Below are 115,343 nucleotides of genomic sequence, written 5' to 3'. Positions count from 1 at the left end.
TGGAGATGACCGGATCGTTTCAAAAGATAGCCGTCAGGTCGGAGCTTTCAAGAAAGAACAAATCAAGGGGCAAGCCGTCTTTAGACTATGGCCTATCTACCCTTTCAAAACTTATTAGTATAGATCAACAGACTGAGGCTGAGACAAGTATGTCCCAGCCTTGCCTTATAAAAAGGAAAGAAATGATGGAATATTATTTTTCTGGTACTATTGAGCGCATTATTTTTGAAAATCCCAGTAGTTTTTTTCGAATCCTCCTGCTCGACATTAGCGATACCGATGCCGAAGACTTTGATGATTTTGAGATTATTGTGACGGGCACCATGGCAGATATCATGGAAGGCGAAGACTACACCTTCTGGGGGGAGCTGGTCCATCATCCTAAATACGGAGAACAGCTCAAAATCAGTCGCTATGAACGGGCTAAACCCTCTAGCAAGGGCTTAGTGAAGTATTTTTCCAGCGATCACTTCAAGGGAATTGGTCTCAAAACAGCCCAAAAAATCGTGGATCTCTATGGAGAAGACACCATTGATAAAATCTTAGAAGCCCCTGAAAAATTAGAAGACATCACAGGCCTCTCCAAGAAAAACCGCCTAGCTTTTGTGGATAAACTCCGTCAGAATTACGGAACGGAGCGCATTCTCGCCCAACTAGCCAATTATGGCATTCCCAATAAACTAGCCTTTCAAATCCAGGATTTCTACAAGGAAGAAACGCTCCAGATCGTGGAGCAACAGCCCTACCAATTGGTGGAAGACATCCAAGGAATGGGCTTTAAAATTGCGGACCAACTGGCAGAAGAATTGGGCATCGCAAGTGACGCCCCCGAGCGTTTCCGCGCGGGTCTGATTCACAGTCTCTTCAGCTACTCTATCGAGACTGGAAATACCTATATTGAAGCCAAGGATCTCCTGCGCTATAGCATTGACCTTTTGGAATCAGCGCGTCCAGTAGAATTGGATCCCTCCACTGTCGCCCAAGAATTAGGCCACCTTATCGAGGAAGACAAGGTCCAAAACGTGGATACAAAGATCTTTGACAATAGCCTTTTCTTTGCGGAAGAAGGAATTCGTAGTCACATTGGTCGATTGCTGGAGAAAGGAAAGCAGACTTCATTTAACCCTGAAAAGATCAACCAGGCAATTAAAGAGGTTGAAAAAGATCTGGGGATTCACTACGATGCTATTCAAAAAGAGGCGATTCACCAGGCGATTCAAAACAAGGCCTTTATCCTCACTGGGGGACCGGGAACAGGAAAAACCACCGTTATCAATGGGATGATCAGTGTCTATGCCCAACTCCACCAGCTGGATCTGCGTAAGAAAAAAGACCTTCCGATCCTGCTGGCTGCCCCAACGGGACGGGCAGCTCGGCGCATGAATGAGCTGACAGGACTTCCGAGTGCCACCATCCACCGCCATTTGGGAATGACAGGAGATGATGATACCAGCCACTTAGAGGACTATCTAGATGCAGATTTTATCATTGTGGACGAGTTTTCCATGGTCGATACCTGGCTCGCTAATCAATTAGTCAGCAACATCGCAACCGATACCAAACTCTTGATTGTGGGAGATGCTGACCAATTACCATCCGTCAGTCCTGGACAAGTCCTAGCGGATCTCTTGCAGATCCCAAGCATCCCTCAGACCAAACTCGAACATATTTTCCGTCAGAGTGAAGATTCGACCATTGTCTCACTTGCAGGAGACATTCGCCAGGGTAAGCTTCCTCAAGATTTCACAGAACGAAAAGCCGATCGCTCATACTTCGAAGCTGGAAGCGAACACATCCCTAAGATGATCGAACAGATCACCTCTGCTGCCCTTCGCAGTCAGATCCCGGCTCGAGATATCCAAGTCTTGGCACCGATGTACAAGGGCCAGGCCGGCATTGACAACATCAATACACTCATGCAAGACCTTCTCAATCCAGCTGTCAAAGATCAGGTCGTCTTTGACACGCCAGACTGCCAATACCGCGATGGAGACAAGGTTATCCATCTGGTCAATGATGCAGAAAGCAATGTCTTTAATGGAGATATTGGCTACATTACCGATCTTCTCCCCGGAAAATATACAGAATCGAAGCAAGATGAATTGACTATCCAATTTGATGGCAATGAAATCGTCTACCCGCGCAATGAATGGTACAAGATTCGCTTAGCCTATGCGATGAGTATTCACAAATCGCAAGGAAGCGAATTTCCTGTGGTGATTTTACCCATTACGAATCAAAGCCACCGGATGTTGCAGCGTAATTTGATCTATACCGCCATCACGCGCTCTAAGAGCAAACTCATCCTCTTAGGAGAATACAGCGCCTTTGATTTCGCTACTAAAAATACAGGTACAGCGCGCAAGACCTATTTGGTTGAACGTTTCAAGGACCTGGACGGAGGCGAAGCAACCACAGACTATTCTTCATCCCTTGCAATGGCTTCTGCTACAGTCGAATCTGCACGAAGCAAGGAAGAAACTGTTGAAACGAAAGCAGAGACGTCTAAGCCTACTATCTATCGACTAACAGAAGACAATCTCCACACCATCTCGCCTATGATTGGACTAACAGAAGAAGAGATTGCAGCCTTTTTTGACATCAAAAAAGACGACTAGTGAATAGACTAGTTGTCTTTTTCTTCTTCTACCAGAGGCAGTTCAGTATGATCAACAAAGTTGGTCATGGTGACACCCAAGAGGCGGATTCCAGTATTTGTCGATTCGATTTCTTGAAAAATTTGGCGAGCGGAACGATTGATCCGCTCAGCCTCTCGTGTTGGCTCCGTCAGGGGGATCCGCTTGGTCAGGGTGGTGAAGTCTCCATAGCGCACCTTTAAAACCAAGGTCTTTCCTTGCTTGCCGTGTTTTTCCAGCGATTGGGCTACCTTACTGGACAGATTTGCAATTTCTTCTACAATATCATCTTCAGCATAAAGGAGCTTGCGGTAGGTCCGCTCTTTTCCGATCGACTTGCGGATCCGATGGCTCTTGACAGGGCTATTGTGAATCCCTCGCGCCTTACGAAAGAGATCATAGCCAAAGCGCCCAAATCGATCGATCAAGGTCATCTCCGGGATAGCTAAAAGATCCGCGCCAGTATAGACCTCCATCTCATGCAGGCGCTCCACTGTCTTCTTTCCTACCCCGTGAAATTTGGCAATGTCCATCTGGCTCAGGAAATCCTCGGCATCCTCCGGCAAGACCACCGTTAGGCCACGGGGTTTTTGGTAGTCACTTGCCATCTTTGCCAAAAACTTATTATAAGAGACACCTGCTGAAGCTGTGAGATGCAGCTCTTCCCAGATCGCATGCTGAATCAAGCGAGCGATTTTGACAGCTGATTTGCTCTGGATTTTATTTTCCGTCACATCTAGATAGGCTTCATCAATACTCATAGGCTCGATCAGATCTGTATAGCGCTTGAAAATCTCACGGACCTGCTCACCTACTTCTCGGTATTTCTCATAATTTCCAGAGATAAAAATCGCTTGAGGACAAAGGTCCAGCGCTTCTTTAGAGCTCATAGCTGAATGAATGCCATATTTCCTTGCTTCATAGTTACAAGTCGAGACAACACCTCTCCCTCCTGACTGACGAGGGTCCTGGCCAATCACGACAGGCTTGCCCTTCAAACTAGGGTTGTCTCTTTCTTCGACGGCAGCAAAAAATGCATCCATATCAATATGAATAATCTTGCGACTCGTATCATTCACCAATGGAAATATCAGCATTTTTCACCCTCCTTTTTTCTATTATAAGAAGAAAATTTTAGAATTGCAAAAATCGGCCCCTCCTAAAAACATGAAAATTGATGGAAATTCGTGTTCATTTTCAAAAATGTAGTACAGTATCGCAGAAGAGTTGAAACTGTATTATAAAAGAATCTGCTATTTTTCGCAATTCGTCTTTGTGTAACCGGTTTCTGTATGGTATACTACTATTGTAAGTGCAACAGATATAGTTGCTAGAAAGACAATAGAGGAAAATAAAAATGGTTGTTAAAACAGTCGTTGAGGCACAAGATATTTTTGACAAAGCCTGGGAAGGCTTCAAAGGTGAAGATTGGAAAGAAAAAGCAAGCGTTTCTCGCTTCGTTCAAGCTAACTACACACCTTATGATGGAGATGAAAGCTTCCTAGCTGGTCCAACTGAACGTTCTCTTCACATCAAGAAGATTGTTGAAGAAACAAAAGCTCATTACGAAGAAACTCGTTTCCCATACGATAACCGTCCAACATCTATCGCTGATATCGCAGCAGGATATATCGACAAAGAAAACGAATTGATCTTCGGTATCCAAAATGATGAATTGTTCAAATTGAACTTCATGCCTCGTGGTGGTATCCGTATGGCGGAAACTACTTTGAAAGAAAATGGATACGAACCAGATCCAGCAGTTCATGAAATCTTCACAAAATACGTTACAACTGTAAACGATGGTATCTTCCGTGCTTACACTTCTAACATCCGTCGCGCTCGTCACGCTCACACTGTAACTGGTCTTCCAGATGCATACTCTCGTGGACGTATCATCGGTGTTTATGCACGTCTTGCTCTTTACGGTGCTGACTACTTGATGGCTGAAAAAGCAAACGACTGGAACTCTATTACTGAAATCGATGAAGAATCAATCCGTCTTCGTGAAGAAGTAAACCTTCAATACCAAGCACTTCAAGAAGTTGTTAAATTGGGTGACCTTTATGGTGTAGACGTACGTCGTCCTGCCTTCGATACAAAAGAAGCAATCCAATGGACAAACATCGCCTTCATGGCTGTCTGCCGTGTGATCAACGGTGCTGCTACTTCTCTTGGACGTGTGCCAATCGTTTTGGATATCTACGCTGAACGTGACTTGGCTCGTGGTACTTACACTGAATCAGAAATCCAAGAATTCGTTGACGATTTCGTTATGAAATTGCGTACAGTTAAATTTGCTCGTACAAAAGCTTACGACCAATTGTACTCAGGTGACCCAACCTTCATCACAACTTCTATGGCTGGTATGGGTAACGACGGACGTCACCGTGTTACGAAGATGGACTACCGTTTCTTGAACACTTTGGACAACATCGGTAACTCGCCAGAACCAAACTTGACAGTTCTTTGGACTGACAAATTGCCATACAGCTTCCGTCGCTACTGTATGCACATGAGCCACAAACACTCTTCTATCCAATACGAAGGTGTAACAACAATGGCTAAAGACGGATACGGTGAAATGAGCTGTATCTCATGTTGTGTATCTCCACTTGACCCAGAAAACGAAGAACAACGCCACAACATCCAGTACTTCGGTGCTCGTGTAAACGTGCTTAAAGCTCTTCTTACTGGTTTGAACGGTGGTTATGACGACGTTCATAAAGACTACAAAGTATTTGACATCGATCCTATCCGTGACGAAGTTCTTGAATTCGAATCTGTTAAAGCAAACTTCGAAAAATCACTTGACTGGTTGACTGACACTTACGTAGATGCTTTGAACATCATCCACTACATGACTGATAAGTACAACTACGAAGCAGTTCAAATGGCCTTCTTGCCAACTCACCAACGCGCTAACATGGGATTCGGTATCTGTGGATTCGCCAACACTGTTGATACATTGTCAGCAATCAAATACGCTACTGTTAAACCAATCCGTGACGAAGATGGTTACATCTACGATTACGAAACAATCGGTGAATACCCACGTTGGGGTGAAGATGACCCACGTTCTAACGAATTGGCAGAATGGTTGATCGAAGCTTACACTACTCGTCTTCGCAGCCACAAACTTTACAAGAACGCAGAAGCTACAGTTTCACTTTTGACTATCACTTCTAACGTTGCTTACTCTAAACAAACTGGTAACTCACCAGTCCACAAAGGGGTATACCTCAACGAAGATGGTTCTGTGAACTTGTCTAAATTGGAATTCTTCTCACCAGGTGCTAACCCATCTAACAAAGCTAAAGGTGGATGGTTGCAAAACTTGAACTCACTTGCTAGCCTTGACTTTGGTTATGCAGCTGATGGTATCTCACTCACTACTCAAGTTTCACCACGTGCTCTTGGTAAAACTCGTGACGAACAAGTTGATAACTTGGTAACCATCCTTGATGGATACTTCGAAAACGGTGGACAACACGTTAACTTGAACGTTATGGACTTGAACGATGTTTACGAAAAGATCATGTCAGGTGAAGACGTAATCGTACGTATCTCTGGATACTGTGTAAACACGAAATACCTCACTCCAGAACAAAAAACTGAATTGACACAACGTGTCTTCCACGAAGTTCTTTCAATGGATGATGCCTTGAACTAAGATTCAAATAGATCTTAAAAAACCAGTCGGAAACGGCTGGTTTTTTTCATCCCCATCGCAAGAGTATTCTGAATTTTGAAAGAGTTTAAGAGCTTACTATATAGGGTTTGTCAGCGTTTTCTCCAAGTGTTATAGTAGAGCTGTAAATAAGATAGAAGGGGTGATCCTATGTTTTTAACATTTATTTTCGCTATTATTTGGCTCTTTATCCTGATTGCACTGATCTTTTTAGCAACCCTTCTCGTCCAGGATAGCACCGTGCAGCACCACCACCCGAGTTAACGAATGATAAGCCTAAACAATAGCTATTCTAAACGAATTCAGAAAGGATAAGAAACAAACTAGAATTGTCAAATTTTAGTTCTGTCTCTCGTCCTTTTTTGCTATAATAGAAACAGATTATTTAGTAAGAAGGAAATTATGGAAGAGTCAAAACAGATCAACCAAGTGATCGACGTCCTGATGTTAGCTGGAACCCTCCTGATAGAGAGTGGTTCTGAGATTCACCGGGTCGAAGATACCATGATCCGGATCGCCCATTCACAGGGAATCGTCGATTGCAATGTTTTAGCGATGCCAGTCGCTATTTTCTTTTCAATTGAGAATGCCAATGTCACACGCATGAAACGGATCTTGCGGACCAATTACAATATCGAAAAGGTCTGTGATGTCAATCAGATCTCTCGTCAACTCGTCTCTGGAGAGATCGATCTCGAGCAAGCCTACCAGGCCCTGAGCGAGTTGAAAATGAAGCGCGTTCCTTATACTAATCTCCAGTTGACCATTGCGGCAACCCTCAGTGCCCCTTTCTTCTCCATCATGTTTGGAGGAAATTTCTATGATGCGATTGGAGCAGGTATTGCGACTGTCTTTGCCTTTGCTTTTTCTCTTGTCGTTGAGAAATACGTTCGCATTCCTTTTGTCACTGCCTTTGCGGCCGCCTTTGTCTTTGGTTTTTTGGCCCATATCTGGACGCGCTATAGTGGTTTTCCTTCCAATACCGATCTCATTATCGCAGGCTGTGTCATGCCCTTCGTTCCTGGAATCGCTATGACCAATGCCGTCCGAGATCTGATGAATTACCACCTCAACTCTGGGATGAGCAAACTCTTTGAGACTCTCCTCATTACTCTTGCACTTGGTGCCGGTACAACGGTCGCCCTCGTCCTTATGAAATAAAATAATGAACCTAACTGAATTTTTAATCCAAGCGGTGGCCAGTTTGATTGCCATCATCACCTTTTTAATTGTCCTAAATGTGCAGCGCTCCATGTTGATTCCTGGAGGGATCCTCGGTATGGGCATCTGGCTACTCTACTATATCCTGAAAGGGCCTACCAATGTCATCGTTGCGACCTTTATCGCAGCCATTGTCGGCTCCTGTATCAGTCAGATTTTAAGTATCATTCTCAAGACGCCTGTCGTGGTCTTTATGTTGTCCATTCTCGCGCCCTTGGTTCCTGGATATATTTCCTATCGAACTACTTCCTTTTTTGTCAGTGGCCAATATCGTCAGGCAGTGACCAGCGTGACCCTGGTGGTTATTCTGGCCTTGGTGATCTCCATCGGGATGGCTAGTGGATCTGTCGTTTTGAAACTCTACCATTCTTATCAACGCTATCAAAAAAGAAAAATGACCAATGCTAACTAGCATTTGTCATGTTGGTAACAAAGTCTTCTTAAAACTTTCCTTAGGTGAGCACGGACGTCAGCGAACTTCGTAGAAGTTCCATGACTTAGTTTTGGACCTAAGGTTCCAAAACTCCCGAGTGCTAGAAACAATAGTGTTTCTAGCACTTTTCTCACGGCGGAAAGTTTTTGTATTTTCTTGATTCATTTTAACAATTGGAACTCATTTTTATTTTTTGAAGAAAACTAAAAGTTTATGTACAATTGACTAAACTAAAGCTAAACCATTGATACAACTGAATTAGAAGCATAAAGTACATTCTTTAAAAAGTGTACTTTATTTTTGTTTTGTAAATTATTCTGAAACTACTTTCACATATTAAAAATTGAATCTAAATTGCTGTAGGCCTATAATAAAGATAGGAATAATAAGAATTCTTCCTAGAAAGGAGTATACTGTATCATATGTGACAGTATTATAAATGAATCATGAAAAAAATAATTACTATAGTACAGTGCATTTTGTTCCTCGTGTCTCCTTACATAGCTAGAGAACTATGCTTGATGAGTAAAAATCTGGTGGATAATATGTTCCTCACATTCTTTATCATGCTAACAATTTCTTTTTGGCTTGGTATTTGGAAGTTGGGAGATCTTGTGGGAAATCCAAAATAGAAAGTAAAAAGTTGTGCTAGAGATGAGATTTTTATTTATTTTAATTATTAATACACCTTATTTCTTTTATTTAAAATGGAAGGATAAGCCTAAACAAAAAAATAAGTCCTTTTGTTATCTTTATAAGTTTTACATGATTTACTTGTGGTTTATCTTCATAATTTCCATAATGGCTATCGGTATTTTATCCCTTGGAATAGTAGCTGGTATGGGAAGAAAACTTCCGTTTGGTTTCTTTGTTTTATCTTTTTTATTTGTAGTTCTATTTAGTTTCTATATTTTTAGTATTCTAAAAGAGATAAAGGAATTAAAGCAAATAAAAGGTAAGTAAATAGATAGACGTAATCTAATTTGAATTGTCTTTATCTGGACTATACATCAAAATAAACAAGAATAGGGAAAAGTCTTTAGGATCAAAAAACGCATAATATTAGGTTTTGAAGAACCTTGATACTATGCGTTTTATTGTGGGGAGATTTACTTTATTTTCTCCTGAAATTGAGTTTTTGCTCATCCTCGTTTTACTTCCGGCGAGAGATAATAAATTTATCAATGAATAGTAAGTGATATAATGCAAGTACAAATCCCCAGAAACTACCACGAAGAGAGAATTCTTGATGATTAAGAGGAAGCAAATCACGGTTTCCTATATAGATGCATGTCAAAATCACAAATAGAATCCAAAATAAATCAGTCCATTTATATTTTGAAAAATATTTACTTAACATAATAACACCTTCTTTCTTTACTACAATAACATTATATGATAAAATGTAAGCGAATACAAATAAAAAGAAGGATTGACCTTATGAATGAAAAAAATCGTACATATTTTATTTGTGCAAGTATTATTATTTCATCTATAATTTTAGGACTCTTTATTTATAACGGAATTTATAACGGATTTGACGTTTTGGGTCAATTTATACACGATGGCCTCAGGATAATTAGTAGTAATATTAGTAATACTAGTAGTATTAGATAGTTAATAGTAATAGAATTTAAATAAAAAACGGTAATTTAGTGAATGCTGATTGCCGTTTTTTCTATATGTTTAAGGCGGTAACAATATGCTTAATGCGAAAATTTTTTATATATTTTTATTTTTTACCATTGTTGAAACTATAGGCTTGTTGTTTTTGAAAAGAGGTTTAGAAATGGGTTATTTAGATACAGGAGCTATCATCCTTACAGTTTTTTCATTTGCTTTTTACAATCTCTGTTCATTCGTTTGGGTCTGCATTACAATCAAAAATAAAAAGGGTGCCAAGAGTTTTCGAAAAAATACTTTCTTTTAGGAAAGTATTTTTCCGAAAAATTGGTCTTTTCCCGAAAGTTGTTGAATGAACTAAAAAACAGCCTAAACCGTTGGGGCTGTAAGGAATTTTAGTGATAGATTGTCCGCCCTCTAAACTTAAATCAGCTCAGAATGACTATCTTAGCATGATTTTTTAACATTTTATGCAAAAAAATAACTATTCGGTATCAAAATTTCGAGAATTTTACCGAATAGTTAAAAAAAGAGCAGAATAGAATTTTTTTATCGTATCTAATTTATAGAGTTTGTTGGGATTGTTGCTGAGTTTTTTGTTTATCATTCGAACTTTATTATTATATCATAAAAATGATTAGAAAAACAGACTTGAATTATTTTGAAATTGGTATATGATGAAGGTATAAAAACTATTAAAATAGCCTGATAGAAAGGGGAATAAAAGAATTAATCAGGCTATATAAAATTGGTGATTGGTATTTAATGTTGTAAAACAAGAAAGGAAAAGGTAAAATATGCAATTACATAAAAAATTTTTTATAGTGGCGTTGGTTTTATCCATTTGTATCTCACTTTATTTTCTTATCAATCCGTCTAATATCTTCACCTTTCCGATTCGTGTGCATGAATTTGATGACACATTTAAATATTACATGTTTGTGAAGATTGGAATTGTATTATTATTTATCAAATTCTTACTGGATATATGCTTAGAGTATATCAAGAATTGGTTTAAAAAGTTTTGATATATCTTCACACAAAAAACTTAGCATGTTTAGGAACTGAACCCCAATAATGGAACAAGAGAAAACCCTCTTATGCGACCAGTTTTCTGTACTCTACAGGAGGCTGGTCATTTATTTTTTATAACATGTTGTATATAAAAATTGAAACAATAGAAAAGATTAAGAGGATTAACAAGATAAAAATAATTATTTTTTTTCATTGTAGTTCTCCTTTATTTTTTGTATGATTATATCAGAATGTTTTTAAAAAATGAAAGGGTTTTCTATGGAAAATGATGTGTTTTTTGATTATTTTTTAAGATCACTTAGGTTTCATTTACGTGATAAGTGTAAGGATATTGGATTTATAGAGTTTTTCAAAGATGAAAATAATTGTTTTATTACTATAGAGGATTATGTTTTGGAATCTTTTGTAATATTGTCAAATATTTTGAGTCAGGAGAGGATTGTGTTTTCTTGTGGAATTATTTATAGTAAGGGGGTAGTTACTGGAGTAGAAGTATATATGAGTGTATTAGAGTTAGAAAAATTAAATAAATTGTTTAAAATATAGTTTTGAAGCATATTAAATTTTGTCGGACAATAACGAAGCGGTCCTACTAGTCATTTTGAAAGCTGGATGACTTATCTAAGCCACTCAGCTTTCAAAAAAAGTCCCATTGTTAGTCTAAGTTGTTAGTATTAAAAAAAAGACAAGGTTTTTTTATCCTTGTCTTTTCGTTTTAGTATTACTTAGGTTTCAATGTCAATAAGCGTGTTCTTTTTGTAGTATTCTATAGATTCGAGGTAACATTATCATGGTATAGATCAGGAGAGAAACACCTCCAAATATGAATATCAGACCTCCGTTTATGTCCTTTTGAAATAGATAAGTAAATACAATGGTACCTATCGGCATGATAGACGTATTTAGTGTGAACAAAGTACTCATTACTCTTCCTAAATAATTTGTTTCAATACTACTTTGAAGATAGGTCATGACGACAATATTTAGAATAACAAGAGTGAATGCGATAATTCCCATAAATAAACCGCCAACGGAAGAAATAATCACTTGGGTGTTAGTAGTTGCAAATGTAATACCCAAACCAATGATAGCGATAGTTAGAAGAAAAAGTGGAATGCGAATTCTATTAGAGAGAAGTGTGTTATTTTCTTTTTTGTCTGGCAGTAGTGACATCGACACACTGGCTAATAACATTCCAACTGCAGACATTGTTTCTAGGATACCTACTGTTGCATTGTCTAATAAGAGTTGCTCTTTGACTACAAATGGTACTCCAATGCTAATGGAAGTATAGAAAAAATTCAGTACAACACTAACAAGAATAATATATTTGACAATCTGATTTTCTTTTAAGAATTGGATAATTTCTTTGACCCCGTGTTGATGCTTTTCATTCTGTTTAATCTTAGCTTCTTGCTCTTCGTGTTCATAGAAGAATTTCATGGTAAGTAAGACACCTAAAGAAAGGATATTTGCAATGATTTCTATAAGAATAAAGCCTGAGAAGCCTAACCAATTATAAAGAATGACTCCAATAGCTGGGGAAAGCATGGTTGCGATAGCAATGGCGGTTTGTGTAACAGAGCTTAATCGTTGAATTTTTGTATCATTTACTAACTCGTGGATAGAGGCTGAATAACAAGTATCATTGATGTTAACTGTGACAGAGTGAAGTATGACAAACGGAATTACTAAATATAAGATAGTAGATGAATTCGTTAAAAAATAAAATGCATAAAACAGAAGAAAGATAATAAGTCTAAAAATAAAATTATAAATTAAGATCTTTTTATGACGGTATCGGTCTACTAAATTACCGATTGGAACCAAGAAAATCAAACTAACTAAAGGATAGATGATCATATTGATTCCAAAACTCATTGCCGATTTTGTTTGGTCCAGTAACATTAATCCTAAAGCAAAATTAAAAGCTTTTCCACTTAAAGAACTAATAAAACTACTAATAAAGTCTTTGATGATTTGTCTATTAGACATTTGATCACTTATTAAATTCTTAATATTAGCCCCCTCCATTCGTTTCAACATTACTTCGGTTATCTAATCCTATTCAATCAACCTGTGTTGTAAGGTAATTGGGATAGTAGATAGACCATAATTTTTATTAATTAAGATTTTACCAATTATACTAATAAAAGTATAATAAAAAATGTAAAAAATATTGTCTTTATGTTTACTAATTATATTTCTCTCTTGCTTTGACATTATCTAAATTGATAACTTCTTACGTACCTCTTCTAAAATAGGATATATTTTACAATCGTTAAAGGATTTCAAAATGAAACAGATTGTTTTATTTTGCTTTTTGTAGGTTTTAACTTCATTCTAGATGTTGATACTATTTATCATAACGCTTGACGTCGCTTTCAAACGGGAGTACAATAATATTGAGGACAAGATGGTTAATCTCTTTTATTTAGGAGGTGTCAGATATGCAAATCTATTTTGTTTATTCTATTTTCTATCTATTATCACGCGTAGTAGCACTTGTAGTTCTAGCTTATCTTATTAAGTTACTCATTGCTCGTTTAAAAAGAAACTAAGTAACATTTTGCCCAAATAGTAGTTATTTGGGCTTTTTGCTATACTTTAGCCTAGTGGATTAAATTTATAAAGATAGGATTTAGCATATTCTTATTGAGTGATTTTATTTTATGAAGGTTGTTTATAGGTAAAGGGGAAAATAGATGGTTTCTAAAATTGATGTGGCTTGGGACTTGTTTCTGGAGGGAAAAACATCAGAAGCTAAAAAGTTGGTTGAACAAGATTTTTCCATTGATACCTGTACAGATTTTAGCCTTTTAAATCTGATGGGGTATTTATTATTGGCAGAAAAAGACTATGCCTCGTGTACCCGTATCTTTGAGAAATACATTTTATTAGCTCAACAAAATGAAGACAAAGAACATGAACACATTGGATTACATCAATTAGCTATGATCTACAGAGATCAGGGTGATTTTCATAAGGCTTTAAAGCTCATTGAAGATGAAGAGAAGATAATTGAAGAGCATTTTCCCAATGATAATCTAAAGAAAGCTGTGAATAACTACGAACAAGGCTATTTGAGATTGAAATTAAACAATCTTGATGAAGCTCTTACATTCATGAATCTGTCACTGGAACAATCTTTAGAGACTGATGATGTGATTTCTCAGGCTTGTAGCTATAGAGGGTTAGGGGAAATTTATTTAGCCTTGGAAGATAAAGGATTAGCCAACACACATTTCAAACGAGCTATAGAACTTTTCGAAAGTGTTGGAGAGTTTGAAGGGATAAAGGAAATTGAGGAATTGATTAATCGATGATTTTGCATTTAGATTTTGTCATTAGTTTGCTTAAATAAAGTACATAATTGACATGATTAGCTCAAAAAATTTTTTTGTTACTAAAGTAATCGCTTCACTTATCTTAAAATAGTTTTTCTCCATTCAAACTAATGCAAAATAATATTCGTTTTTCAATTTCTCTAAGTGTTATCGCTTGCATTTTTACTTAAAAGGGATACAATGATAGTGAAAAAACAAATCCTTTAAAGGATGCGAGGTGCTGTATGATGATAAGCAAGTATATCAAGTATCTTCCTTGGATGATCCTAGGAACCCTCTCCTCCTATCTATTAGCGACTGATTATGCCCGCAATTCATTTGACTTGTTCTATCTGACCTTGAACTTTACGATTGTGTACATCGCTTTAATCGTCTTCTACGAAAAAGTTCTAAGAGACAAATGCAAAGAACTCTTCATACGAATCATGAGCAATCCTAAAAAAGATAAGCAAGGATAAGAGTTAAAGAGGCTGGGACAAAAGTCCTAGCCTTTCAATTGTTTTTGGATTATCGAGCAAGACGCAGTGGTTGAGTGGGCTCTACTACGCTGATTTCATCAGCTTTTACAGCCCTACTCAACTGTGCGGAGGTGGGACGGCGAAATCGAATTCTAACGAATTACCGATTTCTGTCCCACTCTCTTTTTATAGATTTTCTATTTTTTCTTTGAAACATTGCAAAATCGGTCCCAAGAATGATTTCCTTGCTGATCTAGCTTTTTCAAGGGAGTTTTACCCTTAAATATGGTAAAATAGTAACGAAATATACTAGTAGATATCAAATAAAAAAGAGGTTAAGAATGACAATTGGGATTGATAAGATTGGTTTTGCGACGAGCCCTTATGTCTTGCGTTTAGAAGATTTGGCCGCTGCTCGTGATACCGATCCCGAAAAACTGAGCAAGGGTCTTCTCTTAAAAGAACAAAGCGTGGCACCGATCACAGAAGACATCGTCACATTGGCTGCTACTGCAGCAGATGATATTTTAACAGACGAAGATAAAGAAGCGATCGACATGGTGATTCTTGCGACAGAATCTGGAATTGACCAGAGTAAGGCTGCTGCTGTGTTTGTCCATGGCTTACTAGACATCCAGCCTTTCGCCCGCTCTTTTGAGATGAAAGAAGCCTGCTATGCTGCGACTGCTGCCTTGGATTATGCTAAACTCCATGTTGAAAAATTCCCACAGAGTAAGGTTTTGGTCATTGCCAGTGACATTGCTAAATACGGAATTGGGACTCCTGGTGAACCAACACAAGGTGCCGGAGCGGTTGCCATGCTAATCAGCCAAAATCCTCGTATTCTATCTTTTAACGATGATAATGTTGCCCAAACACGCGATGTGATGGATTTTTGGCGTCCAAATTATGCGACAACTCCCTTTGTGAATGGGATTTATTCAACGCAACAATATCTAGATTCTCTGAAAACAACCTGGTCGGAATACCAGAAACAGACTGGCCTTGCTTTGACAGACTTTGCAGCTGTCTGCTTTCACTTGCCTTATCCGAAATTAGCTCTCAAGGGCTTGAAAAAAATCCTGGATAAGTCAGTATCAGAAGAGAAAAAAGATCAATTACAATACAACTTTGATCAATCGATTCTATACAGCCAACGTGTGGGAAATATCTACACTGGATCTCTTTTTCTAGGCTTGCTGTCACTACTGGAAAATGACCCCCAACTCAAAGCTGGGGACCGAATCGCCCTCTTTAGCTATGGAAGTGGAGCGGTTTCTGAGATCTTTAGTGCCAACCTTGTTCCTGGTTTTGAGCAACTCTTAGATCACAAACGCATGGAAAAACTGGACCAACGTACGGTTCTTAGTGTTGCTGACTACGAACGACTCTTTTATGAGGAAGTAGATCTAGATCCTAGTGGCAATCAAGTGTTTGAGCCTGCTACTCATCAAACTTTTGCTTTGACAGAGATCAAGGAACACCAACGCACTTACCAGAAAGTAGAAAAATAATGGCACGATTACCAGGTTTTGCAAAACTTTCTCCCACAGAACGCATAGAGGCCTTACTGAAGGAAGGCCTCTTAACTTGGGATGAAGCACAGATCTTAAAAGAACAAAAGGGACTTCCCCTTTCTATTGCAGATCAATTGACGGAAAATGTCTTGTCGACTTTTGACTTGCCTTTTAGCCTTGCTCCTTATTTCCTGATCAATGGTCGTGACTATGTCCTTCCCATGGTCACAGAAGAACCATCCGTGGTCGCGGCTGCCAGCTTTGCAGCCAAGCTCATCCAACGTTCAGGCGGCTTCACCACCCAGGTGCACCAACGCCAAATGATTGGTGAGATTGCTCTGACGGATGTTGAAGACGTAGAAGTTGCTAGCAGGCGCATCCTAGAAGACAAGGAAACCCTTCTTCAGCTGGCTAATGAAGCCTATCCTTCTATCGTTAAGCGTGGAGGTGGAGCGAGAGATCTTTGGGTCGAAAACAAGGGGGACTTTCTTATTGTCTACTTGGCGGTTGACCCTAAAGAAGCCATGGGGGCCAATATGCTCAACACGATGCTGGAAGCTCTGACCGATCGCATCCAGGAACTCTCTGGTGGTCAGGCCTTGATGGCAATTTTATCCAACTTGGCCACTCGCTCTTTGGTGAGTGCACGGTGTGCGATCGATTTTAAAGCACTGAGTCGAAATCCTGAGGAAGCCATTGAGATTGCCCACCGGATGGAGCTAGCTAGCCAACTGGCTCAAGCGGATCCTTACCGTGCAGCCACTCATAACAAGGGAATTTTTAACGGGATTGATGCCCTGGTCCTTGCTACAGGCAATGACTGGCGGGCCATCGAAGCAGGAGCCCATGCCTATGCCGCACAAAGCGGTCCATACAAGGGCTTAAGTCACTGGAAAAGTCAGCCAGAAGAGAAAAAACTCTATGGAGAGATTACCCTGCCAATGCCGGTTGCGACAAAAGGAGGCTCCATTGGCCTCAACCCAACGGTTCAAGTCAGCCACCGTTTGCTAGGAGAGCCTTCTGCTATTGAATTAGCCGGTATCATCGCTTCGCTCGGTTTGGCGCAGAATTTCGCGGCCCTCAAAGCCCTTGTCACCACAGGAATTCAAGCAGGACATATGAAACTCCAAGCACGCTCCCTAGCCCTTCTAGCAGGAGCTAAGGAAGAGGAAGTTCCCCGATTGGTCAGCCAACTCCTTGAAAACAAACCCTTCAATTTAGAAAAAGCACAAACACTCTTACAAGAATTGAGAAAATGAAAGAACTAAGACGCACGTCTTAGTTCTTTTGTGTTTGAAAAATTTGCCTTATTGTTTTAAAAATGGCAAATCGGGCTCTTTCTTGGTATAGAGCACCACTTCGATAAAGGTCCCTACTTGGACGGCAAAGAGCAGTCCGACGAGAAGATTAATCCGATGGTCTGTTTCATAAAACGGAGAATTCCATAAGAAGTGATTGGCTACTGTCGAGACAACACACCAGAGTCCAAAGAGTTTTTCCTTTTGCTGGGTCACTTGAGACAACAAGAGGAAGACACCAACGGATACAACCGCTGTATAGAGGGCGTGTGAAGCTAACCCACCAGAAATACGATTAATGGCCTCAGTAACGGCGGCTAATTGGCTCGTTTTTGTTTGGCGGGCAACGTACCCTAAGTCCTCAATGATTTGATAACCAAAGCCAGAGCCCAAGCCGGCAATTAGAATCGATTTTAGATCTTTTTTGCCAACCATCAAGACAACCCAAAAGGCAACTAGAGCCTTAAAGAATTCCTCTGAGAATGGGGCTGTCAAGGCATCGGTCCACTTGTTAAAGACAGTGGCATCCTTGATCACATGGCTATTCATAATATCGATCAAGCTATTACCTGAAAAGCTCAACCAGCCTGCTACGAAGGCACCCCCAAACATAGCAATCCATAAGAGATAGGTTGGGACAGACAACTGCTTGGCCAATCGTTTTGAAAAGAGATAGAGTGGGATAATAATAGCAGCTAAAACAGACAAGTTCAAGACCAAGTCTCTGCCTGCAGACTGGCTAAATTCTTGTTGAGAAAGATGACCGAGTTCAAACTCCAAGCCAATTCCTGCAAATAGTAGAAAGAGATAGATCGAGGCTCTTTGAATTTTAGTCATCTTGTTTTCCTTCCTTTTGTTTCTTTGAGCGAATTAGGTAGATCACAATTGCTAGAAGGGTTGCTCCGAACAAGCCTGCTGCTAAAATGTAATCATAGTCAAAATCAACGAGATCAATTTTCTCTTCATAAGCAGCATCTTCTTCGTCATCTAGATCTTGCAGAGCACTTTTTCCGTGTTCATCTGCTACCTTTTGTTCTGCTTCTTTTCTAATTGCTTGCAAGCGTTCAAAGGTTTTCTCAGCTCTCGCTATTCCTTCCTCTGTTGCCTTCTTACTCGCTTCTTCAGGCTGAGAAGCAAGGGCAATTTGTTCCTGATCACTCAGATCTTGTTCAACCATCCACTGAGATTCCAATCGTTCCATTTCAGTACGAATCGCCCCATCTTCGAATAAATCAGGATACTTGGCTACAAGGTCATTGATTCTTGAAATGGTCCAATACCAGGAGCGGTCATTGTAATGATCCCCTAATTCTTGGTAGGCTTGATAGGTGTTGAGAATATTGCCATAGTACGGTAGGTAAGGAGCATTCCGCGGACTGCCCATCGACAGCCACATGGTGCCTCCACCCGCACTTGCTGGGACCTCGTCTTTCAGTTGGAAAATATGGGCCTCCATGACATTTGGATTGGAGATGGGGTATTTATAAACGGCATCAAACTCTCCTTTTTTCGGGATGCCTTTTCCATCCAGCTCCATTTGATCCTGTGGTTTGTATTTGGTTCCTTCCAAACGATTGCGTTGGAGATTCATGGCATCGCGGAGAGTTAATTTCCGATCGGTTGTATGAAGAAGGTCAAAGGACGCATCATCATATTTAACAGGAGAGCTTGGGTCTAGAGATTTGATCCCCGACCAAACCCGCGAACGATCCGCTTCTTGCAAAGGCGGATTATAGGATTGAGAAACATGGAATTTTCCATCCACTTCCTTATAGCTATTGGCTTCTTTGGCGACTTTTTCAAGATCTTTTGAGGCAATCGTACGCTCTGTATCCGATAAATCAACATGGCCTAAGAAGAAAGTATTTGGAAAGACTGCAAAGCGATCTTCTGGGAAGAGAATGGCCGCATATTGGTGACCGGATAGGATTTCCATATACCAGACACCTTCTTTATCGGCAATGGTCACAATATTTCCTTCTGCAGCGCCTTTTTCTTCGACGATTTTAGCAATGAGTTCAACCCCTTCTCTTGCGGTTTTCACACTTGGGAGAACAATGCTGGTTAAGCCGGATTCTGCCAAACCATCCTTGACATAGGGATCCACTTTTTGGATCTTGTCATTTGCTGAAGCAGATACAGTCGCAGAAATGGAAACCCCATATTCATTGAATCCTGCTTCGTCAAAAATTCCCTGATCTGGGGTGACATCTGGGACTGCTGTATACTTATAGCTAATCTCTGGCAAGGGATATTGAAAACCGTTGGCGGCATCCTCAAAGATGGCACCTTTTTTATTGTAGACACGCTCTCTGACCACAAAATTTTTATTATGGTTGGGCTCTAAATCTTCGGTACGCCCTACCAAGGTCGAGCCGTCGGCCGTCAGTTTCTTCCCAATGATGAACCCCGTACAAGCCTCAACAGGTTGAGCAATCAACAAAAGCGGAAGCAAGGCTGCTACAGCTGAGCGAAAATAGTGCTTCTTCATCCTAAACTCCTTTTTAAAAATGTTTTTCCTTATTTAGTATACTCTTTTACGATCCTGTTTTGCAAGCGTTTCCAGCAACCGTAAACGATTCGTAAATTATCAGAATTTTTGAGGGGAAACACTTTTTCAAAAAAGAAAGGATTGGCTTTAAAAAGTCAATCATTAGAATATAGATAAACTATTTTAAAGTAAAATAAGTTAAGCGATTCTGCAAAGAAATAAAAATGCATTCCAATTTTTAAATCGATTCAAAAATACTGAAACTTTCCGCTGTGAGAAAAGTGCCTGAAACGTTTTTGTTTCAGGCACTCGGGAGTTTTGAAACCTTAGGTTCAAAACTAATTGAACACGGGCTACGGATTGTGTCAAAAAGATAAGTTCTCCTAGAATCGAAAGATTCTGCGTTAAACTTCCTATTTTGACTTTATCCGTAGATGCCCTTTGTATCTTAATTAGTCATGGAACTTCCTGGATTGCTGAAATCATCCACTGGATAATTTCACCTAACCTCCGTACTCACCTAAGGAAAGTTACTAAAATGATTTTTCTTCATTTTCTCTGTTGCTGAGCTTGCCATAATTTTCCATAGAGGAGATAGTCGACTTCTCTGAGCTCTTTCAGGTTCTGACAACCGAGCGCACAAAGGAGTAATTTAAGGTCTTCTTTCCATCCTTGGACAATAGCAATCACTTCTTCGATGCTCTTTGTCTCTACCATCTCAAGAAAAACGCGGGAAAGTCCTACGCCACGTGCTCCAAGGACCAAGGCCTTGACCATATCAAGGGGATGACGAATGCCCCCACTTGCTAGGACCTCAACCTGATCTATCTGATCCTGTAACTGTAAGAGACACTGCGCAGTTGATTGTCCCCAATCATCCAGATAAGCGCGATTGCCACCACGACGATTCTCAATATAGGCAAAGCTAGTGCCACCACGGCCAGAAATATCAACGGTTTTGATCCCAGCTTCTAGCGCTGCCTGAACTGTTTTGGGATCCATACCAAAGCCAACTTCCTTCAGGACTACAGGCACAGGAAAGCCCTGCCCATAGCTCTTGAGATGGTCTTTCCAAGTGTGGAAACTCCGCTCCCCTTCAGGCATGAGCAACTCTTGCATCAGATTCACATGGACTTGAAGAAAGAGGGGGTGTAGCTCTTCCACTGTTCGCAAGCCCAAATCTGGCTCTTTATCGATGCCAATGTTGGTTGCTAAAAGAAGATGAGGATGGTCTTTTTTGACCGCATACGATTGATCGCTCGGATCCTTCAGTGCCGCGCTGTAAGAGCCAGTCACAAAGAGAATCCCACAGGCTTCGGCTACCGCTGCCAACTTTTGATTGATCTCTTTAGCTCGTTTACTCCCACCTGTCATGGCATTGATATAAAAAGGGACCTCCCAATCACGCCCTGCGAAATGGGTTGTCAAATCAATCTCCGCTAGATCCACAAGGGGGAGGGATCGGTGAATCAGCTCGATCTCATCAAAGCTATTATAGGAGGAGCTTTGCTCCAAGGCATAGCGAATATGCTGGTCTTTTCGATTTTCGCTCACGAATCTCCCATCCTTTCTTGGTAAATGACTTCAATATTCTTTTCCTTCCAGCGGTCTATCAAGGTCTGAGTCTCAACTGGGTCAAAACTAAGGGCGATTCCACAGTCTCCTCCTCCAGCGCCACTAGATTTGGCACAAGCAGAAAGGCCCTCCGTCGCTTGCTGCAGGACTTTTAAAGCCGGGGTATAGATCAGATGGTTTAAGGATTTTAGGTTCTGATCTGCACGTTGGATACTGGCCTCTATCACCCTTTGGTTTCCTTCACGGAGGCCTTTTTCAAGAATCTTCACTGCAGTTTGACTCTCCTTGAGAAAGGCTTCCTTGATCGCCCCCTTGATCTGGCGGATCAAATCACTTGAAATCGCTGGTTCCTTGGTCCAACCAACCAGAAAATCATAAGAGACGGCTGGCTGGATCACTCGGATCTGGTAGTTCCAATCCAGGTCTAAAACTTGTGAGAGGGGCTGGGAAGTCAAGACTTCATGCAACCAAGCCCGATCAAAGGATTGGTAATAAATCAAGTCCTCGTAGGCAATACAAGCCAAATCGCCCATGGAACCATTGTCCCCTCTTTGTACCAAGACCACTGCTGCTAGTCGAAAGAGCAGATCTGGACTTAAGTCTAGTTCATACAGAGCAGCCATGGCCTTGATCACGAGCAAGACCACACTTCCGCTGGAACCAATCCCATACTTTTTCCCCTCTTCGCCCAACGTCCCTCTAAGGTGAAGATCAAACGGTTTAGGGGCTATTCCCTGATCTTTCAGCCACTCTTCCATGAGCCGAATGGTCTCTTGAATCAAGGCGTAGTCCTTATTTGGGGTCAAATCCACCTGGTAACCAAAGAGATCTGAGGCTAGCTGATAGCTTCTAGATTCTTGGATAGTAGCTGACAGATAAATGGGAATAAACTGAATCACGGCTCCATAGCCAGGCGTTAGCACTGCGTATTCTCCAGCTAGATAGAGCTTGCCTCCAGTCTGTACCTGATACTTAGTCTTCATCTTGAGGGTCCTTTGTCTTAGATACGATGGTCCGATAGCGGGCGTCAAATAAAGGCACCAGCTGATCCAAGTCTTCTTCTAAACAGAGAACCTTAACGTTTGGCCCTGCATCCATGGTGAAGTAACAAGCATGGCCTGCAGCTCGAAGCTCACGGACAAATTCCATAGCTTTGTGGCTTTCTTCTGTCAAGTAGCTAAAGGCTGGAGTGGCTGTTCTAGTCGTCGCATGCATAGCAAGGGCATTGCGCTCTGTCAGCTGACCGACCCGTTCAAAATCATTGCCAGCTAGATAGTCCAGCATGTCCTTGTAATCTTGTCGAGACTCTTCGATCCATTCTTTGAAATTAGTCGAGGTCTCCATGCAACGTTTCATCCCTTCCCGGCTGGAAACGGGCTTTTGCTTGTCATTGAGGACCAGCATGATCATAGCCAGTTTTAGGTCTGTTTTGACCTTATAAATTTCTCCACTTTCTTTGTCCCAAGCTGCTAAGGGTCCAAAGAAAGAACGTGAAGAAGAACCCGAAGCAAACTTGGCTTTTTGAGCTAATTCCTCCTGACTCAAGCCCAAATCATAGTACTGATTGCAAGCCTTGACGAGAGCAGAGAGGCCGCTTGAGCTAGAGGACAAACCGGCTGCAGTTGGCATGTTGTTGCTGGTATCCACCCGAACAAATCCTGCTTCATCTGCTGGCTTCAAGCTATCAATCACAGCTCCAATTTTGGCTTGCTCAGCTGGATTTTGGAATTCCCCATCGATGTAAAATTCATGCGCAGTCGCATCTGCTGGTAAGGGAGAGAGACTCGTCTCTGTATACATATTCTCTAAGGTCAACGAAATCGAACTGGTCGAAGGGACCATCTGTTTGGCATCTTCTTTTCCCCAGTATTTGATAATCGCGATATTGGCATAGGACTTAGCCTTTACAGGTTTTCGATCCATGTATAGTGCGCTCCTTCTTTTTCTAATGCATGGGCAATGGTTGCTGCTTCACGAGAATCCTTGACGAGGGCAATCACACAGCCTCCAAGGCCGCCTCCGCTCATTTTAGCACCTAAGGCCCCATTTTCAAGGGCAACGGCGACCAGGTGGTCTGCTTTTTCACAGCTGACCCCTACGGCTCTCAAGTGGTCATGACAAGTAGTCAGAGCCTGTCCTAGGCTCATTAGATCATTCATTTTTAGAGCCTCTTCCACCTGCTGGGTCAACTGACCAATCTCATGGAAATGGGATAAAACTTCCTGCCCTTTGGCTTCCACCTTTTGAATCGCCTCACGGGTATTGCCGTGAATTCCCGTATCCGCAATCACCAAGCTCGCTTTTATACCCAGCTCCAGTGGGTAAAAGCCGATATTCCGGATGAATTTAATGGCTTGATCGCTCAAACAAGTCTTGGCATCGAGCCCACTTGGATTCATATGGGCAATAGTTTCTGCTCGGTTGACCAGGATTTCTAAGGTCTCATCATCCAGCTCTTTCTGATAATAGTCAAAAACTGCACGAATAGCTGCGATACTGACCGCCGCAGAGGACCCCATCCCCCGTTTTTCCGGTACCATAGACTGAATCCGACAGCGAATCCGGGCCTCACGAATCCCGAGGTGCTCAAGAGACGCAAAAACCGCCATGGACAATGTGTCATCTTCAAACAAAATCCATGGACTGTCTGCCGGGATGATCTGGCAGATCACTTCGATATGATGGAGTGGCAGGGCAATAGCCGGATAACCATAAACCACCGCATGCTCTCCAATTAAGATAATTTTACTATGCGCCTTTCCGACGCCTATCTCTTTATGCATATTCATCTCGCTCTACTAAGGTCATTACTATTTTAATATAAATCAGCCAAAAAAGCGATGCTTTTGAAGGAAATCCAACCTAAGACGGAGTCCAAAAATGAATCACCCAGAAGAGCTCCTTCTTATGGACAGACAAGAAAAGGCCGGGATCCGTCATCCCAGCCATCCATTTCTATTTTTCACATTCTTGTTTGATCAAGTCCATCAAAGAGTTGCGGTCTAAGATCCATTGGGCCCGTTCGTCCTTCTCATAGGTCCGGTTAGACAAAAAGATCACAGCTTCCTGCCTCTTTCGATTGTACATGATGAAGGTTCCAGTATAGCCCGTATGATCCAACCAGTCACCCTCTAGATTCCATCCGAGAGCGCGGGTCTTGCCCTCTTCACGCGCAAAATTCTGAGACAAGTCACGCGCAAAATCATCCTTCAGATAATGCTCTAAGAAGCGCTCTAGATCAGCAACAGTTGAAAAAAGTCCAGCACTTCCCGCATGACAGCCCAATACTCTCGCTTTGGGATCATGAACACTTCCAGAAGCAAGGCCACGGACCGTTGGCACCGCCTTTTCGACCGGTCCAAACCGTGTCTCTGTCATCTTCCAAGGTGTAAAGATCAGCTCTTCAAATAAACGATCCAAGGGCTGGTGAAACCTGTCTTCTAACCAAAAGCCCAGCAGAAGAAAATTGACGTCGGTGTAATGAAAACTCTTGTCTTCTTTCAACTGCAAATTTTCAAGAGCTGTTTTCAACTGTCTCGCATCCAATTGATCCCGGTTGGGGATAAAAGGATCCAGCCCAGAAGTATGGGTCAAGAGTTCCCGGATGGTCGTCTTCTCATGAGCAAAACGCGGGTAAAACTCTTTAAAGGGACGATCGAGCGGAAGCTCCCCTTTCGCATACAAAAAAGCACAGATGGTAGCGACTCCGACGACCTTACTGACACTGGCCAAATCATAGACCAGGTCAGCCACTACTGACTCTCCTTTTTCAGGATCCGCTAGTCCCAGATAGTGCTCACTCCACTGACCCTTGCGGTAAAGCGCAAGAGAGGCACCTGGATAGATGCCTTCTTGGATTTGTTCGGTAATTTTTTCGATGATTGCATTCACGCTCATCACTCCATTCTTATTCTTCATAAGAAATATGGACCTGATCTTGATTGGCTTCAAACCAGAGTTCAATCTGGCTTGGATCCTTGGCAATCAAGAAAGTTCCCTTACGGTGCACAAAATCGACAGTTTCTCCCAAGCGTTCTTTCACGACTTCCACATCAAAAGATGCCAATTCGACCTTGATCATGCTCAAATCCCAAGTCACCTTGTTCTCCACTTGGAGATCTTCTCCTTGAGCTTCCTGCAAATGGATAAAGTGGGCCAAAGCTGGCAAGTTGCTATAGAACTTCTCAGCCTCAGCAAAATCGGCCACATTGACCTCAAGAAAGTCCACATCAAAGCTGGTCAAACCTTTGAAATCTTCTGGCACGTCAACAAGAGGCGCTTTCTCCAACGGTTCTAGGCTTTCAAGATTTTCTTCAGCATGCACGAAAATGGTATCTCCTTGAGGAGACACAACTTCAAAGGCGCGACCATTAGCTCCTTGGTAAAGGGCGCTTGTTTCTGGCTGGCGGGCCAACAAATAATCAATTTCTTGAGCTTGTGCCACTTTCACCACGATGCGACCCAATTTCTTTGGACCTTCGACCTTACGCGAACGCATACTCGGTGACTCTTCTAAGACAATTTTCTCTACTTTTGAGGCATCTCCTAAAGATAGGAGAGCTCCTTCTTCCACTAATACTTTCATTCCCAATGTCTCTTCATAAAAGCGTTGATTGACATTTCGGTTATTCACTTTCAAGACTGGGATCACTCTTACGATCTGATTTGCTGTCATACTTTCCTCCAAGCACTTTTTATTGTAAAAGATTTTCTGGCTTTTTACAAGAAATCTTGTGCAAAAAAGACAGATTTTTCAAAAATAAAAATCTGTCTTTCTTTTTTTAGTATACTGTTCGTGTATGGACCCGCCCGTTTGGAGCTTCAAATTCGTATTCTAAGTAATCCTGATAGGTCCCTGGTGCAATCACTCCACGCACATCTAATACAGCCGTTCCTGCCTGTCCCACAATGGAATCTGCTAACAGGCAGCAATTAGTAGACAGAACAAAGTAAGATTTAAAACGCGAAGAAGTAAATTTATATAGCTCAGCCCCTAAATCATATTTCAATTTGTAAGCGTAGGTCGGCTGACCGTCTTCCAGTAACCTCCTAGGTGGATCCCAAGGTTCTAACAACTGATCAATTTCAGCTAGACGCTTCTCTACTGCCTGATTCTCTTCTTCGGTAAGGGATAGGCTGTAGCCAAACAGCGTCTTTTGACTCTCTTTTTTACATAGTTCGATGTATGGTTCCTTATCCACTTTAAACAGTACGCCATCCCCAATCGTCCCAAATAGACGCTCTGAAAAGGGATCGTAACTTCCGTAAGAAATGACCTTCCCCTGATAACAAATATCTACATGCCCAATCGCTCCAAATAAGTTGCTGTCAGAAGTATGAACCAAAATTTCTAATTCCCTTGCCTCTTCTTCTTTTTTCACCAATCGATAAGGGCCTGTGTGTCCCGCCGAGCTCCCTTTTTGAAGAAACTGGTTAAACCGTTTTAACTCCTTAGCAGGGATAAAGGCTGCAAAGATAACCGGTAGGCTAATACGAAAGCGACGTTTTAACTCTTGGCCTTGTTGGTCTTTGTCAAATAAAATACCATCTCGAATATTAGAAATCCCCAACAAGACCAGATAAGCCCCCAAGAGGATAAATTGGAAGTGCCCATCTGAACCAGGTTCCAAGACAGTTGCTAGACCAAGCCCACCGTTTAAAAGCGCATCCCATAAATAGAGCCAGCCTCCTTTTACCCGATTGGCCTTATAAAGCCAAAATGTGATCCCATAGACAATGGCACTCCCCAACTGATATGCCCCTAAACAAATCACAACTAAGTTTACGGGCAGACTACTCAGTCGATTCAACCAGATCAACGCAAGTGAAAGAAAAATAAACCAAATAGAGTGGCTATAGGAAATAGACTTGCTACGTAACAAAAAGCGAAGAAGAAAGCTTCCTAGTCCATCAACTAAAAAGTAAATGGCTAATAGATCCAAGGAAAATTTGGTGAAACCAACGCCGTTTCGAAAAATGAGAATCCCAAAAATGACGGCAAGAACCCCAAACAATAAGGTCCGTCTTCTTGCAACTTGTTCAAAAGATATTTTTTTCAATATTCCTTCTCCTTATAGACGAAAGGTCTTTAGACAAATACTATTTTATCAAGTATAATATAAGAAGTAAAGAAAAAAGAAACTGATAAAAGGAGCAGTCTATGAAATACAATCAATATAGCTATCTATCTGTTGACCAAAAAGACATTCTTAAGGAACTAAAAGAAATTGGGTTTGACCTTCCCACCCACCTCCCAGAAAAAGAACTGTTTGAATGGTTTGTCCGCAAGGTTTACTTCACCTATAAAGATACAGATTATCCCCTCTCTAACCTAGTGGTGGATTCTAAAACAGACTTTTTAACGTATATCCAATCTGACTGCGAATGGTCTCCGAACATTTTTTACACAGTAGCCCTCCAATTACTCGGTTTCCGCTATTTTATTGATTTTGAAGATACGGATAGCTTCTTGAAAGAAGTCCAATTTCCGATTGAGTATGGAAACTTGGTAGAAAACCTCTATCACCTTCTCAATACTCGAACAGTAAAAGGAAATTTACTCATCGATCAGTTGGTCAGCGATGGCTTGATTCCTGAAGATAACCAGTATCACTATTTTAACGGCAAGAGCCTCGCAACCTTTACGAGCCATGATGCCATCCGCGAGGTCGTCTATGTGGAAAGTCGGGTCGATACCGACAAAGATGGTCTGCCAGACTTGGTCAAGGTCAGCATTATCCGTCCTCGCTATGAAGGCAAGATTCCAGCTGTTATGACCGCAAGTCCTTATCACCAAGGGACCAACGATAAGGCCAGCGACAAGGCCCTCTACAATATGAATGTCGACCTCGAGGTCAAAGAACCTCATACCATTCAAGTAGAAGTACCTCAATTAGAATTGGTGGATCCTGTCGGTTCAGCTGAGCTAGTCGATGAAGCTGAAGAAACTCTCACCCATATCAATTCCAGCTATACCCTCAACGACTACCTCCTTCCACGCGGCTACGCTAATCTCTACGTATCTGGAGTGGGGACAAAAGATTCGCAAGGCTTGATGACCAATGGAAATTACCAACAAATCGAAGCCTACAAGAACGTTATCGACTGGCTCAATGGCCGTTGCCGGGCCTTTACAGATCACACACGCAAACGCCAAGTCAAAGCTGATTGGTCTAATGGAAAGGTCGCAACCACCGGGATCTCTTACCTTGGAACCATGTCTAACGGCCTTGCGACCACAGGTGTGGACGGTCTTGAAGTCATCATTGCAGAGGCTGGGATCTCTTCTTGGTACAACTACTACCGCGAAAACGGCCTCGTGACAAGTCCTGGTGGCTATCCAGGTGAAGATTTCGATTCCCTTGCCGAATTGACCTACTCGCGCAACCTTCTAGGTGGAGACTATTTGCACCATAATGCAGCCCACCAAGCCGATCTAGACATCGTGAAAAAAGAGCTGGACCGCGCTTCTGGAGACTACAATCAATTCTGGCACGACCGCAATTATCTCTTACATGCTGATCAGGTGAAGGCTGAGGTGGTCTTCACTCATGGTTCGCAAGACTGGAACGTGAAACCTCTTCACGTCTTTAATATGTTCCAGGCTCTTCCAACAAGCATCAAGAAACACCTCTTCTATCACAATGGTGCCCATGTCTATCTCAACAACTGGCAATCCATTGACTTCCGCGAAAGCATGAACGCCCTCCTCTCTAAAAAATTGCTGGGCTACGATTCAAGCTATGAATTGCCTACTGTCATCTGGCAGGACAATACAGGAGAACAAAGTTGGACTTCCTTGGATGATTTTGGCAACCAAACAAATCAGCGGACCTTCTCCCTGGGAGACGACGAAAAAGTCATCCAAAACCGCTACGAGACAAAAGATTACGAGCGCTATGGCAAGGCTTATCCGACCTTCTTAACGGACCTCTACCAGGATAAGGCGCAACAGGTGACCATTGATCTTCCAATCGAAGAAGACCTACACCTCAATGGGAAAGCTCGCCTTCACCTGCGACTTTACTCCAGCACCAATAAAGGCCTGCTTTCAGCCCAACTCTTAGAGCTTGGAAGCAAGAAATACCTCCAACCCTATCCTGCTGTCTTGTCGGTCCGTACGCTGGATAACGGTCGCTACCATATGCTAGACAATTTGACTGAGTTGCCTTTCAAAGAAGCTGGCCAACGAGTCATTTCTAAAGGTTATCTCAACCTCCAAAATCGTCATGACCTCTTAGAGGTTGAGGCTGTGACGCCAGGCGAGTGGATGGAATTTGACTTTGATCTTCAACCAACCATCTACAAGCTCGAAAAAGGAGCGACCCTTCGCCTGGTCCTTTACACAACGGACTTTGAAATCACTGTGCGCGATCAAACCGATTACCAACTGACCATTGATTTAGCACAATCCAGCCTCCATCTTCCTGAAATGACAGAGACCCGCTAATCGTGGTCTCAAGGCTTGCCCTTACTCGGCTTCATTTGACAGCTTAGCCTACTTATGTTACTATCTAATAGAGTATTTCATAGAAAAAGATATTAGAGGAAGTTATGGCGATTGAAAAAACTGTCAGCGAAATTGCTGAAATTTTAGGAGTCAGCCGCCAGGCGGTCAATAACCGTGTCAAGGCGCTGGCTCCAGAAGATACCCAAAAAAATGAAAAAGGGGTTACCGTTGTAACCCGTAGTGGCTTGATCAAGCTCGAAGAAATCTACAAAAAAACTATTTTTGAAGATGAGCCAGTCAGCGATGATGTAAAGCAACGCGAATTGATGGAAATTTTGGTAGATGAAAAAAATGCTGAAATCGTCCGTCTCTACGAGCAACTCAAAGCCAAAGACGAGCAACTCGCTAAGAAAGATGAACAGTTGCGCGTGAAAGACGTTCAAATTGCTGAAAAAGACAAGCAATTGGACCAACAACAACAATTGACTTTACAAGCAATGAACGACCGCGATACCTTGAAACTTGAACTCGAACAAGCCAACGAAAAAGTTCAAGAGCAAGAAAGCAAAGGTTTCTGGGCACGCGTTTTCCGTCGATAATCCGGGGCTGGATCCTACCAGTCCCTTTTCTTTTCTACCACAGGAGATTTCCCATGAAAGCATTAGAAGATTATATCGCCTTCGATCTCGAATTTAACCAATACGAAGGGGCCTATCAGATTATCCAGGTGTCTGCCGTGCGTTTTACGGACGGTAAAGAAGTCGATCACTACGACTCCTACGTCTACACCGATAAGCCCCTAAAAAGCTTTATTAACGGCTTGACTGGCATTACCCAGGACAAGATCCAAAATGCCCCTCAACTCGAGCAGGTCCTCAGTGAATTCAAGGCCTTTGTAGGAGACCGGCCCTTGATCGGATACAATGCCAAAAAGAGCGACCTACCCATCCTACTTGAAAATGGCTTGGATCTAGAAGACCAGTACGCTGTCGATGTCTTTGACGAGGCTTTCGAACGTCGTCCATCTGACCTCCACGGCATTAAAAATCTCCAACTCCACACCGTTGCAGAATTTTTGGGGGTAGCAGGAAAATCACACGATAGCTTAGAAGACGCCCGCATGACAGCTCTTGTCTACGAACAATTCCTCGAATTTGATCAAGGCCGCACCCTCCTTGAAGAACAAGAGAACTTCTCCACCAACCCCTTCGGAGGCTTGGACTTATCCGGATTTTTTGATGAATAAAAAGAGAGAGTGGGACAGAAATCGGTAATTCGTTAGAATTCGATTTCGTCGTCCCACCTCCGCACAGTTGAGTAGGGCTGTAAAAGCTGAAGAAATCAGCGTAGTAGAGCCCACTCAACCACTGCGTCTGGCTCAACAATCCAAAAACAATTAAGAGGCTAGGACTTTTGTCCCAGCCTCTTTTGAATTAATGAAAACTTCTTTAGCTTAAAATGGTAATTTCCCTGCGAAAGCACCGAGTTTTTTCTTGGTTGCCGCATCAATTTCTTCAATGGCAGCATTGATGGCTTGCACCGTCATATCAGAAAGAGTTTCTGTATCTTCTGGGTCGACCACTGCAGCATTGAAATCGATGGAAACAACCTTCTTATCACCTGTAAGAGTTGCAACAACCAAGTCTTGAGCAGATTTCCCTACAAATTGAGTTGCGGCTAATTCTGCTTGGCTTTGCTCCATTTGCTTTTGCAATTTTTGAGCTTGCTTCATCATATTTTGCATATTCATCATAAAATTTTCTAGATTCCTTTCGTATCAAGGGTTTAGACCCTGTTGCTTAATTTTTACTGCCCACTTCTGCCCATTTTTTTAAAAATCGTCAAATGCGTTAGCGACTTCTTTTTGTTGTGATGGGAACAAATGTGAGTAGATATTTATTGTTGTATTGATAGAACTATGTCCTAGTCGTTTCATCAGAGTGAAAAAGATATAATCCTTTCCTTCTCCTCTCCTCAATCCCTGATTTATCAAAAAGGCTACATGTGAATGCCTAAAATCATGGTTTCGAATCAATTTGAAGTCTTCTGGCAATCGTTTCTTGAATGCTGCTCTAAAGTTAGAGACATTCGGAGCAGTCATAGGCTCCCCTGAAAATTGGAAAATCTGCAAATCATCTGTTGAATCAGTTAGCTTAGACAGTCTCTGACTTTGTACTGACTTCCAGGTTTTCAACTCATCCACAAAAGCTTTATGGATATAGATTTCTCTATTTGATTGAGTCGTCTTTACAGATCCAATATGTATTTTCCCATTGCGATAATAGGCTGACTTACGGATCTTAATATATCCCTCGTCAAGAAAAACATCTCTCCAAGTTAAGGCAAGTGCCTCCCCCATACGAATTCCCGTAAACATGAGTACACGATACAGAAGTTTAAAAGGATACTCACTTTCTTCAAAATAAGATTCAAACTCCTTGAATTGTTCAGGAGTATAATAAGACATTTCTTTATGCTTTTCTGGAAGTTTCCGAATGGCATCACATGGATTATCCTGTCTATATCCTTTCGAAATAGCAATATCAAACAACTTATGAACAAAAATCATTTGTTGGTTAATATGCATTGGTGTAAGTGTCCCACCTTTTACACTTGGCTGTTCAATTAGCCAATCTCGATATTTTTTTACATCTTGAATGGTAACTGAAGACATATCAGCGTATTCAAAGAATCGCGATACATATTGGGTATAGTATGAGTTCTGGGTATCTACTGTACCTTTTTTATTTCCACGAAGCTCATCTTCTTCTTTTAACATTACATAAAGAGAAGAAATAGTGAGTTTTTTTGTATTCTGTATCTGATTTAACTTATGGATACGGTAATAAGCCTCATATTCCTCTGCTTCTTTTTTCGTTAAAAAATTAGATTTGCGGTGTCGTATACGTTTGCCAGTTAAGGAACTTTTACCATCACTAATATCAACTAGCCACAGTCCATCGTCCTGTTTAATTACCGCCATGCTATTTTTCTCCTTCAGTCATGACAGCGCTTTGAAGGTTCTCCTCAATTATATCATTTTTTAATTGTATTTGAAAACCAAGAATGGATTCAACTGTAATAATCGGTACACGTCCAATACGTTTATTCTTATACCATTCAAATCCTTCTTGTACAAGCTGGCTTTTAGCCTTTCGTATTAATTTACTAGCTTGTGTTTCAGAATATCCAATCAATTCCATTAAATCATTTTTATCTACAACTTGAATCATCTATATCTATTCCTTTCTAATGTCCAATAACATAGGTAAATTGTTTGGCAGTTTCTGCGTCAAAAGTACGGTAACTAATGATCCCTAATCCTTTCACATTACATTCTGAGACGAGAATTGAGCCGTCTGATTTGACTTGCTCCACAAATGAAATGTGTCCGTATATTGGATCAGCTCCAGCCTGTCCAGGGCTAAATGATAGTGCAGAGTGTTCTGTTGGTGTATGGGTTGTTGTGAATCCTGGCTTATTCATCCATTGTCCGCCATTTCCCATAAATGGATCAAAGTTGACTCCGACTTGTTTTCCACGGTTGAAGACATACCAGGTACATTGTCCCCAAGGATAGGTACTAGTGATATATCCTGTGGTGTCAATAGCTGTTGTCAAACTATAGCCTACAGGTATATCATTTGAAGTGATTCCACCACCATCTCTAGTTTTTCCTGTAGTTTGTTCAGGAGCTTTTGGTGTTCCTCCATGTTCATCAATGAAGGCATCCAGTTTTTGCATGGTTTCTGCACGTCTTTTTCCCGATCCTGTAGTATCTGTAAAATAGACTCCACCATCAGTTGCTGGATTGAGTGTTCCATTCGCAAACTTTTTAGCCTTGTCATCTTGAATTTTGAAGGTTTGATTTTTATTCCCAATGATAGTTTGTTGGGTTAGTCCGACAACAGCAATCTCATCATTAAAGTTATTGGCATATTCTGGATTGGAGTCATAGGCCCCAAAACCAAACATATTGGCTCCAGGATTAGTGGCTACTCCAGCAGTTCCAAGGGAACTTTCATTCAGTGCGATCGCAACAATTCCACGGACATCAAGATTAGATTTAGCTTCCCATTCGAGAAGCTTTTTCCCATTAATTCGGTTCTTATCATAGGAGATTCCTAACGTATCTAAAAAGCTGTCTAATTGCTCTGCTGTGATACCGAAGCGATGAACAAGCAGGTTATGAGTATAAGGGTCTCCATCTGACCAGTGATCCGCATAAGTCACTCCATTTTGAGATTGGGGCGAGCCATTCGTTCCACCACCTCCGACAGCCCCCATAAGGATAATGATAATGAGGACCGGTAGAAAAAGAGGAATGAGACCAGCTAATAGAAACCATTTTAGTTTTTTCATCGAATCTCCTTTCTAGTTAATGTCTTATATAAGCAGTGAACAAAACAGTCCCAAAACGCCATTTTGCATCTAAAACGACTGAATAGGACTTAACCTGTAGGATGATTTGGTCTCGCTCTTGTTCTGTGACTGGAAATAAAAGAAGGAAATCGACTGAGCGTTTTCCTTCTTGGTAGGCTTGATATAGAGTTTCTTCAAGAACTCTTGGAAAAGCAGTTCTTGAGCGTATCTTGGTATTCATATCATTCTCCTCTAAGTTGTTTTAAGCGTTCTGTTAATCGGTCTCTTCGTTCAATATTGGCTCTCAATTTATCATCTCGTGTCATAGTCTTTCTATAAGCACGAGTGAAGGCATTCGATCCTTGGGCTTTGTACATAGCTTGAGGGTCTTTATATCCCTCTAATTTGCGCTCAATACTATTAATGCGGAGTTGTTTAAATGGAGAAATCCATTCTTCTTTAAGAGTTTGGAATTCCTCGTTTGAACTTGGTGTTGGCTCCGATGTGATTGGGGATTCCATTGAAGGAGTTGGTGTTTTTTCTTCAACTGGTTTAACCCCTTCTAGTGTTGCCTTTGTTTTTGGAATGCTTGATTCTGGAGCATCCGGACTTTCTGGAGTCTCAAGCGTTTCTGTTGGGAGCACTTCATCAGGTTGGTGCTCTGATTCCTTATTGGTAAAGAAAGAACCAACATTTTGGAAGTGACTCTTGGCATTCATGAGCATTCCAGCTCCGAAACCAGCACCTGCTAAAGCAAAATTTCCAAGGTGTTGAGCAGATGAAAGACTTCGTGATGGTACTTGTGAAGCCACTTCTCGGGTTCTTGTGATCCCACTTTCAACTTTATTTCCAATATCACTTGCCACCATTCGAGCTTTGGATCCAAGAATGAATTGGAGCAATTCAGCTTTGTATTTCCATAGAAAGAAATATACGAGTCCTTTTGAGACAACTGAAATGAGTAGTTTAAAGACAAGGCCAAAGATGATCAAGGATGGGAGTGTTTTAAGAATACCATCAAAGCCTGTAATGATAATGTTTTCGATCATTTTCTCAATGTAGAAAACTAATAGTGTTAATAGACTTGTGATAGCTGGGAAAAGTAACCCACCAAACATGACTTTTAGAACTCCAAAGATCAAATCTTGCATTCTTGGTACAAAGGACATTAATAGCACAATTGGAAAGAGCAGGATCATCATCAAGACAAGTGTCTGAGCAATGACATTTAACATTTGAATCAAGATAACAGGTATCGCTAATACAAAAGCGTCAAAAATTTTAAATATGACATAAAACATACGAGTAAAGATGAAATCAGGCATTGCCGAAACCCAACGGTTCTTTTCGCCATCGTCATTAGCTCCATTGCCTAGTTCATCTAGATATTTAGAACGATCTTTGGATTTAACCGCTGTAAAGTTTCCATTTTTATCGCTTGTTCCTAGTACCTTACTATCGTCAAAAGTTTCTTGTTTTCCGTCTTGGCTATTCTTATATTTCCCATTTTCTTGTCCAGTATTGACAAAGACATAGGCTTTATAAGATGTTTCTGCTATATAGCTATCTGCCATAGAATCACCGATTTTGATCGTCTTATTTTTTCCATATTCTACTTTAATATGAGTGATATTTTTAGTGACTTCTTTAGAGACATTATTGATGGTATCAAGCAGATAAAGACCACCAGAGGTCCCTGCAACTGTTCCAAAGTAACCAAAGCCAAGGATGAGAACTAGAAAAACATGAAGGAGTGTTCTTGAAAAGGATCCTTTCGAAAAGAAATATTGATAAAAAAGGTAGAAAGCTAAAATCAGAAGCAACATTGAAACGAGTGAGTTCTTGGCAACTCCACTCCCATTTGAACCGATAAATCCTTTCCAGATACTCATTGCTCCATTAAACACATAGTTTTTATAGCTAGAGTAGAGATCATTTTTTTCAAGAATTCGTATCAGCAAAGAAAAGAATCCCACCACTGCATTTAGAATGAAAAAGAAGAAGTTGACGAAAAGCTCATTAATCAGAACCCAAGCCCCGTTAAAAGAAGCGAACCCAGTAGGCTCCATATAGGACTTGAGAGAGAAGATATCGACTCCTCTTAGTTTGTCAAAAGCTTCTTGCATGGATCCACCTCCTAACTAGCATATTTATTTTCAAGGCTTGATGATACCGTAGCTTTCATTGGTTTTAGAAGCATATCAATATCTTCAAAGATGTTATGTACGGAAATCATATTGAGATTGCCATACACGTCATAGTACAGGCATTGACCAGAGATCATATTGTCAATCCATTCGAGATTACTTTCAGTGACTTCTAGATTGACGTGTTTTAGGATATCTTCTCGTTCAGACTTTTCATAGAAAGCAAAGATAGTCCCGAATCCAGTTGTATCATCGTCATTTTCTGCATCATGTACGGACTGAGTGATCAGTGCCAAGGTATTATTTTTGGAGCGTCCAATCCGACGCATATTTTTGATAACGGCTTTTCCTTCTGCGGATTTCATAAGAATCCATGCTTCATCAAAGAACTCAATGGTATCTTCATTTTCATTTCGTTCTCCAAAGTGGGTACAGAAGGCACCAAGCGCAAACATGAGAGCGATAGAGTTGCGTTCATGATCTGAAATTTTTGTGGAATCATCCTTTGGTAGCTTGAGGTTATTGACCTCTAGAATAGTCACTCGTGACTCGTAGTTAAGCCCTTGAGTGGTTCCATCTGAAAAGGCTAGTTCCAAGATAGAGTTTGTGACAATTGAAGTCAGATAACGACCAACCGAAGCAATTTCAGAGGAAGTTGATTCTCTAAGTACTTTTAGGACGTGTTTAAAGCCGACCTTCTCACCAGCGACTCGTTTCTCCACAATCGCATTAATAGCTTCTGTGATAGCTGTTTTTTGATCCATCGTGACATCATCCACAGCTTGTAGTAGAAACTCGAGCATGTTTTTGGCGACCTCTACAGCCTGTTCTTTATCTAGAACGACAATAGGATCTAAGACTCCGTGGTTTGATGGCAGTGAGCTATCTAATGTCACAAAGTTAAAGTTCTCGATCTGTTTCTTGCGTTCAGGATAGAGACGTGCAAATTCAGGTGAGTTGATCACTTCTTGATAGTGATTTCTAAGTTCACGTTTAGGGTCAATATAAAGTGTCTTGACGTTCTGTAAAGCCACACTTAAAAAGATGATCTGAGCAAGGAAGGATTTTCCTTGACCTGTTGCCCCCGTAATAATGATGTGTGGGTTCTTGGTAATCTTTCCAGCAATATCTTCTTTATTTCCTACTGTCGCATTGTAAAGGACAATGTTCTTTGAGGAATCAATGGCTTTAGCTATATTGTCCCAACGACCTGTCCAGTTATCTACTCGGCCGATATACCAACCGATACGGTTTCCAGAAGAAGTATTGGTGAAGGGCATGAGTTCTGAAAAGCCACGAGCTGTGACCATATGTGTCCAGGTGCGAGTTTTCTTTTGGAGGTTTTCTCCGTAGAGCAGAGCTTGAAAAAGATAAGGACCGTCTTGAGAGGCTTCACTAATTTCGACTCCCATATCATCAAAGTAGTTTAAAACCACTTGCCGTCTTTGACGGAGTTGGTTCACACTAGAAGCGGAGACGATCAGATAGGCTCCATATTCGATGATATCTTCCTTGTTTCCGACTTTCTTCATTAAGTCTTTTAGGGAGATGGATCCCATGATGATCTCGTCTTGTTGGACAGTATCTGTATTTTCTGCCTCTTCCATGATGTTTCTGTAACGTGTATTCGATCGTCCCATTCGACCTTTTATCTTACCGATATCAATGAATTCTGCCTTGATTCGTAGCTCAACGGGAAAGTTTAAGCGTTGGATAAATTCGCCAAGATGAAAGCCATTGAATTGAACAGGGAATTTCCCAACCGGAAGAATCGTCACAAAAGAAGATCCATAAGGACTTTCTAACTTAAGGAAACCACCTTTTAGGACTTTAATCAAGGTGTCTGTAATATTGAATTGAGCACGATTGGCGAGCACCTCCTTCTTGTAGTGAGGGATATAGCGGAGGTATTGCATTCGCTGGTAATAAAAGAGTTCTTCATTGGATAACCGTTTTGCCCGAAGGACGGAGAAAGCTTGGAAAATTGTGAATTCATCACTTTTATAGTCTTCATACCAGGTAGGACTTAACTCATATTCATAGCCAAGACCCTTGGCAATTTTTTCTGAGAATTCATTGAAGCTCTCATAGGCCAAGTCTTTGACGGTCGCTCCATGATTTTGTTTGCGTAAGGTCACTCCAACAACCCAATCAAACTGATAAGGGATTTCCATTTCATCTGTTAGACGATCCACTGTATAAAGGAGCAGTTCTTCTCCTAGTTCACGACTATCATCTGCTAGAGCATCTGAAAAGTCCCGCATTTTCTCTTCTAAGAGATAGTCTTTAGGGATCAGAGATATTTCAAAGAACTTGTTTTTCTGGAGCTTCTTCATCATTTGAGCAACAGTGATTTTGTGTTTGCCTTTTTTTTCATCATCTGTAATCGTGATGGGAGTGTTTGGAATACGGTAATACGCAACGACTGTTTGATTTTTTTTGAGAGCTAGATTTTCATGTGTTTCCCTAATAGGATAAGTTAAAGTAATACTCATAGGTCCTCCTTTTCTATAGATTTGTTTTTTCAAAGACAATTTCTTCTACAGTCTCTATTCGATCTTCGTGGTAGATAGCTTTTTTGTTTAGCTTAAAATCCCAGAAGTAAATCAGGTAATCTCCGATAAAGACGTGCATCTTTTTACCGTGAGGCTCGTATTCAGTATAAAATTTGGCCAATTTGTAAGGGAGATACCAATAGAGCAAGAGAGAAATTGAGTGAGTGATTTTTGCGAGTGGCACAAAGATAAACCCTCCAAAGAGTAACATGGCCACAAAAACGATGATAAAGACAATGAAAAAGGACAACTGCATGGGTGTCGCAAAGTACCATAGTCGAGTGCCCTTTTTTGTCTTGATTTCTTGGATCCAATAAGGAGCATTTAGGCCCTTACTGTAATCATAAAGTCTTTCTTCATTCATACTTAAAGTCCTGATTCAATACCGAAGAGTCGTAGGAACCAGCCGACTGCTTTTAGGATATCTTGTCCTTTCGCAATCGAAACAATAACGGCATAGAAACCAACGACAGAGAAGAGTTGAAGCCAAGAACTGTTTCGCCAAGCTTTGATCGCTAAGAGCACGGCAATGGCTGTTAGGATCCAAATTCCGTCGCCCTGGAGGAAGGTTCGTAGATTGTCTGTATTCATAGAGTTCTCCTATTCTTTATCATTTGCATAGTTTAGTGGAATGGTGTGTTCTAGTTTTGTGACATAGTAGGTCTTTTCTTTTTCTGAGAGAGTAAAAGTGAAGTTTTCTGAATGAGTGGTCCCTCCAACCTCAAAAGTTGCTTGGACATATGCGATTAGATTTTGACCGTCTTTTTTTAGATAGGTATAATCAATTGTTTTGAAGGTGGTATTGGCTATAATATCCACATCCTTAGCAATCAGATTGAGGTTGTCTTGGTTAGTAGTATAGTTGGTGAAAAAAACCTTGAGGAACTTTTCAACCTTCTTACGCTGAGTATCCGAAAAGTGATCATTAGCAGTTAGTTGGAGCTGATCGTCTTCGCTAAAGTGTCCAGCTTGTGAAGATTCAATAGCAGAAAACCAAGGAAGGCCAGAAATATAATATTTCCCATCTTTTTCATCAAATGGAATATTGAAACCTGTAACGATTTCTTTTTCTTCTGTGTTATTATCTCGGCGGATAGTCTCCTTGTATTTGATCTTATAGGTCGCAACTTTTCCTTCTACAGTCACTAACTGAGAGTAGAGAAGCTCACTAGGATTTCGAACTTGACCTTGAGCTTTCACATCAGGAATGAAGTTGTAAAAGCTATTTAAGTATTCCACTTGAGCTTGTTGTTTATCCCCTTCTTGTGGAAGAGTGAAATAGGCATAGACGTAGTCATTCAAGTAGTACTGGAGTTTGTAGTCATATTTTCTACTAGCCTCCATTGGCTGTGCCTTTTGTTTTTTTGTAGCCTCCACTTGAGCTTGTAGTGCTCCTACTTTATTTGATAGTGTGATAGCACGAATAGAACCCAAGAGACCAACAAAAAGGAGGAAAGCAATTCCTCCTATGACTGCAATATTGACGGTCTTTTTATTTGTGACTTTTAGTTTTGGTGGGCCTCCTTTTTTCTCCACCTTTTTAAAGTGTGAGAGATATTCTTTTGCTTGAAGCAAGTAGCGTTTGGCTTTATCCATAGATCCTCCTTTTAGAGACTAGCAAGTTCAATGAGCTTTGAACCTTTTGCATAGAGGCGCTTATTGGCTTTTTCGATCTCGCCATTAATGTAATAGTAGCCTCGTAGCTCAGTTTGGAGTTGTTCGATCAGGTCAGGCTTTAGGTCTTTGGCTTCTTCTTTTTTAAGGAGACTATTTAATTCTCCAGCCTTGGTCCAAGCCTCTCTGTGATCTTTCTTTTTAAGTAATTCTCCCAGTTCATTCGTGACTTGAGATACTTTCTTTTCAAAAATAGTTTTAGTTGCCATTTCAATTTCCTTTCTAAATGTTTCTTGATTGTCTTTGATGGTCTTTTGGATATAAGTAATGAGTGAGGGGCGCATTTTTTTATTTACGCTCAACACTTGACCATCTAGCGTGAAACAAGCATGTTCATAGTCATAGAAACCTTTCGCATCTGGTGGTTTTTCGGTAGATCTTCCAGCGCATTCATAGTAGAAGTCCTTTCCTTTTCGTAAGAGAACGTACATATGCCAGAATTCTTGTTCTGGAAGAAGCAGAAAGTCTGTTTGATAAATCTTCTTCAGCATCTCAAGAAGCCTCAAGCAGATCATCGTAGCCTAGAGCTTGGTAGATAAAATCTGAATCAAACCAGAGCCAGTCATTGATTTGTCCTTCAGTTGGTGTATCACCAGAGAAGATATCTTCACAAATGACGGTTAGGGTATCCACTCCACCACGTTCACGGACAGTGTTCAAGGTGGTTAGTCCACCAGACCAAGCTTTAAAGTTTTCTAGTGAATTGATTTGAACTTTGTATTCCATATAGTTTTTCCTTTCTAGTGTTCATAGTGTTTATTGGCTTTGAGAAGTCGTAACATGGCTTTTCCTCGATCAGTGATCTCTCCGCTATTCTGAATCATTTTCATGTATTCTGTTTGGAGGATCTTGTCTGCTTCAGTGACTAGTGCAAGGGAGTTCGCAACTTGATAGGTTAGCCAGCGAATCGTTCTCTCAATACTGTAAGGCTGTGGGTTGGTTGAGAGCTTTAAGGGTTCGACACCTCCAAAGAGCTGTTGCCATTTCTCATCAGGTTTATAGGCTCCAAAGCGAGTAACTCCATCATAGACTTGGATTTCTTTGTTTATGATGCCTCGTGCGATTTCTCCGAGATCTACACCGTTGATATATTCCTCCACAATGCCTTGAGCTTTCTGATCTGAAAATCGCAATTCATAGCGATTCCAGATACCAAAAATCTCCAAGGATTCGTCCAAGGAGATGTTTTCCATTCGAGCAATTTCATAGCGCTTTTCATAAAAGTTGAAGTAGAGTTGACTTTGACGGCTCCCAAAATAAATGGACAAGCCGTGATTCGCTTCCATGTCTTCATTATCTGTGAAAGATCCACCACCCGTGATATTCCATTTCTTGATCGTATCTAGAACAATCTCTTTGGAATAGAGTTTATCAATCAATTTAGGGATTTGAATTTGTTCGTCCTCGTGACCATAACCCTTATATAGTTCGTCTAGAGCGATATCGAGTCGCTTCACCCGAACGTCTTCATAGGAATAAAGAATGTTTTGAAGAAAGATCTGCCAAGTGATCCCCTTGTCTTCTAGAAGCAATTCCAGCTCACGGCATCCTTGACCAGATAGTTGAAGACAAGTTTGGTAGTCATTGGTCACAGACTTATCAAAGAAATCAAAAATCCAGATGTTTCCTCGTTGCCACAAGTGGGTATAGTTCATAATACGGGTTTCTTGGTCTGTAAATTCACTTAGGTGGCAGTGAAGAAAGTTTTCACAGAAAGCATCTAAATCCTTCAATCTAGGAAAGGTCAATCGTAGATAGTCGATTTGAGCCCGAAGACTGTTTTTATCGCACTCTTGGTAATAACCAAGTTTTTCTTTAAGTTCTCTAAACTTATCAATCGTCAGTCCTCTTTCGCCTGTTTCATAAGAGCGATAGGTTCTTGTAGGGAGATCAACAACTTGTGCAAATGCTTTTTGACTAAGTCCTGTTTGTTTTCTGAAATTCTTAATATGAAAAGGACTAATTTTGTCCATTCATCGCAACACCTCTTTCTAACAAAGTGACACACTTTTTTGACGAAAGTGACACACTTCATAAAAATTGAAAACCCAACTCCCATAAGGAATGAGGAGGGGTGGACTTGGCGTTTTTGCCAAATGTAACCCCCCTATTAGAAATAGTGGGAAAATATGAAAAAAAGCCCTTTAAAATGAGGCTTTTTGAGGTGTATTTCCTTTTTTGGTAGCTAATTTGGTAGCCAAAGAGATTTAGTCGATAAAATCACTTGATATCAGATTGAGTTTATCTGTTAATTCGGAATCAGCGTTTGGGTATAAATGACTATAAATGCTAAGTGTAGTTTTGACATCAGAATGACCTAATCGTCTTTGAATATATAGAGCATTTACATTATATTCATTAATAAGTAATGACGCATGGGAGTGTCTTAAACCTTTTGGTTGAATGTATTTAACTCCTGCTCGTTTAGAATATTTTAGAATCTGGTCTCTAATACTACGTTTACGATATGGATTTCCATCAAGTGATAGAATGAATGGTATCTTGTCAACTTTTGCTTGTCGTTCTTTCCATTCTTTAAGTACGTTTAGAGTATTATCATCAAGGCCAATGGTTCGTCTGGAGCTTTCAGTTTTTAGTTTGTTACGCCGAACCCAATTTTCACGGTTTATATACTGTAAGTTGTGATTGATTGCTAGAGTTTTCTTTTCAAAATCTACATCTTCCCAATAAAGAGCAGTCGCCTCATTTACACGCATTCCTGTAAAATAATAAAGCCAAAAAAGCGTATAAACAAAGTGCTCAAAATAACTCTTTTTATCAAGACATTGTATTACTTTTTGGAACTCGTCTTTTGTCCAAAAATCTATATGTTTTTTTATGATTGGAATTGGACTGATATTACTTGTGGGAATTTCATGAAAAATCAATCCATATTTTTTTGCAGTTTTCAAAACTTGATTAAGCAAAGTCATCTTGTTTCTTGCATATGAATTTGAATATCTCTCTAATAAACCGTTTCTATAATTAATCACATCATAAGTAGTAATTTCTCTAGGTTTTTTCTTACCAAAGTATTGAATAAATTCATCGAATATAACTTGACGTCTGTGTTCGAGATCCGGACTTGTTGTAGCGTAATAATTTGGCATAAAAACTTCTTCCATAAACTGCTTAAAAGTCCATTGAGTATGCTTAATTCCTCCTTTTTGTTGTACCTTGTTCAATGCTCTTGTACGTGCTTCAAAGGCTTCTTTTGCGGTTTGAAAACCACGTCTACGTTCTTGATAAGGTTTACCAGTAGCTAGGTCAACTCCAGCTTTAAAATAATAAGTATATTTGCCAGTCTTATCATCTTTCGTAACACCGGTATATCTAGTTTTTGACATGGAGTTCCTCCAATCCAAGTATCTCTGCTACAACTGATACTGGAACAGTTCCAAGTCCTTTATTGTTATAGAAATCGAAACCACGCTCGACCATAATATGTTTTGCTTGCCGTAAAATATTATAAGCAGTCCATTTTGAAAAACCTAAGTCCATAATTTCTTGTACTGTCATAGTTAATTTATCGTTCATAAATCAATTTCTCCTTTACTAGTAAGTTCTAGGAATTCTCCTATTAATTGTTTGAGTTCATTATTTAATCGTGGGGTTTGTTCTTTAAGTGCATCTTGTAGCTCTAAAGAAAATGAGCTACTATCAAATGCTTTTAAATGTTTTCTAAGCCTAGTCTTTTTAACTCTAATAGTGTTAGGTTTCAGATAGGGGAATAATTCGGGTAAGAGTGCAGGTTCATGGAGAAAGATATAAGCAAATGCTTTGCTATCATCTGGAACACTTGAAAGACTAAAAAAGCTAAAATTCTCCAATCGTTTAGAAATCTCTGAAATGGTTTCTTCGTTTATAGCCTTTGTCCGAAGTTGGAACTCTAACCGCCACCAAAAGGGCTTGCTTTCTATTTTTAATTTATCATCTCTTTTGTGACTTAATACCTCTATATTCTTATCGTACAAACGTACTTGAACGTTGCTACCACTTGCACCCCAGTATTTACTTTCTATATTTCCCCCTCTACCGTAGAATATTTTATGACTAACCCCTCCTTTGATATGTTGTAAAAAAACTATTTCTGGCCTATTAAAGATATCAAAAGCAAGATCTAATCGTGACAGTCTAATTTCTAATCGATTTAATCGAGCGTAATTCATAATCTGCCTCCACACTTGTAACCCCTCAAATTCTTTTAGTGAGTTTGGGTTGAAGTCTAGGCGTATGACTTGATAACCACCATAATCCGATAGTTGAAAGAAAATTAGATTTATACTATCTTCGTTTATCATTTTATAAAGAGTAAAATAGTCTTCTCTTAGATTTTCTTGAATACTAAATTCTTGAATTATATTATCGAGTGATTTTCGTAATTCACGAAATATTCGTCTAAGTGATTGGTTCTCACTATCAAAGATTACTGTTAATCTGTCAATGCTGATATAAATAGATTTTTCTAGTTTTGATAAATCTACTTGACTTTGATATTCTCGTAGAGATTGAATGGTATTTTTCAACTGTAACGCCTCCTTTCTATACTTAAAATCTGCGTAATTCGTTGCTACTATTGATTTTTGCCAATGACTCGTTACTTAGGACGTTGTCTTAAGTGTATCGGTTTGCTGGCTGTTAGAAACGCCAGCTTTTAAATTGAAGGTTGGAAGTACTTCATGCTTCGGGCGCTTTGCCTTCGGCCTGCGCCCTCGCACTTGCCTCCCAACCTTCAATTTAATTGGTTTAAAAAATAGCTAAAGTACTTGTCTAGAAAAGTCGAGAGCAGTTCAAGTGCTCGAAGCTCAATTTCTTCACTTCTAATATCTTCAAATTCATTATCATTTACTTGAATATATTCTTCTAAACTAGGCGAATAAAAAGAATGAGTATTGTTCATTTTATTGATTGGAAATACCAATTGTATAGATGTCATAACATCCTCAATCTAGCCATATTTCGCTTCTTATGGACTATTTATTACCATTTTGGTATAATTGTATTGGTTTAAAACGAAAGCCTCAGAACGCTTTGCAGAGCTTTCTGGGGTGTTTTTGCATACTCATAAAGTTAACTAGTATCACTTATTTTGTATGCTTTGTTTTTATATAACCATTTTGGATATATAAGCATAATACAACCATTTTGGTTATAAGTCAATAGAAAAACGAAAGGGATTTTAAAATGTTAAAAGACAATATAAAAAAAGCCCGACTAGAAGCAGGACTTACTCAATTAGAAGTTGCTGAAAAGTTAGGTGTAGCTCAAGCCCAGTACGCTAGGTGGGAAAACGGAGGGAGAAATCCGAAAGATGAAACAGTAGAAAAATTAGCTGAAATATTTGGTACATCTTTTGAGATTTTAAAAGGACGTGATGACGGACTAGAAGAAATTGTTAGTTTATTGAGAGAGTATGAATTGACAGAAACAGATAAAAACAAAATTATTAACACTTTAAAGGATTTATTAAATAAATCAAAATAATGTGGTAGTTGGGGAGCACAAAGTGAATAATAGCCGGGAACAAAAAAAGCAAGCTAAAGCATTTATTAAATGCTGGGAAAATAGAGGAAACGAGAGGCAAGATATCTTCCAGCTTTGAGGCGTCAGACCATTTTTGTCGGATAAGTTCGATATTACAAAGCACAAGAATTATAAGTTACTTGAAGATTTTGATAAAAAGAATGTGTTTGATATTGAAGACTATATCAAGAGAAAAGGCAAAGTTAAGCTTAATAGAAATACAGTAATTACAAGATTGTAATATTTTTCTGTTTAGCTTTATGTGACAGGAGTAAATTTGGTATAATAGAACAAATTAGAATTTTGTTAGGAGGTGAGTCTAATTGAAAGAATATATTTTGAGTTTAGAAAAAGAAATACTCAAATCTGAATTTGAGGGGGTGTTTTTATGTCAACAATTAAAATTGAAAACCTTACTTTCTCATATTATGGCTATGTAAAACCTGTATTTGAAAATGTATCATTTTCATTTGATACGAACTGGAAAACAGGACTAATAGGAAGAAACGGAATTGGGAAATCAACACTATTTAAGCTGCTTCTAAACCAAGAAGTTTATAAGGGGAAAATCAGCAAAAGTGTTGACTTTATTAAATTCCCACCCAATTTAAGTGATACTTCAAAATTAGGGATTGAGTTATATAGAGAACTAATATCAGATGAGGAAGAATGGAAATTATTTAGAGAACTTCATTTGCTAAAGGTAGATGAGAGTCTTATTTACAGAAAGTTTGAAACGCTTTCTAAAGGAGAACAAACAAAAATCCTTTTAGCTATTTTGTTTACAAGAGAAGATGGTTTTTTACTTATAGATGAACCAACAAACCATTTAGATATGGACGGAAGAAAAATTGTCAGTGAATATCTGAAAAATAAAAAAGGTTTTTTGCTTATATCACATGATAGAGATTTTTTAGATGGTTGTATCAATCATATTATTTCTATTAACAGGAATTCTATTGATGTCCAATCAGGAAATTTTACATCGTGGTATGAAAATAAATTGATGAAAGACCAATTTGAGATTAGTCAAAATGAGAAATTAAGAAAAGATATTAAACGATTAAAAGAAGCTGCAAGACAAAGTCAAATTTGGTCTGATAAAGTTGAAAATACTAAAAACGGCGTGAAAGTATCAGGTGTAAAACCAGACAAGGGGCATATAGGTCATCAGTCAGCTAAGATGATGAAAAAATCTAAGAATTTGGAGAATAGACAAAATAAGGCAATAGAAGAAAAACAGAATTTACTAAAAGATATTGAAACAAAGGAAAGTCTATTATTGCATCCGTTACATCACCACAAAAATCCTCTAATATCAGTTTGCGATTTATCATCATATTATGGAAAAAAGCAGATATTAAGTAATATAAGTTTTGATATAAAGCAAGGTGATATAGTGGCTATATATGGGGGTAATGGTAGCGGAAAATCAACCTTGATTAAAATTTTATTAGGTCTAAATCACGAGTATTCAGGTGATGTAAAATTAGCAAGTAATTTAAAAATATCATATGTTCCTCAAGATACATCCAATTTAACAGGTAGCCTAAACGAGTATATTCATAAGCAAGGTGTTGATGAAACATTGTGCAAAACAATTCTTAGAAAATTAGATTTTGCAAGAGAATTATTTGAAATAGATATGAAGAACTATAGCGATGGACAAAAAAAGAAAGTTTTAATTGCTGTAAGTTTGTCAAAGCCAGCTCATATATTTATTTGGGACGAACCACTGAATTATTTAGATGTAATATCAAGAATACAGATTGAGGAAATTATAAAAGAAGCAAATCCTACACTCATATTTGTGGAACACGATAAGAGGTTTGTAGAAGATATAGCGAATAAAATAATACGATTATAAACTAAATAATATCTTTTAGTTTGTCGAGGTAAACCTTTTTAACAATAACCTTATGCTATTGTTAAAAAGATTGAAACTCAGTAATAATGTATATTACTAAAAATCATATTAAAAATAATTCAAATTTATTGGTAGCCTTTTGGTAGCTAAACAGACAAAAGTTAATATCTTCATAAAAAAAATACAGTTAGAGAATGTTGATTTATCAGCATTCTTTTTTATTTCAAATAGTTTCTCGGAATTAGAAAACGGGGGTTGAAGTTTCATCATGGCCTAGAAACTTCGGGCTACGGTCTGCGCCTGACCTGCGGTCAGGCTTGCCCTTGCCCTTGTCCTAGCCCATGATGAACAATCGTCGCTTCAACTGCTTTTGGATAAGACCTGCGTCCTCCCTCTTCAAATTGAGCGAGGATTTCAAGAAGAAGTTTTTCTTGAAAAGGATCCACTAAAATAGCGGATACAGTCCGTTCAAAGATGATCCCTTGTTCTGTTAAGAGATAGATAATTTTGCGTAAGGTTGGCATTTTAAGATTTTGTTCGTCTGCGAATTCTTTGAGCGTTCTCTTGTTTGGTTCGTTTTCTATAGTCTCCTCTTCCTCTATAGGGTCAATTGTTTCAACTGGTGGTTTATATTCTTCAAATACTGAGAATTCTTCTCCTTCAAACTCCATGATCGGAATGTTAGAGTAGGTATCATAGAAGGAGAAACCTTGATCGAGCGGTACATAAGGAGAGAAAAACTCACCAGCCAACTCACCATTATTTGCGATATAACCCCGTCCTTTGACCTTTACTCCATTGATTTCATCCAGCTTTTTAAACTCTTTAGTCTTATTAGCATCTCCAAACATCATGTCATATCCTGTTGATTCTAAATGACCGACGGAGAGACGCTTCATAAAGTTATCCCGAAGAGCCGTTTTGATAAATTCTCCATCGGGCCGTTGCATAGCAAAGATGATAAAGACTCCAGCTTGACGACCTTCTAGAACTAACTGGGAGAGGTATTCCATCAGTTCTGACTGTTGGCTATAGTCACGATCAATCTTTGCCATGAGGGCTGCCCACTCGTCTACCAGGATGAATTTTGGTTTCATGTCATAGTGAGTAAAGTTCTTCCCAGCTTGGAATTTTGGCGAAGTAGACATCATTTCATAGCGTTTTTCCATGAACTTTACATTCTCTTTAAAACAGTTGATGATATCTTCCTTGCTAGTATAAACACGGCCATGAAAGACCGGAATTTTCTTTAATCCAGCTAGATCTGAATTCTTTGGATCACAGATATCAACAAAGCCAATTTTAGCTAGAGCGTAGATAATGGTCATGAGAACAACGGTTTTTCCTCCTCCTGTTCCACCACCGATGAGAAGATGAGGCTCTTCGATATAATCCCAGGCTACATCTTTCATGAGCTGGAGTTTTGAGCCTTTGACCTTTACTTCATTGATGGTGATTCGGCTATCAATTCGGTTAATAGCAATTTCATATTTTATAAAGCGATTATCAAAGGTTTTATTACGAAAGTCTCCGTTAAACATGACTTCAAGCGTAGCCCCAAGGTTTAAAAAGCGATCTTGAAATTTATTACCTTCTAAGATAAAACTCACTTCAATCTTGTAGCGAGACTGTTTGATATACACTTGAGGCAAGGTGATTTTTTCAATGATCTTGTTTTCACGTCTGACCTTTTTAACTAGATAGAGGTTATTCTCCAGCAAGAAGCGAGAGAGAATTCGAAGGCTATTTAGCTTTTGAAAAAATAGCAACTTCCTGTAGCAAACTCGATTGATAAACCAAGCAAGAAGCAATGAAAAAAGTAGTCCTGTTCCTATAAAATATCCTTGTGGTAAGGGATGGACTTTTAATTCTTCTAAATGTAAGTAGCTGTAATAACTAATAGCCAACAAAAAAGGAAACCACCAGATAAACCATGTGATTCCCTTTAGCTTACGATGAAAAACTCGAACTCTTTTTCCCCGATAGGTAAAGAGTTTCATCCTGCATCACCTCCTAGTTTTCTTTCTTATTTTCTACCGGTTTGTTTTCTTTAGTCGGTGCGCCTCCAGCTTTTTTCTTGATTTTAGAAGCAAATAGCTTATAGATATCATTGCGATTGACATGGGTATGCGTGATAACAATATCTTCTAGTTCAACCTCTTCTCGGTATTTAATGCCCAAGTCTTCAATTTCAGACTCAGACATATCTGCGATCGTGAAAAAGAGTGTTTCGTGCTGGACAGAAGAATGAATCCCTACGACAATTCCACGGATCTCACCTGTATTGACTTGGACAAATGATCCATCAGGATTTCGTTGTGAGCGATCCACTTCAAAGATAATATCAGGCCCCTCAATGCCACGGAAAGTCAGTTTTCCAAGGACAGCTGGGACATCTAACCCGTCTGTAATAACACGATAAGTCTTGTCAGCAATTTGTAGTTTTTCTCCGTAGTTTAATCCAATTTTAGCCATGTGATTTTCTCCTTTTATTTCTTATTTTTTGATTACCAATTTTTCCGCAAAGACATTAAGATAAGGTGCAACAGTATTGCCATTTAAAGCAGTGTCTGGGAAAAAGATTGGGTTAACCACTTCTACTAGAGCATCTTCTGGAATGACAGTTGTAGAGGCTGGTGTGATGACATGAAAGGCACCGTGCTCTGCGCTGTTTAGGATGTGACGTTGGTATTTACCTTCTTTCCCAAAAATAAATTTAGGAGCATTTCCTAAACGTTCATAGTAAGCAGGGCCAATAAATTCTGGTTTTATTTTAAGTGTTTCTGAGATCATAAGATTTTCCTTTCTGAGTGTAAAATAAAAAGAGCTAAGCTAGTTGCTTCACTCTTGAGTAATAGTGGGTAAATAATTTGCGTTTAAACATACGACTATAGAATTGAATATCCCCATGAGCATAGCCGTTTCTACGGGCATCATCTGCGAGATGATCTAGATCTACTTGAGCTTGAGCATAGAGTTTAGCCTGAAGTTTATCAGATTCACTATACATGCCATAGGTAAATTCATAGTTATCATAGAGTCGTTTACATTGTAGTGCGAAAAAAGTTTGTCATATCATTCTCCTTTATTGTAATAAGTAAAAAAGCTACTAAGTGAAAAAAGGAAAGAACTTAGTAGCTTGAGAGTAAGTCTATCAATAATGATAGACAGCAGTAAAGAAAAGTTATTTGGTTGGAAAGATCCCTCTTTCCACGGTGGCAACGTTTAGCAAGGTGCTTTGCGTGAATTACCATCGCTTTCCCAGCCAATCTCATTGGGGAGTCATTATCATACCCTTAAGATTCTCTTACGCCCTTTGGCGAAGCCAGTTCACTTTACTATTCGGAAAAGTGCGAAAGTCCGAAATGCGTGTAGGCCCACAAAGTAATAACTTTTGTTTTACATCCCAACTTCAACCATAAAATGGACTTGACTTTACCTATCAAATATATTACAATAAAGGTGCTAAGTTAATTGTGTAGTTTGATAGTCAGTCCTCTGGTTGTCAGACGCACTTTTTATTTAATTGTCAATGATCTCAATTGGTAGGGATTATTATTTTGATTTTTAATATCGCCACCAGCTATATTTATATTTTATCGCTGTTGGCGATAAAAGTCAAGGGATTTTTGAAATTTTTTTAAAAAATTTGAAGAGGAATGGCTATGGCGTTTGCAGAACGTTTAAAAGAATTACGAAAACAAGCTCACTTAACTCAGGTTGAACTCGCAAAACGATTAGGGATAGGACAATCTTCCTATGCAGACTGGGAGAGAGGCAAGAAAAAACCAACACAAGAAAATCTAGTTAAGATCGCACAGATTTTGAATGTATCAGTAGATTACTTGGTTGGTAACTCAGAAAATAAAGATGAAGATTTAGATAATATTGAATTACTATTCCGTATGAACTCAAAAGGATTGACTGATGAAGAAAAGGAAGTCTTTAAAAAAGAATTGATTGAGTTTATGGAGGAAAGAAAGAAATTATTTGATAAAAATAACAATATTTAAATTTAAGATAACCTATAATGACTACTAGTAATAATGTTTATAATAAAAAAAGACAACAAACCATGGTAAAGTTGAAGAATATGGAAGTTGCCTTAATAATTGTTTTCACTTAATCTTCAGCTTGACTATTATAGGATATTGTTGTAAACTTAAAATGCGTATGAATAGATTTTATGGCTTAGCGGTTCGTAAGCCTTTCTCTCATTAGTGGGGGGATTTAGCAAGTATCTGTATACTTGACTTGTTCGTAGCGATTGCGTAATGAGTTTTCATACGCTTTTTTTTTACATAATGGAGGAAAAATGCAATATTCTGATATAAAATCGATAAGAACACTAGCATATGCATTGGGTGTTCAAACTAAACAATTAACAGGGCTTTTATATGGGATCAAAATTGAGAATTGTTATACTTCGTTCAAGATTAGTAAAAAAAATGGTGATGAACGAACGATTAATGCGCCTAGTAAAAGTTTGAAATATGTACAAAGAAGATTAACAAGATTACTTGTAAAACGTCAAGAAGAATTTTTTTTAGAAAGAAATGTTAAGAATAATATATCTCATGGTTTTTCAAAAGGAAAGGGAATTAAAACTAATGCTGTCCCCCATAGAAATAAGAGATATGTTCTAAATGTTGATTTAGAGAATTTTTTTGAGACAATACACTTTGGTAGAGTGCAAGGTTTTTTTAAAAATAACGAATATTTTAAATTACCTGAAGTCGCAACAATAATTGCACAAATTGCTTGCTATGAGGGTTCATTACCCCAAGGAGCTCCTAGTTCTCCAATAATTTCAAATTTGATTTGCCAAATTTTGGACTATAGAATTGTACATCTTTGTAAAAAGTATAGGCTAACATATACCAGATATGCTGATGATTTAACATTTTCGACAAATGATAAAAATTTTGAGGATATGAAAGACGAATTTGAAGATGAACTCAAAAAAGTTATTTCTCGTTCTGGTTTTATAGTCAATTCAAATAAAACTCGTTTTCAGAAAAATGATAGTAGACAAATAGTAACTGGTCTTTCTGTAAATAAAAAGATCAATGTAACAAGAGATTTTTACAAAAAAACAAGAAGTATGGCTGATAAGCTATATCGAAATGGTAGTTTTACAATAAATGAAAAAAATGGAACAATAGATCAATTAGAGGGGAGATTTTCTTTCATTAATGATTTGGTGAAATATAATAATAGATTAGATGAGTTAAACTCACTTAAATCCAACTTGATTGAATATAAGAAAAATTTATTGTATACAGAAGAACGAAAATATAAAAATGACAATGATAATAACCAGGTCTTGGATTGGGAAAGAAATTTGGGAAATTTAAATATAAGAGAAAAGGATTTTCAAAAATTCCTTTTTTATAAATATTTCATTGCTAATCCTAAAGTTACAGTAATAACTGAAGGTAAAACAGATAGCAGATATATTAAAGCTGCTTTACGGGAATATTATTTAGAATATCCTAACCTAATAACAAAAGATGAGGGAGGATTCAAATATAATATACATTTTTTAAAACCTTCTAAGAGATTAAGATACTTTTTTGACTATATGTCAGGTGGCGGTGGTGGTTTTGTTTTGATTAATCTAATGGAATTTTTCAGTGGTAAGGATAGTCGTACAAAACGTAATTATATTAAGTATTTTAATAGCATTTTATCAGAGAAAACTCTTCCCCAAAAACCCACATTATTTCTTGTAGATAACGAATGGCAAGGAAGCAACCCTTTGCCAGGAGTTATAGGTAAACTAGTAAAAGATAAAAATCTAGAGAGAAAAGATATCGAACAGAAAATTAAATCGGATTTTTTATATCATATTGACCTGAATGCTTTCGTAATAACTTTACCAGTAGAAAGTGTAGATTATAAAACTAATATTGAAATTGAAAATTTGTTTAACTTGGAAGAAATTAATAATGAATTAATAGCCCCAAATTATGATGGAAAAATATTTGATCCTAAAAAAAAGAATGGTGATAATAAAAAAAAGATTGGGAAGGAGATTTTTTCCAACTATATCCTTAGTAACTATGATTCGGAAGTAATTAACTATTCAAAATTTAAACCATTATTAGACTTAATTAATAAATTATCTGAAGACTATACTAAATTCAAAGATAATAAATAAGAGGTTAAAATGTGTTGAATTTTTTCTTTAAGCTATGGTGGACATCTGTCCACTATTTTTATATAATAAATTCAACCTATTTGGTTTAGTTTTGTATTTTATACTTAAAGGAGGTACCATTCTTTGGATGAATTGTATACAAGAATAAGTAAGTCTACAAAACATGTGTTATACCAATACATGAAGGATCATGATATTTCATTACTAAATTATAATTTCAACTACTTCTTTCAATATTGTATTCAAAAATATCAAATTCAAGTAATTGATCACCACTTCTCAAATCACAAGATTGAAGGATTAACTGTTATTGATGAATTAGGTATTAGTTTTTCTTATGAAAAGGATAATCCCATTGTGAAGCAAAATTTTACGCTGTGTCATGAGCTAGGACATTTTATCCTAGAGCATGAAGGTAATTATTTTGCAGAATCTATTGATAATCAGGAGAACCTACTAGAGCGAGAAGCGAATATTTTCTCTGCTGTAGTATTAATGCCTGACATTGTTTTGTTGTCAAAGATTTATTATAGTTGCGACACCTTTCAAAAGATTCAAAATAGTCTGGATGTTTCAAAACAGGCATTGTTTTATCGCCTTTTAGATCTTCTTAGAGAATATTATCCTGGAAAAGAAAGTATCATTAAGCAGGCTATCGATGCTTATATTGATGGACAAAATGCTTCACTACTCCTATTGTTTCACGGTATAAGAGAGCAAATTATTAAAGAATTTAACAGATATCAAACTTCTCTTATTACGAGGATAGAGCAAGCTGTGAGCAAAAGAGGTTTAGTTACCAGTCAAGAATATCCAGAACTTCTAAACCAAGAGTATTGGAAAACAATAAAGTCCTGCCGTAACAATCTAAAAGTATGGCTCATTTATGACAGAGGAAAATCTATAGCTTATGTTTGGGATAAAAATAAGCTAACAGACAAAGAGGCAAAACAAAAAGCTGAATTGAAATTATTGTTAATGTGAGGGAAACGATGTATCAACCAGAAAAATTAAAGGCTCGTAGGAAAGAGCTGAAATTGACTCAAAAGCAAATCGCAGATCAATTAGATGTAAGCTATCAAGCCTATTCTGCTTGGGAACGAGGAGTAAAAAAACCATCAAGAGAAAAAGCGAAACATCTAGAGCAGATTCTAAATGTGCCAAAAGGTTATTTTACGGAGATAGAAATCGTCAGGATATACAATGCTTTATCAGATGAAGGAAAAGATCAAGCACTTAGTTATGTTAGAAGTCTAGTTCAAAAAGAACAATGTAAGAAAGTTATTTCGATATCAGAAAAACTATACGAATATCATGTTTATGAAAAAATGTCTGCTGGTATCGGTTCATCAGTTTATAACGATCAAAACTATGATACCGTCTATTTTAATGAAGAGCTAGCCCACGATTTCGCCTCATGGATATCTGGAGATTCAATGGAACCCAAATACAAAAATGGTTCTGTTGCTCTCATTCGTGAGACAGGATTTGATTACGATGGAGCAGTTTATGCTGTAGTTTGCAATAGCCAGACTTATATTAAACGAGTTTATCGAGAGGAGCATGGCTTAAGGCTGGTTTCTATCAATCCAAACTATAAAGATATTTTTCTTTCGTATGATGAAGATCCTAGAATTGTAGGAATTATTGTTGGTAATTTTGTACCAATAAAACTCTAACAACATTTTATTTACGTTGATTTTCTATTTCTGATGACTATGTAATAAAGAATATAGAAATCTCTTACTTTGTGACCCTATGCGCTAACCTCTTGAATATTTAGACAAATTACAATTGTTACAAAAATATTTCAAAAACACTTGACATTCTGTAACATCGTAATATAATAGCTAATATAAATTTAGGTGAGGTATCATAATTATGAAAAAATGGACAAGTTTAGCACTTTTAGGCTTAACTTCTGCAACTCTACTAGTAGCTTGTGGTTCTAAAAAAGAGGAGAACAGTTCTTCCGTAAAAGAAACACAGACTTCTATGAAATCTGGTCAGAATAAAACAAATCAGTCTTCTAAAAAGAAAAATACAAAAGCTACTGAATCTAGTTCAGAAGAAACAACACAATCAAGTCAAACAACCACAGCGTCTAATACAACAAGTGGTGACAAAGCTACAGATTCATCTCAAATGGTTCCTGCAGAGCTGGTAGGGACTTGGACAGGTACAACTGAAATCGCAAAAGATGTCCAAATGACAGTGGCAGCGGACGGAACGGTCACTACGACAGCAAACTTTTATCAAGCAGATGTGAACCCAATTCGTACAGCAACGACTAGAGCAAAAGCTGTTCAAGCTTCTGGTAATATCTATTACTGGGAAACAGACGAACCTGGAGCTTTTGATGCCCTTCTTCCCGGTATTGCTGGACTTGGGGGAGCCAATGCCAAGGTAAAAGCCGGTTTCATTTTGGAAGAGGGCCATTATACACCGATTGTATTTGTAACAGGACTTAATGAAGACTTTGATTATAGCAAATACAATGATTTCCGTGTCTCACTCACAAAATAAAGACATATTCAACGCTCTTAAAATTGAAAACACCCCAAAAGTTAGATTTTCCTATCTATCTTTCAGGGTGTTTTCTTATAGCCAAATTGGGAAAGAAATCAAAACTTCATCGCTCTATTTCTACTTATTATATTGTTGAAGTGCTTTATTATATGCTTTACTGCCTTTTTGGTAATATTCATGTTCTATTCCAGATATATCGACTGTAATGGTGCCATCCTTAACTTTATATTTTACTGTTGAATCACTTCTACCTTCTCCTGATAAAAGGAAGGTGTTACTTTCTTGATCAATTGTAAAACTATCAGCTTCTCCGTGTTTTATTGAACCTCTATTCCCTTTTATAGTAAATGCCAATTCATTTCTTTCACTTGATGTCCAATAGTATTCGCCATCCAGAGATTGTTGCTTATTTTTAGTGCAAGCAATTAGCGTAATTATTGATAATGACAACAATAATATGCTAACAAATTTTCTCATGTTTCTCGCCTCCTTTTATAATATTACTATACCAAAATAATGTTACAAAACTGTATCAATGTCTGTTATAATGGAAATTTCAAATAATGTCCATTATAACAGACATTAGTAAATTTTAGAAAAAGATCTATATTTGGCTATAGTTTTACTAAATCTCTACGACTATAGATTAAAAATGTATACACTTCTATACAAATAATAGAAAAGGACTCAGCCCTGTGCAATACAGAACTAAATCCTTTGCTTAAATTAATTGTCTAATTTTTTGGGGTCAGTACAATCTGGTTGCTAGGGCTTTATTATGCTATATCTTACTAGGGATGATGATCTTTTTCAGGATTGCTCATAATCTGTGTAAATATTTCTTTATATTTATATTTCAGATATTTTTCGTGTAGAATGAACAAAGCTACGTAAACAATCATAAAAACAATAGATAAATACAGTATATCAAATGTACTATGTCCAAAATAAGTTGCGGACTCATAAGATCCAATAGCTCCTAAAACCAACCAAGGAATATACTTGTAATACTTAGTTACCATAACACAGTCCCTCCTTTAATTAAACTAATGAGAATATCTAAAACTAAAAGTCATACCTGTACGTGTAGGATTATAAGGATCTAAGGTCATCAAAGTGCTAAATTCTCAAACCAACTTCTACCGCCAATAAACGTGGAAGTTAATTTGTCAAAACAATGCTATTAAAAAATAAAAGGGAAAACTTTTTTGTTAAATAAGGTTATCGTTACTATTAACCAAATATAGTTTTTAGCCAATCAACTATAAGTGGTCTAAGTAATGGGATTACGAATAGACCTACAATGATACCTAAAATAAATATTAGAAACATTTTTTTGAAGCTTCTTTTGTTCATCTATGGACACATCCCTGAATGGTCGATTACGACTCCAGGACATGTGTACGGACCACTTTTTGGAATTACAACTTGTCTTGCGCCGTTTCTTACTTGTTGTAAAATATAATTGTGAACATTACGTAATCCCCAAGCAACCCATTCCGAAGGCGCTTTTCCTGTCACATACGTTATTGTTCCATCTATAACCCATGCAACAACCATCCCTCCAAAAAAGATTGCTGTAGCGCCTGTAGCGCTACGGTCTTCTGTTTTTATTAGAGCACTTTTATTGTTAGGAATTATTTCATTTGCACTTACCGTTAAAGTAAGTAGGGGAGAGCTAGCGTAGAATAGTGTAGATAATAGCGATAAAATAGTAATTTTTTTAATTATTTTTTTCATGGTTACCCTCCTAATGTTATTTTGTACAGTGTGATGCTATATAGAAAAACGAGTTTCCTTACTTAAATTAAGTTTTCCCAATGTTTTTCAAATCTATTTTGTATCCTCTTGAAACGAAAAATCAATCTTCATATACAGTATTTTGTTAGATAGTAAAGTTCTAATACTAACAAATCTGTCCTCTAGTTATCTCCTTTCAATTAATGAAATCCCCACCATCTCCAAATATCTAACAAGTTGAAGAGTGGGAGTGATGCTATAAAGAATAAAAGGGAAAACTTTTTGTTAAATAAGGTTATCATTACTATTAACCACATATAGTTTTTAGCCAACCAACTATATGTGGTCTAAGTAATGGGATTAAGAATAGACCTACAAATAGACCTAAAATAAATATTAGAAACATTTTTTTGAAGCTTCTTTTGTTCATCTATGGACAGATTCCCGAAAAGTATATTTTTAATTTTTCTAAGTACGTCTAGACGTTTTAAAACTCATGTTGTGATTGAATTACGTTCAATACTTCTTGCATACTTCCAGCCTTCCAATTTGCCTTAGCATTAAATAAAGGCAATGGGTAATCGTAATATCCAATAGTATCAATACCAGCACTAGTTGATACCTGTATCCCTGAGTACGAATCTTCAATAGCAATTGTCATCCGAAACAATATAATCAAAATAATTCTTCAAATCCAGTTTTTCAAGACTTATTTCTATACTTTTTCTTCCTTTCTCTGTGAAAATCGCAAATTTTTCCCACTTTTTTCAATGTTTTCAATACTGAAACAACATCTTTCCAGAACTTCAATAATTTCTTTTTATGTTAATTCATTATTTAACTAAATCTTTGGAGGTAATACGTTTTCAAAGCTACTTTTTTACCATAGATTTTGAGCCTTCAACACATATTACTAAGCCAAAAATGCTCTAAATTTTTGAAATTCTAACAAATTACACCCTTGTACATTAGAATCACTTCTTTCTAATTAAAAATTAGATAAAACAGAAATACCATATAGTTAATTAGTATTTTCATCATTTAATCAACTAATCAGCCTTCCCAACATCAAGACCATTGGACTCCTTTTGTGATTGCACTCGAATCTCCAATTGTTTATTCTTCTGAATAAACTGTTGGTAAGGAATTGTATTACTAAACATAAAAACACCTAGTAATGCAAATGTAACTAATTTTTTAATTCCACGTTTTTTTCTCATGCAATGAAACCCCTTTCTTTTTCCTTATTTTTATTCTAACACATATATATTATTTATGCAATTATTTTTATTGCGCTTTGAACTTTTTTTTTTTTTATTACCATAAAGAATTATTTATTCCTTTAACTTGCTATTTTGAACTAAAAATTTTATAATGAAATTAAGCAAATAGGAAGGTTTATTATCTTTAATGAATACACTCGCAGAGAAATTCAGATTAAAAAGAAAAGAGCTAGGACTCTCCCAACAAACTCTTGCAGAAGGAATTTGTGAACAAAGCCAGATTAGTAAAATTGAGAGAGGGCATTTCATTCCCTCCGCAGACCTTTTGTTCAAACTCTCACAACGACTTGAAGTACCATTAGATTATTTTTTTAATGAACAAATTGAAATTAAATCTAACCTCTCTAATTTCAAGCAATTATCTGCTCGACTATTAGATGACAGAAATTATGAAGATTTGGAATATATTTATAGAATAGAGATCGAACGAAGTACTTTTCTAACACTAGAAGACCGAACTTACCTTGAATGGATTAAAGCTATTATTGACTTCTATCAATATGACAGTAAGTGTGAGGCTATTTCTTCATTGGAAAATATATTATTAAAAGTCTCCTCAAATACTCTGATTTATTTAAAGGCATTGAATACTCTATCTAATTTCTATTCCTTAGTGGGTCGTGAACAAGAATATGAGGCAAACTACTCTCATTTAATGGAGTTATATCAGACAAAAAATTTTGAGCATCAAGAGTTTTTATTTGGCTACATCAGAGTTCGTTACAACTACGCTCACTACTTAGTGTCAAAGGAAAAATATAACGAAGCCATCCAAGAAGCTCTTGAGACGATTGAACTCTGTAAACAAAGACAGACAAGCTACCAACTGGCTCCCCTACTTATTCTTGTAGGAAATGCTGGAGCCAAGTTTCTAGACAAAGAACAAGTCAAAAATTATTATATAGAAGCAAGAGAGTTATGTAAGATTTATAACAATCCTTTAATGTTGATGAAGATAGAAAATTATTTGAAGGAATTAGATACTGTATAGTTAATCTTGACATTATAGTTTTTCTGAAACGTTAAATAACCTGTAAGGCTGATAGTGATATTAATACTATCAGCCTTATAATTTTTTCATGGTATCTCAAATAACTATACTGATTTTGTTTCCCGTTCTAATTTGGTAACATTTTGATTTCTTGTATTATCAAGTATATTGATAAAATTCTCTAATCTCCTAACCTTATATTCGTAATCATCTATCCATTTAGTCATAAATCTTTGATTTTCTTAGGAATGATATTAGGATAGCAAGGATAATTTAGAAAAATTATCACATAAATTGATATAATACTTAGTATAGAACAACTTATTAAGAGGTTAATTATGTCTAAATCATCTAAACAAATCGAAGAAGACGCTATTGACTATTTAAAACTGGCACTAAAAAAATCTAAACATATTCATAGAGAAATTTCTGAAGGTGATAGAGAGCCTATATGGGATGGTCATATTTATTTTTACAAAAATACAGTGAAAAAAAATATTGACTTAGTAGAGAGAATACCAGTTCAAGTAAAAGGTAAAGACGATCACTATAATAAAAATAAAGGATACCCCATAAAAAGAAATAATTTAGAACACTATCTAAATGAAGGAGGAGTACTTTATTTTGTGGTTTACTTAAAAGATGAAACACCAACTGTCACTTATGCCTCATTAACACCAAAGGTAATTAAGAATATTCTACATCTCAAAAATAAGAAAAAACCAAATATAATCAATATTTCTGTTACTATGAAACCTCTGCCTGATAATGAAGAAGAATTAAATCTAGTCTTTCAAAATTTTATTCAAAAGCGGAAATATCAAAAAGGCTTTGCTCACGTTGAATTACGGAGTCAAGAATCCCTATTTAATAGTTCTGAGAATTTGGATGGAGAGTTCCAATTTAAATTCATCGGAAAAGAATATCTAGATATTCTTGAGTATGCAAAATCTGGTGAACTAGATCTTTATTACAAGCCTAAAGGAGCAACAATAGCTGAGCCTCTACTAGATGACATATTTGATCTACAATTATTTAAAGAAAATGAGATGCGCGTTCAAATCCAGGGGAACGAAATAGTATATCAAACAATTTTTAAATACACGACTAAGAATGATTATACTATTGATTTTGGGAATGGTTTTTCAATTAAAGTACAAGAGAAACCTGAAAATATCTCACTAACTCTAAATTATTCCATTTCAAATATTCTTTCAAAAAGAATTGATGGGTTGAAATTTATTTTAGAAGTTCAAAAAAATAAAGGAATTATCTTAAATAATCACAAACTAGCAATTAGCGATAAGAATCTGTCTAAAATTGATTTTAATTATTTAAAGAATAACTTAGATGCACATATCCGTTTAAAAAAGATACTGGATAAACTTAAAATTTCTAAAGAGATCGATTTCACGAATTGGTCACAACAAGACTCTAGAATAGTTGATTTATTGTATAAGGGCATTATAAATGAAGAGTTAATTACTGATCTTAATTACTATAATACAATACAAGTCATGACATTTGCTAATGTACATGTATTATTATTAATAATACCAGAACATTCAGGTACACAAAATTATAGATTATATAATTTCAGTGATTATGATATGGTTTTAGTTGACGAAAATAATCACCAATTTTCAAAATATGAGGCTGTTGATTTAAAACAGCTACTGCTTATAGACAATTTTGATATTTCTGATTACCTTTCATCATATTTATCAAATAAGATTCCAATTGAAAATAAAGATCTTGGATTATTAAAACTTATAAACTATAGTGATAATAAATGTGATCAAAATGTTTTACAATCTTGTTTTGAATTTGCAAAAAAACTTGTAGATATGGACAATTCTGAATATAGTAAACTCAATTTACTACAAATTAAAAAACGTTTAAACACATTAACAACTGAAGATAATAACTATCTTTTATCTTTAATGAATCACAGTGCAGTTGAAATCCGATACGCTACAGCTTGTATATTAGGATATAAAGAACAAGCAAATTATTTATTTGAAAATGAGTTTTCCGAAAGCCAGAGAGAACTCTTTATTGAATATCCGATTTACCACCTTCTAAACTTTTCGTAATAATACAATCATATTATATAAAAAGAGGCACTTAAGGCCTCTTTTTCTCTCCTTCAAATACTCTGTCACTGTCCATTTACTGTCCAATATAATGTAATACATCTATAAATTGTTGATTTTATCGAATGCAAAATCGCTTAAAATCAGTATTTTGATAAATAACAAGACTTTAAGAATCTTAAATTAAGTCTTTTTAAAAATATGATCAACGTGTTATCGTAATCTTGCTTAACGTTAAAGAAAATTGATATAATAAAGTTTATTAAGGTACTATTTAATTTTTACAGAGGTGAAATAGGGATTCACTACACGTCACTAGACGTTAGAAACCTTGATTTAAAGCGATTTTTGAAATTCTAAATTTCACTACATTGCAATATAAATCAACCGAATCACTACCTTTTTCACTACCTTTTTTGAAATAAGAATAATGATTCGGATATGTAAAAGAAGAGGAGCTTTATTGTGAAGCTCCTCTTTTTTATTTGTTCTTTTACTTACAAATCGTAAGACCAGGTTTGACACGGTTTGATTTCAAGTAATTTATAAATAGCTTTAGATCAGATTTCAGAAGACTTGGACTGCTTTTTCATTTGATAAATTGTAAAATATAGTGCAACAAAAATCTCATAATTAGGAAATTAAATCTTTAGTAGTTAAATATAATTAAACTGTGTAAGAATGAATATGAAGATTAATAGAACAATTTTTCATGTGTAATACATACAAAATAATTTGACACCTCTATAATCTATAAATTTGTTTTATTTCTAATATCAAACCAAATTTTAGGGTAGTGTACAATAAGTTGTATAAACACAAAAAGGAATAAATCCGTTATAGTAGAGTTGCGAAACATTACTAGAAAGAGATTTCTTCCTTAACTATTTCTACATCAACATGGTCATTAGTCAATGCCTCTAATAAAGTAGTTGTTGAACCAGTATTTCTAAATAAAACATCACAAACTACATTTTTTAAATATCTTTTCATATACCTCCCCGTTAACACAAGAAAACTACTGGTCTAGTTGAAATGCATTTGATTATTTGTCTAAAGAATTAAGAAAGCCAGGTAAGAAAGTATCAAATGTCTCATGATTTAACTTTACAAATTTATTCTGACCTACTTTTCTTGTTGTAGTAAGACCAGCTTCTCGCAAAGTTTTAAAATGATACGAAGCAGCTGATTTACTAATAATGAGCAAATCGCCAATTTCTCCACAACTTAGTTCAGTATTCGCTCTGTACAGTAATCTAATAATTTTTAGACGAACATTATCTGCTAATGCTTTAAAAATTTTAACTCTTAAATCATCTTCGCTAAGGTTATATTGTTTCATAGTCATAAAGTAATTTTACTATTGAAATAAACACTTGTCAATTTTTTGTACGGCCGTCGTTGACTTTTCTGCATTATAGTGATAATATAAAATTTAATAGTTCAATAATTATTTAACTATTAAATTTAAAAAGGAGGTGTTTTATGAAACAGAACTGGATAGCCATTATTACGTAAAGTATCTATTTATAACTTATAACAAAAATATTCTTAGAAAGTGATGTTAATATACAATGAAAAAATACTCTTATTTGTTCTTCTTAACAATGTTCATTATAGGGACCGATACATTTTTAATTTCTCCACTGCTTCCAACTTTAGCAAACCTATATAATATAAATTCTTCAGTTTCTGGTTGGATGGTCAGCGCATATGCAATAGGTTATGCTGTATTTGCCCTTATCTCAGGTCCAATTTCAGATGGTCGTGATAGAAAAAAAGTAATGACTTATGGGCTGATTGCTTTTACCATTTCAACTTTTCTATGCGGTTTTGCAACAAGTTTTCCTTTAATGCTCCTTTTCCGCTTATTTGCAGGTATCAGTGCTTCATTTGTAACTCCACAAGTTTGGGCTTCAATTCCTATTGTTGTTGATAAAAAATATATTGTGCAGGTTATGGGATATGCGACCGCTGGTTTATCCGTTTCTCAAATGGCTGGGGTACCTATTGGTGGCTATCTGGCAAACTTTTCTTGGCAAACTCCCTTTTATACGATTGCGTTTGCTTCCTTAATACTTCTCATTTTAATCCATATTTTTCTACCAAAACTTGAAATTGGAAAAGCAAATAGAATTTCTTTTACAGAGGCTTATAAAAATATCCTAACTAATAAAAAATCAGTTAGTTATCTAATTGCTTATTTTGTTTTCCAAACAGGTTCTTTTACAGCCATTACCTTCATTTCTACATGGTTTACCAATGACTTTAATATGAGTTTAACTAACATTAGTACTGCAATTATAGCTATTGGTGCAGGTAACTTATTGGGTTCTTTATTTGGAAGTCAATTGGTTAAAAAATTTGGTTTACAAAGAACTTTTAAAACTGAATTACTTACATTAATTATCCTCTACCTTATTCTACCTTTTGCTAATAATTTTTGGGTAGCCGAAATTTTATTAACAATTATCTATATAAATAATGGATTTATTTTTCCTTTGTTTATGGCGACTTTGCAAGGTACTGTCGAAAATGCACGAAGTACAATTTCTTCATTATCAAATGCAGTAATGTATTTAGGTGAAACAATTGCAGGTATAGTGGGAGGAGTTCTCTTTGTGAAATTTACAGGATTCTCAGGAATTTCTGTTTTCGCAGCTATTATGATCGCCTTATCATGGTTATTGTATGCACAAGCAGGGGCGTTTAAGAAAGATAAATCTTAAGCTCAATATTTTAATTCTAAAAACAATATAAAATAAAGAGGCTGGGACAAAAGTCCGATCTCAAATATAAAAAGCGAACAAAACTAGTTTTCTGGTTTTAATAACAGTCTCTATCCTTTAGGTAAAAATACCGATTTTATGGTATAATAAAGATAACGTTATACAAGGAAGTGTGCCATGACTCTTGATGTAAATAAAGAAGAATTAACAATTTTAGGGATTCCCTTTGATAACTTTTCAGATTTCGATACCGTCTGGTATGCTATTGGGTCATCAATGATTGAAAATTATGAACCTACTGTTCAAGATGTGATTGATTTAAAAACTTATGTTATCAACAAACGAAAGGAATTGAATATTGGTTAAGAATCAATACGAAGGCTATGAGTACATTGACCCCAATCACCAATATACCTATCCAAATTCTACAGTCTTAATCAACAAACAAAATATTACAAATATTGAAGAAGCCTACCGGAATGAGCATTTATTCGTTACTAGAAGGCTTGCAGACTTGCGCTTGAAAACCATAGAAGTCTACTCCATTAGTGATATTTTAGCCATTCATAAATATTTATTTCAAGATGTCTATGCTTGGGCGGGACAATTTCGCAAGGTGAATATCTCAAAAAATGGGAATCCTTTTATGTCAATACAATCTTTCAGTACTGCCCAAGACTATATCAACCATCTTATTCATACCTATTATCAAACTGCTAATTCAAAAGATGAGATTATTAAACAATTAGCAAAAATTCTTGATAATCTTAATTATTTCCATCCCTTTCGAGAAGGGAATGGACGAACTCAACGAGAAGTTATTCGTTCCTTAGCACTATCAAAAGGTTATTCTGCACAAGTACGCGTGGAACAAGATGATGAAGTTTACAATCTTTATATGGATGGGACAGTCTATGGGGACTTAGGAAAGTTAGAAGAACTACTTGGCAAAATACTGGAAAAATTGTAAATTAATCTACAAAAACACTTGTATGTTTTTAAATATCCTAAATATCACAGAAAATTATAACTTACCAAGGTTTAAATCATAATAGATAGACAAAAAGCTTCTGAAATCTAACGTTTCAGAAGCTTTCTTCTTATCATAAAACGACTGCAACTATTATTATTCAATACATATTATCTCTATTTATTAAAATAATTAATGATTAAGTAGTGGTCCACTAAGATGAAATTCAAAATTTGTAACATCAACTAAACCAACAACTTTGTCACTTTGATATAATTCCATCAAAAATTGTGCCATCTCTTCACTTGTGTGATATTTAGCAAAATGCTCATCATAATCATATTCTTTAGAATCTGTAGCAACTTGACCAAATTCCGTTTTTGTGGCAGCTGGAGCTAAAACCTTAGCTTTTAATTGATGTTGATTTGCCTCTAGTTCCAATGCCAAGCCTTCTGTAAAAGCACTGACATAAAATTTACTTGCACAGTATGTAACTGCATTTGGAACCATCATGTATCCGCCTCTAGATGATAAGTTAATCAATTGAGCGCCTTTACAATCTTTATAATCTCTCACATATAGAGTTGATAGAATTGTTAAAGCTTCAATGTTTAGATGGATTAATGTTATTATCTTTTCTAAATCTTGAGATTCAACCTTATCATAATTTCCAAAACCAGCATTATTTATTAGAGTAGTAATGTGATATTTTTTCAAGCTTTCATAAAGAGCAAAAACATTACTGGACTTCGATAAATCAACAACTTTAATAACAACATCTAAATCCGGATAATGGTTCAAAATCTCTTGCTTCAATTCTTCTAGACGTTCTTGACGCCGAGCAATTAAAATAAGATTCGTTCCTAATTTTGCAAATTGTCTTGCTGTCTCCGCTCCTATACCAGCACTGGCTCCAGTAATACAAGTATAATTCTTCGTTTGTTCCATACTATTTTCTCCTTTACAGATTGCTATTTGCATTTTTTATAAGAGTCGCTGCTCCCATTCCGTCACCTACACAGAGAAGCGATTCCATAATTTCCTTTATTTTCAATCAACTCATAAATTAGAGTACTTTATATCAAATTCCTTTGATGCTATGTATTTTACATAGTAAAGTGCACTTTATGTCAAGAGAAAACTGAAAATTTTTCGATTTTTTTAAAATTATGCTAAAATATTAAAAAAAAGGGGGAAATATTATGGCTCACTATTCTATTGGAGAATTTGCTAACAAAACTGGACTTTCTATTCCCACACTTCGATACTATGAGCAAGAAAAATTGATTTACTCACACAGAGAAGAAAATAATCGTAGATACTATGATGACTCTGATATAGCGTGGACTCAATTCATTATTAGATTAAAAAAGACGGGAATGTCTATTAAAAATATGCAAGAATACGCTGACCTAAGATATAAAGGAGACTCCACAATTCCTCAACGACTTAGACTACTATTTTTTCAACTTGATGAACTTCATAAGCAACAAACTGAAATTAATCAACATATTGATTTTCTTGAAAAGAAAATTAAAACTTATTTAGGTATTAATCCTAATTAGCACCATTATTATTTTCTTTATCCAAAAAAGGGATTGAAAATAAAATTCCAACCCCTTTTTATTATACTATTGACTCTTATTTTCCTAAAAATTAATACAAATCAGCAAAAATAGAATTATTTATACTTATTTTTTTCATTTCCATTTTTAAGGTGTTATCACTCACATCAGTCTATACATTTTAATCTTCTTTAATTTAGTCATATAAATTTAGTTAGATTATTTAATTTACTCTCGTTTTCTAACAATAACTGTAGAGGTGATTTTTCACGGGCAATTTCATCACCATTCTCTGCTACAACGGGTTCTGTTGCAAAGATTTCCAAAAAATCTATTTTAGTGTAAAATTGAGAAAAAAGACAGAGAGGACAGAGTAATGAATCATTTTAAAGGCAAACAATTCAAAAAAGACGTCATTATTGTCGCTGTTGGTTACTACCTGCGTTACAATCTAAGCTATCGTGAAGTTCAGGAATTGTTATATGATCGTGGAATAAATGTTTGTCATACTACGATTTATCGTTGGGTGCAAGAGTACAGCAAAGTCCTCTATTATCTTTGGAAGAAGAAAAATAGACAATCCTTCTATTCATGGAAAATGGACGAAACCTATATCAAAATTAAGGGACGTTGGCATTATCTTTATCGTGCAATTGATGCGGACGGCTTAACCTTAGATATCTGGTTACGAAAGAAACGGGATACGCAAGTAGCCTATGCTTTCTTAAAACGACTCCATAAACAGTTTGGTGAGCCGAAAGCAATTGTGACCGATAAAGCACCTTCTCTTGGCTCTGCCTTTAGAAAGTTACAGAGTGTGGGTTTATATACTAAGACAGAGCACCGAACTGTGAAGTATCTTAACAATTTAATAGAACAAGACCATCGACCTATTAAACGACGGAATAAATTTTATCAAAGTCTCCGTACAGCCTCTTCCACGGTTAAGGGCATGGAGACCATTCGAGGAATATATAAAAAGAACCGAAGAAATGGAACGCTCTTCGGCTTTTCAGTGTCTACTGAAATCAAGGTATTAATGGGAATAACAGCCTAAGATATTTGGAGTTCAGAGAGGGCGCGTTTGATTTTCAAACTTCGCAACAGAACCTTAGAAACTATTCAAACTTTAAGAAGCGCGATTTCATGCCCCCGACATCAAAAAAGAAAGGACAAACATATCCTTCCTCGTTGTTAAAATTTTCGTCCCGCACTACAGTTAACAAACATACTAAGATTAGTAGTGAGGAAGTTTCCGACTGGAGAGAGTACTCACTACCTTATCTTATCATGAAAATAATTCAATTTTTTCTTAGTTCAATGACTTGATCGTAACGAATTTCATCATCAATATGGTGAGCGATTTCTAACACCATCATCGGTAGTGAGAAAATCAAGTCTCGAACCATCTGGCTATTTTCTACGTCAAGAGCTGCAGTTACCTCATCTGCTAATAAAATATCCTTTTTACGAAGAAGGAAGCGGGCTAGTTCAATCCGGACTCGTTGTCCGCCTGAAATATTTTCTCCGTTATTAGTGATTACAAAATCGAGTCCATCAGTTAGTTCATGGTCGAGTTTGACCTGTCTCAAAACAGTCTCCAATTCTTGATCTGAAAACTCTTGTCCCAAACTAAGATTGTAGCGAACAGTATCATTAAAGAGGAAAGGATGCTGACTGATGATACCTACCTGACGAATAAAATAACTTGTTTTTGCTCCATCCCTTGTCCGACAAGTAATCGTCCCATCATCCGCCTTTTCTTCCCCTATGATCATTCGAAAGAGGGTTGATTTCCCACAGCCACTTGGCCCTTTGATGAGGACTTTTTCCCCTTGTTGAATGGCTAGATTAAGATCGCGTATAATCTCTCTACCGTTATAAGATTTACTTAAATGAGAAATTTCTAGTTCTTCTACTTGTGAGATCGAATGATTGTCCGATTCACTATTATCTGCTCGATTTAAAATCCCAAAAATCTTTTCTGCCGTTGTTTTGGCTCCTTGTACTTCAACCACATCATACATGATATTTTGGATAGGACCTACCAGTTGACCAGCGGCAATATACATTGCAACCAGACTAGCCACTGAAACATGATGACCATGCATGGCAAGGAAGAACCCCAATACCAAGGGGAGTACTTGGCTAAGAAAGACCATGAAACCATTACAAAAGAAAACAATATTATGGGTAAAAGCAAACTTTTGAATGGCTCGTTGATAACGAAGATTGATATTCCAGACGCGCTGAGAATTTTCAGGCAAGGCTTGATTCATCCGCAAGGTTTGAGCCCCTCGAATACTATCAGAGATTTGGTTATGAACAGCTGTTCTTCCCTGAGACATTTCATCCCCTGAATTCTTTAGCTTATTATTCATTAAGAATTGTGGAATGGGACGTAAGATCGTGAAGAAAACAAAGATAGAACCCAATAAAACATTTTGGGCAATGATATAGATCGCCGTAATCAGCGCTCCAAATCCCCAACATGAAATAGTCATATAGCGTTCAAAAAAGTTATCTCCTAAAAATTCCATATCCTGTGTCAGCATGGTAATCTTTTCATCTTCACTATATTCCCTGTCTTCCATTAACTTATGAAACAATGCCGTTCGGATATTCATGTGAATTTCACGTCGAAAGACATTATTTGCATGATTACAAAATAACATTAGACTATACAAAGCGAAATAGACAGAAAAACCAAAGAGGGCAAATTTCCAAATAGAAGAATAGGTAAGGTTATTTTGATCTATTGATAGTGCTTTGGCAACAACCAAGGGTTGCCCCAAAGCGAGACCCCCATTTGCCAGTGCACCAATAATGGTTAGGTATTTTGTTTTTTTATCAAGATATTTAAAGATATGAATCATAAGTTTCTCCTAGAAAAAATAGAGAGGCTAGCACACCTCTCTGTAATTTAGAAACATTATTTACAATAATTGCAAATATTAGTCACATTTTCAGGTCTCTTAGGGATTTGATTATTTTTTTTGACAACCATAAATATGATCTCCTTTCTAGTCCACATCTAAAATATCTTCATATAACTTGGATAAAGCAAAAAGTGCTAGATTTTTTTTAATTCTCTCTTTCATACTTTCACATATAAAATCAGAATTTAATTTTGTAATATGCTTGGCCATTGGACAAAAGCCTGATTTACATACCAGAACAAATGGACACCCTTTACAATCATCTCTGACCATAATACTCCAGTTCTTTAATTTATTCTGGTTAATCAATCCAGTATTGATATTTCCAAAGATATTCTCTTTATTGTATAGGGCTACTGTGCAAGATTGTACAATACCTTTAACATTAAACATATAATGATTTAATCGATTTGCGTAGCAACTAAACGAATTATGAATAACTATATTTGGTGAACATAACTTGTATCCTAAGTTTAATGCTCTAATTGACAACTCATAACTTGCATCATCTTTTAATAATGTAACACAATCATCCCTAGAACGGTCACCTTGACCCCAATTTCCTATGTTATGATACATTACTAAAAATCTGTCATCACCTTTAAAAAATTCGCCATCATTCAGTAAAAACAATTCCATGTGATTGTAATTTTCTTTAGAAACATTGAAACGAAGTACACAAGTGAAATTTAGAGGAGTTTCTTTCATACGATGCAAATTTTCTAAAATACGAAGATAAGACCCCTTTTTATTTTTTAAAACTCGTTGTGTATCATGACTTTCACAATCACCATCAAGAGTAATTTGAAAACTTGAAACATGATAATCAGATACTAACGCTTCAAATTTCTTACTTGTAAGTAAAAATCCATTAGTCGTTATACTAGCTGAATATATCACATCAAACTGATTACAAAGTTCTAAAAATTTTGTTGATAATCGCTGAATAGTTGCATATCCTAATAGTGGTTCTCCACCGAACCAAGAAATTCTTAAATACCTATAAACACCTGTTTTTAACTTTTCCTCTGCAAATTTTAAAATTGCTAGCTCTGTTTTTTCTGACATTCCGATATTCTCAAAATGCTCATAGCAGTATTTACATCGAAAATTACAATCACCATGTGTTAAAATTGTGAACTCTAAAACCTCATTATTAGTATCTTGAATTTGTTGTAGATATTTATCTACTTCATTCTCTTCAGAACAATACATATTTTGCTCAAGATAACTATAATAATCTCTTGCTATCTCTTCATTATGAGAGATCACTTCTTCCAATTCTTTTGTTATAAAAAAAGAATGATTATTTTTAGTATTAAAATAGACCGTACCTGAATCAAGTTTATGACTTAATACATATCGTGATAATTGCATATTATCACCTCTATTTCTTTGTGATTTATTTTACATATCTATTATACATCTAAGAACAAGTCTTTGTCAACGAATATTCAAAAGATTAGAAAAGTTTAAACTTTTAATGATATTCTGATTTTTCCCCAGTAAATATTCATCTTATCCATCCCAATAAAAAGTTACTGTTGGAAACATATAGGAGATTAGAAACTATGGTATACTAATGATAATAAATAGTTATCGGTAGGAGAGAGATGAAAAAACTAAAAAAACAATTTATTTCTGATTTTAGTGCGGCAATGTTAGAAAATAATGCAGCAATTTTTGCTGGTGCAGGACTTTCTGTTCCCTCAGGTTATGTAAACTGGAAAGAATTATTACGGCAATTTTCTGATTCGATTGGACTAAATATTGATAAAGAGTATGACTTAATTTCAGTTGCCCAATATTACAAAAATTCTGCACAATCAAAAAATCAGATTTCACAAAAATTAATACAAGAATTTACAAAAGACTCTAAAGATAATAATTTGCTAACACTGTTAACGAGCATGCCTATTGAAACTTTTTGGACAACTAATTATGACCACTTAATTGAGGATAATTTGAAGAAAGCTGGAAAACGTGTAGACATCAAGATTGATAATAATGATTTGTCAATTACCCCTCCAAATATTGATGCGACTGTCTATAAATTTCATGGAGATATTTCTAGACCCTATGAGGCAATATTGACTCGTGATGATTACGAGAGTTTTGATAAGAGTCACAAACTTTTTATTCAAACACTCCGCGGAGATCTGATTAGTAAAACATTTGTATTTGTAGGATATAGTTTAAATGATCCAGATATTCAGCAAATTCTAAGCAAAATTAGATTATTAATCGGAGAAAATATTAGGATGCACTATTGTTTTAGGAAAAATTTGACCATTGATATGTTTGAAAATTCCCAAGACCCTGAAAGTGAATTAGAATACGGAAAGATAAAACAAGAGCACGAAATAAATGATTTAAAAAGATATGGTATTCATACTATTTTGATTGAAGATTATAATGAGATTGATGAACTATTTAATCAATCTTATAAGTTATATTTAACAAATAGTGTATTTATTGCTGGAAGTTGTAGAAATTATGGAGAATGGGATGAAGATAGTGCTACTGAGTTCCTATATCTTTTAGGATATAAATTAATTGCTAATGAAATTATAGTAGGTAACGGTAATATAGAAGGTGTAGGACCACAGGTGATTAATGGCGTAATGACCGCTATTAATGATAAAAATCTTGATATTTCGAAATATCTAAAAATTAAAACTCTCCCATTAATTAAAGGTAGCGATAAACATATTGATAGTTCGGCAAAGAAAAGATTCCAAGATAATATGATATCAGAAGCAGGTATAGTTATATTTGTCTTTGGAAATCAATACTATGACGGAACTTTATCTAACTCCAAGGGAGTACTAGAAGATTTTGACAGGGCTATAAAGCAAAATAGATTTATTATTCCCGTAGGTTCAACTGGTTGGAGCTCTTTAGAAGTATACCAAACACTTTTATCTGAAATTGATAAATATTCTTATCTCACTCCTTTTCTAGATAAGCTACTGATAGAAAAAGATCCTGAAATTTTATCTCAAACTATTATTGATTGCATTAAGCACATCAGAGATGCTTACATCATGGATAAACTTTAATAGTAAATCAGTATATAAAGGCTTTTTACTTTAATAAAAACAGAAGACTCACCATTTAATTTCAATTCGGTGAATCTCTGTTTTTTAGTTTTATATGTTTAATGTTCTCTAAGGCTATTTTGAACATTTATAGAAACGTCTTAATATATATTTCTTGGATGATTTCCAATATTTTAAAATGGTACTCCCCTTGGAAATCTTTCCTAAATAAACGTTCTTTTAATAGTCTAGTTATTGCGATACAAAACAAGATTTCATGTGTTAGTTTAAAATTCCCCAACCGTTTTTGCTTTCTCAAATATTGAGAGAAGTTATCTAGGATAAAAATAGCATCAATACTATTTACAGTAGTATGTCGAATTTGTTCTAATAAAAAATTACCAACATAACTGTCAATTGAAAAATTAGAAATATTTCTGCAAATAATATTGTTCAAATGCAGCAATATAAAGCGATCTACGATATAATCAGTTTCTTTTAACGATGATACCGTTAATAAATTATAATTTTTTAAGAAAGTATATTCATTAGGAATATCTTCTTTTTTTATTTTATACAATATTGGAAAAAAAGGAATCCTTTTCTTCATCGCATAATCTAGCTCTTTTATACACCATGCTTTGTTAAAGAATGTTTCATCGAATATAAAAATAATTCCATAATAATCAGCACTTTTATCGAGTACAGTATATAGATTATCAATTATTTCATCTCCAATGTTAATTTCAAATTTGTCAATCCAGGTTTTTAATCCTATTTCATTTAACGTATTATTCAGATTATTTACAAATTCATAGTAAATATCTCTTGAATAACTTATGAAATATTGAAATTCTCTCACATCTCTCTCCTACTGATAACTATTTATTATCACTATACAAAATGCTTAAATAAGTTTAAAATAACATGATTATTACTAAAGGAGATATTCATGGATTCTAAACTTATTTCTACTTACTTAAGTTACTGCGAAACGCATAAGCGTTTAAGCACACATACAATTCGAGCTTACAAAAACGATCTTTTACAATTTTACAATTCAAACTACAATAATGTTGAATCATATATTGAGTTTTTAACAAAATCAAATATAAAATCAAACACTCTACGACGAAAAATCGCAAGTTTGAAGGTTTTTTATAACTATTTAAAATTTCAAGATATAATTGATGAAAATCCTTTTAATCAACTACGATTTCAATTTCGGAAGGAAAAAATATTACCTAAAACCATTCCTTATGATATTTTAAAAAGTGTCTACTCATATTCAGAACAAAAAGTTATCTATTCAAAATCTAAATATCAAAAACAAAAAGCTGAAAGAAATTTACTAATCATTTCCTTATTACTTTCAACTGGCATTCGGATTTCTGAGCTTTGTCATATTCATCTTAAAGATATTAATTTTTCAAATAGAACACTTCATATTATCGGGAAAGGAAAAAAAGAACGTATCCTCTTTTTAGGAGACCAAACAACCTTTAGTTTATTGAAAACATATATAAATAAATACTGCGTCCGACCTAATGACTATTTATTTACTGGTCAAAATCCTCTTAAAGCACTGTCAGAACAAAGCGTACGTCTAATTTTAAAGAAGCTGGTTAAGAAAAACAACTTATCTATAACTATCACGCCACATATGTTTAGACACAGCTTTGCTACAATGCTACTGGATAAAGATGTAGATATTCGTTATATACAGCAAATACTTGGACATAGCTCTATTTCTGTAACTCAGATCTATACTCATGTATCTCAATCAAAACAAAAAGAAATACTCACTCTGTGTAATCCCATATCTTCCATTCGTTCTCGACCACAAAAGTAAAATAACTATAGTTAAATCAAAACAGTTTGATGATTTCCTTCTAGAAATTTTTACTCTATTTATTTTAAAAGAACAAGTATCTAATTTCATTATTATCAACAAAAGGTAGTTCTATATTTTTGAACTACCTTTTACATATTACAAATATTTTGTATCTTCTATTTTATTTAGATTTTGTGATTTTCTCTAGCCAAAGATACTCTTTTTTATGAACAATCTTCCAGGAGAACTTTATCAATAATTTCTTATTTTAATTTAGGAAAATAATAACGATTCTTTACTCTTTTGCGATTTCTATTCCATAACGATCAATCAATTTAATCATGTACTGAAGATTAGAAATCTTTATCCCAAATTGATTTGAAAGTCGCCTAAAACTCTCTCCTTGCTTTCTTGATTCATATATTTGAACTTTATCTTCAAAAGTTAATTTCATAATAAAAGCACCCCAAAAGTTAGATTTTTCTGTCTAACTTTTAGGGTGCAGTTCAAATCCGTTGCTTTTTTGGAGCTAAAGGACTTTTGTCCCAGACTCACTAAACATAGAGTACGTAGCATTTAGGTTATCTTTCTTAAAATTAAATAAGTTATTATTTTTTACATATAAATAGCACCCGTTCCGTACTATTAGAATCCCATAACAATTCAGAATATCCATCTCGTATCTCTACCGTTTTGAAACCAATTTCAAAAAGTTTTTTCTCAAGTTCTTCAATATTATGAAAATAGTTATATATTGTTGAATCAAATCTTAAATAAGGAGTATTTTTATCTATTTTAAATGCACCATGAAATCTTGTAAAACCAACACCATGGATTTCATCTACAAACCCTTCCCTAATAGATATTCCATCATCATCACTTGAAGATATAAAATAGTTATTATTTTTAATACCAATTGGAGTATTCATGTCAAAAATAAAATATCCTGAGTTTGATAATAGAGAGAAAACTGTTTTAAATACCTCGTAGATATCTTTATCTGTTTTTAAATGATTAAGTGCATCTGCTGTTGCAACTACTACCTGATAATCATCTTTTGAATTAAATTCTACAATATCGCTCTGAATCAATTTAGTTTTAGATAAATTTGTCTTAGCAACCTCTAACATACTCTCAGAAATGTCAACACCATTCGTTTCCCAGCCTTTGTCTTCAAATTGAACAAGGAGGTTGCCCGTACCACACATTATGTCTAGAATTCTTCCGGTCTGTAATCCGTTTCTATTTAGAAAACACATTATAAAATTTCCATATTTTTTAGCTTGACCTGTCAAATACTTATTATAAAATAAAGAAAAATTTTTATCGTAATTCTTTTTTTGATAGTTGTTATTATTCATTTTATCTCCTTCCAAACTCTATATATGATAATAATGACAATAGCATTAAAGTTGTACAAATTAAACTAATAGTAATTTGCAAACTAAATAAACCCGACAATAAACTTACTAAAATTGATCCAAATGTCAACATAATAGAATTGGCAAAATTAATTAGAGATATAGATGATGCTCTAATATCATCTCTCAAATCCTCATGAACCGTAGAATCAATTATGACGGACAGCAGTTCGTATAAAATATTAGGAACCATAAAACTTATTGTTACAATTATCGAGTGATACGGGAACCTCCCTATCCCTAAAAATAGTAGCAAAGAAATGAAAAATATAATAACTGCAACCCCTCTACTAGACCATTTACTTGTTAACTTTTCACTAAAAAAAGATAATACAGATCCTAACACAGATACAATTGCATAAATTAATGATACCTGCCCTGTAGTTAAACTTAATTGCTCTAGAACAACTGGCATATATTGATAACTTAACGTTACGGATGACATCAAAAATGCAGACGATACTAATATATACTTGAACTTTTTTGTCGTTTTGACAAAATCATATAATCTTTCTAAATATAGTTTTATTGCTTTTTTATTATCTGCAATAGGCTCAACTTCTCTTATCTTAGAAACATCAAATGATGTTATACAGATTAGAGCAACTACTCTGAATAATAATGATATCAAAAATAACAGTGTCCAAGATTTTTCTGCAATCCAGCCTCCGATTAAATTCCCAAAAGCAACTGATATTATCCCTAAAGAATTAAAAATTCCCATATATTTTAGAAATTTATTACCATCTGTAATATTGTATAACAATGAGGTATCAGTCCCAGATATGAGAGATAATCCTAGTGAAAAACAAATAAATCCAATATAAATGACCATTCGATTAAGCGGAAAAAAGTAAGATATTAAATAAAAAATACAGATCAATTCTGCTAACTGCAATGCTCTTTTATAACCTATCTTATCAGCGATAATTCCTGAAGGAATTTCAAATATCGCTGAAAAAAAAGTGAATATTCCCTGTAAAAGTGCTATCTCAGCAATACTCCATCCAAAATTCTGTAGATATATCATCCAAACTATTAGTTCTGGCATCATGTTTGAAAAACTATTATAAACTAAAATTTTCTTCATCATATTTTCTCATAATATCTGTTACACAACTCTCTACTAATTTTTCGTAAGATAATTCTTCTCCAAGAACCATATTAAAAAATTCTTTGTCAGATATTCTTTCCCCTTTCTTTAGTAATTCAATCACAAATTCTAGACTTTTATCTTTCTTATAAAAATCATACGCAAGTATAAATGCAATGATATATCTAAAGTCATAACCATCCATATAAAAATGTTCATGCCTAACCCAATTATAGCGATTAATGGGCATTTCCTCGAAATTTTTTATCGAATGGAACTTTGACATTATTTCATACCAAACATCAGAAATGTCCTCATTATCTAATTTTTGGTTTTTTGATTTAGTATATAACTGATATTCAATTGTACTATAAATAAAGGGTATAATAAAAGAATCTCTAATGAAATTATCAACTTGATCGAAAATGATCAATTTTTCTTCAAAATTATTTCCTAAATAGTCGATTAAATACAATGTGCCTAAAATTGAAATAAATTCTGTTTTTAGAATTGATAACTCAGAATATATAAACATACCATTTTGAGATGCATAATACTGCCCTATTGCTCCTGAAATCTCATGAGTCAGCTCAAATAAATCATCAAATTCACTATTCCAATTTACTGTTATAAATGGATGAACTCCAAAGCAACTAATTGATCTTTGTCCAGGGTGCCGCAAAGTGTTCTTCTCCCTAGATATCCAATTATTAGTTATAACTTCTTCTACAGCATTATAAAATTCTCCCCCTTTAACACGGAAAGTATTTAAAATAATTTTTGTAGCCTCGCTAAAAGATAATTTGAAGTTATCGCTATTTTTTAAATAGTAGAGATCAGAATAGGTAAATTTATTTAAGCCACTACGCTTGATTTTATTGTTTAAGATTTCCTCATGTAATAGAATAATTTTCTGCGTTATATTCTCTTGGAAGAAAAAAACACTCTGACTTTTATCAAAAATATTATTATAAACAAACATATCATAAGCATTTTCAAATCCATTTTGTTTAGCTATAAAGTTTTTCAACTGAAAGTGAGTATTTAAAAAAAATGATGCTAAATTTGAATTTTCTTTTAAAAAAATTTCAACAGATTCATATGCCTCTCTGCGGTAAATTTGTTCCTCTACTCTAAGATATTGTAGGATATTTTCTTCTGTTATTTTCTCTATCCTATCATTTGTTGTAAATTTACCTATATATTCAAAACTACCATACCAATTAATATAGGCATCCCTTGGTGATACTTTTTTGTATAAATTTTTGCTATCAAAATCTTTCATACTAACAGAATCAGTCAACTTCTGTTGAAAAAATTGTTCATATTTTTTTAGTTTTTCACTGCTTCTAAGTACCTCCAACGTTTTATCACTATTTAAAAATAGATTATTAAATAGCTTAATTTTTCTGTTAAATAATTGGTAAAGAGAATAAATTTCATGGATTCGCTTTGTTATATATGTGTTTGCTGAATCTTGCTCTCTTCTAAGCAAACCATAAGTATATAATCTATCTAACTTTTCTGAATAATACTCGATTTTAGTAAAATCTTCATCAAGTATTTCAAGTTCAAATTTAAAACTCGGCATCTTCTCAAGAGATACTCTAGTTTCCTTCATTGCCTCTTCCCATTGTAAATCGTCGTAGTATAGTTTTGTTAAATCCCACATAGTTTATCCTTGTTAAACATCTTATTCATATTAATTAGGCCATTATCAGTTAGTTCAATTTCAGGTAGTTCAGGATTTTTAATATAGTATTGCCTGAAAACCCCAAAATCTAAAACTCTAGAACTTTTTCTAATTAAATTCACCAGTGCAGTAGTCTTTATTTCCTTCTCTCTATTATCTGTTGACTTAATATATTCATTTATTAAACCAACATACGTTTGCTTATCTTTCTGATCAATAAACTGGATTTGTTCAATAAATTCATCTAATTGATTTTTTGTAATTGGTTCAATTAATTCTAAAATCAAATCATATTTCTCCCAATTTTCAGAAAGATAAGCCTTGAAACTGAGAGGATAACTCTTAACTTTTATACTATATCTATTCATAACTTTAGTTATAATATCAACAATCAAGTCATTAGGGAAATAGTCTGGATACAAAAATCTAGTCATTCGTTCCGTATCTGTACTAATTACATTATTGTATCGATAATATAATTCATTGCAATTTACATTAATATATTTTAGCAAATTGTTTGATTTTTTTAGTTCATATATAATTTCATCTTTAATATTAGCGCTATGTTCCTTAATCTCATCGTACATTTTAGCGTTAAATAGTAATCTGAAATGTATGTCAGATTGGAGTTCATAATTTTTGTGTCTCAAGACACTATCTTCTAAATTTAAAGAGGTGAATCCAGTATAAGCCATCTTACCAGATTGAATCTGCTGAATTTGATTGTGTATATCTATCTCCTCTATAATCTCTACAGCATTCGGAAGTTTATTGTCAGATATATTTTTCTCTAGAATTATCTTCTTATTTGTTGAAAGTTTACAAAAATATCCTCCTGAAGTAGTTTGAAAGTCAATCTCATCCTGCCTAAATTTTAACGGTGAAAAATTTGGACAGGAAAAAACATCTTTATATGTGTTGAGATTGAAAACATTCGCAAAAAACACATTGTCTTCAACCCACATCTCTATATTCTCTAGTTTAGCATTACCATAGATAAAATCTTTAGCACCTTTTATAAAGTCCAAATAATAAAAGCATTTTTTTCTTTGACTAAAAATTAACCTTAGAGTATATAAAAATTCTATAGCTGAAAGACTTGTATTATCAGACCAAAATACCTCATCTGTGAATTTTAAACAAATTACATTGTCTTTACTCATATCTACAAAATACGGTGATATATATTCACCTTGTAATTTTTTAATAATTGGTGTATATAAGAAACTAACAAATAGCTTAGTGTTCGTATCCATAGCATCCATAGGTATTAAACTTTCAGGTAAATCATCAACAAAAAAAATTATATTGTTTATTTTATCCATCTTCAGTAATTTCCATTGTTTTAAAATTTATTACATGGTAGTCGTAAAAGTTATATGAGGATTTAACTATATCTTTAAAAAGATAATCAAAAACAATCTGACTCAATAAAGATGCTGTTACCATATTAGTTGTAGAAATGGAAGCCTTTAAATGAGCTGAAATTTCTTTTGAATCAGATTTATTAAACTGATTGTATCTATCATATATTGGATTTATCGTCCCAGTTTCTAGACCAACATGTCCTGATATTACAGGGATATCCTTTTCTGAACAGGCTTCGGCAATTATATATTCAATATTACTAGGTGTATCAGCACAATTAATTACTATCTGATAATTAGCTTGATCTAATATATTAAGAACTTGTTCTTCTTTTGTAATGAACTGTTCCCACTTTTTAATAGTAACACCAGACCAATTTTTTAAAACATTTTCTTCTAAAACATCGATTTTGCCTCTTCCGACATCTTCTTTTGTGTAAAACAATTGCCTATTTAGATTCGTTTGTTCAACCTTATCTTTATCAACAATAGTGAAGTTGTTAAAACCAGCTTGTAATAAATTATTAAAAACAATGGTACCTATTCCTCCGCAGCCAATAATTAAAATAGGAGCATTTAAAATTTCAATAATATTCAAATCAGACAAAACTAGTTTTGAACTAGCGCGATCTAATATATACAAAAGTGTTCGTTCATTTAATAATATATCATCCCTGGTCTGCTTATATTCTGGAAAAACCAAATCGTTTTGAATTAAAAATTCACTCAATTCAGAATCCTTTGATAGATTGTGGAGATTTAATAGAATATTATAAAAAGTTCTATTATTATCTGTTATTAGAAAAGATTTTGTCCCTGAATTAATAACAACTTTTTTTGATTCATCACTATAATATAAAGCTATATTCTCTTTTAGTTTCATGTTCCTCCAAAAAAGTATCCTAAGACAGAACTTAGGATACCGATACATATCTTACAATATTAAAGTACAGTACGACGAGTTGATTCACGAGTTTCTTTTTCTTCTACAATCATTTCTGACTCCTTTCTAAATATTATTTAAACATGTTTACAAAATAATTTATAAAACTCTTTCGAGACTATCTCGTGTAAGTATTCGCTGGGCCAGGGTCAATCTCATTCATTGGTTTCGGTTTATTTGTTCCACCTTTACCAACAGCTAAAATCAATCCTCCCAACAAAGACATGACAATGAGTTTCTTTAAAAACTTCTTCATAAGAATCTCCTTTAAATTTTGATAGATTTATTTTAGCACTAAAAAATTTTTATGTCAATATTTTTTATAAACCTTTTTTATACTTTTTTTTTTTATACTTTTTTTGTATATAACGATAGCAAAAAAACGATACCCGTGAGCATCGTTCCAATATCTAATTTTTAAATTTATCAGAGATATAGTGCTCCATTGCCAGAGCCTTCTCTGTATTATCTTCAATTTGCTTATACAAAAAATGTGCAGTCTCAAAGTAGGTTTTAACCGTCGTTCTTTCTGAAAAGTTTTGACTTAGATTTCCCAACAACACAAATGAATCAGCTAATAAATAAGTTGTTCGATAATCTTGACATAGTTTTATAGTGGCAGTTATTTGTTTAATAGCTGATTCCGTATTGTTTTGTAGCCAAAAATAACGACTAAGATTGTAGTTAAATTTTACGGACAGCTCCAGTTCCTCTATTGTATTTAAAGACAATTGCTGCAAATGAGTGGTCAATTCTTCCTTCATCGTATCAAACTTAGCTAGGCTATCTGTATCATAGTAGAAATTAAAAAGCGTATTGGAAATTTGAAGGTAGTTTATATCTGTCTTATGAGTTGATTTTAATGCCTTTTCTAACCGCTCTATTGCTAGCTCTCTTCTATCGTGAACGTAAAACTCAACCAATGAAGCTATCCATTCCAGATATATTTTATCTGACAATGATAAGCGATGAGATTTTTTTTTCTCTAAATCATAGATATATTTCAAAGATTCATAATTTCTTTGAGTAATGAACGTTTTAGATATTTTTTTAAAATCAATAAGCTCTGTACTCTCATTCAAAATTTGTTCGTCAAAAAAATAATCCATACTAACATTGAGTTTTTTAGCCAGTTGATGCAATAATTCTGAACCCGGTGTATATTCTCCGTTCTCCAAACGACTAATTTGACCTTGCTTACAAATGCCTTCTGCCAATTCTTTTTGAGATAATTTCAATTCTTTTCTTCTACTCTTAATCCTAGTAGCTAATAAGCTTCCCACTCTATTTCCTCCAGTCTATTACTGCTAATTGTATTTTATCACGATTTATAAAATAATTCAAATACGTTATATTTAAAATGCACTAAAATTATTATAGTGATATATCAAAGCTTCTCTCTCCTACCGATAACTATCTTTTATCTTTAATGAATCACAGTGCAGTTGAAATCCGATACGCTACAGCTTGTATATTAGGATATAAAGAACAAGCAAATTATTTATTTGAAAATGAGTTTTCCGAAAGCCAGAGGGAACTCTTTATTGAATATCCGATTTACCACCTTCTAAACTTTTCGTAATAATACAATCATATTATATAAAAAGAGACCCTTAGGCCTCTTCTTCTCTCCTTCAAACACTCTGTCACTGTCCATTTACTGTCCAATATAGTGTAATACATCTAAAAATTGTTAATTATGTCGCAGACTAAATCCTTTAAAATCAACATTTCTATGGATAACAAGGCTTAAAGAATCTTAAATTAAGTCTTGCATATTCATCATAGCAATAACATTCCTTCCAAATTGTGAAATTTACAGTTCATTATACCATTTTTTAGACGCTTGGAAAAGCCTAGGTGAGGGAACTCTGACATCATGCCTGCTGTTTCAGGCAATTTCATGAAGAGAGAAAAGAGTTTTGAAATCTGTGGGCCTCATCTTCCCTTAAAAGCCAGAATGTTCTTTCAAATACTCCTCTTCTTCCTTGGTCGAAGGCCGTCCTAAGATGGCATTCCGATGTGGATAACGCCCAAATTGTTGAAGAATGTCCATGTGCATCTTCTCATACTTCAAACGCTTTTCTAAGCCCGGTTGATCAAATAGGCGCAGAGCTTCTTCATGAATGGTTAAAGATTCCGAATGCATAAAGGGCATGTAGAAAAAGCCTCTTTGTACAACTGGTAATTCTTGAGCTTGTGTTAGGCCTTCTTGGGCCAAGACCAAGGCAAGCGAATCGGTCATAAAGGCTTGGGCCGTCCCTCGAAAAATATTCCGAGGAATTTGGTCCAAAAGCAAAATCTCTGCCAAGCGCCCTTGGGCGGAAGTGCGCCAGCTGAACAATTCTCCACGACTGGCCTTCCAGTAAAGTTCTTCAAAGCGCACGCGCATTTCTTGATCCAGTGCGTCTGATTTTTTGAACCAATCCTCTGGCTTCAACTCTTCAAACCAGAACTTTATCACTTCCTTCATTGCTTAACCTGCCATAATTTTTTCTTTTGTTTTTTCATCCAATGCATCATTCATCCGGCCGTACTTATATCCAGCCAAATCCAAGGCTACATAGGTAAATCCGATTTTTTTCATGTAGTCATTGATCTTGTCATGCAGTTGGATGGCTTTAAGCAGGTGGTCTTTTTCCACTTCGATGCGCGCCAAGTCTCCATGCACACGCACACGGGCTTGCTCAAAGCCAAGTCCTACAAGGAACTCTTCCCCTTCAAAAACCCGTTGTACATTTTCTGAAGTGATTTTCACTCCGTATGGGAAGCGTGAGGCAACGCTACAAGATGGCACCTTATTCCAATTGGAGACCCCTCTTTCCTTGGCCAATTGACGAATTTCTGTCTTATAGAGGCCGGCTTCTTGCAAGACACTGCGGACACCCGCTTCGTCCCGAGCCTTGATACCAGGGCGAAAATCGTCGATATCATCCATAATATTGCCGTCCACCAATTGCTTAAAGCCCAGTTCTGTAACTGAATCCTTAATAGTTTGGTACATCAATTGTTTGGTGTAATACCAAATATTGGGCGTATTGGCAGCAATCCGTGGATCACTCAATTCTCTCATTTCCAGACCAAGCACAGGTGCTCCTAGCTGATCAGCCAAGTCGAGCGCTAGATCGAACTCTTCATTTGAAAACATCTCAGAGTTCACGACGGCCGCAATAACATTGTCAGGTCCCAAGGTATCTAAGGCCACCTTCAAGAGATAAGAACTGTCAATCCCACCTGAATAGGTAACGGCTACCTTTCCGATTTTTCGTAAAATATCTTGTAATTTTTCTTCTTTTTCTTTTCTGGTTTGTGCTTCTGTTGCCATCTTAGAATAGCTCCCTTCCGATAAATTCTTCAATCCGTTCATTATCCAAAATCACGATCTTTTGCTGTCGAATATCCAAAACACCTTCTCGTTTTAATTCATTGAGAATGCGATTGACACTGTTTCGCGTCGAAATCCCACAAAAACCGGCAATATCTTCATTGGTAATGTTGAAATCAATCAAGACGCCGTCTTCTTGCTCCACACCAAACAAACTGCTTAGTTTTTGCAAATGAAAACAAACCGCCCCTTTTTTACCATTCATCATCATATACTGCTGAGACTCCATACTTTCAGACAGTTTATTACGATAATAGTCCCTCACATAGTCCTGCAGCTCTTTTTGCTCTTTGACAAAATTCCAAAACTTGACCCGAGGAATGCGATAAAAACTTGCTTCTTCTGTCTCCACTCGCACATTGAAAGGTGAGTCTGTATAGTTGGATACCTCATCACGAATCAAAGAGACAATGTCAATGGCTTTTAGATAGGAAAAGTTAAACTCACGTCCATCACGCATGATGACACTGGTCTTGACCACACCTTCTTTCAAGATGTAGATGTAATCCTCTTTGATCCCACGATAGGAGAGGTAACTATGGTATTTTTTCTTGACGATCGGCGTTCGCCTCTCTTCCAAAAATTTCACTAAAAATTCTGAATTCACGACGGTTTTTCCTCCCCATCTGCTCTTTCTTGAAATCACACTAATGATACACCTGTTTATATTTTTTTATGTTGTCATTTGTTAACAACAAATCGTACACACCTCTTTTGAAAAAGAATTATACTATAAGTATCAGTATTAATAAAGGAGATCGCAATAATGGTAGAAATTAAATTACCGTACGACAAAAAGACGATTGTTGCAAAGATTCCAGATGAAAACTTTGCAGGATTGTTAGAGTCTAAGGCGGAAAACTTCCATAACCCACTGTCTGAAGAAGAAACTGTTGAACGTTCAATGGACAACCCTATCGGCAGCCCTACTTTGGAAGAACTTGCTAAAGGCAAAAAAGACATCGTGTTGATCAGTTCTGACCACACTCGTCCCGTTCCTTCTCACATCATCACTCCAATCATTTTGCGTCGTATTCGCTCAGTTAACCCTGATGCACGCGTGCGTATCTTGGTTGCTACTGGTTTCCACCGTCCTTCAACTCGTGAAGAATTGATCAACAAATACGGCCAAGAAATCGTTGACAATGAAGAAATCGTTATGCACATTTCAACAAACGACGACGACATGGTTAAAATCGGTCAACTTCCTTCAGGTGGTGATTGTATCATCAACAAGATCGCTGCTGAAGCTGACTTGTTGCTAGCAGAAGGATTCATCGAATCTCACTTCTTTGCTGGATTCTCAGGCGGACGTAAATCAGTCCTTCCAGGTATCGCATCATACAAAACTATCATGGCGAACCACTCAGGTGACTTCATCAATTCTGATAAGGCACGTACTGGTAACCTTGACCACAACCCAATCCACGAAGATATGCTTTACGCTGCTCGTACTGCAAACTTGGCCTTCATCGTCAACGTTGTATTGGACGGCGAAAAACACATCATCGGATCTTTCGCTGGGGACATGGTTGAAGCCCACAAAGTTGGTTGTGACTTCGTTGCAGACTTGGCACGTGTGTCTAAGATCGAAAGCGACATCACAATTTCAACAAACGGTGGTTTCCCACTTGACCAAAACATCTACCAAGCTGTTAAAGGGATGACTGCAGCCGAAGCTTCTAACAAAGAAGGCGGAACAATCATCATGGTAGCTGGATGTGCAGATGGTCACGGTGGAGAAGGATTCTATCGTAACCTTGCTGACGTCAAAGATCCAAAAGATTTCTTGGAACAAGCTATCAATACACCTCGTTTGGAAACTGTTCCAGACCAATGGACTTCTCAAATCTTGGCTCGTATTTTGGTACACCACCATGTTATCTTTGTATCTGACCTTGTCGATCCTGCTTTGATCACAGGTATGCACATGGAACTTGCAACTTCATTTGACGAAGCGCTTGAAAAAGCCTTCGCTCGTGAAGGAAAAGATGCGAAAGTAACAGTTATCCGCGACGGACTTTCTGTCGTTGTTGAATAGAATCTACCATGGATTTTCAACCAAATCTAGAACAAACACTCCGTGACTTGCAAGCTGGCCATCTCTCTGTAGAGGATGCACTGGAGCAAATTAACGGTGTGAAAGAACTAGGGTATGCAGCAATTGATACTGACCGGCAACGTCGCAATGGCTTCCCTGAAGTCATCTTCGGCGAAGGAAAGACAGTTGAGCAAATGGAAGGCATCATGCAATTCCTCTTACAAAAAGAATTGCCGATCCTTGCAACTAGGGTCTCTCTCCAAAAGGGAGAGGCTCTTTCTCAGCTCTTTCCTAACGGCCATTATTATCCAGAAGCTCGCTGCTTCGTTCTCAACTCTAAAAAAGAAGAGGTGGATGCGGAGCACTACATTGCCGTTGTGACGGCAGGGACTAGTGATGTCCCTGTTGCCGAAGAGGCTGCTGTAACTGCAGAGACTTTTGGCCACGCGGTCCACCGGATCTATGACGTAGGGGTTGCCGGTATTCATCGCCTCTTTAGACGCTTAGATGAGATCCAAAAAGCCAGCGTGGTCATTGTCATCGCTGGAATGGAAGGAGCTCTTGTCAGCGTTGTTGGAGGGCTTGTGGATGTGCCTGTGATTGCCGTGCCGACTAGTATCGGATACGGAAGCAATCTTCAAGGACTTACGACTTTGATGAGTATGCTGACTTCCTGTGCTTCTGGAGTCACCGTCGTCAATATTGACAATGGATTTGGCGCAGCTTATTCGGCTTGTATGATCAACCGACTCAACCACAATCGAAAGGAAAACGAATGACCAGTCTATTTTTAGAACCTTTTTCTGGAATAAGTGGCGATATGCTCAATGGTCTATTGGTTGACCTTGGGGGAGACGTCACCTTGCTTCGCTCCGAACTCGAAAAACTGGGAGTCGATGGTTTCCACCTCCATGTTGATCGTATCGCAAAAAGCGCTATCTGGGGAACTGATTTTGATGTTCACCTTCACCACGGGGAGAAAGATACGGGGATTGAAGGCGATTTCGATCATGATCACGAACATCATCACGATCACGAACATCATCCCGATCACGAACATCATCACGATCACGAACACCATCACGATCATGAACACCATCACGATCATGAACACCATCACGATCATGAACACCATTACGATCATGAACACCATCACGATCATGAACACCATTACGATCATGAACATGAACATTCCCATGTGGATGCCCGCAGTTATGCAGACATCCACGACTTGATTGTCGCTTCTCAGTTGAGCCCTTTTGTGAAAGATAGGAGCCTTGCAGTCTTTCTTGACATTGCAAAGGCTGAAGCAGCTGTGCACAACATGCCTGTTGAGCAGATCCATTTCCACGAGATCGGTGCCATTGACTCGATCGTCGATATCGTTAGCTTTTTCATCCTAGTGGAATCGCTCGGGATCGACACAGTCTACTCCACTCCTCTCACGGAGGGAAGTGGGACGATCTCAGTTGCCCATGGGGAAATGCCGGTTCCAGTTCCTGCTGTCATGCAGTTGAGAAAGGGAACCACCATTCCGATCACTCAAGACTTCACCGTCAAAACAGAGTTGATCACCCCAACAGGGTTAGCTCTCTTGAAAGCAATGGACCCGATCTTTGAACCGATCCCATCCCACTTTGCCATCCAAAGTGTCGGCTATGGCTTTGGTAAAAGAGATACCGGAAAATTCAATGCTTTACGCGGTTCGCTATTGATGGAAGACTCCTCACATAGCACGACCATCGTCCATCACACCGATGATCGCATCGTTGAAATAACTACAACGATTGATGATCAAACACCAGAACAACTGGCTTATATTCTAAATCGGTTCTTGGATGCTGGCGCTTTGGATATCTACTATCGTAGCATCGTTATGAAAAAGAATCGTCCTGGTTTTGAGTTAACACTTTTGATTCAAACTAGCCAGCTAGAAGATTTTTCAACCCTCTTGTTCAAAGAAACCAGTACCATTGGTTTTCGATACCAACAAGTTGACCGCAAGGTCATGCAACGTCGATTTGAACAAATCGATACAGAATTTGGTACCGTTACGGTTAAAATCAATCAGTACGGATCCATCACTAAGAAGACTCTTGAATACGAAGACTGTCAGCGTATTGCTAAGGAGATGCAGTTGCCGATTCAAGAAGTTTATCACCAATTACAAAAATATATTTATTAATTTAGGAGACATTTATTAACATGACACATCAATTACTTGCAGAAGTTATGAGTACAGCTTTGATGATTATCTTCGGGGTTGGCGTACACTGTGACGACGTTTTGAAGAAAACAAAATATGCTGGAACTGGACACTTATTTGCGATTACTACATGGGCATTCGGTATCACTGTCTGCTTGTTTGTCTTTGGCGGCGTTTCAATGAACCCTGCAATGGCTTTGCTTAAAGTCCTTCTTGGTAAATTGACAATCGCTCAATTCTTCCCAATTGCAATCGCTGAAATGATCGGTGCCTTCCTTGGAGCTTTGATTGCTTACTTTATGTATGCTGACCACTTCAAGATTTCTGAAGGTCAAATTGATGGTGTTGCTATCCGTAACATCTTCTCTACAAACCCTAACTGCCGTAACCTTCCACGTAACTACTTCGTCGAAGCGTTCGCAACATTTATCTTCTTGACATCTATCATGGCTGCTGAACATGCCAACGAAGCAATGCTTCCATTCACTGTTGGTTTGATCGTTTGGGCTATCGGTATGGGTCTTGGTGGTACTACAGGTTTCGCGATGAACCAAGCGCGTGACCTTGGACCTCGTTTCGCTTACCAAATCTTGCCAATCAAAGATAAAGTAAACAACGACTGGCAATATGGTCTTCTTGTACCAGGTACTGCTCCATTTGTTGGTGCTGTCCTTGCCTTCTTCTTCATCCGTTACTTCCTTGGAATCATGTAATGAGTTGATCAAAGAATCATTCAAAAGCAAGCATCGAAAGGTGCTTGTTTTTTGATTCCTTCATTTCCGAAGCCGTCCATAAAATGATATAATGGACAAAGCAAATCATGAAAAAACAAGAGAAGGAAGAACGACATGACTCATTTTCACACCATTGTCATTGGTGGTGGCCCAGCAGGTATGATGGCTACTATTGCTAGCGCCTCTTATGGCCAACCTACGCTACTGATCGAAAAAAATAAAAGGCTCGGTAAGAAACTTGCTGGTACCGGAGGAGGTCGCTGTAACGTCACGAATAACGGGACCTTAGACGATTTGATGGCCGGTATCCCTGGAAATGGCCGTTTCCTTTACAGTGTGTTTTCCCAATTTGATAATCATGATATCATCCAATTTTTTACCGATAATGGCGTCAAACTGAAGGTCGAAGATCATGGTCGGGTCTTTCCTGTTAGTGATCAATCCCGCACCATTATTCAAGCCTTAGAAAATAAGATCCTTGAGCTAGGTGCTAGCATGGCCACCAACTGCGAAGTGGTCTCCGTCACCAAGCCAGAAGACGTCTTCATCGTCAAATCATCTGAAAACACTTGGACAGCTGATAAGCTGATCGTTACGACTGGAGGAAAATCTTACCCTTCTACCGGCTCTACTGGCTACGGACACGAAATTGCCCGCCACTTCAAACATAGCATTACAGATCTAGAAGCGGCAGAAAGCCCTCTTTTGACAGATTTTCCACACAAGGCCCTCCAAGGGATCTCTCTGACAGATGTGACCCTCAGCTACGGCAAACACATCATCACACACGACCTTCTCTTTACCCATTTTGGACTTTCTGGCCCTGCAGCCCTTCGGATGTCCAGCTTTGTTAAAGGCGGGGAAATCTTATCTCTGGACCTCCTTCCGATCACTTCTTCCCAAGAGTTAAAAGACTTTCTAGAAGAGCATCGAGAAAAGGCCATTAAAAATAGCCTCAAAGCCCTACTTCCTGAACGGTTAGCTGATTTCTTGGCGCAAGGATTCCCTGAAAAAGCCAAGCAACTCACTCCTCCTCAGACAGAAGAGCTCATTCAAAAGATCAAAGAGTTGCCTATCCCCGTCACCGGGAAGATGTCTCTAGCCAAGTCCTTTGTGACCAAGGGCGGTGTCAGCCTCAAAGAAATCAATCCGAAAACCCTAGAAAGTAAGCTCGTCCCTGGACTCCACTTTGCAGGAGAAGTCCTCGATATCAATGCCCATACAGGCGGTTTTAATATTACATCCGCCCTCTGCACCGGTTGGGTAGCAGGGAGCCCTCATTACTAAAAAAACGAACTCGATTTTCCATCGAGTTCGTCTTTTTATTGTTCTTTGGTTAATGAAAAACGAAAATCATTGTATTTGGTGTAGTCAAATTCTGTATTGACAGGCGCTGTGAAAACAATCGGGGTATAATGGCCTTCTTCTAAGACAAAACCTGGCTCCAGTCGGAAGTTGGCTACACCTAGCCCTGTGATCCCAGGAAGCAAGGCATCAGCTCCATCCAATCCTTCTGACTCCCAATAGTAGATATTGCCTGTTGCTTGGACTGCTCTTGCAGTATAGGTAGCTGTCCGAGTTGGTTCGCTATCATTTTTGAAGCTAACCACTGTTGTCACATTTCCATTGGCATCCACTGTCATTTTAATCGCATCCGCTTGTGGACTAGATCCTACCCAAGTTCCCACCAATTCTGCAGGGACAGTAGCTTGCGTCGTAGTAGACGCATTCTCGGTCTTACCAGAGTCTTTTGAAGCTGTCGCGCTACTGGCTTGAGTCGAAGAGCTAGCTGTATCGTTTGCCTGAGAGGAAGATGCCGCACTCTTTTTGCTATTACTTTTGGCTTTTTTCTCTACCTTACTGGTAGATGCTTTTTCGGATGAGGAAGCTGTTTTTTTATCCTTAGCACCACAACCACCGAGAGCTAGACCAAGTGAAGCAGCCACCAGAACAGCGGCACTCCAACGGAAGATTGATTTTTTCATACGATCACCTCTTTATCTTTCTGACTCCCATTATACTCCAATTGTTACAAAAATCAAGTTTTTTTGTAACAATTGTAATTTTTTTGTAACATATTTTTCCATTTAAAACACCAATCGCAATAGGGCGATCAAGACAATTCCAAACAAAACGGTTCCCATAAGGTTTTTGTAACGAAAGGCGACAAAGAAGCTAGGAATGGTCACCATGAGGTCCAACCAGTGAAACTGCGGGAGGCTTCCAATTTTCCCCTCTACTAAGCTTGATAAAACCAAGGCAAAGATAATGGAAATGGGCAGGTATTTGAGAAAGCGGGTCACAGGAGCCGGCAGTCCCTTGTATTTGACTAAGAGGAAGGGCAAGATCCGAGGAGTCCAGGTAACGAGGGCTGAGGCCAGAATGGCCATGAAGATATAATTATTCACGCGCATCACAGACCACCCCCACAAAACAGCCGATCAAGGTCGCAGCTAGCACAGCTAGCGGTTGCGAAACAAAAAAGAGTAAGAGAAAGAAACTCACTGCTACTGCTAACAGCACCATGAGCATAGTCTTGGTCTTTTCTGTCAGTTGCATTCCTTGAAACTGGGCTGCAAAAATCCCAATAAACATAGCCACCAAAGCAAAATCAAGCCCAAAAGCCTTTGGATCAGGTAGGAGAGATCCTAGAGCTGTTCCGATAACCGTCGCACCGATCCAGGCCGCATAGCCTACTAGATTGTTCCCATGCATCCAAGGGACTGTAATGGTATCCGTCTTTAACTTCTCGCTCAAGTAGACCCCATAACTCTCATCGGTCAGGAGGCTTCCAATCCCGATGGTATGAGCGAGACTAGCATCCTTAAAGTCAGATGACGTATGCAGACTCATCAACATATTACGGAGATTGATCAAACACACCGTCAAGGCCATATTCAAGATCGAAGAATGGGCCGCAATCAGAGAGATCATCGCAAACTGGGCTGCCCCAGCATAGACCAAGATACTCATCAAGGCCATCTCCAAAGGAGAAAGATAGGGAGACGCCACCACACCACAAGCCAGGCCAATACTGATATAGCCCAAAGCCGTCGGTAGCGCGTCCCTCACCCCCTGCCAAAAATCTTTTTCCACTCTCTCACTCCTTTCTAAATCATTGACCTCTATTATAACACAAGAAAAAAGGTTGAAAAAGGACCAATGAGAGACTCAAACCATTTCTACTGCCCTTATATTTTAAAATCTTAATTAGCCTTCCAATTGTAAACTATAGATAAAATCGTAAGTGTTACAAAAACGATCATATAAATGATGTAGAGAACGAGAAAGAGAAGAGCTAACTTTTTATACAGTTTATCTTTATTACAAAAACGTTCAACATAAGATTCTTCTGGATTTTGAGGATTATACCAGACGGTCATGGTAGATCCTTTAGGAAAGGCTTCTTCTAAAACGTTTGTATAGGAGACCATTGAGTTTCTAGAAATCACTAAATTTTCACTTAAAAGATCCGGTGTATCAGCTACCGCCTTCCGACTCATCCAAGGGGCCGATTTCACCACGGTCCAACGATATTCCAGTTGTCTCTTATATGCTATTCTATCAACAATATATTCGACAATTGGTGGAATTACCTGTTTTGCATACGCATAGCCAATAACAATACCTTCGACCCGCTCTGTTGATAGATTTTTCCTTCTTGCAAAACGCTTAGAAATGCAGAAGTAGATGAAAAAAGCAGTTAGGAAAAAGATAGACGCGCCCCCTATTACAAAAAGAAGTATAATATATACTGGCATTTTTCTACCTACTTAGTTACTTTTAAATCCGACATTTCTAATGACATCTTTTCTTCTTGTGTCATGCTCTCGACAATTTGTTTTTGCTCACTGGATATTGGCAAGGTCAAAATCGTGGCAGATTGATCAGGCAATGCTCCACTGTCACTAATTTTATAGCCAATCCGTTGATTCTGATAAATCAATTGCCCATCATATTTCCAACTCAATGAAAATTCAAAATCCTTATCAATTTGAAACCCAGCTTTGTTAATCAATAGAAAAACAGCATATTCTTGTTGATTTGATGAGAAAGTTGCGCCAGTATAGTTAATCGATAGGCTTCCTTGATTTCCAAGTTCTGGATGTTCCTTAACCAACTTCTTACCCAGTTCGATCAAATCAGATGTTTTTCCTTCATACTGAGGGGGCACTAAAAATTGCAAATCCGCTTCATGTTTAATAGACGAAGACTCTTTTGAGGTCTGTTCCGTTTTGCTCGGCAAAGAATCTTTTGATTCCTGTCGAGACTGGGCGCATGCTGTTAATAATAGAAGCGCCACTAACAAAACAATTGTTTTTTTTCAGCATTTCTACTCCTTTTTTTGTCCATTCAATTTGAATTACTTTTTTCAACGACAATCTCTTCTACACTATCAAACCGTAAATTCCCTGTTTTAGCTCCTAAAAGAACTGGGACTTTACCAAATTCAAAGGTCAATAGAAAAGCCGTAAGAATACCGCCTATCACCAAAAAGATCCCTTCTGTTCCATTATTGATGAATAAATACATGGCTAAACAGGCCAGTAAGACAAGATTCAATAGATGGGCATCAAAAATGTGCTTTCTTTCTGGTATCGGCTTGAAAGTCACCCTGTATCTCTTAGTCGCTGTAGGAAATAGAGTCTTAACCTTTTTACGAGCCTTTTCTAGAGAAAATCGAAAGAGCGCAAATGATATAAGCATGGCAACCATGAATAAGACTATCTTTAGAAAAATTTGCTGACTAATAGCATACTCACCGAATAGCTTTTTGAAGAGACTATAAACCACTCCCACAAATGACTGAACTAGAATAGCTGCTGTTCCCCCATTTAATTTATTGATGGGTGTGCCTGGAATTTCAACTTTTTTATCTACTTCCATCATCTCAACAGTAATAGTTTCCGTTGGCAACCCCCAATAATAGAGCTTAGGCTTCATTGTACTAGCATCTAACAGGAATTTTTTGCCATTGTACTCTACCAGTTGGTGACAGAAAATACTTGTTTCTTTATATTCTAACATCCTATTTACTTCCTACATGCTTTCAACATAGCATCCTAGACGGTACTAACCTGATCAAATCCAGCTTTCTTCTCCCAATCCTCCAGATAAGGCTTTACTCACTCAATTCACCACCTTTTCCATTGTAGTATTGTTTAAACTCATCATAAGAACGAATTTCATGTTCTTGACCATCTATTGAGTACCGAGCTTCAATTTTTACACCAGGTAAAGTGTCCTGTCCTTTAGGTGCAAACCAATGAAGAAGAGTATCAAACCATTCCTTACTACTTAATAACTGTAATCTAGGTTCAATCCAGTACTTACCACTCAACATTTTCTCTTTGAATTCCGGATAAATTACAAATAAATTGATATCTGTCTTTACATTCTTAGCCTGTTTCTGAAATTTAAATCCTGCCTGAAGATCAAAACCGGTATTCTTATCGATTAATTCCATTAAATTTGTATAGTCTATAATTTTTTCCTTAACTGCACTGCCCTCTGGGACGGCATACTTGCTGTAGTATTTCTGTTCATCTAACTTGTAATAAATATTTTTCCCATTTCCAATGCTACGTTCCATTGCACTACGAGAATCAAAATAGATTAGATCTACAACACTTACTCCACTATTAACATTTATTTGATAATCATAAATAAAGGCTTTTGGTGCTGTCTTACGAATCTCATCTAAAGCATTTACGGTTGTTTCTTTAAAATGATTGTCAATCTCGTAATATCGGAATCCGACATACTCCCATTTATTCTGTCATCGGTTTTTACATAGTCAAAACCAACCAGATACTTCCCATCAACCAATGTCAGATCCTTACTCAAAACAAATTGATTTTTCTCACCAAATAATTGAACATTCTTGAGATTCCCTTCATGAATGACTTTTGTTGAGCTAGGTCTCTTTTCGATAGGATTTTTCTTAGTCTCTGAAGGTTTAAAATAGAATACTAAACCGACTACAATAATTGCTAGACAAACCAGTTTCAAACTTAAAAATTTTTTCAATACATCCACCTACTTTTTCAAAGGCCTCATGCCCATCAGAGATTTCCTTAATTACCATTTTCCACTTCTTGAGATATGATCTCTATCATATCAGGCCATTTAGATAATTGGTAATCAAATTTAAACATAAAAATCACTGAAAAACTAATGAGCAAAAAGAGTGCTGCAATGGTTTCATTTCCGATAACAAACAAAAGAATAGCGGCTACAGTTAGGAACCTAAAAAGATTGACAAGAAATGTAAAGTACACCTTCCGTCTCTTTAATGCCTTGATGAACTTCTTGCACTGATCCTCATCCAACTTAGATGTCTGTAATTTCAGGCTTGCATGGTAATATCGAATAATCCACGCAGCTAAGAAGTAGGAGATAACACCTAAAATTGGAATCGTTCCAAGTCGTACCAACTGATTGTCAAATATTCCATACTCCGCTAATCCATCCGAAATTTTGTTGATAATAAATAATGTAATAGGGAGCAGTACATAAGACCAGTAGTTAGGAGAAGATGTCTCTTCTAGTATGACTTTTCCCTCCAAATCAAAATGGTAATTCTTGTTCTCCCATATCCCTAAATTAATCATTGTTTGCATAACAACCTCTTTTTCACTCTCCTTGTATGTTTTCTATTTTATTGTAGAATTGTTTAAACTCATCATAGGAATGAATCTCATGTTCTTGGCCATCTATAGAATATTCTGCTGGTATTGTAACATTTTTAAATAAATTCGTTTTTGGATTCACTAAAAGTTGAAGTATAGGAATGTTCGTGTCCACACTAGGTCTATCTGCCAAAATCCCTATCATAGAATGACTTTCGGAAAATAAATCTTTAGTATTTGGGTATTTATCAAAAATTGTAGCATCGGATTCAGGAAAATTTTTGGTTTTATCTAATGAGATTCTACGATCAGCCATTGTTAGCTGCTCATGAATAGGTAAAAATGAAATATAGTTGGTTGAATCATTCACAACTTCTTTTTCCGTTGTATCACCTTGATCAATTACCTTTCCTGATTGTAAATCAATAGATTTAATAATGTCCTTCTTATAATGATCCTTAGGACTTTTTAAGTATATATCCAACAATTCTTTGCCATTACTAATATAGATAACATTGTCAATTCTATCTGGTACATATGATTTGTTGTATTCACGAGTCATTTTAAAAAGATCATAATCCTTAGGAGTTAATTTCTTATTTTTTATATTGTATATAGTAATACCCCAATACTCTTTCCCATCCGGAATATTATGTTTCATATCATTAATATCCTTTAGTTTGTGGTATTCTTTAACAATTTTTGTTTTCCCGACAATTGGATAAGATCGTAACACATCCCCATTATTCTTTGTCATATAATAATCGAGTTTATTTGAATAATCCCATTTTGTAACGATAACCTTCCCATTTTCAATAAAATCATAATCGACAATTTTTTCTTTCAAATCAATAAACGTATATGGTTTTATATAAATAGCGATATAAGTCCTATAAGACAAAATCAATAAAAAGCCAACACCAATCATTACAAAGATTAGTTTTTTGACTCTATTCGGTACCTTTACCATTTTCTCGCTCCCTTCCCTCACCATTCTTTTATTCCTTCTATCATACCGAATTTTCTTTCGACTCGCAAATCCGCTACTAGTTGGTGAGATCCCAGCAAAAAAGCCATTGGAATCGCACATCCAATTGGCTCCTTTTTCTTATTCAATTCCTTCAAAGGCGAGACTTGGTTTGGCATTAAGATCCCAGCCTGCGAAGTTTTCTTTGTTCCACTCACTGACACTGGCATAGGCGATCATCCCTGCATTATCCCCGCAGAGGCGCAGAGGCGGAATGATGACCTTGACATCTGTGATGTCAGAAGCCAGGCGTTCACGGAGACCTTGGTTGGCTGCGACCCCACCAGCGACGACTAGGGTTTTGACCGGATATTTTTCCAAGGCCTTCTTGGTCTTGGCCATGAGAATGTCTAATACGGCTGCCTGAAAACTTGCAGACAAGTCTGCATTGGAGAGACTTTCTCCTTTTTGCTCGGCATTATGGTGCAGATTGATAAAGGCAGATTTGAGTCCTGAAAAGGAGAATTCCAGATTGTCTTCCTTGATCATGGCCCGAGGGAAATCATAGATATCAGCCCCTTGGTGGGCCAGCTGATCAATCTCACGTCCTGCTGGATAGGTCAAGCCCATCACGCGCCCAACCTTGTCATAAGCCTCTCCGACAGCATCATCACGGGTCTCTCCGACGATCTTATAATCACCCGCTTCACTGACGTAGACTAGTTCTGTATGTCCTCCACTCACCAGCAAGGCCAAAAGCGGAAACTCTAAGGGCTCGACGCTTTGAGCGGCCATCAAATGCCCTGCCATATGATTGACAGGAATCAAAGGAAGTCCATGCGCCCAGGCAAAGGCCTTGGCTGCAGCTAGGCCGACTAAAAGAGCTCCAACTAGGCCTGGACCGTAGGTGACAGCCACAGCTGTGACATCTGCTTCTGTGATACCGGCTTCTTCCAGGGCTTCTTCAATACAAGCGGTGATGACTTCCACATGGTGACGAGAGGCTACCTCAGGCACCACCCCACCAAAACGCTTGTGACTTTCGATTTGACTGGCAATGACATTGGACAAGAGTTGGTCGTCATTTTTCAAGACAGCCACACTGGTCTCATCACAAGATGTCTCAAAAGCCAAAATATATCTATCTTTCATTTGGGTTCCTCTTCATGATCACAGCATCCTCTATGGGATCGTGATAGTAGTTTTTCCTCCGTGCAATTTCTTCAAAATGCATTTTTTTGTATAGGCCTTGGGCCGGTTGATTGGACACGCGCACTTCTAAGAAAATCTCTTTTTGGTCCGGCAACTGCGCGAGTAACTGCTGAGCTAGGCCTTGGCCTTGAAAGACGCGCTTGACCGCAATCTGTAAGACCTCTGCTTCATAGAGAGTCTCTTGAATGGCGACAAATCCAAGGACTTGCCCCTCATCCACAGCTAGGAAATAGGAGGTCGATTCCTGCTCTAAATCAGCTTCAATCTGCTCCAACTTCCAGGGACTTGCTTCATAGACATCTTCCAGCACAGCGAGAATGGAGGCCGCATCTTGGCTACTCCCTTTCCTGATTGTTCCTTTCATCATAGGCGCTTGATGTAAGAGGTCGTTGTTTCCGTGTGGTCTTTGAGCCAATTTTCCTCTGCTTCGACCCGTTTGAGATAATGAGGGACAAAATCATGGAGGCTAGCAGGCGCTTGTTTGAGACCGAGACGTCCGATTTTCACTGCATCTGGCAAGGTTTCATAGTAAGTAGCCCTTGGCAGGCTAGAGGCGATCTGCTCCTTAAAGGCCGTGACTTCTCCGACAAAGGTGACCTGCTCACTCGTCGCTGCATGCTCTAGGACTTCCTCAAATGGAAAATACCCTTCTGGTGCGACCAGCTGATCATCTTGGTAAAAACCTGCATAAACGTTGTTCCGACGGGCATCCATGACAGGCACTACCAAACCTTCTAGATCATCTGGCACTAGGGCTAAGAGGCTCGAAACCCCGACCAATTCAATTCCTAAGGTATGAGCCAAGGTCTTTGCGGTTGCGACCGCAATGCGCAGTCCAGTGTAACTCCCAGGACCTTCTGCCACCACGATCCGGTCCAAGTCCTTGGGTGTCAAGTCGATTTGTTGCATCAAAAAATCGATGACCGGCATCAAGGTGATACTATGATTTTTTTTAATAGTTAATGTTGTTTCTGCAAGTAGAGCCTCATCTTCTAAAATCGCTACAGAAAGAGCCTTACTCGAGGTATCAAATGCTAATAATTTCATTTCCTACTCCTCTTGAACTGGATTATATTATACTACAAATTCCCTTCAAATCCCAGCGAAACTCTCCTCTAGAACGCAGGATTTTCCTATCCAAAACTGCTCAAAAGCTTCTCTATTATAGGTCTTTGCCCCTCTGACTTTTCCAGTCTATCTTTTACTTACAGGCGAATTTATGATATAATGATAATTAATTGTATCGAATCAGGTCCACTAGTTGCGAGTAGAAAACTCTAGTGATTACACTCCTTCGCAGCTAACAAATGGACCGAAATAATGAAAGGAAAATTACTTCATGATTTACAAAGTTTTTTATCAGAAAACAAAAGAACGGAACCCTCGTCGTGAAACGACGCATGCACTTTATCTCGATATTGATGCACCAAATGAACGCGAAGGACGCATCCAAGCTCGTCAATTGGTTGAAGCAAACACAGATTTCAACATTGAATTTATCACACCACTTTCTGAGCAACACCTTGCTTACGAGAAAGAGTCAGGTGCCTTTGAACTAACGGAGTACTAATCCATGGCCTATACCTTAAAACCTGAAGAAGTTGGTGTATTTGCCATTGGTGGACTTGGAGAAATCGGGAAAAATACCTACGGGATCGAGTACCAAGATGAAATCATCATTGTCGATGCCGGGATCAAATTTCCAGAAGACGACCTCCTTGGGATCGACTATGTGATCCCTGATTACTCTTATATCGTTGACAATATTGATCGTGTCAAAGCGGTCCTCATTACCCACGGACACGAAGACCACATCGGTGGGATTCCTTTCCTTTTGAAGCAAGCCAATGTCCCTATCTATGCTGGACCTTTAGCGCTTGCCTTGATCCGTGGAAAATTAGAAGAGCACGGCCTTCTTCGCGATGCCAAACTCTACGAAATCAACCAAAACACTGAGCTTCAATTTAAAAATCTTAAAGCAACCTTCTTCCGTACCACTCACTCGATTCCAGAACCTTTAGGGATTGTGATTCACACCCCTCAAGGAAAGATTGTCTGTACCGGAGACTTCAAATTTGACTTCACGCCCGTTGGGGAACCGGCTGACCTCCATCGTATGGCAGCTCTTGGAGAAGAAGGCGTTCTCTGTCTGCTCTCAGACTCAACCAACGCGGAAATTCCAACCTTTACCAACTCTGAAAAAGTGGTTGGCCAATCAATCATGAAGATCATCGAAGGCATCCATGGGCGCATTATCTTTGCTTCCTTTGCCTCGAATATCTTCCGTCTCCAACAGGCCGCTGAGGCCGCTGTCAAGACAGGTCGCAAGATCGTCGTCTTTGGACGCTCCATGGAAAAAGCCATCGTCAATGGAATCGAGCTTGGCTACATCAAGGTCCCTGCTGGAACCATTATCGAGCCAAATGAGATCAAAGACTATGCGGCTAATGAAATCCTGATCATGTGTACAGGAAGCCAAGGAGAGCCGATGGCAGCCCTCTCTCGGATCGCCAACGGAACGCACCGCCAAGTGCAACTCCAACCAGGAGATACCGTTATCTTCTCATCTAGTCCGATTCCTGGGAATACAACCAGTGTGAACAAATTGATCAATACGATTTCTGAAGCGGGTGTCGATGTCATTCACGGGAAGATCAACAACATCCATACATCTGGACACGGGGGGCAACAAGAACAAAAACTCATGCTCCGCTTGATCAAACCAAAATACTTCATGCCTGTCCATGGTGAATACCGGATGCAGAAGATCCACGCAGGACTTGCGCGTGATTGCGGAGTAGAAAAAGACAATATCTTCATCATGAGTAACGGTGATGTTCTCGCCCTTACAGCCAACTCTGCTCGTATTGCAGGAAGCTTTAATGCCCAAGACATCTATGTCGATGGAAATCGCATCGGCGAAATCGGAGCTGCTGTTCTTCGTGACCGGAGAGACCTTTCCGAAGACGGTGTCGTGCTTGCTGTTGCGACTGTTGACTTCAAATCGAAGATGATTCTGGCAGGACCAGATATCTTGAGCCGTGGTTTCATCTACATGCGTGAATCAGGAGACCTGATCCGTGAAAGCCAACGCATTCTCTTCAATGCTATTCGTATCGCCTTGAAGAACAAAGATGCCAATATCCAAACCGTCAATGGTGCGATTGTCAATGCCCTTCGCCCATTCTTATACGAGAGCACGGAACGTGAACCTATCATTATCCCAATGATTCTCACACCAGATGACGAAAATTAAAAAACAACCAGTTGAAACCACTGTTTCAACTGGTTTTATGATGACTTTTTGAGGATCAAAAAGAGAGTGGGACAGAAATCGGTAATTCGTTAGAATTCGATTTCGTCGTCCCACCTCCGCACAGTTGAGTAGGGCTGTAAAAGCTGATGAAATCAACGTAGTAGAGCCCACTCAACCACTGCGTCTTGCTCGACAATCCAAAAATAATTGAGAGGCTAGGACTTTTGTCCTAGCCTCTTTACTCTTGTTTCTTAATAAAGATCTAAATAGTTGTCTACTTCCCATTGGGATACGAAGGTCGCATAGCTTGCCCATTCGATTCGTTTGGCTTCGAGGAAGCTGGTGTAGATGTGTTCACCCAAGGCAGCTTTCACCACTTCGTCTTCTGTCAAGGCTTTCAAGGCATTGTGAAGAGTAGAAGGGAGATCTGTGATTCCAGCTGCTCTACGTTCTTCCGGTGTCATCACATAGATATTTTCTTCGATCGGAGCAGGTGCTTCGATTTTATTTTCAATACCGTGAAGGCCGACTTCAAGCAAGACTGCCAAAGCTACATAAGGATTGGCCATTGGGTCTACGGAACGTAATTCTAAACGAGTTCCCATACCACGTGATGCTGGCACACGTACCAATGGAGAACGGTTGCGACCTGCCCAAGCGATATAAACAGGTGCTTCATATCCAGGAACCAAACGTTTATAAGAGTTGACGGTTGGATTGGTCACAGCTGTAAAATTGTAGGCATGCTTGATCAAACCACCCAAGAAGTGATAAGCAGTTTCTGACAATTGCATTCCACGTGGATCTTCTGGATCAAAGAAGGCATTGTTGCCATCCTGGTCAAAGAGAGACATATTACAGTGCATACCTGATCCGGCAATTCCAAATTTTGGTTTGGCCATAAAGGTTGCATACAAACCGTGTTTACGGGCAATGGTTTTCACGACAAGCTTGAAGATTTGAATCTTATCACAAGCGCGGAGAACTTCGTCATACTTAAAGTCAATTTCATGCTGACCAACGGCTACTTCGTGGTGGCTAGCTTCTACTTCAAAACCCATCTTGGTCAAGACATTTACGATTTCACGACGAGTGTTATCTGCGAGGTCTGTTGGAGCCAAGTCAAAATAGCCACCTTTGTCATTTACTTCAAGAGTTGGATCTCCATTTTCGTCCAACTTAAAGAGGAAGAATTCTGGTTCTGGTCCAAGGTTAAAGGATTTGAATCCAAGTTTTTCCATATGACGAAGGGCACGTTTCAAGTTGCCACGTGGGTCTCCTGCAAATGGTTCCCCTTCTGTCGTATAGACATCACAGATCAAGCCAGCTACGCTACCATTTTCATCTCCCCAAGGGAAAACTGTCCATGTATCTAAATCTGGGTAAAGATACATGTCTGACTCGTTGATACGGACAAATCCTTCGATAGAAGAACCATCAAACATGGCTTTGTTTGAAAGAACCTTGTCCAGTTGCTCATCGGTAGCTGGAATTTCGACGTTCTTCATGGTTCCCAAAATATCAGAGAACATCAAGCGAATAAAAGTAACATTTTTTTCTTTTACTTCACGGCGAATATCTGCAGCAGTAATTGACATTTTTGTCTCCTTAAAATAGATTACAAGCTTATGAAATGATCAACGAAATTGACCATATGGCGATGGGGAAGATGTGAAGCGACTTTGCTGAAGAATGTCACGATGAAGAGCCTTACGGATCTCTTCTTGACTGACAACCTTGGTTTGCTCTTGCTCTTTTTCCGCATATTTCTTCTTAATATCCGCAATATTGAAGCCATCTGAGATATAATCTTTGATCTCAAGCAGGCGGTCCATATCGTCCAACGAATACATGCGGCGATTGCCTTCTGTCCGATCAGGAGAAATCAATCCCTGATCTTCATAATAACGAATCTGGCGAGCTGTCAAGTCAGTCAGCTTCATAACACTTCCAATCGGAAAGACTGCCAGCGAGCGTCGTAATTCCTTTTCCTTCATACCATTCCTCTTTCTATTCTATTATATCGAAAAAAAAATCTATGTCAAGATTAAATGTTATATAATCTTACATAGGTTTTTTGTGTTTCTTGAGAAAATCGCGAATGCGATCCACATCCGAATTGACCAAAATCGCAACGAAAACGCCAATAAAGGTCTCAAATATTCGGGCAAAAACATACAAGAAGGTTTCTCCGTTAGGAATCGAAAGGGTAATGATCAGCATTGCCGAAACTCCTCCGATAATTCCTGCTTTATTATTCATAGCGACATTTGTCATAATGGTTAACATGGTCGCAATAGGTACAAAAATCAGAGTCACCCAATACGCCCCATGAAAGAGCGTTTTTAAAAGGAAGAACAATACGGCATAAAAACCTCCGATACTGTTGCCCATGACACGCGAAGCCCCGAAGTGGACACTCTTATCAAAGTCTTCCCTCAAACTAAAAACAGCTGTCAACGTCCCGATCTGAAGGCCTCGCCAGCCAAATATTCCAAAAATAAGTAGTACAATAAAAACGGCAATCCCTGTTTTAAAGGTTCTCATCCCCAAACGGAATTTGGACCAATCAAATTTGTGTCGTTTAAAGTAATCCATGGTCACCTATCTTTCTATTTCTATTATTCTACCATATTTTCAGAAAGGAGAGAACAGATATCAATAGAAAGAAAAAAGAGAGTGGGACAGAAATCGGTAATTCGTTAGAATTCGATTTCGTCGTCCCACCTCCGCACAGTTGAGTAGGGCTGTAAAAGCTGATGAAATCAGCGTAGTAGAGCCCACTCAACCACTGCGTCTTGCTCGACAATCCAAAAATAATTGAGAGGCTAGGACTTGTGTCCCAGCCTCTTTCATTCTATTTAGATTATTTGTCTGTAAGAGCAGCCAATCCTGGAAGTTCTTTACCTTCAAGGAGTTCCATAGAAGCACCACCACCAGTAGAGATCCATGAGAATTTGTCTGCACGGCCAAGGTTGATCGCAGCAGCAGCTGAGTCACCACCACCGATGATTGATTTAACGCCTGGTTGTTTCACGATAGCGTCCATCACACCGATTGTACCAGCTTGGAAGTCAGGGTTTTCAAATACACCCATAGGTCCGTTCCATACAACTGTTTTCGCACCAGTCAATTCTTGGTCGAATTTAGCGATTGATTTAGGACCGATATCAAGACCAAGGAATCCTGGATCTACTGCTTCACCTTCAGTGTCTTTCACTTCAGTGTAGTCAGCAAATGCGTTTGCTTCTTTTGAGTCAACTGGCAAGATCAATTTGCCGTTTGATTTTTCAAGAAGAGCTTTCGCAACATCCAATTTGTCTTCTTCTACAAGTGAGTTACCGATTTCGATACCTTGTGCTTTGTAGAATGTGTAAGTCATCCCACCACCGATAAGGACTTTATCAGCTTTTTCAAGCAAGTTTTCGATAACACCGATCTTGTCAGATACTTTAGATCCACCAAGGATAGCTACGAATGGACGTTCTGGAGCTTCAACTGCTTCTTTGATATAAGCAATTTCGTTTTCAAGAAGGAATCCAGCAACAGCTTTATCAACGTTTGCAGAGATACCAACGTTAGATGCGTGTGCACGGTGAGCAGTACCGAATGCATCGTTTACGAAGATACCATCTCCAAGTGATGCCCAGTATTTACCAAGTTCAGGATCGTTTTTAGATTCTTTCTTGCCGTCAACATCTTCGAAACGAGTGTTTTCAACCAAGAGAACTTGTCCATCTTCAAGAGCGTTAACAGCTGCTTCCAATTCAGCACCACGTGTAACACCTGGGATAAATTTCACTTCTTGACCCAATTTAGCAGCCAAGTCAGCAGCTACAGGAGCAAGTGATTTACCTTCTTTATCTGCTTCTTCTTTTACACGTCCAAGGTGAGAGAAGAGGATTGCACGTCCACCTTGTTCAAGGATGTACTTGATAGTTGGAAGAGCTGCAGTGATACGGTTATCGTTAGTGATCACGCCGTCTTTTACAGGAACGTTGAAGTCAACACGAACGAGAACTTTTTTCCCTTTCAAGTCAACGTCTTTAACAGTCAATTTTGCCATTAGATATGACTCCTTCTTTTTTTAATACATGATAATTATATCACAAAAGCTGTAAAAGAGGTAGAAAAATCCAATGCTTTTCCCCTCTAATTCACAGGATCCGAACGACACTTCTAAATACAAGATCAAACCTCTCTGGTTTTCACCAGAGAGGTTTTTTGAGAGTGACTTTTTAAGTGAACGAAAGAATCCTGTAAAAGACTTACTCTTCTTTCTTCTTACCAGCCAAGAGGAAGCCGCCTAAGGCCGCTAAGAGAACAGCTTCAGCTGCAAAGGAAGCTTCTAGGCTTGCCGTATTTGGCAAGTGTTCCGATTGACTTTCTTTGCTTGCATCTTTTGTTTCTTGCTGAACCGTTGGCTGTGAGTTCGCTCCTTGGTGGGCACTTAACAACTGATGGATCTCTTGATCGACCATATCCTTGTGTTCTTCCTCCTGATGACCCGCTTGAGTAGAAGTCGTTGGGGCCAACTGATCCACTTGAGAAGACTCTGTAGGCTTCAATGGATTAGCTGGATCCGGAGTTACTGGGGCAGCTGGTTGGACTGGTTGATTTGGTTGAGCTGGTTGAACAGGCTGATCAGGTTTAGCCGGTTCCTCTGGTTGGATCGGTTGATCTGGTCCTTCCGTTTGTGCTGGTTTATAGACAATCGCATAGTGAGTAAAGTGAGGAGCTGTAAAGATGACTACATCTCCTACTCTCTCAAAGGCCAAGGATTGAGGAGCTTGACCTTCTGGGAAGAAGAGAACTTGCTCCACTTCTTTATCCTTATCCACAGGGATTTTCACAAAGGATGGATGGTGGGTATCAATATCTTGACCGCTGGCATCCACGCCTTCAATATCAAAGACGATTCCTTCTCGACCCTTCAGCTCTTCTTTTTCTGCCTGATTGGCTTCAACTTTTGCGACTTTCAGTCCTTTGACAACGGTTGGCTCTAAGTTGGAGAATTGAACTTCGACTCCAGTTGCAGGGTCTACAAAGACCGCTGGCTTATCTTCTTTCAGGAGCGCAATCAAGGTCTCTAGACCTGTCTTAGCTGTTTCAAGCGCTTCAGGAGTGAGCTCTGAAGAAGCTAGGAGCTCTTTATTTTTCTCAACCAGTGCCTGCAAAGCTTCACCAGAAGGGTGATTTGGCTTGCTTGCTAATAGAGCAGTCGCTTCTGTTGTCAGAGCAGAGAGAGCTTCTTTTTCTTTTGTTAGATTGGCTTGACCATCCAAGGCTTTCAAGAGAGCGGTCAATTGGTTCAACTGCTCATTGACTTGATCTTGTGTGCTGGTATCATGCTCTTTCAAGACTTTTTCAGAAGCAGCCATTCCAGCCAGCAAGGCTTCTTTGACTTCAGGAGTCGCAAAAGTAAAGTCTACTTTGGCTTTTGCAGCTTCAGCTTCAGCCAATTTTTGCTTGAGGTATTCATCGTTGAGAGCTGGTTTTGGATTGACGAGGACATCAAAGCTTGTGCTAGCTCCTTTGTAATGGACAGTGATGGTTTGACGACCTTCCTTGGTCGTATCAAAGCCAGTCACTTCCACACCTTCATCTGTCAAGGCATGCGTTTCGGTCGTTTCATCTTCAAAGACGACTGTAAAGCGTCCACCTTCTTTTTCCAATGATTCTCCGACAATATATTCCACTTTTGGTTTGTCGGTCAATTCTAGACCAGCAACTGCTTTTTCACCTGCTTCTTCTGCACTGACCACAAAAACAGTGAGGGTCTTATCCAATTTCTGACCAAGGTAAGAGACTTCTAGGTGTTGTTCTCCCAGCTTGCTACTGTCAAATCCATGAATCTCTACACCTGAGTTGGTGAGGTTGACCAGTTGATCTGCTTGGCCATCTTTATAATGAACGCGGAGAGTCGCCCCTTTCAAGGAAAGGGCATCGCCTTCCCGGTAGACCTTCTTGGTCAAGCCATCTTCAAATTGAAGTCCCGCAATTTCTTTATCATTTTTTGGAACTTCAATTGCTAGAACATTACTGATATCTTTGCCAGGTTCTTGCGCACGATAGTAGAGAAGAGATGGGGTTGATTCAAAAGCCAGTGGTTTAAAGATCAGATTTCCAGCTTGATCGGCTGTCATGGTCGCAATTGGATTAGTAGCTTCTTTATCGGCATAAAGAGTCAGAGTAGTATTAGCTGGAACATCTTTGAAGCCGACTTGGACAAAATGATTACCCAGATTTTGCGCTGCAGCATGTTTCATCGGGATGTTGACCGTTTCCGTATCCAGACTTTCATACATCTTCCAGTTGTAAATCCGGATGGCTTGCCATGGAGTTCCGTTATCTGCCGTAATGACATGGAGACGCCAGTCTTGAGCCTTGATCGGATGATCAAGTGTAATGTCAGATACATGGGCTTTATTGCCACGAACTTCCTTGGCTAATTTCCACTCACCGGCTTCGTCCTTGTAGTAAAGGTCGAAGTCACGGGTATTCATCTTGCCATCGTCGACAGATTCTCCACCCGCACCGGCATGGTCCATGACCCAACGAACAATGGTCCGTGGTTGTGTCAAACGAATATCGACGGTTCCACTCAATTGAGCAGAAGACCATTTATCTGAAAGACTGGTAATGGTACCATTTAACATGCCTTCGATGCCTTCACTACCATCCGCATCCGGGAAGCTCGAACCGATCACTTTGGCTCCGATGACCACGTTTGGCGCTAAAGCTTTTGGTAGACTGGTATCTGACACGGTCATGCCCCAATCAAAGGCTACAGTTCCCGCATCCGAACGTTGACCATTCTTTCCAACTGCCACAACCTTGAGTTCCTGAGTGGTTCCTTCAGCACTTGCTGAACGGCTAACTTTTGGTAGATAGACGGTTGTCGCAGAAGATCCTGTTAAGAGACGCCAGTTATCGCCATCTTTTTCATAGACTTCATAATAATCCGCATCTGCTACCCCTTTAAAATTGAGGACTGCTTCTGCTTCTTGCGCATTTTGTAGACGTTTTGCACGAACGGATACTTCTGCTGGAGTAGCTGGTTTTTCTTGGTTTGACGTAATCGACAATTGGCCGAGATTAAATTTGTAGTCTTTAACATCCGTATCATGGTCAAAGAACATCTTCACAGCATAGATGGTCTTGCCAGCCAAACTTCCTAAATCAAAGGTTTGAGTAGACCAATCTGCACTCAGTGTCAATTCTTTCCATTCGTATTCAGAGTAGTCTTCTTTGGTGGCAACAGCTACCCAGGCAGCAGCTCCGATCCCACCTTTATGACTGACGCTCAATTTTGTCGTTTCTGTCACAGGAATCTTGGTCGAATAGAGCATGACATTTTGACTGCTATTGGCTTTTAAATCTCCTTCAAAGGCTAGAGAATTTCCTCCATTGTAAGCTTGATCAAAATCATAGCGACCTTTTAATGGTGTACTATCTTCACTATGCTCTACCCACCAACGCCATGTTGGAAGGTAGCCAGAAACAGAACGGTAGTTCCATTCCCCTTCTTTAGAAATCTTGCCATCGACAAACCAGTGTTTTCCGTGACCAGTATTGAAGGAAGTATTGAAATCTTCACTAGTGATTGGGGTTTTGTCCACTACTAGATTGGACATACCGTACCAAGATTGGTCTGCTGGTTTTCCTTTAGTCGGATCTCCTTGGAAACCTGTCCAGAATAGATCTTCATGGGTATGGTATCCTTCTCCAGTCTTTCCTAGCCCTGTAATGGTATCAGGTGCATAAAGCCCAAGAGATAGACGCAACTTGCCATGTTCATCTAAAATGGCATTCCAGTCTACATTAGTCTTATAAGAGCCTCCTTTTTGGAGTTCGAGTCCAGCTAGAACATCATAAGGATTCCGATGAATCCATTTAGCTGTACTGATGGAATAATCCACTTCTGATTTGCCCCAGTTAAAGTTAGCAAAGAAAGTATCAACTGGATTTTCCCCATTTTCTGGCTGCATGAAATTGTAGTTGTATTCTCCCAGCGCATTCTCATGGTAACGGCCATATTCATAGGTCATAGCATCATACCAGGAATACTTAATCGGATAGTTCAGACTCTTCGCATATTCCTTGGTATAAAGAAGAAAATCTCTCAATTTTGGACCCAATGGTTCTACAAGATTTCCGGTTGTTTCTTGGTTGATAAAATAACCATCAAAGCCATAATACTTGGCAAGTTCAACTAATTTACGGGCGATCGGGAAAGTTTTAGAGCCTTCACTATCTTCTTTCAATGTTTCTGCAAAATGTTCTTGATCCTTGATACTGCTAGACCAGTTATAAAAGAGTGTTCCATAAATAGGAACCCCATTTCGGTGGGCAGCATCGATCACATCTGCTGATGGAACCAGTCCTTCCCAAAAGACCATGGAATCCAAATATTGCCAGTAATCAAACGCATAGGCCTTAAACTCTTCCCCGCCGACAGACGCATGATCCTTGGCTTTGGAGTTCATGTTTGACAGCGCTTGGATCTTCGCTTCAGGTTTGGCTTGTTCATTAATTTGTTTTCCTTGGAAACGACTCGCAAGTGGGACGCTTGCTCTGTTTATATCGTCATCCACTCGTTTTCCTGGTTCCCACTTCAAGAGATCATCCCAGGTATCGAACTTAACTTCTTTGGGCCTTAATTGTTTTTCTTCATTGGTTGGTAAATCGGCCACTTTTTCAGCAGTAGCTTTCGGTTTTTCAGTCTCTGAAACAGCTGGAGTATCTGTAGTCGTCGAGCTAGCTTCTGTACTTGTAGGACTAGCCTCTGGAGTGACCGCTTCTGTGGCCGGTTTTGCAGGATCAGCCGTAGGAAGTGCCGCATCTGCAGTATAGACGCCAGCTTCTCTCACTAGATGATTAACATCTTCAGTCGCTACTGAAGAGGTTTCCAAGGGTTGTTCACTAGTAGAAACCGTCTCATCTGCAGAGACAGCGCCTGTTCCTAAAAATGCTAACCCAATCAATGCGGAGCAAACTCCCACACTGAATTTTCGTATACTAAATCGTTCTTTCTTTTCAAATAGATGACCTTTCATCTTGACCTCCTTGTATGGATTTTTTCTTTTTCTTGAGCGATTTCCATTGGCTCCTTTCTCTACGACCTGTAATCGCTTTCATTTTATTGTATTAGAAATCTCCAATCAAGAATAGGATATCCTAATCTATTTAGCACTGTCAATCTATTTTGGCAATTCCTATAATATGATGAGAAAGCCCTAAAAAAAGTACAAAAAAAGAGGAGGTTTCCCTCCTCTCATCATACGCATGAATTATTTAGCAATTTTTGCGAAGTATTCAAGAGTACGAACAAGTTGTGCAGTGTAAGACATTTCGTTGTCATACCATGAAACAACTTTAACCAATTGTTTACCGTCAACGTCAATAACTTTAGTTTGAGTTGCGTCAAACAATGATCCGTAAGACATACCTACAACGTCTGAAGAAACGATTGGATCTTCAGTGTAACCGTATGATTCGTTTGAAGCTGCTTTCATAGCTGCATTCACTTCATCAACAGTAACGTTCTTGTCAAGAACAACTACCAATTCAGTAACTGATCCAGTTGGAACAGGAACACGTTGTGCAGCTCCGTCCAATTTACCGTTCAATTCAGGGATAACCAAACCGATTGCTTTAGCAGCACCAGTTGAGTTAGGAACGATGTTAGCAGCACCAGCGCGTGCACGACGAAGGTCACCTTTACGGTGTGGACCGTCAAGGATCATTTGGTCACCAGTGTAAGCGTGGATAGTAGTCATCAATCCTTCAACAACACCGAAGTTATCTTGAAGAGCTTTAGCCATTGGAGCCAAGCAGTTTGTAGTACATGAAGCACCTGAGATAACTGTTTCAGTACCATCAAGAATATCGTGGTTAGTGTTAAATACGACTGTTTTAACATCTGATCCACCAGGAGCAGTGATAACAACTTTCTTAGCACCACCAGCATGCAAGTGTTTTTCAGCAGCTGCTTTAGTAGCAAAGAAACCAGTTGCTTCAAGAACGATTTCTACACCGTCGTTAGCCCAGTCGATTTGTTCTGGATCACGTTCAGCGGAAACTTTAATAAATTTACCGTTAACTTCGAATCCACCTTCTTTAACTTCCACAGTACCGTCGAAACGACCTTGAGTTGTATCGTATTTCAACAAGTGTGCAAGCATAACTGGATCTGTAAGGTCGTTGATGCGTGTAACTTCAACACCTTCTACGTTTTGGATACGACGGAAAGCAAGACGTCCGATACGACCGAAACCGTTAATACCAACTTTAACTACCATTCGTGATTTCCTCCTTATGAAAATCAAAAAAATTTTTTGTGAAAAGAGTAACTTGACACAGCGCCAAACATCTTTTAACAGTCTCTATTATATACTTTATTGCATTAAAAAGCAACTATTTCCCCACGAAAAGCAAGATTTATCATAGATCACTACCTCTTTTATTAAAGTTTTTCACAAAGTCTTGATCGATAGGAAAAGCGCTTTTTTACTTGTACTCACTTTTGGAACAAAGAAAAACTCTTCCCAAAGTGGGAAGAGTTTTTTAGCTTTGGTAAATTAAGCTTCACCTTTAGCTTTTTTAATGATTTCTTCTTGTACTGATTTTGGTACATCTTCGTAGTGGTCAAATACCATCATGAAGGTACCACGTCCTTGAGTTGCAGAACGAAGGACAGTAGCGTAACCGAACATTTCAGCAAGTGGCACATAAGCACGAACGATTTGGCTTGCACCGTGTGCTTCCATACCATCTACACGTCCACGACGAGCAGTTACGTGACCCATAACATCCCCAAGGTTTTCTTCAGGAACTGTGATGGTTACAAGCATCATTGGTTCAAGGATAGCTGGTTGTGCAGTCTTAGCAGCTTCTTTAAGTGCAAGAGATGCAGCGATCTTGAAGGCAGTTTCAGATGAGTCGACATCGTGGTATGAACCATCGTAAAGCTTAGCTTTCACGTCAACCATTGGGTAACCAGCAAGAACACCGTTCGCCATAGATTCTTGAAGTCCTTTTTCTACTGCAGGGATGAATTCACGTGGAACCACACCACCGACGATCGCATTTTCGAACTCAAATCCTTTACCTTCTTCGTTTGGAGTAAATTCGATCCAAACATCACCAAACTGACCTTTACCACCAGATTGACGTTTGAAGAATCCACGTGCTTGTGTAGAAGCGCGGAATGTTTCACGGTAAGATACTTGAGGGGCACCAACGTTAGCTTCAACCTTGAATTCACGTTTCATACGGTCAACAAGGACATCCAAGTGCAACTCACCCATACCAGAGATAACTGTTTCACCAGTTTCAGGGTTTGTTTCAACGCGGAATGTTGGATCTTCTTCAGCCAATTTTTGAAGGGCAATACCCATCTTGTCTTGGTCTGCTTTAGATTTAGGCTCAACCATCAATTGGATAACTGGTTCTGGAACTTCGATTGATTCAAGGATGATTTTTGCTTTTTCATCTGTCAATGAGTCACCAGTTGTAGTATCTTTCAAACCAACGGCAGCAGCGATATCTCCAGAGTAAACTGTTTCGATTTCTTTACGAGTGTTGGCGTGCATTTGAAGGATACGTCCGATACGTTCACGTTTACCTTTAGAAGTGTTCAAGACGTATGAACCAGAGTTCAAGACACCTGAGTAAACACGGAAGAATGTCAAACGACCTACGAATGGGTCAGTCATGATCTTGAAGGCAAGAGCTGCAAATGGCTCTTCATCAGATGCTGGACGTTCTTCTTCTTCGTCTGTATCTGGGTTTACACCCTTGATTGCAGGGATATCAAGTGGGCTTGGAAGGTAGTCAAGGACTGCATCCAACATCAATTGAACCCCTTTGTTCTTGAAGGCAGAACCACAAAGTACTGGGTAGAATTCAACGTTGATTGTAGCTTTACGGATACCAGCTTTCAATTCTTCGTTAGTAATTTCTTCCCCTTCAAGGTATTTCATCATCAAGTCTTCATCAGTTTCAGCAACTGCTTCAACCAATTTTTCACGGTATTCTTGAGCTTGTTCAAGGTATTCAGCTGGAATATCTTCTTCAAGGATATCTGTACCAAGGTCGTTAGTATAGATTTCAGCTTTCATCTTGATCAAGTCAATGATTCCGCGGAAGTCATCTTCAGCACCGATTGGCAATTGAATTGGGTGAGCGTTTGCTTGAAGACGGTCATGAAGTGTGCTTACTGAGTAAAGGAAGTCAGCACCGATTTTATCCATCTTGTTAGCGAATACGATACGTGGAACTCCGTATTCAGTTGCTTGACGCCAAACTGTTTCAGTTTGAGGCTCAACACCTGATTGTGAGTCAAGAACGGTTACAGCACCGTCCAAAACGCGGAGTGAACGTTGAACTTCGATAGTGAAGTCCACGTGTCCTGGTGTGTCGATGATGTTTACACGAGTGTCTTTCCATTGAGCTGTTGTAGCGGCAGATGTGATGGTGATACCACGTTCTTGCTCTTGCTCCATCCAGTCCATTTGTGACGCACCTTCGTGAGTTTCACCGATTTTGTGAATCTTACCAGTGTAGTAAAGGATACGCTCAGTTGTAGTTGTTTTACCAGCATCGAC

The 115,343-nt window shown here is 37.8% G+C and carries 108 protein-coding genes and 2 pseudogenes (2 of these 110 running past the window's edge); 37 read left to right on the top strand and 73 right to left on the bottom strand.

The genetic code is table 11. The annotated features are described in order from the left end of the window. Positions 1–118, top strand: partial view of a signal peptidase I gene (gene lepB / locus M1G14_RS01265; protein ID WP_014713905.1) — the final stretch only. Its footprint begins 533 nt before the window's first position; the window shows 118 of its 651 coding nt (coding positions 534–651); its start codon lies off the left edge, out of view; it ends in the stop codon at positions 116–118. Between the two features lie 67 nt (positions 119–185). Continuing rightward, the gene (recD2, locus tag M1G14_RS01260) at positions 186–2,618 is read left to right on the top strand and encodes an SF1B family DNA helicase RecD2 (RefSeq protein ID WP_049523317.1); all 2,433 of its coding nucleotides are present in this window, start codon (positions 186–188) and stop codon (positions 2,616–2,618) included. Between the two features lie 8 nt (positions 2,619–2,626). Here recD2 and dinB read toward each other — a convergent pair whose 3' ends face one another. Then, positions 2,627–3,733, bottom strand: coding sequence for a DNA polymerase IV (gene dinB, locus M1G14_RS01255; RefSeq protein ID WP_247926149.1), 1,107 nt, complete (start codon positions 3,731–3,733; stop codon positions 2,627–2,629). Between the two features lie 260 nt (positions 3,734–3,993). Between dinB and pflB the strand changes: the two genes are divergently transcribed. From pflB to M1G14_RS01240, 3 genes are all read left to right on the top strand, one after another. After that, positions 3,994–6,309 carry a formate C-acetyltransferase gene (gene pflB, locus M1G14_RS01250; RefSeq protein WP_049484073.1) on the top strand — a complete coding sequence of 772 codons (2,316 nt, stop codon included), beginning with the start codon at positions 3,994–3,996 and terminating at the stop codon, positions 6,307–6,309. 420 nt (positions 6,310–6,729) lie between these two features. Then, entirely contained in the window at positions 6,730–7,488 is a 759-nt protein-coding gene (locus tag M1G14_RS01245; RefSeq protein ID WP_021153883.1) for a threonine/serine exporter family protein, read from the top strand. Positions 7,489–7,492: 4 nt separating this feature from the next. Further along, positions 7,493–7,960, top strand: coding sequence for a threonine/serine exporter family protein (locus M1G14_RS01240; RefSeq protein ID WP_031575574.1), 468 nt, complete (start codon positions 7,493–7,495; stop codon positions 7,958–7,960). 1,174 nt (positions 7,961–9,134) lie between these two features. On the opposite strand, the gene M1G14_RS01235 is transcribed toward M1G14_RS01240, so the two are convergent. Then, positions 9,135–9,341, bottom strand: a complete 207-nt coding sequence (locus M1G14_RS01235; protein WP_083279722.1) for a hypothetical protein — start codon at positions 9,339–9,341, stop codon at positions 9,135–9,137. 1,556 nt (positions 9,342–10,897) lie between these two features. Here M1G14_RS01235 and M1G14_RS01230 point away from each other — a divergent pair. Further along, positions 10,898–11,185 carry a hypothetical protein gene (locus M1G14_RS01230; RefSeq protein ID WP_229027490.1) on the top strand — a complete coding sequence of 96 codons (288 nt, stop codon included), beginning with the start codon at positions 10,898–10,900 and terminating at the stop codon, positions 11,183–11,185. Positions 11,186–11,377: 192 nt separating this feature from the next. Here M1G14_RS01230 and M1G14_RS01225 read toward each other — a convergent pair whose 3' ends face one another. Then, positions 11,378–12,634, bottom strand: a complete 1,257-nt coding sequence (locus tag M1G14_RS01225) for an MFS transporter (protein ID WP_239683039.1) — start codon at positions 12,632–12,634, stop codon at positions 11,378–11,380. A gap of 710 nt (positions 12,635–13,344) precedes the next feature. Here M1G14_RS01225 and M1G14_RS01220 point away from each other — a divergent pair. From M1G14_RS01220 to M1G14_RS01205, 4 genes are all read left to right on the top strand, one after another. Then, a complete protein-coding gene (locus M1G14_RS01220; protein WP_049490614.1) occupies positions 13,345–13,965 on the top strand; it encodes a tetratricopeptide repeat protein in 621 nt (206 codons plus the stop codon). A 248-nt stretch (positions 13,966–14,213) separates the two neighbouring features. Further along, complete coding sequence (locus M1G14_RS01215; protein WP_045759877.1) at positions 14,214–14,444, top strand: hypothetical protein; 231 nt, start codon at positions 14,214–14,216, stop codon at positions 14,442–14,444. A gap of 341 nt (positions 14,445–14,785) precedes the next feature. Continuing rightward, entirely contained in the window at positions 14,786–15,958 is a 1,173-nt protein-coding gene (locus M1G14_RS01210; RefSeq protein ID WP_049522751.1) for a hydroxymethylglutaryl-CoA synthase, read from the top strand. Next, positions 15,958–17,220 (top strand): hydroxymethylglutaryl-CoA reductase, degradative, encoded by a 1,263-nt coding sequence (locus tag M1G14_RS01205; RefSeq protein WP_049485596.1) that lies wholly within the window; start codon positions 15,958–15,960, stop codon positions 17,218–17,220. The genes M1G14_RS01210 and M1G14_RS01205 overlap by 1 nt, the downstream gene beginning before the upstream one ends. Positions 17,221–17,268: 48 nt before the next feature. Here M1G14_RS01205 and M1G14_RS01200 read toward each other — a convergent pair whose 3' ends face one another. The 9 genes from M1G14_RS01200 to M1G14_RS01160 all read right to left on the bottom strand — a co-directional run bounded on the left by M1G14_RS01200 (position 17,269) and on the right by M1G14_RS01160 (position 27,384). Further along, entirely contained in the window at positions 17,269–18,096 is an 828-nt protein-coding gene (locus M1G14_RS01200) for a PrsW family glutamic-type intramembrane protease (protein WP_247926148.1), read from the bottom strand. Further along, positions 18,089–19,750 carry a C69 family dipeptidase gene (locus M1G14_RS01195; RefSeq protein ID WP_049522753.1) on the bottom strand — a complete coding sequence of 554 codons (1,662 nt, stop codon included), beginning with the start codon at positions 19,748–19,750 and terminating at the stop codon, positions 18,089–18,091. The genes M1G14_RS01200 and M1G14_RS01195 overlap by 8 nt, the downstream gene beginning before the upstream one ends. A gap of 549 nt (positions 19,751–20,299) precedes the next feature. Then, positions 20,300–21,304 (bottom strand): type 2 isopentenyl-diphosphate Delta-isomerase, encoded by a 1,005-nt coding sequence (gene fni / locus M1G14_RS01190; protein ID WP_049522754.1) that lies wholly within the window; start codon positions 21,302–21,304, stop codon positions 20,300–20,302. Then, positions 21,301–22,308, bottom strand: coding sequence for a phosphomevalonate kinase (locus M1G14_RS01185; protein WP_049522755.1), 1,008 nt, complete (start codon positions 22,306–22,308; stop codon positions 21,301–21,303). Before M1G14_RS01185 ends, fni begins: the two co-directional genes overlap by 4 nt. Next, a complete protein-coding gene (gene mvaD / locus M1G14_RS01180; RefSeq protein ID WP_049522756.1) occupies positions 22,298–23,248 on the bottom strand; it encodes a diphosphomevalonate decarboxylase in 951 nt (316 codons plus the stop codon). Before mvaD ends, M1G14_RS01185 begins: the two co-directional genes overlap by 11 nt. Continuing rightward, positions 23,230–24,108, bottom strand: a complete 879-nt coding sequence (gene mvk, locus M1G14_RS01175; RefSeq protein ID WP_247926166.1) for a mevalonate kinase — start codon at positions 24,106–24,108, stop codon at positions 23,230–23,232. Before mvk ends, mvaD begins: the two co-directional genes overlap by 19 nt. Before the next feature lie 172 nt (positions 24,109–24,280). Then, positions 24,281–25,222 (bottom strand): serine hydrolase domain-containing protein, encoded by a 942-nt coding sequence (locus tag M1G14_RS01170; protein ID WP_037613944.1) that lies wholly within the window; start codon positions 25,220–25,222, stop codon positions 24,281–24,283. Positions 25,223–25,232: 10 nt separating this feature from the next. Beyond that, positions 25,233–26,000 carry a CppA N-terminal domain-containing protein gene (locus tag M1G14_RS01165; protein ID WP_024055030.1) on the bottom strand — a complete coding sequence of 256 codons (768 nt, stop codon included), beginning with the start codon at positions 25,998–26,000 and terminating at the stop codon, positions 25,233–25,235. A 106-nt stretch (positions 26,001–26,106) separates the two neighbouring features. Beyond that, entirely contained in the window at positions 26,107–27,384 is a 1,278-nt protein-coding gene (locus M1G14_RS01160; protein ID WP_023919173.1) for an HdeD family acid-resistance protein, read from the bottom strand. A gap of 101 nt (positions 27,385–27,485) precedes the next feature. Here M1G14_RS01160 and M1G14_RS01155 point away from each other — a divergent pair, with 101 nt between their 5' ends. From M1G14_RS01155 to M1G14_RS01145, 3 genes are all read left to right on the top strand, one after another. Beyond that, a complete protein-coding gene (locus M1G14_RS01155) occupies positions 27,486–29,774 on the top strand; it encodes a Xaa-Pro dipeptidyl-peptidase (protein ID WP_049488257.1) in 2,289 nt (762 codons plus the stop codon). A gap of 104 nt (positions 29,775–29,878) precedes the next feature. Then, positions 29,879–30,373: a DUF536 domain-containing protein gene (locus tag M1G14_RS01150; RefSeq protein ID WP_003008835.1), complete on the top strand. Its 495-nt coding sequence runs from the start codon at positions 29,879–29,881 to the stop codon at positions 30,371–30,373. 53 nt (positions 30,374–30,426) lie between these two features. After that, positions 30,427–31,020, top strand: a complete 594-nt coding sequence (locus tag M1G14_RS01145; protein ID WP_013904187.1) for a 3'-5' exonuclease — start codon at positions 30,427–30,429, stop codon at positions 31,018–31,020. A 207-nt stretch (positions 31,021–31,227) separates the two neighbouring features. On the opposite strand, the gene M1G14_RS01140 is transcribed toward M1G14_RS01145, so the two are convergent. The 16 genes from M1G14_RS01140 to M1G14_RS01065 all read right to left on the bottom strand — a co-directional run bounded on the left by M1G14_RS01140 (position 31,228) and on the right by M1G14_RS01065 (position 45,038). Then, positions 31,228–31,527 carry a YbaB/EbfC family nucleoid-associated protein gene (locus tag M1G14_RS01140; RefSeq protein ID WP_003005613.1) on the bottom strand — a complete coding sequence of 100 codons (300 nt, stop codon included), beginning with the start codon at positions 31,525–31,527 and terminating at the stop codon, positions 31,228–31,230. Positions 31,528–31,605: 78 nt separating this feature from the next. Further along, positions 31,606–32,757: a site-specific integrase gene (locus M1G14_RS01135; protein WP_247926147.1), complete on the bottom strand. Its 1,152-nt coding sequence runs from the start codon at positions 32,755–32,757 to the stop codon at positions 31,606–31,608. Between the two features lies 1 nt (position 32,758). Continuing rightward, entirely contained in the window at positions 32,759–33,007 is a 249-nt protein-coding gene (locus M1G14_RS01130; protein ID WP_021153905.1) for a DUF3173 family protein, read from the bottom strand. A gap of 16 nt (positions 33,008–33,023) precedes the next feature. Continuing rightward, positions 33,024–34,136: a CHAP domain-containing protein gene (locus M1G14_RS01125; RefSeq protein ID WP_247926146.1), complete on the bottom strand. Its 1,113-nt coding sequence runs from the start codon at positions 34,134–34,136 to the stop codon at positions 33,024–33,026. A 16-nt stretch (positions 34,137–34,152) separates the two neighbouring features. Then, a complete protein-coding gene (locus M1G14_RS01120; protein ID WP_045759891.1) occupies positions 34,153–34,377 on the bottom strand; it encodes a hypothetical protein in 225 nt (74 codons plus the stop codon). 1 nt (position 34,378) lies between these two features. Continuing rightward, positions 34,379–36,262, bottom strand: coding sequence for a phage tail family protein (locus M1G14_RS01115; RefSeq protein WP_247926145.1), 1,884 nt, complete (start codon positions 36,260–36,262; stop codon positions 34,379–34,381). Between the two features lie 11 nt (positions 36,263–36,273). Beyond that, complete coding sequence (locus M1G14_RS01110) at positions 36,274–38,778, bottom strand: ATP-binding protein (RefSeq protein ID WP_247926144.1); 2,505 nt, start codon at positions 38,776–38,778, stop codon at positions 36,274–36,276. Positions 38,779–38,791: 13 nt separating this feature from the next. After that, entirely contained in the window at positions 38,792–39,202 is a 411-nt protein-coding gene (locus M1G14_RS01105) for a conjugal transfer protein (RefSeq protein ID WP_247926143.1), read from the bottom strand. Between the two features lie 2 nt (positions 39,203–39,204). Continuing rightward, positions 39,205–39,429, bottom strand: a complete 225-nt coding sequence (locus M1G14_RS01100) for a TcpD family membrane protein (RefSeq protein ID WP_003005585.1) — start codon at positions 39,427–39,429, stop codon at positions 39,205–39,207. A gap of 9 nt (positions 39,430–39,438) precedes the next feature. Continuing rightward, the gene (locus M1G14_RS01095; RefSeq protein ID WP_247926142.1) at positions 39,439–40,434 is read right to left on the bottom strand and encodes a conjugal transfer protein; all 996 of its coding nucleotides are present in this window, start codon (positions 40,432–40,434) and stop codon (positions 39,439–39,441) included. A gap of 11 nt (positions 40,435–40,445) precedes the next feature. Further along, a complete protein-coding gene (locus M1G14_RS01090; protein ID WP_247926141.1) occupies positions 40,446–41,003 on the bottom strand; it encodes a conjugal transfer protein in 558 nt (185 codons plus the stop codon). A 1-nt stretch (position 41,004) separates the two neighbouring features. Continuing rightward, complete coding sequence (locus tag M1G14_RS01085; RefSeq protein WP_000456042.1) at positions 41,005–41,238, bottom strand: hypothetical protein; 234 nt, start codon at positions 41,236–41,238, stop codon at positions 41,005–41,007. Between the two features lie 14 nt (positions 41,239–41,252). Next, on the bottom strand, positions 41,253–42,485 hold the full coding sequence (locus M1G14_RS01080; RefSeq protein WP_247926140.1) for a replication initiation factor domain-containing protein: 1,233 nt from the start codon (positions 42,483–42,485) through the stop codon (positions 41,253–41,255). 234 nt (positions 42,486–42,719) lie between these two features. Then, positions 42,720–43,859 (bottom strand): tyrosine-type recombinase/integrase, encoded by a 1,140-nt coding sequence (locus M1G14_RS01075; protein WP_000047856.1) that lies wholly within the window; start codon positions 43,857–43,859, stop codon positions 42,720–42,722. Next, on the bottom strand, positions 43,846–44,049 hold the full coding sequence (locus tag M1G14_RS01070; RefSeq protein WP_000998327.1) for a DUF3173 family protein: 204 nt from the start codon (positions 44,047–44,049) through the stop codon (positions 43,846–43,848). The genes M1G14_RS01075 and M1G14_RS01070 overlap by 14 nt, the downstream gene beginning before the upstream one ends. After that, positions 44,046–45,038, bottom strand: a complete 993-nt coding sequence (locus M1G14_RS01065) for a hypothetical protein (protein ID WP_000799122.1) — start codon at positions 45,036–45,038, stop codon at positions 44,046–44,048. The genes M1G14_RS01070 and M1G14_RS01065 overlap by 4 nt, the downstream gene beginning before the upstream one ends. A 658-nt stretch (positions 45,039–45,696) precedes the next feature. On the opposite strand from M1G14_RS01065, the gene M1G14_RS01060 reads away from it, so the two are divergent. The 3 genes and pseudogenes from M1G14_RS01060 to lsa(C) all read left to right on the top strand — a co-directional run bounded on the left by M1G14_RS01060 (position 45,697) and on the right by lsa(C) (position 47,902). After that, positions 45,697–45,996 carry a helix-turn-helix transcriptional regulator gene (locus M1G14_RS01060; protein WP_075227095.1) on the top strand — a complete coding sequence of 100 codons (300 nt, stop codon included), beginning with the start codon at positions 45,697–45,699 and terminating at the stop codon, positions 45,994–45,996. 118 nt (positions 45,997–46,114) lie between these two features. Further along, positions 46,115–46,276 (top strand): annotated as a pseudogene (locus M1G14_RS01055) (conjugal transfer protein); the annotation flags it as partial. A 147-nt stretch (positions 46,277–46,423) separates the two neighbouring features. Then, positions 46,424–47,902: an ABC-F type ribosomal protection protein Lsa(C) gene (lsa(C), locus tag M1G14_RS01050; RefSeq protein ID WP_075227096.1), complete on the top strand. Its 1,479-nt coding sequence runs from the start codon at positions 46,424–46,426 to the stop codon at positions 47,900–47,902. Between the two features lie 311 nt (positions 47,903–48,213). Here lsa(C) and M1G14_RS01045 read toward each other — a convergent pair whose 3' ends face one another. Genes M1G14_RS01045 through M1G14_RS01030 form a run of 4 tightly spaced genes read right to left on the bottom strand, consistent with a single transcriptional unit; the run spans position 48,214 to position 50,912 of the window. Next, positions 48,214–49,902 (bottom strand): FtsK/SpoIIIE domain-containing protein, encoded by a 1,689-nt coding sequence (locus M1G14_RS01045; RefSeq protein WP_247926139.1) that lies wholly within the window; start codon positions 49,900–49,902, stop codon positions 48,214–48,216. 13 nt (positions 49,903–49,915) lie between these two features. Next, positions 49,916–50,377 carry a hypothetical protein gene (locus M1G14_RS01040; RefSeq protein WP_006149314.1) on the bottom strand — a complete coding sequence of 154 codons (462 nt, stop codon included), beginning with the start codon at positions 50,375–50,377 and terminating at the stop codon, positions 49,916–49,918. Positions 50,378–50,398: 21 nt separating this feature from the next. Then, positions 50,399–50,695 carry a cytoplasmic protein gene (locus M1G14_RS01035; protein WP_247926138.1) on the bottom strand — a complete coding sequence of 99 codons (297 nt, stop codon included), beginning with the start codon at positions 50,693–50,695 and terminating at the stop codon, positions 50,399–50,401. Positions 50,696–50,729: 34 nt separating this feature from the next. Further along, positions 50,730–50,912 (bottom strand): hypothetical protein, encoded by a 183-nt coding sequence (locus tag M1G14_RS01030; RefSeq protein ID WP_156671931.1) that lies wholly within the window; start codon positions 50,910–50,912, stop codon positions 50,730–50,732. A gap of 655 nt (positions 50,913–51,567) precedes the next feature. Between M1G14_RS01030 and M1G14_RS01025 the strand changes: the two genes are divergently transcribed. The 5 genes from M1G14_RS01025 to M1G14_RS01005 all read left to right on the top strand — a co-directional run bounded on the left by M1G14_RS01025 (position 51,568) and on the right by M1G14_RS01005 (position 56,591). Next, the gene (locus M1G14_RS01025; protein WP_247926137.1) at positions 51,568–51,915 is read left to right on the top strand and encodes a helix-turn-helix domain-containing protein; all 348 of its coding nucleotides are present in this window, start codon (positions 51,568–51,570) and stop codon (positions 51,913–51,915) included. 302 nt (positions 51,916–52,217) lie between these two features. Beyond that, positions 52,218–54,065 carry a retron Ec67 family RNA-directed DNA polymerase/endonuclease gene (locus tag M1G14_RS01020; RefSeq protein ID WP_247926136.1) on the top strand — a complete coding sequence of 616 codons (1,848 nt, stop codon included), beginning with the start codon at positions 52,218–52,220 and terminating at the stop codon, positions 54,063–54,065. A gap of 123 nt (positions 54,066–54,188) precedes the next feature. Beyond that, positions 54,189–55,049 (top strand): ImmA/IrrE family metallo-endopeptidase, encoded by an 861-nt coding sequence (locus tag M1G14_RS01015; RefSeq protein ID WP_247926135.1) that lies wholly within the window; start codon positions 54,189–54,191, stop codon positions 55,047–55,049. Between the two features lie 8 nt (positions 55,050–55,057). Further along, positions 55,058–55,744: an XRE family transcriptional regulator gene (locus M1G14_RS01010; protein WP_247926134.1), complete on the top strand. Its 687-nt coding sequence runs from the start codon at positions 55,058–55,060 to the stop codon at positions 55,742–55,744. 202 nt (positions 55,745–55,946) lie between these two features. Further along, positions 55,947–56,591, top strand: a complete 645-nt coding sequence (locus M1G14_RS01005; RefSeq protein WP_021153923.1) for a hypothetical protein — start codon at positions 55,947–55,949, stop codon at positions 56,589–56,591. Between the two features lie 120 nt (positions 56,592–56,711). Here the strand turns inward: M1G14_RS01005 and M1G14_RS01000 are convergent, their stop codons facing one another. From M1G14_RS01000 to M1G14_RS10920, 4 genes are all read right to left on the bottom strand, one after another. Continuing rightward, a complete protein-coding gene (locus M1G14_RS01000; RefSeq protein ID WP_247926133.1) occupies positions 56,712–57,071 on the bottom strand; it encodes a hypothetical protein in 360 nt (119 codons plus the stop codon). Between the two features lie 314 nt (positions 57,072–57,385). Beyond that, positions 57,386–57,616, bottom strand: a complete 231-nt coding sequence (locus M1G14_RS00995) for a hypothetical protein (RefSeq protein ID WP_045760127.1) — start codon at positions 57,614–57,616, stop codon at positions 57,386–57,388. A 334-nt stretch (positions 57,617–57,950) separates the two neighbouring features. Beyond that, positions 57,951–58,334, bottom strand: a complete 384-nt coding sequence (locus M1G14_RS00990; protein WP_247926132.1) for a hypothetical protein — start codon at positions 58,332–58,334, stop codon at positions 57,951–57,953. A gap of 1,049 nt (positions 58,335–59,383) precedes the next feature. Beyond that, positions 59,384–59,554 carry a PhrA family quorum-sensing system peptide gene (locus M1G14_RS10920; RefSeq protein WP_001227861.1) on the bottom strand — a complete coding sequence of 57 codons (171 nt, stop codon included), beginning with the start codon at positions 59,552–59,554 and terminating at the stop codon, positions 59,384–59,386. A 190-nt stretch (positions 59,555–59,744) separates the two neighbouring features. Here M1G14_RS10920 and M1G14_RS00985 point away from each other — a divergent pair, with 190 nt between their 5' ends. Both M1G14_RS00985 and M1G14_RS00980 read left to right on the top strand, forming a co-directional pair. Then, a complete protein-coding gene (locus M1G14_RS00985) occupies positions 59,745–60,608 on the top strand; it encodes a helix-turn-helix domain-containing protein (protein WP_195529487.1) in 864 nt (287 codons plus the stop codon). A gap of 338 nt (positions 60,609–60,946) precedes the next feature. Further along, positions 60,947–62,704 (top strand): DUF4365 domain-containing protein, encoded by a 1,758-nt coding sequence (locus M1G14_RS00980; protein ID WP_247926131.1) that lies wholly within the window; start codon positions 60,947–60,949, stop codon positions 62,702–62,704. 861 nt (positions 62,705–63,565) lie between these two features. Here the strand turns inward: M1G14_RS00980 and M1G14_RS10915 are convergent. Together M1G14_RS10915 and M1G14_RS00975 are read right to left on the bottom strand one after the other, a co-directional pair. Further along, positions 63,566–63,697, bottom strand: coding sequence for a hypothetical protein (locus tag M1G14_RS10915; RefSeq protein WP_006146247.1), 132 nt, complete (start codon positions 63,695–63,697; stop codon positions 63,566–63,568). Between the two features lie 52 nt (positions 63,698–63,749). Beyond that, a complete protein-coding gene (locus M1G14_RS00975; protein ID WP_006146248.1) occupies positions 63,750–64,052 on the bottom strand; it encodes an ArsR/SmtB family transcription factor in 303 nt (100 codons plus the stop codon). Between the two features lie 226 nt (positions 64,053–64,278). Here M1G14_RS00975 and M1G14_RS00970 point away from each other — a divergent pair, with 226 nt between their 5' ends. The 3 genes from M1G14_RS00970 to M1G14_RS00960 all read left to right on the top strand — a co-directional run bounded on the left by M1G14_RS00970 (position 64,279) and on the right by M1G14_RS00960 (position 66,403). After that, a complete protein-coding gene (locus M1G14_RS00970) occupies positions 64,279–65,433 on the top strand; it encodes an MFS transporter (protein WP_247926130.1) in 1,155 nt (384 codons plus the stop codon). Positions 65,434–65,610: 177 nt separating this feature from the next. Beyond that, the gene (locus M1G14_RS00965; RefSeq protein ID WP_000171299.1) at positions 65,611–65,799 is read left to right on the top strand and encodes a hypothetical protein; all 189 of its coding nucleotides are present in this window, start codon (positions 65,611–65,613) and stop codon (positions 65,797–65,799) included. Beyond that, positions 65,792–66,403, top strand: a complete 612-nt coding sequence (locus M1G14_RS00960; RefSeq protein ID WP_125337959.1) for a Fic/DOC family protein — start codon at positions 65,792–65,794, stop codon at positions 66,401–66,403. The genes M1G14_RS00965 and M1G14_RS00960 overlap by 8 nt, the downstream gene beginning before the upstream one ends. Before the next feature lie 192 nt (positions 66,404–66,595). Here M1G14_RS00960 and M1G14_RS00955 read toward each other — a convergent pair whose 3' ends face one another. Continuing rightward, on the bottom strand, positions 66,596–67,351 hold the full coding sequence (locus M1G14_RS00955; RefSeq protein ID WP_247926129.1) for an SDR family NAD(P)-dependent oxidoreductase: 756 nt from the start codon (positions 67,349–67,351) through the stop codon (positions 66,596–66,598). A 254-nt stretch (positions 67,352–67,605) separates the two neighbouring features. On the opposite strand from M1G14_RS00955, the gene M1G14_RS00950 reads away from it, so the two are divergent. Both M1G14_RS00950 and M1G14_RS00945 read left to right on the top strand, forming a co-directional pair. Next, positions 67,606–67,968: a MerR family transcriptional regulator gene (locus M1G14_RS00950; protein WP_247926128.1), complete on the top strand. Its 363-nt coding sequence runs from the start codon at positions 67,606–67,608 to the stop codon at positions 67,966–67,968. Positions 67,969–68,344: 376 nt separating this feature from the next. Continuing rightward, the gene (locus M1G14_RS00945; protein ID WP_247926127.1) at positions 68,345–69,025 is read left to right on the top strand and encodes an IS6-like element ISS1N family transposase; all 681 of its coding nucleotides are present in this window, start codon (positions 68,345–68,347) and stop codon (positions 69,023–69,025) included. Between the two features lie 244 nt (positions 69,026–69,269). Here the strand turns inward: M1G14_RS00945 and M1G14_RS00940 are convergent, their stop codons facing one another. Both M1G14_RS00940 and M1G14_RS00935 read right to left on the bottom strand, forming a co-directional pair. Next, the gene (locus tag M1G14_RS00940; RefSeq protein WP_247926126.1) at positions 69,270–70,844 is read right to left on the bottom strand and encodes an ATP-binding cassette domain-containing protein; all 1,575 of its coding nucleotides are present in this window, start codon (positions 70,842–70,844) and stop codon (positions 69,270–69,272) included. A 147-nt stretch (positions 70,845–70,991) separates the two neighbouring features. Then, a complete protein-coding gene (locus M1G14_RS00935; protein ID WP_156671951.1) occupies positions 70,992–72,284 on the bottom strand; it encodes a radical SAM/SPASM domain-containing protein in 1,293 nt (430 codons plus the stop codon). Positions 72,285–72,520: 236 nt separating this feature from the next. Here M1G14_RS00935 and M1G14_RS00930 point away from each other — a divergent pair, with 236 nt between their 5' ends. Then, positions 72,521–73,969, top strand: coding sequence for an SIR2 family protein (locus M1G14_RS00930; protein WP_003004884.1), 1,449 nt, complete (start codon positions 72,521–72,523; stop codon positions 73,967–73,969). 127 nt (positions 73,970–74,096) lie between these two features. Here M1G14_RS00930 and M1G14_RS00925 read toward each other — a convergent pair whose 3' ends face one another. After that, on the bottom strand, positions 74,097–74,810 hold the full coding sequence (locus tag M1G14_RS00925) for a toll/interleukin-1 receptor domain-containing protein (protein WP_003004879.1): 714 nt from the start codon (positions 74,808–74,810) through the stop codon (positions 74,097–74,099). A 90-nt stretch (positions 74,811–74,900) separates the two neighbouring features. Between M1G14_RS00925 and M1G14_RS00920 the strand changes: the two genes are divergently transcribed. Further along, positions 74,901–75,800 (top strand): tyrosine-type recombinase/integrase, encoded by a 900-nt coding sequence (locus M1G14_RS00920; RefSeq protein ID WP_002276488.1) that lies wholly within the window; start codon positions 74,901–74,903, stop codon positions 75,798–75,800. 248 nt (positions 75,801–76,048) lie between these two features. Here M1G14_RS00920 and M1G14_RS00915 read toward each other — a convergent pair. From M1G14_RS00915 to M1G14_RS00865, 11 genes and pseudogenes are all read right to left on the bottom strand, one after another. Then, positions 76,049–76,236 (bottom strand): annotated as a pseudogene (locus M1G14_RS00915) (IS3 family transposase); the annotation flags it as partial. A 154-nt stretch (positions 76,237–76,390) separates the two neighbouring features. Further along, positions 76,391–77,143: a class I SAM-dependent DNA methyltransferase gene (locus M1G14_RS00910; RefSeq protein ID WP_021153941.1), complete on the bottom strand. Its 753-nt coding sequence runs from the start codon at positions 77,141–77,143 to the stop codon at positions 76,391–76,393. A 1-nt stretch (position 77,144) separates the two neighbouring features. Next, positions 77,145–78,296, bottom strand: a complete 1,152-nt coding sequence (locus M1G14_RS00905) for an MFS transporter (protein ID WP_134981182.1) — start codon at positions 78,294–78,296, stop codon at positions 77,145–77,147. Beyond that, on the bottom strand, positions 78,271–79,968 hold the full coding sequence (locus M1G14_RS00900) for a gluzincin family metallopeptidase (protein ID WP_247926125.1): 1,698 nt from the start codon (positions 79,966–79,968) through the stop codon (positions 78,271–78,273). Before M1G14_RS00900 ends, M1G14_RS00905 begins: the two co-directional genes overlap by 26 nt. Beyond that, complete coding sequence (locus tag M1G14_RS00895; RefSeq protein WP_247926124.1) at positions 79,956–81,314, bottom strand: hypothetical protein; 1,359 nt, start codon at positions 81,312–81,314, stop codon at positions 79,956–79,958. Before M1G14_RS00895 ends, M1G14_RS00900 begins: the two co-directional genes overlap by 13 nt. Next, positions 81,307–82,239 carry a HesA/MoeB/ThiF family protein gene (locus M1G14_RS00890; protein ID WP_021153945.1) on the bottom strand — a complete coding sequence of 311 codons (933 nt, stop codon included), beginning with the start codon at positions 82,237–82,239 and terminating at the stop codon, positions 81,307–81,309. Before M1G14_RS00890 ends, M1G14_RS00895 begins: the two co-directional genes overlap by 8 nt. A 178-nt stretch (positions 82,240–82,417) precedes the next feature. After that, the gene (locus tag M1G14_RS00885) at positions 82,418–82,555 is read right to left on the bottom strand and encodes a hypothetical protein (protein ID WP_021153946.1); all 138 of its coding nucleotides are present in this window, start codon (positions 82,553–82,555) and stop codon (positions 82,418–82,420) included. A gap of 154 nt (positions 82,556–82,709) precedes the next feature. Further along, entirely contained in the window at positions 82,710–83,582 is an 873-nt protein-coding gene (locus M1G14_RS00880; RefSeq protein ID WP_247926123.1) for a helix-turn-helix domain-containing protein, read from the bottom strand. A 665-nt stretch (positions 83,583–84,247) separates the two neighbouring features. Beyond that, positions 84,248–84,772: a DUF924 family protein gene (locus M1G14_RS00875; protein WP_049474661.1), complete on the bottom strand. Its 525-nt coding sequence runs from the start codon at positions 84,770–84,772 to the stop codon at positions 84,248–84,250. A gap of 3 nt (positions 84,773–84,775) precedes the next feature. Next, positions 84,776–85,624 carry an ATP-dependent sacrificial sulfur transferase LarE gene (larE, locus tag M1G14_RS00870; protein ID WP_045759926.1) on the bottom strand — a complete coding sequence of 283 codons (849 nt, stop codon included), beginning with the start codon at positions 85,622–85,624 and terminating at the stop codon, positions 84,776–84,778. A gap of 1 nt (position 85,625) precedes the next feature. After that, complete coding sequence (locus tag M1G14_RS00865; RefSeq protein WP_049474659.1) at positions 85,626–86,291, bottom strand: Crp/Fnr family transcriptional regulator; 666 nt, start codon at positions 86,289–86,291, stop codon at positions 85,626–85,628. Between the two features lie 159 nt (positions 86,292–86,450). On the opposite strand from M1G14_RS00865, the gene larA reads away from it, so the two are divergent. The 5 genes from larA (at position 86,451) to aao (ending at position 91,952) form a co-directional block, all read left to right on the top strand. Then, positions 86,451–87,725 (top strand): nickel-dependent lactate racemase, encoded by a 1,275-nt coding sequence (larA, locus tag M1G14_RS00860; protein ID WP_049474658.1) that lies wholly within the window; start codon positions 86,451–86,453, stop codon positions 87,723–87,725. 8 nt (positions 87,726–87,733) lie between these two features. Beyond that, positions 87,734–88,504, top strand: coding sequence for a nickel pincer cofactor biosynthesis protein LarB (gene larB, locus M1G14_RS00855; RefSeq protein ID WP_045759929.1), 771 nt, complete (start codon positions 87,734–87,736; stop codon positions 88,502–88,504). After that, positions 88,501–89,910, top strand: a complete 1,410-nt coding sequence (gene larC, locus M1G14_RS00850) for a nickel pincer cofactor biosynthesis protein LarC (RefSeq protein ID WP_049523409.1) — start codon at positions 88,501–88,503, stop codon at positions 89,908–89,910. The genes larB and larC overlap by 4 nt, the downstream gene beginning before the upstream one ends. A 20-nt stretch (positions 89,911–89,930) precedes the next feature. After that, complete coding sequence (gene larD, locus M1G14_RS00845) at positions 89,931–90,644, top strand: D/L-lactic acid transporter LarD (protein WP_024056458.1); 714 nt, start codon at positions 89,931–89,933, stop codon at positions 90,642–90,644. A gap of 135 nt (positions 90,645–90,779) precedes the next feature. Next, positions 90,780–91,952 (top strand): aminoacetone oxidase, encoded by a 1,173-nt coding sequence (gene aao / locus M1G14_RS00840; RefSeq protein ID WP_049523411.1) that lies wholly within the window; start codon positions 90,780–90,782, stop codon positions 91,950–91,952. 35 nt (positions 91,953–91,987) lie between these two features. Here the strand turns inward: aao and M1G14_RS00835 are convergent, their stop codons facing one another. The 13 genes from M1G14_RS00835 to tsaB all read right to left on the bottom strand — a co-directional run bounded on the left by M1G14_RS00835 (position 91,988) and on the right by tsaB (position 100,523). Then, the gene (locus M1G14_RS00835) at positions 91,988–92,650 is read right to left on the bottom strand and encodes a hypothetical protein (RefSeq protein WP_070845709.1); all 663 of its coding nucleotides are present in this window, start codon (positions 92,648–92,650) and stop codon (positions 91,988–91,990) included. A gap of 102 nt (positions 92,651–92,752) precedes the next feature. Next, positions 92,753–93,079 carry an AzlD domain-containing protein gene (locus M1G14_RS00830; protein ID WP_176745630.1) on the bottom strand — a complete coding sequence of 109 codons (327 nt, stop codon included), beginning with the start codon at positions 93,077–93,079 and terminating at the stop codon, positions 92,753–92,755. Further along, positions 93,066–93,761: an AzlC family ABC transporter permease gene (locus tag M1G14_RS00825; protein ID WP_070845711.1), complete on the bottom strand. Its 696-nt coding sequence runs from the start codon at positions 93,759–93,761 to the stop codon at positions 93,066–93,068. The genes M1G14_RS00830 and M1G14_RS00825 overlap by 14 nt, the downstream gene beginning before the upstream one ends. A gap of 110 nt (positions 93,762–93,871) precedes the next feature. After that, complete coding sequence (locus M1G14_RS00820; protein ID WP_070845713.1) at positions 93,872–94,426, bottom strand: DUF3592 domain-containing protein; 555 nt, start codon at positions 94,424–94,426, stop codon at positions 93,872–93,874. Between the two features lie 8 nt (positions 94,427–94,434). After that, positions 94,435–94,968: a hypothetical protein gene (locus M1G14_RS00815; RefSeq protein WP_247926165.1), complete on the bottom strand. Its 534-nt coding sequence runs from the start codon at positions 94,966–94,968 to the stop codon at positions 94,435–94,437. Positions 94,969–95,018: 50 nt separating this feature from the next. Beyond that, positions 95,019–95,693, bottom strand: a complete 675-nt coding sequence (locus M1G14_RS00810) for a DUF443 domain-containing protein (RefSeq protein ID WP_247926122.1) — start codon at positions 95,691–95,693, stop codon at positions 95,019–95,021. Between the two features lie 94 nt (positions 95,694–95,787). Next, positions 95,788–96,258: a hypothetical protein gene (locus M1G14_RS00805; protein WP_247926121.1), complete on the bottom strand. Its 471-nt coding sequence runs from the start codon at positions 96,256–96,258 to the stop codon at positions 95,788–95,790. Between the two features lie 116 nt (positions 96,259–96,374). Then, positions 96,375–96,695 carry a hypothetical protein gene (locus M1G14_RS00800; RefSeq protein ID WP_247926120.1) on the bottom strand — a complete coding sequence of 107 codons (321 nt, stop codon included), beginning with the start codon at positions 96,693–96,695 and terminating at the stop codon, positions 96,375–96,377. Positions 96,696–96,742: 47 nt separating this feature from the next. Continuing rightward, complete coding sequence (locus M1G14_RS00795; protein WP_070845720.1) at positions 96,743–97,288, bottom strand: hypothetical protein; 546 nt, start codon at positions 97,286–97,288, stop codon at positions 96,743–96,745. 13 nt (positions 97,289–97,301) lie between these two features. Further along, positions 97,302–98,387, bottom strand: a complete 1,086-nt coding sequence (locus M1G14_RS00790; protein WP_176745631.1) for a hypothetical protein — start codon at positions 98,385–98,387, stop codon at positions 97,302–97,304. 18 nt (positions 98,388–98,405) lie between these two features. After that, the gene (gene tsaD / locus M1G14_RS00785) at positions 98,406–99,416 is read right to left on the bottom strand and encodes a tRNA (adenosine(37)-N6)-threonylcarbamoyltransferase complex transferase subunit TsaD (RefSeq protein WP_070507032.1); all 1,011 of its coding nucleotides are present in this window, start codon (positions 99,414–99,416) and stop codon (positions 98,406–98,408) included. After that, on the bottom strand, positions 99,406–99,843 hold the full coding sequence (rimI, locus tag M1G14_RS00780) for a ribosomal protein S18-alanine N-acetyltransferase (protein ID WP_070845722.1): 438 nt from the start codon (positions 99,841–99,843) through the stop codon (positions 99,406–99,408). The genes tsaD and rimI overlap by 11 nt, the downstream gene beginning before the upstream one ends. Next, the gene (tsaB, locus tag M1G14_RS00775; protein WP_070845724.1) at positions 99,840–100,523 is read right to left on the bottom strand and encodes a tRNA (adenosine(37)-N6)-threonylcarbamoyltransferase complex dimerization subunit type 1 TsaB; all 684 of its coding nucleotides are present in this window, start codon (positions 100,521–100,523) and stop codon (positions 99,840–99,842) included. Before tsaB ends, rimI begins: the two co-directional genes overlap by 4 nt. A gap of 292 nt (positions 100,524–100,815) precedes the next feature. Here tsaB and M1G14_RS00770 point away from each other — a divergent pair, with 292 nt between their 5' ends. Beyond that, positions 100,816–101,046 (top strand): DNA-directed RNA polymerase subunit epsilon, encoded by a 231-nt coding sequence (locus M1G14_RS00770; protein WP_031576344.1) that lies wholly within the window; start codon positions 100,816–100,818, stop codon positions 101,044–101,046. 3 nt (positions 101,047–101,049) lie between these two features. After that, the gene (gene rnjA, locus M1G14_RS00765; RefSeq protein WP_003015245.1) at positions 101,050–102,732 is read left to right on the top strand and encodes a ribonuclease J1; all 1,683 of its coding nucleotides are present in this window, start codon (positions 101,050–101,052) and stop codon (positions 102,730–102,732) included. A 251-nt stretch (positions 102,733–102,983) separates the two neighbouring features. On the opposite strand, the gene glnA is transcribed toward rnjA, so the two are convergent. The 7 genes from glnA to fusA form a co-directional block, all read right to left on the bottom strand. Continuing rightward, complete coding sequence (glnA, locus tag M1G14_RS00760; RefSeq protein WP_023919214.1) at positions 102,984–104,330, bottom strand: type I glutamate--ammonia ligase; 1,347 nt, start codon at positions 104,328–104,330, stop codon at positions 102,984–102,986. A 39-nt stretch (positions 104,331–104,369) separates the two neighbouring features. Then, positions 104,370–104,729, bottom strand: a complete 360-nt coding sequence (locus M1G14_RS00755; protein WP_003008872.1) for a MerR family transcriptional regulator — start codon at positions 104,727–104,729, stop codon at positions 104,370–104,372. A 67-nt stretch (positions 104,730–104,796) separates the two neighbouring features. Further along, on the bottom strand, positions 104,797–105,330 hold the full coding sequence (locus tag M1G14_RS00750; RefSeq protein WP_003008874.1) for an FUSC family protein: 534 nt from the start codon (positions 105,328–105,330) through the stop codon (positions 104,797–104,799). A gap of 268 nt (positions 105,331–105,598) precedes the next feature. Beyond that, positions 105,599–106,798, bottom strand: coding sequence for a phosphoglycerate kinase (locus M1G14_RS00745; protein ID WP_003008876.1), 1,200 nt, complete (start codon positions 106,796–106,798; stop codon positions 105,599–105,601). A gap of 202 nt (positions 106,799–107,000) precedes the next feature. Further along, entirely contained in the window at positions 107,001–111,791 is a 4,791-nt protein-coding gene (locus tag M1G14_RS00740; RefSeq protein ID WP_247926119.1) for an endo-beta-N-acetylglucosaminidase, read from the bottom strand. Positions 111,792–112,025: 234 nt separating this feature from the next. Further along, the gene (gene gap / locus M1G14_RS00735) at positions 112,026–113,036 is read right to left on the bottom strand and encodes a type I glyceraldehyde-3-phosphate dehydrogenase (RefSeq protein WP_023919220.1); all 1,011 of its coding nucleotides are present in this window, start codon (positions 113,034–113,036) and stop codon (positions 112,026–112,028) included. Between the two features lie 279 nt (positions 113,037–113,315). Then, on the bottom strand, positions 113,316–115,343 hold the 3' portion of the coding sequence (gene fusA, locus M1G14_RS00730) for an elongation factor G (protein ID WP_003003071.1). Its footprint extends 54 nt past the window's final position; 2,028 of the gene's 2,082 nt are visible here — the last part of the coding sequence; its start codon lies beyond the right edge, outside the window; the stop codon is at positions 113,316–113,318.

Source organism: Streptococcus parasanguinis (assembly GCF_023109675.1).
GTDB lineage: Bacteria > Bacillota > Bacilli > Lactobacillales > Streptococcaceae > Streptococcus > Streptococcus parasanguinis_I.
The sequence above is the reverse complement of the archived record's forward strand: the minus strand, read 5'-3'. Positions and strand labels throughout refer to the sequence as shown.

Coding starts and splice junctions, on each gene's coding strand:
- recD2 (WP_049523317.1), top strand. CDS start 186: ATGGAATATTATTTTTCTGGTACTATTGAGCGCATTATTTTTGAAAAT.
- dinB (WP_247926149.1), bottom strand. CDS start 3,733: ATGCTGATATTTCCATTGGTGAATGATACGAGTCGCAAGATTATTCAT.
- pflB (WP_049484073.1), top strand. CDS start 3,994: ATGGTTGTTAAAACAGTCGTTGAGGCACAAGATATTTTTGACAAAGCC.
- M1G14_RS01245 (WP_021153883.1), top strand. CDS start 6,730: ATGGAAGAGTCAAAACAGATCAACCAAGTGATCGACGTCCTGATGTTA.
- M1G14_RS01240 (WP_031575574.1), top strand. CDS start 7,493: ATGAACCTAACTGAATTTTTAATCCAAGCGGTGGCCAGTTTGATTGCC.
- M1G14_RS01235 (WP_083279722.1), bottom strand. CDS start 9,341: ATGTTAAGTAAATATTTTTCAAAATATAAATGGACTGATTTATTTTGG.
- M1G14_RS01230 (WP_229027490.1), top strand. CDS start 10,898: ATGGAAAATGATGTGTTTTTTGATTATTTTTTAAGATCACTTAGGTTT.
- M1G14_RS01225 (WP_239683039.1), bottom strand. CDS start 12,634: ATGTCTAATAGACAAATCATCAAAGACTTTATTAGTAGTTTTATTAGT.
- M1G14_RS01220 (WP_049490614.1), top strand. CDS start 13,345: ATGGTTTCTAAAATTGATGTGGCTTGGGACTTGTTTCTGGAGGGAAAA.
- M1G14_RS01215 (WP_045759877.1), top strand. CDS start 14,214: ATGATAAGCAAGTATATCAAGTATCTTCCTTGGATGATCCTAGGAACC.
- M1G14_RS01210 (WP_049522751.1), top strand. CDS start 14,786: ATGACAATTGGGATTGATAAGATTGGTTTTGCGACGAGCCCTTATGTC.
- M1G14_RS01205 (WP_049485596.1), top strand. CDS start 15,958: ATGGCACGATTACCAGGTTTTGCAAAACTTTCTCCCACAGAACGCATA.
- M1G14_RS01200 (WP_247926148.1), bottom strand. CDS start 18,096: ATGACTAAAATTCAAAGAGCCTCGATCTATCTCTTTCTACTATTTGCA.
- M1G14_RS01195 (WP_049522753.1), bottom strand. CDS start 19,750: ATGAAGAAGCACTATTTTCGCTCAGCTGTAGCAGCCTTGCTTCCGCTT.
- M1G14_RS01185 (WP_049522755.1), bottom strand. CDS start 22,308: ATGAAGACTAAGTATCAGGTACAGACTGGAGGCAAGCTCTATCTAGCT.
- mvaD (WP_049522756.1), bottom strand. CDS start 23,248: ATGGATCGAAAACCTGTAAAGGCTAAGTCCTATGCCAATATCGCGATT.
- mvk (WP_247926166.1), bottom strand. CDS start 24,108: ATGCATAAAGAGATAGGCGTCGGAAAGGCGCATAGTAAAATTATCTTA.
- M1G14_RS01170 (WP_037613944.1), bottom strand. CDS start 25,222: ATGAGCGTGAATGCAATCATCGAAAAAATTACCGAACAAATCCAAGAA.
- M1G14_RS01165 (WP_024055030.1), bottom strand. CDS start 26,000: ATGACAGCAAATCAGATCGTAAGAGTGATCCCAGTCTTGAAAGTGAAT.
- M1G14_RS01155 (WP_049488257.1), top strand. CDS start 27,486: ATGAAATACAATCAATATAGCTATCTATCTGTTGACCAAAAAGACATT.
- M1G14_RS01150 (WP_003008835.1), top strand. CDS start 29,879: ATGGCGATTGAAAAAACTGTCAGCGAAATTGCTGAAATTTTAGGAGTC.
- M1G14_RS01145 (WP_013904187.1), top strand. CDS start 30,427: ATGAAAGCATTAGAAGATTATATCGCCTTCGATCTCGAATTTAACCAA.
- M1G14_RS01140 (WP_003005613.1), bottom strand. CDS start 31,527: ATGATGAATATGCAAAATATGATGAAGCAAGCTCAAAAATTGCAAAAG.
- M1G14_RS01135 (WP_247926147.1), bottom strand. CDS start 32,757: ATGGCGGTAATTAAACAGGACGATGGACTGTGGCTAGTTGATATTAGT.
- M1G14_RS01130 (WP_021153905.1), bottom strand. CDS start 33,007: ATGATTCAAGTTGTAGATAAAAATGATTTAATGGAATTGATTGGATAT.
- M1G14_RS01125 (WP_247926146.1), bottom strand. CDS start 34,136: ATGAAAAAACTAAAATGGTTTCTATTAGCTGGTCTCATTCCTCTTTTT.
- M1G14_RS01120 (WP_045759891.1), bottom strand. CDS start 34,377: ATGAATACCAAGATACGCTCAAGAACTGCTTTTCCAAGAGTTCTTGAA.
- M1G14_RS01115 (WP_247926145.1), bottom strand. CDS start 36,262: ATGCAAGAAGCTTTTGACAAACTAAGAGGAGTCGATATCTTCTCTCTC.
- M1G14_RS01110 (WP_247926144.1), bottom strand. CDS start 38,778: ATGAGTATTACTTTAACTTATCCTATTAGGGAAACACATGAAAATCTA.
- M1G14_RS01105 (WP_247926143.1), bottom strand. CDS start 39,202: ATGAATGAAGAAAGACTTTATGATTACAGTAAGGGCCTAAATGCTCCT.
- M1G14_RS01100 (WP_003005585.1), bottom strand. CDS start 39,429: ATGAATACAGACAATCTACGAACCTTCCTCCAGGGCGACGGAATTTGG.
- M1G14_RS01095 (WP_247926142.1), bottom strand. CDS start 40,434: ATGGATAAAGCCAAACGCTACTTGCTTCAAGCAAAAGAATATCTCTCA.
- M1G14_RS01090 (WP_247926141.1), bottom strand. CDS start 41,003: ATGCTGAAGAAGATTTATCAAACAGACTTTCTGCTTCTTCCAGAACAA.
- M1G14_RS01085 (WP_000456042.1), bottom strand. CDS start 41,238: ATGGAATACAAAGTTCAAATCAATTCACTAGAAAACTTTAAAGCTTGG.
- M1G14_RS01080 (WP_247926140.1), bottom strand. CDS start 42,485: ATGGACAAAATTAGTCCTTTTCATATTAAGAATTTCAGAAAACAAACA.
- M1G14_RS01075 (WP_000047856.1), bottom strand. CDS start 43,859: ATGTCAAAAACTAGATATACCGGTGTTACGAAAGATGATAAGACTGGC.
- M1G14_RS01070 (WP_000998327.1), bottom strand. CDS start 44,049: ATGAACGATAAATTAACTATGACAGTACAAGAAATTATGGACTTAGGT.
- M1G14_RS01060 (WP_075227095.1), top strand. CDS start 45,697: ATGTTAAAAGACAATATAAAAAAAGCCCGACTAGAAGCAGGACTTACT.
- M1G14_RS01045 (WP_247926139.1), bottom strand. CDS start 49,902: ATGAAACTCTTTACCTATCGGGGAAAAAGAGTTCGAGTTTTTCATCGT.
- M1G14_RS01040 (WP_006149314.1), bottom strand. CDS start 50,377: ATGGCTAAAATTGGATTAAACTACGGAGAAAAACTACAAATTGCTGAC.
- M1G14_RS01035 (WP_247926138.1), bottom strand. CDS start 50,695: ATGATCTCAGAAACACTTAAAATAAAACCAGAATTTATTGGCCCTGCT.
- M1G14_RS01030 (WP_156671931.1), bottom strand. CDS start 50,912: ATGTATAGTGAATCTGATAAACTTCAGGCTAAACTCTATGCTCAAGCT.
- M1G14_RS01025 (WP_247926137.1), top strand. CDS start 51,568: ATGGCGTTTGCAGAACGTTTAAAAGAATTACGAAAACAAGCTCACTTA.
- M1G14_RS01020 (WP_247926136.1), top strand. CDS start 52,218: ATGCAATATTCTGATATAAAATCGATAAGAACACTAGCATATGCATTG.
- M1G14_RS01010 (WP_247926134.1), top strand. CDS start 55,058: ATGTATCAACCAGAAAAATTAAAGGCTCGTAGGAAAGAGCTGAAATTG.
- M1G14_RS01005 (WP_021153923.1), top strand. CDS start 55,947: ATGAAAAAATGGACAAGTTTAGCACTTTTAGGCTTAACTTCTGCAACT.
- M1G14_RS01000 (WP_247926133.1), bottom strand. CDS start 57,071: ATGAGAAAATTTGTTAGCATATTATTGTTGTCATTATCAATAATTACG.
- M1G14_RS00995 (WP_045760127.1), bottom strand. CDS start 57,616: ATGGTAACTAAGTATTACAAGTATATTCCTTGGTTGGTTTTAGGAGCT.
- M1G14_RS00990 (WP_247926132.1), bottom strand. CDS start 58,334: ATGAAAAAAATAATTAAAAAAATTACTATTTTATCGCTATTATCTACA.
- M1G14_RS10920 (WP_001227861.1), bottom strand. CDS start 59,554: ATGAGAAAAAAACGTGGAATTAAAAAATTAGTTACATTTGCATTACTA.
- M1G14_RS00985 (WP_195529487.1), top strand. CDS start 59,745: ATGAATACACTCGCAGAGAAATTCAGATTAAAAAGAAAAGAGCTAGGA.
- M1G14_RS00980 (WP_247926131.1), top strand. CDS start 60,947: ATGTCTAAATCATCTAAACAAATCGAAGAAGACGCTATTGACTATTTA.
- M1G14_RS10915 (WP_006146247.1), bottom strand. CDS start 63,697: ATGAAAAGATATTTAAAAAATGTAGTTTGTGATGTTTTATTTAGAAAT.
- M1G14_RS00975 (WP_006146248.1), bottom strand. CDS start 64,052: ATGACTATGAAACAATATAACCTTAGCGAAGATGATTTAAGAGTTAAA.
- M1G14_RS00970 (WP_247926130.1), top strand. CDS start 64,279: ATGAAAAAATACTCTTATTTGTTCTTCTTAACAATGTTCATTATAGGG.
- M1G14_RS00965 (WP_000171299.1), top strand. CDS start 65,611: ATGACTCTTGATGTAAATAAAGAAGAATTAACAATTTTAGGGATTCCC.
- M1G14_RS00955 (WP_247926129.1), bottom strand. CDS start 67,351: ATGGAACAAACGAAGAATTATACTTGTATTACTGGAGCCAGTGCTGGT.
- M1G14_RS00950 (WP_247926128.1), top strand. CDS start 67,606: ATGGCTCACTATTCTATTGGAGAATTTGCTAACAAAACTGGACTTTCT.
- M1G14_RS00945 (WP_247926127.1), top strand. CDS start 68,345: ATGAATCATTTTAAAGGCAAACAATTCAAAAAAGACGTCATTATTGTC.
- M1G14_RS00940 (WP_247926126.1), bottom strand. CDS start 70,844: ATGATTCATATCTTTAAATATCTTGATAAAAAAACAAAATACCTAACC.
- M1G14_RS00935 (WP_156671951.1), bottom strand. CDS start 72,284: ATGCAATTATCACGATATGTATTAAGTCATAAACTTGATTCAGGTACG.
- M1G14_RS00930 (WP_003004884.1), top strand. CDS start 72,521: ATGAAAAAACTAAAAAAACAATTTATTTCTGATTTTAGTGCGGCAATG.
- M1G14_RS00920 (WP_002276488.1), top strand. CDS start 74,901: ATGGATTCTAAACTTATTTCTACTTACTTAAGTTACTGCGAAACGCAT.
- M1G14_RS00910 (WP_021153941.1), bottom strand. CDS start 77,143: ATGAATAATAACAACTATCAAAAAAAGAATTACGATAAAAATTTTTCT.
- M1G14_RS00905 (WP_134981182.1), bottom strand. CDS start 78,296: ATGATGAAGAAAATTTTAGTTTATAATAGTTTTTCAAACATGATGCCA.
- M1G14_RS00900 (WP_247926125.1), bottom strand. CDS start 79,968: ATGTGGGATTTAACAAAACTATACTACGACGATTTACAATGGGAAGAG.
- M1G14_RS00895 (WP_247926124.1), bottom strand. CDS start 81,314: ATGGATAAAATAAACAATATAATTTTTTTTGTTGATGATTTACCTGAA.
- M1G14_RS00890 (WP_021153945.1), bottom strand. CDS start 82,239: ATGAAACTAAAAGAGAATATAGCTTTATATTATAGTGATGAATCAAAA.
- M1G14_RS00885 (WP_021153946.1), bottom strand. CDS start 82,555: ATGAAGAAGTTTTTAAAGAAACTCATTGTCATGTCTTTGTTGGGAGGA.
- M1G14_RS00875 (WP_049474661.1), bottom strand. CDS start 84,772: ATGAAGGAAGTGATAAAGTTCTGGTTTGAAGAGTTGAAGCCAGAGGAT.
- larE (WP_045759926.1), bottom strand. CDS start 85,624: ATGGCAACAGAAGCACAAACCAGAAAAGAAAAAGAAGAAAAATTACAA.
- larA (WP_049474658.1), top strand. CDS start 86,451: ATGGTAGAAATTAAATTACCGTACGACAAAAAGACGATTGTTGCAAAG.
- larB (WP_045759929.1), top strand. CDS start 87,734: ATGGATTTTCAACCAAATCTAGAACAAACACTCCGTGACTTGCAAGCT.
- larC (WP_049523409.1), top strand. CDS start 88,501: ATGACCAGTCTATTTTTAGAACCTTTTTCTGGAATAAGTGGCGATATG.
- larD (WP_024056458.1), top strand. CDS start 89,931: ATGACACATCAATTACTTGCAGAAGTTATGAGTACAGCTTTGATGATT.
- aao (WP_049523411.1), top strand. CDS start 90,780: ATGACTCATTTTCACACCATTGTCATTGGTGGTGGCCCAGCAGGTATG.
- M1G14_RS00835 (WP_070845709.1), bottom strand. CDS start 92,650: ATGAAAAAATCAATCTTCCGTTGGAGTGCCGCTGTTCTGGTGGCTGCT.
- M1G14_RS00830 (WP_176745630.1), bottom strand. CDS start 93,079: ATGCGCGTGAATAATTATATCTTCATGGCCATTCTGGCCTCAGCCCTC.
- M1G14_RS00820 (WP_070845713.1), bottom strand. CDS start 94,426: ATGCCAGTATATATTATACTTCTTTTTGTAATAGGGGGCGCGTCTATC.
- M1G14_RS00810 (WP_247926122.1), bottom strand. CDS start 95,693: ATGTTAGAATATAAAGAAACAAGTATTTTCTGTCACCAACTGGTAGAG.
- M1G14_RS00805 (WP_247926121.1), bottom strand. CDS start 96,258: ATGGAACGTAGCATTGGAAATGGGAAAAATATTTATTACAAGTTAGAT.
- M1G14_RS00795 (WP_070845720.1), bottom strand. CDS start 97,288: ATGCAAACAATGATTAATTTAGGGATATGGGAGAACAAGAATTACCAT.
- M1G14_RS00790 (WP_176745631.1), bottom strand. CDS start 98,387: ATGTGCGATTCCAATGGCTTTTTTGCTGGGATCTCACCAACTAGTAGC.
- tsaD (WP_070507032.1), bottom strand. CDS start 99,416: ATGAAAGATAGATATATTTTGGCTTTTGAGACATCTTGTGATGAGACC.
- rimI (WP_070845722.1), bottom strand. CDS start 99,843: ATGATGAAAGGAACAATCAGGAAAGGGAGTAGCCAAGATGCGGCCTCC.
- tsaB (WP_070845724.1), bottom strand. CDS start 100,523: ATGAAATTATTAGCATTTGATACCTCGAGTAAGGCTCTTTCTGTAGCG.
- M1G14_RS00770 (WP_031576344.1), top strand. CDS start 100,816: ATGATTTACAAAGTTTTTTATCAGAAAACAAAAGAACGGAACCCTCGT.
- rnjA (WP_003015245.1), top strand. CDS start 101,050: ATGGCCTATACCTTAAAACCTGAAGAAGTTGGTGTATTTGCCATTGGT.
- glnA (WP_023919214.1), bottom strand. CDS start 104,330: ATGTCAATTACTGCTGCAGATATTCGCCGTGAAGTAAAAGAAAAAAAT.
- M1G14_RS00755 (WP_003008872.1), bottom strand. CDS start 104,729: ATGAAGGAAAAGGAATTACGACGCTCGCTGGCAGTCTTTCCGATTGGA.
- M1G14_RS00750 (WP_003008874.1), bottom strand. CDS start 105,330: ATGGATTACTTTAAACGACACAAATTTGATTGGTCCAAATTCCGTTTG.
- M1G14_RS00745 (WP_003008876.1), bottom strand. CDS start 106,798: ATGGCAAAATTGACTGTTAAAGACGTTGACTTGAAAGGGAAAAAAGTT.
- M1G14_RS00740 (WP_247926119.1), bottom strand. CDS start 111,791: ATGAAAGGTCATCTATTTGAAAAGAAAGAACGATTTAGTATACGAAAA.
- gap (WP_023919220.1), bottom strand. CDS start 113,036: ATGGTAGTTAAAGTTGGTATTAACGGTTTCGGTCGTATCGGACGTCTT.